General features: G+C 62.5%; 104 protein-coding genes, 1 tRNA gene and 1 pseudogene. 59 read left to right on the top strand and 47 right to left on the bottom strand.

The genetic code is table 11. The features are described 5' to 3' along the window. Positions 1–266: 266 nt before the first annotated feature. A complete protein-coding gene (locus ASG03_RS04040) occupies positions 267–419 on the top strand; it encodes a hypothetical protein (RefSeq protein ID WP_156379598.1) in 153 nt (50 codons plus the stop codon). 581 nt (positions 420–1000) lie between these two features. After that, positions 1001–3526: a methyl-accepting chemotaxis protein gene (locus ASG03_RS04035; RefSeq protein ID WP_062692386.1), complete on the top strand. Its 2526-nt coding sequence runs from the start codon at positions 1001–1003 to the stop codon at positions 3524–3526. 138 nt (positions 3527–3664) lie between these two features. On the opposite strand, the gene ASG03_RS04030 is transcribed toward ASG03_RS04035, so the two are convergent. The 5 genes from ASG03_RS04030 to ASG03_RS04010 all read right to left on the bottom strand — a co-directional run bounded on the left by ASG03_RS04030 (position 3665) and on the right by ASG03_RS04010 (position 9350). Continuing rightward, the gene (locus tag ASG03_RS04030) at positions 3665–4483 is read right to left on the bottom strand and encodes an ABC transporter permease (protein ID WP_062470173.1); all 819 of its coding nucleotides are present in this window, start codon (positions 4481–4483) and stop codon (positions 3665–3667) included. Positions 4484–4485: 2 nt separating this feature from the next. Then, positions 4486–5397 (bottom strand): ABC transporter permease subunit, encoded by a 912-nt coding sequence (locus ASG03_RS04025; RefSeq protein WP_062692384.1) that lies wholly within the window; start codon positions 5395–5397, stop codon positions 4486–4488. Positions 5398–5402: 5 nt separating this feature from the next. After that, on the bottom strand, positions 5403–6545 hold the full coding sequence (locus ASG03_RS04020) for an ABC transporter ATP-binding protein (protein ID WP_062470167.1): 1143 nt from the start codon (positions 6543–6545) through the stop codon (positions 5403–5405). Positions 6546–6646: 101 nt separating this feature from the next. Then, on the bottom strand, positions 6647–7741 hold the full coding sequence (locus ASG03_RS04015) for a polyamine ABC transporter substrate-binding protein (RefSeq protein ID WP_062470164.1): 1095 nt from the start codon (positions 7739–7741) through the stop codon (positions 6647–6649). Positions 7742–7940: 199 nt separating this feature from the next. Beyond that, entirely contained in the window at positions 7941–9350 is a 1410-nt protein-coding gene (locus tag ASG03_RS04010) for a helix-turn-helix domain-containing protein (protein WP_062692381.1), read from the bottom strand. A gap of 318 nt (positions 9351–9668) precedes the next feature. Here ASG03_RS04010 and ASG03_RS04005 point away from each other — a divergent pair, with 318 nt between their 5' ends. Then, positions 9669–9908, top strand: coding sequence for an SMc00767 family acetate metabolism repressor (locus ASG03_RS04005; protein ID WP_062470158.1), 240 nt, complete (start codon positions 9669–9671; stop codon positions 9906–9908). A gap of 203 nt (positions 9909–10111) precedes the next feature. Beyond that, positions 10112–12064, top strand: a complete 1953-nt coding sequence (locus tag ASG03_RS04000) for an acetoacetate--CoA ligase (protein WP_062693034.1) — start codon at positions 10112–10114, stop codon at positions 12062–12064. Between the two features lie 239 nt (positions 12065–12303). Here ASG03_RS04000 and ASG03_RS21930 read toward each other — a convergent pair whose 3' ends face one another. Beyond that, positions 12304–16641, bottom strand: coding sequence for a sensor histidine kinase (locus ASG03_RS21930; RefSeq protein WP_062692379.1), 4338 nt, complete (start codon positions 16639–16641; stop codon positions 12304–12306). Between the two features lie 265 nt (positions 16642–16906). Between ASG03_RS21930 and ASG03_RS03990 the strand changes: the two genes are divergently transcribed. The 3 genes from ASG03_RS03990 (at position 16907) to ASG03_RS03980 (ending at position 18658) form a co-directional block, all read left to right on the top strand. After that, entirely contained in the window at positions 16907–17344 is a 438-nt protein-coding gene (locus tag ASG03_RS03990; protein ID WP_062470151.1) for a phasin, read from the top strand. A gap of 135 nt (positions 17345–17479) precedes the next feature. After that, positions 17480–17556, top strand: a tRNA-His gene (locus ASG03_RS03985). A 301-nt stretch (positions 17557–17857) separates the two neighbouring features. Then, positions 17858–18658 (top strand): aspartate/glutamate racemase family protein, encoded by an 801-nt coding sequence (locus tag ASG03_RS03980; RefSeq protein WP_062692377.1) that lies wholly within the window; start codon positions 17858–17860, stop codon positions 18656–18658. A gap of 183 nt (positions 18659–18841) precedes the next feature. Here ASG03_RS03980 and ASG03_RS03975 read toward each other — a convergent pair whose 3' ends face one another. Continuing rightward, positions 18842–19636 (bottom strand): SDR family NAD(P)-dependent oxidoreductase, encoded by a 795-nt coding sequence (locus ASG03_RS03975; RefSeq protein ID WP_062692375.1) that lies wholly within the window; start codon positions 19634–19636, stop codon positions 18842–18844. A 51-nt stretch (positions 19637–19687) separates the two neighbouring features. Continuing rightward, a complete protein-coding gene (locus ASG03_RS03970; RefSeq protein WP_062692373.1) occupies positions 19688–20479 on the bottom strand; it encodes an aspartate/glutamate racemase family protein in 792 nt (263 codons plus the stop codon). 195 nt (positions 20480–20674) lie between these two features. Here ASG03_RS03970 and ASG03_RS03965 point away from each other — a divergent pair, with 195 nt between their 5' ends. Next, positions 20675–21787 (top strand): NAD(P)H-dependent flavin oxidoreductase, encoded by a 1113-nt coding sequence (locus tag ASG03_RS03965; RefSeq protein ID WP_200934680.1) that lies wholly within the window; start codon positions 20675–20677, stop codon positions 21785–21787. A 249-nt stretch (positions 21788–22036) separates the two neighbouring features. Beyond that, positions 22037–22852, top strand: coding sequence for a substrate-binding periplasmic protein (locus ASG03_RS03960; protein ID WP_062692371.1), 816 nt, complete (start codon positions 22037–22039; stop codon positions 22850–22852). A 419-nt stretch (positions 22853–23271) separates the two neighbouring features. Here the strand turns inward: ASG03_RS03960 and ASG03_RS03955 are convergent, their stop codons facing one another. After that, positions 23272–24087 carry a citryl-CoA lyase gene (locus tag ASG03_RS03955; protein WP_062692369.1) on the bottom strand — a complete coding sequence of 272 codons (816 nt, stop codon included), beginning with the start codon at positions 24085–24087 and terminating at the stop codon, positions 23272–23274. 283 nt (positions 24088–24370) lie between these two features. Between ASG03_RS03955 and ASG03_RS03950 the strand changes: the two genes are divergently transcribed. The 3 genes from ASG03_RS03950 to ASG03_RS03940 all read left to right on the top strand — a co-directional run bounded on the left by ASG03_RS03950 (position 24371) and on the right by ASG03_RS03940 (position 27471). After that, entirely contained in the window at positions 24371–25795 is a 1425-nt protein-coding gene (locus ASG03_RS03950) for an FAD-dependent oxidoreductase (protein ID WP_062692367.1), read from the top strand. Between the two features lie 23 nt (positions 25796–25818). Beyond that, positions 25819–26979 (top strand): NAD(P)/FAD-dependent oxidoreductase, encoded by a 1161-nt coding sequence (locus ASG03_RS03945; protein ID WP_062692365.1) that lies wholly within the window; start codon positions 25819–25821, stop codon positions 26977–26979. Positions 26980–27063: 84 nt separating this feature from the next. Continuing rightward, complete coding sequence (locus ASG03_RS03940) at positions 27064–27471, top strand: acyl-CoA thioesterase (RefSeq protein ID WP_082475526.1); 408 nt, start codon at positions 27064–27066, stop codon at positions 27469–27471. Positions 27472–27752: 281 nt separating this feature from the next. On the opposite strand, the gene ASG03_RS03935 is transcribed toward ASG03_RS03940, so the two are convergent. After that, positions 27753–28685, bottom strand: coding sequence for an electron transfer flavoprotein subunit alpha/FixB family protein (locus ASG03_RS03935; RefSeq protein WP_062692362.1), 933 nt, complete (start codon positions 28683–28685; stop codon positions 27753–27755). Positions 28686–28710: 25 nt separating this feature from the next. Continuing rightward, positions 28711–29457 carry an electron transfer flavoprotein subunit beta/FixA family protein gene (locus tag ASG03_RS03930; protein ID WP_062600747.1) on the bottom strand — a complete coding sequence of 249 codons (747 nt, stop codon included), beginning with the start codon at positions 29455–29457 and terminating at the stop codon, positions 28711–28713. Positions 29458–29790: 333 nt separating this feature from the next. Here ASG03_RS03930 and ASG03_RS03925 point away from each other — a divergent pair, with 333 nt between their 5' ends. From ASG03_RS03925 to ASG03_RS03895, 7 genes are all read left to right on the top strand, one after another. Next, positions 29791–30177 (top strand): RidA family protein, encoded by a 387-nt coding sequence (locus ASG03_RS03925; protein ID WP_062470122.1) that lies wholly within the window; start codon positions 29791–29793, stop codon positions 30175–30177. 14 nt (positions 30178–30191) lie between these two features. Further along, the gene (locus ASG03_RS03920; RefSeq protein WP_062692360.1) at positions 30192–31829 is read left to right on the top strand and encodes a phytoene desaturase family protein; all 1638 of its coding nucleotides are present in this window, start codon (positions 30192–30194) and stop codon (positions 31827–31829) included. 282 nt (positions 31830–32111) lie between these two features. Beyond that, positions 32112–33281, top strand: a complete 1170-nt coding sequence (locus ASG03_RS03915) for an acyl-CoA dehydrogenase family protein (RefSeq protein WP_062692358.1) — start codon at positions 32112–32114, stop codon at positions 33279–33281. Beyond that, positions 33278–34129 (top strand): polysaccharide deacetylase family protein, encoded by an 852-nt coding sequence (locus ASG03_RS03910; RefSeq protein WP_062692356.1) that lies wholly within the window; start codon positions 33278–33280, stop codon positions 34127–34129. The genes ASG03_RS03915 and ASG03_RS03910 overlap by 4 nt, the downstream gene beginning before the upstream one ends. A gap of 2 nt (positions 34130–34131) precedes the next feature. Beyond that, on the top strand, positions 34132–35679 hold the full coding sequence (locus ASG03_RS03905; RefSeq protein ID WP_062693032.1) for a class I adenylate-forming enzyme family protein: 1548 nt from the start codon (positions 34132–34134) through the stop codon (positions 35677–35679). Positions 35680–35703: 24 nt separating this feature from the next. Then, positions 35704–37146 (top strand): amidase, encoded by a 1443-nt coding sequence (locus ASG03_RS03900; protein ID WP_244475154.1) that lies wholly within the window; start codon positions 35704–35706, stop codon positions 37144–37146. A gap of 69 nt (positions 37147–37215) precedes the next feature. Further along, on the top strand, positions 37216–37692 hold the full coding sequence (locus ASG03_RS03895; RefSeq protein ID WP_244475153.1) for a MaoC/PaaZ C-terminal domain-containing protein: 477 nt from the start codon (positions 37216–37218) through the stop codon (positions 37690–37692). Between the two features lie 119 nt (positions 37693–37811). Here the strand turns inward: ASG03_RS03895 and ASG03_RS03890 are convergent, their stop codons facing one another. The 6 genes from ASG03_RS03890 to ASG03_RS03865 form a co-directional block, all read right to left on the bottom strand. After that, a complete protein-coding gene (locus ASG03_RS03890; protein ID WP_200934679.1) occupies positions 37812–38441 on the bottom strand; it encodes a TetR/AcrR family transcriptional regulator in 630 nt (209 codons plus the stop codon). A 210-nt stretch (positions 38442–38651) separates the two neighbouring features. Further along, complete coding sequence (locus tag ASG03_RS03885) at positions 38652–39311, bottom strand: amino acid ABC transporter permease (protein WP_062692354.1); 660 nt, start codon at positions 39309–39311, stop codon at positions 38652–38654. After that, complete coding sequence (locus ASG03_RS03880; RefSeq protein ID WP_062692352.1) at positions 39308–39952, bottom strand: amino acid ABC transporter permease; 645 nt, start codon at positions 39950–39952, stop codon at positions 39308–39310. The genes ASG03_RS03885 and ASG03_RS03880 overlap by 4 nt, the downstream gene beginning before the upstream one ends. Beyond that, on the bottom strand, positions 39949–40734 hold the full coding sequence (locus ASG03_RS03875) for an amino acid ABC transporter ATP-binding protein (RefSeq protein WP_082475525.1): 786 nt from the start codon (positions 40732–40734) through the stop codon (positions 39949–39951). Before ASG03_RS03875 ends, ASG03_RS03880 begins: the two co-directional genes overlap by 4 nt. Before the next feature lie 405 nt (positions 40735–41139). Beyond that, positions 41140–43134: a methyl-accepting chemotaxis protein gene (locus tag ASG03_RS03870; RefSeq protein ID WP_062692350.1), complete on the bottom strand. Its 1995-nt coding sequence runs from the start codon at positions 43132–43134 to the stop codon at positions 41140–41142. Between the two features lie 362 nt (positions 43135–43496). Next, positions 43497–43880, bottom strand: coding sequence for a hypothetical protein (locus ASG03_RS03865; protein WP_062470095.1), 384 nt, complete (start codon positions 43878–43880; stop codon positions 43497–43499). 356 nt (positions 43881–44236) lie between these two features. On the opposite strand from ASG03_RS03865, the gene ASG03_RS03860 reads away from it, so the two are divergent. Further along, positions 44237–45451, top strand: coding sequence for a hypothetical protein (locus ASG03_RS03860; RefSeq protein ID WP_443216578.1), 1215 nt, complete (start codon positions 44237–44239; stop codon positions 45449–45451). A 129-nt stretch (positions 45452–45580) separates the two neighbouring features. Beyond that, positions 45581–46801 (top strand): N-methyl-L-tryptophan oxidase, encoded by a 1221-nt coding sequence (solA, locus tag ASG03_RS03855; RefSeq protein ID WP_244475152.1) that lies wholly within the window; start codon positions 45581–45583, stop codon positions 46799–46801. A 492-nt stretch (positions 46802–47293) separates the two neighbouring features. Here the strand turns inward: solA and ASG03_RS03850 are convergent, their stop codons facing one another. Beyond that, on the bottom strand, positions 47294–48175 hold the full coding sequence (locus ASG03_RS03850; RefSeq protein WP_062692348.1) for a LysR family transcriptional regulator: 882 nt from the start codon (positions 48173–48175) through the stop codon (positions 47294–47296). 119 nt (positions 48176–48294) lie between these two features. Between ASG03_RS03850 and ASG03_RS03845 the strand changes: the two genes are divergently transcribed. Next, positions 48295–49791, top strand: coding sequence for a CoA-acylating methylmalonate-semialdehyde dehydrogenase (locus ASG03_RS03845; protein WP_062692346.1), 1497 nt, complete (start codon positions 48295–48297; stop codon positions 49789–49791). A gap of 173 nt (positions 49792–49964) precedes the next feature. Then, positions 49965–50444, top strand: coding sequence for an iron-responsive transcriptional regulator RirA (gene rirA / locus ASG03_RS03840; protein ID WP_062470080.1), 480 nt, complete (start codon positions 49965–49967; stop codon positions 50442–50444). A 169-nt stretch (positions 50445–50613) separates the two neighbouring features. On the opposite strand, the gene ASG03_RS03835 is transcribed toward rirA, so the two are convergent. Both ASG03_RS03835 and ASG03_RS03830 read right to left on the bottom strand, forming a co-directional pair. Beyond that, the gene (locus tag ASG03_RS03835) at positions 50614–51000 is read right to left on the bottom strand and encodes a response regulator (protein ID WP_062470077.1); all 387 of its coding nucleotides are present in this window, start codon (positions 50998–51000) and stop codon (positions 50614–50616) included. 83 nt (positions 51001–51083) lie between these two features. After that, entirely contained in the window at positions 51084–51794 is a 711-nt protein-coding gene (locus ASG03_RS03830) for a helix-turn-helix domain-containing protein (protein WP_162241358.1), read from the bottom strand. A gap of 434 nt (positions 51795–52228) precedes the next feature. Between ASG03_RS03830 and ASG03_RS03825 the strand changes: the two genes are divergently transcribed. The 9 genes from ASG03_RS03825 to ASG03_RS03785 all read left to right on the top strand — a co-directional run bounded on the left by ASG03_RS03825 (position 52229) and on the right by ASG03_RS03785 (position 60949). Continuing rightward, complete coding sequence (locus ASG03_RS03825) at positions 52229–53824, top strand: ABC transporter substrate-binding protein (RefSeq protein WP_062692344.1); 1596 nt, start codon at positions 52229–52231, stop codon at positions 53822–53824. A gap of 83 nt (positions 53825–53907) precedes the next feature. Continuing rightward, positions 53908–54912 (top strand): ABC transporter permease subunit, encoded by a 1005-nt coding sequence (locus tag ASG03_RS03820; RefSeq protein ID WP_062470068.1) that lies wholly within the window; start codon positions 53908–53910, stop codon positions 54910–54912. A gap of 12 nt (positions 54913–54924) precedes the next feature. Further along, positions 54925–55848, top strand: coding sequence for an ABC transporter permease subunit (locus ASG03_RS03815; protein WP_062692342.1), 924 nt, complete (start codon positions 54925–54927; stop codon positions 55846–55848). Then, a complete protein-coding gene (locus ASG03_RS03810; RefSeq protein WP_062692340.1) occupies positions 55848–56864 on the top strand; it encodes an ABC transporter ATP-binding protein in 1017 nt (338 codons plus the stop codon). Before ASG03_RS03815 ends, ASG03_RS03810 begins: the two co-directional genes overlap by 1 nt. Beyond that, positions 56861–57904: a peptide ABC transporter ATP-binding protein gene (locus ASG03_RS03805; RefSeq protein WP_082475523.1), complete on the top strand. Its 1044-nt coding sequence runs from the start codon at positions 56861–56863 to the stop codon at positions 57902–57904. Before ASG03_RS03810 ends, ASG03_RS03805 begins: the two co-directional genes overlap by 4 nt. A 117-nt stretch (positions 57905–58021) precedes the next feature. Then, positions 58022–58321 (top strand): PepSY domain-containing protein, encoded by a 300-nt coding sequence (locus ASG03_RS03800; protein WP_062692338.1) that lies wholly within the window; start codon positions 58022–58024, stop codon positions 58319–58321. Between the two features lie 104 nt (positions 58322–58425). Further along, positions 58426–59100 (top strand): response regulator transcription factor, encoded by a 675-nt coding sequence (locus ASG03_RS03795; RefSeq protein WP_062692336.1) that lies wholly within the window; start codon positions 58426–58428, stop codon positions 59098–59100. Then, the gene (locus ASG03_RS03790; RefSeq protein WP_062692333.1) at positions 59097–60464 is read left to right on the top strand and encodes a sensor histidine kinase; all 1368 of its coding nucleotides are present in this window, start codon (positions 59097–59099) and stop codon (positions 60462–60464) included. Before ASG03_RS03795 ends, ASG03_RS03790 begins: the two co-directional genes overlap by 4 nt. Positions 60465–60604: 140 nt before the next feature. Beyond that, positions 60605–60949, top strand: a complete 345-nt coding sequence (locus ASG03_RS03785; RefSeq protein ID WP_062692330.1) for a RidA family protein — start codon at positions 60605–60607, stop codon at positions 60947–60949. 129 nt (positions 60950–61078) lie between these two features. Here the strand turns inward: ASG03_RS03785 and ASG03_RS03780 are convergent, their stop codons facing one another. Further along, on the bottom strand, positions 61079–61480 hold the full coding sequence (locus tag ASG03_RS03780; protein ID WP_062470045.1) for a hypothetical protein: 402 nt from the start codon (positions 61478–61480) through the stop codon (positions 61079–61081). A 179-nt stretch (positions 61481–61659) separates the two neighbouring features. On the opposite strand from ASG03_RS03780, the gene ASG03_RS21750 reads away from it, so the two are divergent. Both ASG03_RS21750 and ASG03_RS03775 read left to right on the top strand, forming a co-directional pair. Continuing rightward, positions 61660–61830 carry a hypothetical protein gene (locus ASG03_RS21750; protein ID WP_092932282.1) on the top strand — a complete coding sequence of 57 codons (171 nt, stop codon included), beginning with the start codon at positions 61660–61662 and terminating at the stop codon, positions 61828–61830. 224 nt (positions 61831–62054) lie between these two features. Further along, positions 62055–63182, top strand: a complete 1128-nt coding sequence (locus ASG03_RS03775) for an AI-2E family transporter (protein WP_244475151.1) — start codon at positions 62055–62057, stop codon at positions 63180–63182. Between the two features lie 24 nt (positions 63183–63206). On the opposite strand, the gene ASG03_RS03770 is transcribed toward ASG03_RS03775, so the two are convergent. After that, positions 63207–64010, bottom strand: a complete 804-nt coding sequence (locus ASG03_RS03770) for a response regulator (RefSeq protein WP_062470042.1) — start codon at positions 64008–64010, stop codon at positions 63207–63209. Between the two features lie 214 nt (positions 64011–64224). Between ASG03_RS03770 and ASG03_RS03765 the strand changes: the two genes are divergently transcribed. Further along, the gene (locus ASG03_RS03765; protein ID WP_062470039.1) at positions 64225–64410 is read left to right on the top strand and encodes a NepR family anti-sigma factor; all 186 of its coding nucleotides are present in this window, start codon (positions 64225–64227) and stop codon (positions 64408–64410) included. 100 nt (positions 64411–64510) lie between these two features. Here the strand turns inward: ASG03_RS03765 and ASG03_RS03760 are convergent, their stop codons facing one another. After that, complete coding sequence (locus ASG03_RS03760; RefSeq protein WP_062470036.1) at positions 64511–64759, bottom strand: glycine zipper domain-containing protein; 249 nt, start codon at positions 64757–64759, stop codon at positions 64511–64513. A 56-nt stretch (positions 64760–64815) separates the two neighbouring features. Beyond that, positions 64816–64971, bottom strand: coding sequence for a DUF3309 family protein (locus ASG03_RS20945; protein ID WP_082475520.1), 156 nt, complete (start codon positions 64969–64971; stop codon positions 64816–64818). Positions 64972–65475: 504 nt separating this feature from the next. On the opposite strand from ASG03_RS20945, the gene ASG03_RS03755 reads away from it, so the two are divergent. Next, complete coding sequence (locus ASG03_RS03755; protein ID WP_062470033.1) at positions 65476–66456, top strand: PRC-barrel domain-containing protein; 981 nt, start codon at positions 65476–65478, stop codon at positions 66454–66456. Between the two features lie 238 nt (positions 66457–66694). On the opposite strand, the gene ASG03_RS03750 is transcribed toward ASG03_RS03755, so the two are convergent. Next, positions 66695–66895, bottom strand: a complete 201-nt coding sequence (locus tag ASG03_RS03750; protein WP_062470030.1) for a hypothetical protein — start codon at positions 66893–66895, stop codon at positions 66695–66697. Positions 66896–67158: 263 nt separating this feature from the next. Here ASG03_RS03750 and ASG03_RS20940 point away from each other — a divergent pair, with 263 nt between their 5' ends. The 3 genes from ASG03_RS20940 to ASG03_RS03740 all read left to right on the top strand — a co-directional run bounded on the left by ASG03_RS20940 (position 67159) and on the right by ASG03_RS03740 (position 69150). Continuing rightward, on the top strand, positions 67159–67326 hold the full coding sequence (locus ASG03_RS20940) for a DUF1328 domain-containing protein (RefSeq protein ID WP_082475519.1): 168 nt from the start codon (positions 67159–67161) through the stop codon (positions 67324–67326). Between the two features lie 195 nt (positions 67327–67521). Continuing rightward, positions 67522–68778, top strand: a complete 1257-nt coding sequence (locus ASG03_RS03745; RefSeq protein WP_062472188.1) for an NAD(P)/FAD-dependent oxidoreductase — start codon at positions 67522–67524, stop codon at positions 68776–68778. Between the two features lie 171 nt (positions 68779–68949). Further along, positions 68950–69150 carry a hypothetical protein gene (locus ASG03_RS03740; RefSeq protein WP_062470027.1) on the top strand — a complete coding sequence of 67 codons (201 nt, stop codon included), beginning with the start codon at positions 68950–68952 and terminating at the stop codon, positions 69148–69150. A gap of 28 nt (positions 69151–69178) precedes the next feature. Here ASG03_RS03740 and ASG03_RS03735 read toward each other — a convergent pair whose 3' ends face one another. The 5 genes from ASG03_RS03735 to ASG03_RS03715 all read right to left on the bottom strand — a co-directional run bounded on the left by ASG03_RS03735 (position 69179) and on the right by ASG03_RS03715 (position 72335). After that, on the bottom strand, positions 69179–69586 hold the full coding sequence (locus ASG03_RS03735; RefSeq protein ID WP_062470025.1) for a TIGR02588 family protein: 408 nt from the start codon (positions 69584–69586) through the stop codon (positions 69179–69181). Positions 69587–69593: 7 nt separating this feature from the next. Beyond that, positions 69594–70469, bottom strand: a complete 876-nt coding sequence (locus ASG03_RS03730; RefSeq protein ID WP_082475518.1) for a TIGR02587 family membrane protein — start codon at positions 70467–70469, stop codon at positions 69594–69596. 145 nt (positions 70470–70614) lie between these two features. Then, positions 70615–71100, bottom strand: a complete 486-nt coding sequence (locus ASG03_RS03725) for a BON domain-containing protein (RefSeq protein WP_156381726.1) — start codon at positions 71098–71100, stop codon at positions 70615–70617. 238 nt (positions 71101–71338) lie between these two features. After that, positions 71339–71842, bottom strand: coding sequence for a hypothetical protein (locus ASG03_RS03720; RefSeq protein WP_062470014.1), 504 nt, complete (start codon positions 71840–71842; stop codon positions 71339–71341). 235 nt (positions 71843–72077) lie between these two features. After that, positions 72078–72335, bottom strand: a complete 258-nt coding sequence (locus ASG03_RS03715; RefSeq protein WP_062692325.1) for a hypothetical protein — start codon at positions 72333–72335, stop codon at positions 72078–72080. A 178-nt stretch (positions 72336–72513) separates the two neighbouring features. Here ASG03_RS03715 and ASG03_RS03710 point away from each other — a divergent pair, with 178 nt between their 5' ends. Then, a complete protein-coding gene (locus ASG03_RS03710; protein WP_062692323.1) occupies positions 72514–73257 on the top strand; it encodes a hypothetical protein in 744 nt (247 codons plus the stop codon). Positions 73258–73390: 133 nt separating this feature from the next. Here ASG03_RS03710 and ASG03_RS03705 read toward each other — a convergent pair whose 3' ends face one another. Next, positions 73391–73906: a LysR substrate-binding domain-containing protein gene (locus tag ASG03_RS03705; protein WP_274533633.1), complete on the bottom strand. Its 516-nt coding sequence runs from the start codon at positions 73904–73906 to the stop codon at positions 73391–73393. A gap of 27 nt (positions 73907–73933) precedes the next feature. Here ASG03_RS03705 and ASG03_RS03700 point away from each other — a divergent pair. From ASG03_RS03700 to ASG03_RS03675, 6 genes and pseudogenes are all read left to right on the top strand, one after another. Next, positions 73934–74233, top strand: a pseudogene (locus ASG03_RS03700) (SDR family NAD(P)-dependent oxidoreductase); the annotation flags it as partial. Between the two features lie 312 nt (positions 74234–74545). Beyond that, positions 74546–75697 (top strand): extracellular solute-binding protein, encoded by a 1152-nt coding sequence (locus tag ASG03_RS03695; protein WP_062692321.1) that lies wholly within the window; start codon positions 74546–74548, stop codon positions 75695–75697. A gap of 23 nt (positions 75698–75720) precedes the next feature. Then, the gene (locus tag ASG03_RS03690) at positions 75721–76572 is read left to right on the top strand and encodes an ABC transporter permease (RefSeq protein WP_062692318.1); all 852 of its coding nucleotides are present in this window, start codon (positions 75721–75723) and stop codon (positions 76570–76572) included. Between the two features lie 2 nt (positions 76573–76574). Continuing rightward, positions 76575–77399 carry an ABC transporter permease gene (locus ASG03_RS03685; RefSeq protein ID WP_156381725.1) on the top strand — a complete coding sequence of 275 codons (825 nt, stop codon included), beginning with the start codon at positions 76575–76577 and terminating at the stop codon, positions 77397–77399. 25 nt (positions 77400–77424) lie between these two features. Further along, positions 77425–78489 carry an ABC transporter ATP-binding protein gene (locus ASG03_RS03680; RefSeq protein WP_062692314.1) on the top strand — a complete coding sequence of 355 codons (1065 nt, stop codon included), beginning with the start codon at positions 77425–77427 and terminating at the stop codon, positions 78487–78489. 115 nt (positions 78490–78604) lie between these two features. Continuing rightward, on the top strand, positions 78605–79333 hold the full coding sequence (locus tag ASG03_RS03675; protein WP_338012387.1) for a glycerophosphodiester phosphodiesterase: 729 nt from the start codon (positions 78605–78607) through the stop codon (positions 79331–79333). Positions 79334–79486: 153 nt separating this feature from the next. Here the strand turns inward: ASG03_RS03675 and ASG03_RS03670 are convergent, their stop codons facing one another. The 8 genes from ASG03_RS03670 to ASG03_RS03625 all read right to left on the bottom strand — a co-directional run bounded on the left by ASG03_RS03670 (position 79487) and on the right by ASG03_RS03625 (position 89063). Then, complete coding sequence (locus ASG03_RS03670) at positions 79487–80572, bottom strand: GSCFA domain-containing protein (protein ID WP_062692310.1); 1086 nt, start codon at positions 80570–80572, stop codon at positions 79487–79489. Next, entirely contained in the window at positions 80569–81279 is a 711-nt protein-coding gene (locus ASG03_RS03665; protein ID WP_062692308.1) for a hypothetical protein, read from the bottom strand. Before ASG03_RS03665 ends, ASG03_RS03670 begins: the two co-directional genes overlap by 4 nt. A 503-nt stretch (positions 81280–81782) precedes the next feature. Continuing rightward, positions 81783–82838, bottom strand: a complete 1056-nt coding sequence (locus tag ASG03_RS03650; RefSeq protein ID WP_062692301.1) for an ABC transporter ATP-binding protein — start codon at positions 82836–82838, stop codon at positions 81783–81785. A gap of 9 nt (positions 82839–82847) precedes the next feature. Then, positions 82848–84938 carry an ADP-ribosylglycohydrolase family protein gene (locus ASG03_RS03645; RefSeq protein WP_062692300.1) on the bottom strand — a complete coding sequence of 697 codons (2091 nt, stop codon included), beginning with the start codon at positions 84936–84938 and terminating at the stop codon, positions 82848–82850. 13 nt (positions 84939–84951) lie between these two features. Beyond that, positions 84952–85785: a carbohydrate ABC transporter permease gene (locus tag ASG03_RS03640; protein WP_062692298.1), complete on the bottom strand. Its 834-nt coding sequence runs from the start codon at positions 85783–85785 to the stop codon at positions 84952–84954. Continuing rightward, complete coding sequence (locus ASG03_RS03635) at positions 85785–86627, bottom strand: carbohydrate ABC transporter permease (RefSeq protein WP_200934678.1); 843 nt, start codon at positions 86625–86627, stop codon at positions 85785–85787. Before ASG03_RS03635 ends, ASG03_RS03640 begins: the two co-directional genes overlap by 1 nt. A 106-nt stretch (positions 86628–86733) precedes the next feature. Further along, complete coding sequence (locus tag ASG03_RS03630) at positions 86734–88038, bottom strand: ABC transporter substrate-binding protein (RefSeq protein WP_062692293.1); 1305 nt, start codon at positions 88036–88038, stop codon at positions 86734–86736. Between the two features lie 23 nt (positions 88039–88061). Continuing rightward, positions 88062–89063 (bottom strand): LacI family DNA-binding transcriptional regulator, encoded by a 1002-nt coding sequence (locus ASG03_RS03625; RefSeq protein WP_244475150.1) that lies wholly within the window; start codon positions 89061–89063, stop codon positions 88062–88064. Positions 89064–89413: 350 nt separating this feature from the next. On the opposite strand from ASG03_RS03625, the gene ASG03_RS03620 reads away from it, so the two are divergent. Then, positions 89414–90397 (top strand): capsular polysaccharide export protein, LipB/KpsS family, encoded by a 984-nt coding sequence (locus tag ASG03_RS03620; RefSeq protein ID WP_062692289.1) that lies wholly within the window; start codon positions 89414–89416, stop codon positions 90395–90397. A 37-nt stretch (positions 90398–90434) separates the two neighbouring features. Here ASG03_RS03620 and ASG03_RS03615 read toward each other — a convergent pair whose 3' ends face one another. Continuing rightward, entirely contained in the window at positions 90435–91361 is a 927-nt protein-coding gene (locus tag ASG03_RS03615) for a LysR family transcriptional regulator (RefSeq protein WP_062692287.1), read from the bottom strand. A 108-nt stretch (positions 91362–91469) separates the two neighbouring features. Here ASG03_RS03615 and ASG03_RS03610 point away from each other — a divergent pair, with 108 nt between their 5' ends. Genes ASG03_RS03610 through ASG03_RS03600 form a run of 3 tightly spaced genes read left to right on the top strand, consistent with a single transcriptional unit; the run spans position 91470 to position 93301 of the window. Beyond that, positions 91470–92228, top strand: coding sequence for an SDR family oxidoreductase (locus ASG03_RS03610; protein WP_062692285.1), 759 nt, complete (start codon positions 91470–91472; stop codon positions 92226–92228). A 30-nt stretch (positions 92229–92258) separates the two neighbouring features. Beyond that, on the top strand, positions 92259–92861 hold the full coding sequence (locus tag ASG03_RS03605) for an NADPH-dependent F420 reductase (RefSeq protein ID WP_062692283.1): 603 nt from the start codon (positions 92259–92261) through the stop codon (positions 92859–92861). A 50-nt stretch (positions 92862–92911) separates the two neighbouring features. Beyond that, a complete protein-coding gene (locus tag ASG03_RS03600; RefSeq protein WP_062692281.1) occupies positions 92912–93301 on the top strand; it encodes a limonene-1,2-epoxide hydrolase family protein in 390 nt (129 codons plus the stop codon). Positions 93302–93557: 256 nt separating this feature from the next. Here ASG03_RS03600 and ASG03_RS03595 read toward each other — a convergent pair whose 3' ends face one another. Further along, a complete protein-coding gene (locus ASG03_RS03595) occupies positions 93558–93950 on the bottom strand; it encodes a winged helix-turn-helix transcriptional regulator (RefSeq protein WP_062692279.1) in 393 nt (130 codons plus the stop codon). Between the two features lie 82 nt (positions 93951–94032). Here ASG03_RS03595 and ASG03_RS03590 point away from each other — a divergent pair, with 82 nt between their 5' ends. Further along, entirely contained in the window at positions 94033–94764 is a 732-nt protein-coding gene (locus ASG03_RS03590; RefSeq protein ID WP_062692277.1) for an SDR family NAD(P)-dependent oxidoreductase, read from the top strand. A 188-nt stretch (positions 94765–94952) separates the two neighbouring features. Here the strand turns inward: ASG03_RS03590 and ASG03_RS03585 are convergent, their stop codons facing one another. Then, positions 94953–95846, bottom strand: coding sequence for an AraC family transcriptional regulator (locus tag ASG03_RS03585; RefSeq protein WP_062692275.1), 894 nt, complete (start codon positions 95844–95846; stop codon positions 94953–94955). Between the two features lie 91 nt (positions 95847–95937). Between ASG03_RS03585 and ASG03_RS03580 the strand changes: the two genes are divergently transcribed. The 6 genes from ASG03_RS03580 (at position 95938) to ASG03_RS03555 (ending at position 102172) form a co-directional block, all read left to right on the top strand. Next, on the top strand, positions 95938–96882 hold the full coding sequence (locus tag ASG03_RS03580) for an alpha/beta hydrolase family protein (protein ID WP_062692273.1): 945 nt from the start codon (positions 95938–95940) through the stop codon (positions 96880–96882). A 388-nt stretch (positions 96883–97270) separates the two neighbouring features. Continuing rightward, positions 97271–97630: a YciI family protein gene (locus tag ASG03_RS03575; protein ID WP_062692271.1), complete on the top strand. Its 360-nt coding sequence runs from the start codon at positions 97271–97273 to the stop codon at positions 97628–97630. Between the two features lie 148 nt (positions 97631–97778). Then, positions 97779–98138 (top strand): YciI family protein, encoded by a 360-nt coding sequence (locus ASG03_RS03570; RefSeq protein WP_062692269.1) that lies wholly within the window; start codon positions 97779–97781, stop codon positions 98136–98138. Beyond that, positions 98138–99367, top strand: a complete 1230-nt coding sequence (locus tag ASG03_RS03565) for an RNA polymerase sigma factor (RefSeq protein ID WP_062692267.1) — start codon at positions 98138–98140, stop codon at positions 99365–99367. The genes ASG03_RS03570 and ASG03_RS03565 overlap by 1 nt, the downstream gene beginning before the upstream one ends. A 616-nt stretch (positions 99368–99983) precedes the next feature. Beyond that, positions 99984–100481 carry a MarR family winged helix-turn-helix transcriptional regulator gene (locus ASG03_RS03560; RefSeq protein WP_244475148.1) on the top strand — a complete coding sequence of 166 codons (498 nt, stop codon included), beginning with the start codon at positions 99984–99986 and terminating at the stop codon, positions 100479–100481. Continuing rightward, positions 100478–102172 (top strand): FAD-dependent oxidoreductase, encoded by a 1695-nt coding sequence (locus ASG03_RS03555; RefSeq protein WP_062692263.1) that lies wholly within the window; start codon positions 100478–100480, stop codon positions 102170–102172. The genes ASG03_RS03560 and ASG03_RS03555 overlap by 4 nt, the downstream gene beginning before the upstream one ends. Before the next feature lie 142 nt (positions 102173–102314). On the opposite strand, the gene ASG03_RS03550 is transcribed toward ASG03_RS03555, so the two are convergent. The 3 genes from ASG03_RS03550 to ASG03_RS03540 form a co-directional block, all read right to left on the bottom strand. Beyond that, positions 102315–103241 (bottom strand): DMT family transporter, encoded by a 927-nt coding sequence (locus tag ASG03_RS03550; protein WP_244475147.1) that lies wholly within the window; start codon positions 103239–103241, stop codon positions 102315–102317. Positions 103242–103419: 178 nt separating this feature from the next. Beyond that, positions 103420–103971, bottom strand: coding sequence for an NADPH-dependent FMN reductase (locus ASG03_RS03545; RefSeq protein WP_062692259.1), 552 nt, complete (start codon positions 103969–103971; stop codon positions 103420–103422). Between the two features lie 191 nt (positions 103972–104162). Continuing rightward, entirely contained in the window at positions 104163–104924 is a 762-nt protein-coding gene (locus ASG03_RS03540; protein WP_062692257.1) for a ZIP family metal transporter, read from the bottom strand. 477 nt (positions 104925–105401) lie between these two features. Here ASG03_RS03540 and ASG03_RS03535 point away from each other — a divergent pair, with 477 nt between their 5' ends. After that, positions 105402–107468: an ATP-binding protein gene (locus tag ASG03_RS03535; protein ID WP_156381723.1), complete on the top strand. Its 2067-nt coding sequence runs from the start codon at positions 105402–105404 to the stop codon at positions 107466–107468. A gap of 123 nt (positions 107469–107591) precedes the next feature. On the opposite strand, the gene ASG03_RS03530 is transcribed toward ASG03_RS03535, so the two are convergent. Together ASG03_RS03530 and ASG03_RS21345 are read right to left on the bottom strand one after the other, a co-directional pair. Next, entirely contained in the window at positions 107592–110744 is a 3153-nt protein-coding gene (locus tag ASG03_RS03530) for a hybrid sensor histidine kinase/response regulator (RefSeq protein ID WP_244475146.1), read from the bottom strand. 594 nt (positions 110745–111338) lie between these two features. After that, entirely contained in the window at positions 111339–111539 is a 201-nt protein-coding gene (locus ASG03_RS21345; protein ID WP_156381722.1) for a hypothetical protein, read from the bottom strand. Positions 111540–111672: 133 nt separating this feature from the next. Here ASG03_RS21345 and nhaA point away from each other — a divergent pair, with 133 nt between their 5' ends. Further along, positions 111673–112863, top strand: a complete 1191-nt coding sequence (gene nhaA, locus ASG03_RS03525; protein WP_062692252.1) for a Na+/H+ antiporter NhaA — start codon at positions 111673–111675, stop codon at positions 112861–112863. Positions 112864–112941: the final 78 nt, after the last annotated feature.

Raw genomic sequence — 112941 nt, 5'->3', positions numbered from 1 at the left:
CGAGTAGTCTTAGATGATCCTATCCCGTTGGTTGGCCAGCTATTTTTTAATGCGGCATGACGGCGCTGAGGCAGGAGCCAAGCGGAATGCCGAAATCGTGAGAGAAGGTCCGACCTTGTTAACGAAACGTCGCAACCCTACCTGACGCATGGGAACGGATTGTCCCGCAGCGGCACAGTTTTCGCATTTTTAACGGGTGCGGCAGAAAGTGTCTGGTGGATCGTCTCAACCGGGTCTATTCTCTTCGGACGGAAGGACATGATATCATGAACCAGCATAGCCGACGCAATGCCCGTGCCATCGCCATCGCCAAGGCCGATGACAGCCGTACACACAAGATCCTCGCGCTGACCTACACGGCCGCAGCCATCCTGACCGCTGCCGCCATTCTCGGTCTCTCGACGCTCGGCTCGTTCTGAGCCCGTCTGCACGGCGATTTTCTCCGGGGCTGCATCGCGTTTGCAGCCCGGTTTCGTGTGGGTAAGCCAGTCTTGCCTGTGAAGGCCCGCCATGTGTCGACCCGTCTCCCAGGAAGACACGAAGTCGCATATTCATAGGCGACGACGCGATGCCCGCCTTTCGGTAAGGCCGGCAATTTTGCGACAAAATCTCCGCGACACAATCTTCAAGCTACAGGCATCCTGATGCGATTGTGCAAGATCATGGCCCCTCAGGGGCTTTTTCTTTGGCTTGCGGTGATTAGAAGCCATCGCCGCGAGAAGATCCCTTTGCACGTTTTGCCACACAGGCATTGCAGCGACGTGACAAGGTCAACCCACGCTTACATGAAATTAACGCATCTGGTCCAAGCTGGCCGGATTGAGGAGCATGCTTGGGCGACGTCACCGGAGGGGCGCGGCGTCCTGCAATGATTGCGAAGCGGCTGGCGGCATCCCCGCATTCTTTCAGACCATGATGACGGCCTGACACGAAACGCACCGATGAAGCCGATGACGGCTCGGGGGGAGGCGTAAGCAGGCCTGAAAGCCAGGACGCGCCCATGCTCATCGACAAGATCCTTGCCCGCTTCAAAATCCAGACGAAGGTTCTCTTCTTCATCCTGCCTTTTGTCGTCAGCATCTGTGCCGTGGGGCTCACGGGCCTCTACGCTTCCGGCCTTCTGCAGGGGCGCATGGAAATCTCCAACAGCGTGCTCCAGTCGCTGTCCGGCTTCCGCGACGTCTATGCCGGCATGAACGCGTTTTTGACCGATGCGAGCGAAAAGACCCGCGAGGACGTCGTCCAGAAGATTGCGGGTCAGGAACAGGTTCTCAACGCGACCCGCGCCCAGATGGAAAACAGCGAGGGTGCCAGCGAGCTCGACAGTGCGATCGCCGGAACGGCGAAGATCCGCGAACGGGTGGGCGAACTCTGGAAGCTGCATGAGGGCGAAGTCGAGCTCCGCTCCTCCATTACCAAAAGCATCCGCCTTCTCCTCTCGACACAAGGCAAGCTGGTGGAAGAGGCGACCGCCGTCGAGCAGCGTGTCCGCGACGACGAGACCAAGGCCAAATCGCTTCTGCGCGAGGCAGAGCGCCTCACCGCATCCAGCGATCTCCTCACGGGCCTCACCTCCGATTTCGCCCGCGCACCGACGCCCGAGGCCAAGATCAAGGTGGTGCGCGACAGCCAGGCCGCGCTCGAAGGGGTGCTCGCCCAGATCGGCACGGCGTTGCCGGCCAACCAGAAGGCCGTCGCAGACACGTTCAAGGTCACCATCGGCGACATCCGCACGCTGGCCAACAATGGCGACGTCAGCGACGATAACGCCAAGGCCATCGGCCGGCTGGTCGCCCGCTTCCGTCAGGCGAGTATCCAGTTCCAGACGGCCGCCACCGCCACGATGCGCAACGCAACGGCGACCTTCGGCAAGCTCGATGCTCCGCTGATCAAGGCCAACAAGATCCTCGAAAATGCCCGCGCCATCATGAACGCCGTGTCGGGCATCCGGCTGGCGGCCAGCAGCTTCCTCGAAACATCCCAGCAGACGGACCAGGCGAGGCTGGCCCGCGAAGTGAACGTCCTCAACCAGGAAGTCCTCAACATTGCCTATACCGCGCCGGAAATGGAGTTCTTCGCCGGTCTCGCCGCAAAGGTTCAGCCGGTCGCCGGCAAGATCAAGTCCGACAGCATGTCGCTGATCGGTGTCAGTGCCGCCCGGCACAAGGAGTTCGCCGAAGCGGCCGCCGATATCGACCGGATCTGGCAGCAGCTCGTCGGCTTTGCCGAAGTGCAGAAGACCAATGCGGGCATCGAACGCGAAAAGGCCAACCAGGTCTCGGTTTTTGCGACGGCCGGCGGCGTCGTCATCGCCCTTCTCGCCGGCGTCGCCCTGGTGCTGACGCTGAAAGGGCCGATCGGCCAGATCACCGCCGCCATGCGACGTCTCGCCGAGGGTGCGCTCGATACGCGCATCGATGGCGATGCCCGGCAGGACGAGATCGGTGACATGGCGCGTGCGCTCGGCATCTTCAAGGAAAACGCCCTGTCGAAGGTGCGCATCGAGGCGGAAAGCGAGGAGCAGCGGCTGCAGGCCGATGCCGAGCGCAGCCGCAACGATGCCGAGAAGCGCGCCATGGACAGCCAGATCGACTTCGCGGTGAGCCAGCTTGCCGCCGGTCTCGGCCGGCTCGCCCAAGGCGACCTGTCGCAGCAGATCGAAACGCCCTTCAACGGCCGCCTCGAACAGCTGCGGGTCGATTTCAACGGCTCGCTCATCCGCTTGCAGGATACGCTCCTGCAGATCCGCAACAATGCCGTCCACATCCAGCGCAGCGGCAATGACATGCATGCCTCCGCCGACAGCCTGTCGCGCCGCACCGAGGCGCAGGCGGCCTCGCTGGAGGAAACGGCCGCCGCCGTCGACCAGATCACGGTCACCGTCCGCTCCTCCGCCGAGCGCGCGCATGAAGCCAACGTCGCCGTGTCGCACACGAAGAAGAGCGCCGACGGCTCGGGCATTGTGGTCAGCAATGCGATTGCCGCCATGGGGCGCATCGAGGACGCCTCGCGCCAGATCGAGCAGATCATCGAGGTCATCGACGAGATCGCCTTCCAGACCAATCTGCTGGCGCTCAATGCCGGCATCGAGGCGGCACGGGCCGGCGAGGCGGGCAAGGGCTTTGCGGTCGTGGCGCAGGAAGTGCGCGAACTCGCCCAGCGGTCGGCCGGAGCTGCCCGGGAGATCAAGGGCCTGATCAACAAGTCCACGCTCGAGGTGACAGCAGGGTCGCAGGCCGTCCGGGAAACCGGTGCCGTGCTCGCCTCCATCAGCCAGCAGATCGTCACCGTCAGCCAGCATGTCGACATGATCGCCACCGCCAGCCGCGACCAGGCCTCCGCGCTCCACGAGGTCAACGGCTCCGTCAACCAGATGGACCAGATGACGCAGCAGAATGCGACCATGGTCGACGAAGCCACCACGGCGAGCCGCAACCTTGCTGAACAGGCCGACACGCTGATGCAACTGGTCGAACAGTTCCGTCTCGAACCGGCCGCCGGCTACCAGATGGGTCGGGCGGCCTGAGACATCCGACGGACGACGCCGAGATCAAGAACGCCGGGCTTTGTCCCGGCGTTTTCGTTTGAGCAGGCGGCTGAGTCCACCTGTTCACCCTTTCGACAGGAGGTGCATAAGCCGCACGCACGGGAAACCCAGGCGCCCTCAACCCCCGGCGAACGCCGCGCGTTCGTCGCGTTCCCGCTGGATCTGCTGGCGGCGGGAGACGATGGAGGCGATCAAGACGCCGGTGGCGACGATGCCGATCAGGATGGTGCAGGCGGCGTTGATCTCGGGCGTGACGCCGAGGCGGACCTGGCTGTAGATCTTCATCGGCAGCGTCGTCGCCCCCGGGCCGGAGGTGAAGCTGGAAATCACCAGGTCATCCAGCGACAGGGTGAAGGCGAGCACCCAGCCGGAGAAGACGGCGGGCGCGATGACCGGCAGCGTCACCTGGAAGAAGGTGGCTGTGGGCGTGGCGCCGAGGTCCAGCGCGGCTTCCTCGATCGACCGGTCGAAGCTTGCCAGCCGCGACTGGATGACGACGGCGACGAAGCACATGGTGAAGGTGATATGCGCGATCGTCAGCGTCCAGAAGCCGCGATCGAAGCCGATGGCGACGAACAGCAGCAGCATCGACAGGCCGGTGATGACCTCGGGCATGACGAGCGGCGCGTAGATCATGCCCGAAAACAGCACGCGGCCGTGGAAGCGCTGATAGCGCGTCATGGCGAGCGCGGCGAGGGTGCCAAGCACGGTCGCCGTCGTGGCGGAGAGCAGGCCGACGCGCACTGTCACCCAGGCGGCATCCATCAGAGCCTGGTTGCGGAAGAGCTGCCCGTACCACTGCGTCGAGAACCCGGCCCAGACGGTCACGAGCTTGGAGGCGTTGAAGGAGAAGACGACCAGAAGCACGATCGGCAGGTAGAGAAAGGCGAACCCGATGACGATCGAGGCGATGTTGAAGCGGGACCAGCGGTTCATGCCTATCGTCCCTCGCGGTCGAGACGCGACTGCGCGTTCTGGAAGAACATGATCGGCACCACCAGGATCATCAGCAGGATGGCGGCGACGGCCGAGGAGACGGGCCAGTCGCGATTGGCATTGAACTCGTTCCAGAGCGTCTTGCCGATCATCAGGGTTTCCGAACCGCCGAGGAGATCGGGAATGACGAACTCGCCGACCGCGGGAATGAAGACCAGCAGGCAGCCGGCAACGACGCCCGGCAGCGACAGCGGAAAGGTGATGCGCCAGAAGGCCGAGATCGGCGTGCAACCGAGATCCTGTGCGGCCTCCGTCAGGCTGTGATCCATCTTCTCGAGGGCCGCGTAAAGCGGCAGCACCATGAACGGCAGGTAGGAATAGACGATGCCGATGTAGATCGCCGTGTTGGTGTTGAGGATGATGAGCGGCTGACTGATGATCCCCGTGGAGAGGAGAAGCTGGTTCAACAGGCCTTCCGGTTTCAGGATGGCGATCCAGGCATAGACGCGGATGAGAAAGCTCGTCCAGAACGGCAGGATCACCAGCATCAGCAGGGTCGGCCGCAAGGTGGCCGGCGCCTTCGCCATGCCGTAGGCGATGGGATAGGCGATGAGCAGTGTCAGGGCGGTCGAGATGAGCGCAATCGTCAGGCTGGAGAGATAGGCGTTCATGTAGAGCGCGTCTTCCGTCAGCCAGACATAGTTGTCGAAGGAGAACTGCCGGATGTTGTCGATGAAACCGGAAAGCCCGTCCGCCCAGGCAAAAACCGGCAGATAGGGCGGCATGGCGACGGCGGCTTCCGACAGCGAGATGCGCAGAACGATGAAGAAGGGCACGAGGAAGAAGACCAGCAGCCACGCATAGGGGATGATGATCACGAGGCGGTTGGCAAGAGCGGGAAGCAGCCGGGACATCGGGCTCAATCCTTCAGCACGACGCCGGCATCCCGGTCGAACGAGATCCAGACCTTCTGGTCGTAGCCAAGCGGGTCCTCGACGGCGCGAACCGCGTTGAGCGACGATGCCTTGACGACTTTTCCACCGTTCAGCTTGACGTGGTAGACCGTCATGTCACCGAGATAGGCGATATCCCACAGCTCGCCTTCGGCCGCATTGACGGGGCCGCCGGCCGGTGCCTGCCGCCCGACGCGGATCTTTTCGGGCCGGATGGCGAAGCCTGCCTTCGCGCCCTCGCTCGGATGTTCGCTGCTGGCCGCCTCGATGGCGAAGCCCGCATCCGCCTCGATGCGGATCTCGGAGGCCTGCGCCCGCGAGACGGTGCCGTCGAAAATATTCACGTCGCCGATGAAGTCCGCTACGAAGCGCGAATTCGGCGCTTCGTAGATCTCGGCCGGCGTCGCCACCTGGATGACCTTGCCATGCGCCATGACGGCGATGCGGTCTGCCATGGTCATCGCCTCTTCCTGGTCATGCGTCACCACGACGAAGGTCAGGCCGAGGTCCTGCTGCAGGTCCATGAGCTCGAACTGGGTTTCCTCGCGCAGCTTCTTGTCGAGCGCGCCGAGCGGTTCGTCGAGCAGGAGCACCTTGGGCTGCTTGGCAAGCGACCGCGCAAGGGCGACGCGCTGGCGCTGCCCGCCGGACAGCTGGTGCGGCTTGCGCTTGGCGAACTGCTCCATCTTCACGAGCTTCAGCATCTGCGTCACGCGCTCGGCGATGGCCGGCTTCGGCATGCCGTCCTGCTTCAGCCCGAAGGCAATGTTTGCCTCCACCGTCATGTGCGGAAACAGGGCATAGGACTGGAACATCATGTTGACCGGGCGCCGATAGGGCGGAATGCCCGCAAGATTCTGGCCGTCCAGGATGATCTCGCCGGAGGTCGGCTGCTCGAAGCCGGCAAGCATGCGCAGCAGCGTCGATTTCCCGCAGCCGGATGCGCCGAGCAGAGCATGGAATTCGCGCGTGTAGATGTCGAGCGAGAGGTCGTCGACGGCAACGAAATCGCCGAACCGCTTGGTGACGTTGCGAAAGGAGATGAAGGGTTTGGACGTGGGATCCGTCCATGGGGAAAAGGAGCGGCGAATGCTGCCAAGAGACTTCATGAAGGGTTCCCGATGGGCCGAGGCCGCGTGAGCTGAAGAGAGGACGCCGCAGGATGGAAAATGCCCGGCACTGGAGGAGAACCGGGCATTGATGTTTGGGCTTACTGGCCGGTCAGGACCCGGGTCCAGAGCCGTGTCGCCACGCGCTGGGTTTTCGGATCCCAGGGAGAGATGGTGTAAAGCTTCGCCATGGTCGCCTCGTCCGGATAGACCGCGGGATCCTCCAGGACCTCCTTGGACACGAACTGCTGCGAGGCCTTGTTGCCGTTGGCGTAGAACACGTAGTCCGATGCCTTGGCGATGACCTCCGGCTTCATCATGTAGTTGATGAAGGCATGGGCTTCCTCCACATGCGGCGCATCGGCAGGGATCGCCATCATGTCGAACCACATCTGCGCGCCCTGAGACGGGATGGAATAATTCACCTCGACACCGGCCTTGGCTTCAGCGGCGCGCGAGCGGGCCTGCAGCAGGTCGCCGGAATAGCCGAAGGCAACGCAGATATCGCCGTTGGCAAGCGCATTGATGTATTCCGAGGAGTGGAATTTGCGGATGAAGGGGCGAGCCTTCAGCATCAGTTCCCCCGCCTTGTCGAGGTCTGCCGGATCATGGCTGTCCGGATTGAGCCCCAGATAGGTGAGGGCGGCCGGCAGAACGTCCTTCGGCGCGTCGAGCACATAGATGCCGCAATCCTTGAACTTCGCGGCGATCGCCGGATCGAACAGGACCTCGAGGCCGGGACGCGCGTCGGAGCCGAGGATCTCCTTGGTCTTGGCGACATTGTAGCCGATGCCGTTGGTGCCCCACATGTAGTCCACGGCATATTCGTTGCCGGGATCGTACTTGGCGGTGCGCTGCATCACCATGTCCCACATGTTGGCGATGTTCGGCAGCTTCGACTTGTCGAGCTTCTGGAACACGCCGGCCTTGATCTGGCGCTGAAGGAAGTCGGCCGTGGGCACGACGACATCGTAGCCGGTGCCGCCGGCGAGCAGCTTCGTCTCCACGATCTCGTTGGAATCAAACACGTCGTAGACGACCTTGATGCCGGTTTCCTTGGTAAAGTCCTCGAGAATGCTGGCATCGATATAGTCGGACCAGTTGTACACATTGACGACGCGCTCCTGCGCGCTCGCAAAGCCCGCGGACCCGGCCAGGACAAGGCTGGTAAACAGGCTGACGATCTTCAACGACATGCTATTCCCCTTTATTGTTCGCAGCGTCCGTTTCGCAGGATCTCGTACAGCAATGCCTGCAGAGCAATGTTCGCGAACGCGAACGCGCAAGGAAAGGTTAAGCAGCTTTCCCCCGAAGCTCAAGGCCTTTCGCATCTGCGAAGACTTGGGGCCTGAGGCGCGCGCGGACCGGCGGGAAACAAAGGCGTTCGCGCTTCCCTTACTGAAAGTCGAACACGCTTAGTCCCCCGACCATCTCGTCCAGCCCGAGCGGGCGCGTGACCGGAGGTTCGGCGCGCGCAAGACAGCCCTGGCGTTCGCAGAGGCGACAGGCCGGGCCGGCTGCCAGCGGGGCGCTGTCGACAGAGGCATAGGTCGTCTCGGCGGCCTGCCCGACCTCACATCCCAGCAGGAACGCCGTGCGCCGCACCCGCTCGGTGTAGCCCGAACGCGGTCCGTCCGCGGTGCGGGAGACCAGAAGGAAACAGGCGCCGCCCGGCATCTCGGCCCGCTCGACCAGGATCTGTCCGGGCTGGGCGAAGGTCGCATGCACATTGAGTTTCACGCATCCGCCGCCGAAGGCGCGATGCGGGAAGCCGGTCGCGCCGCGCAGGCGGAGCCGGTTGCCGGCATGGTCGATTTCCATGAGGAAGAAACGAGGTCCGAGAGCGCCGCTCCGCTGCAAGGTCACCATGCGCGTTGCTGCCTGCTCGACGCTTACCCGCATCCGCACCCGCACGAGGTCGATATCGAACCGGGCTCGCCGGCATGTCTCGAGAAAGGCCGTGTATGGCATCATCAGCGCCAGAGCCGCATAGCGCGCAAGCTCGAAGCGGGCGATGCGGCGCGCCTCGCCGGAGGTGAGCGGAAGTGCGTCCAGCGCCTCGGCCAGCGCCTCCGGCATGGCGAAATGCGCGGCTTCCATGGCGACCTCGCAGAGCTGGTCCTCGGCCGAAAGCCGTTCCGACAGGAACAGGCGCAACGAATGACGGTCGAACCGCCGTCTCAGGTCCGGCATGACATGGATCGGCAGGATGCGCACGGCAAGGCCGTGGTCGCGGCGCAGCCAGTCCTTGAGCGCTGCCTGCAGATCCTCTCCGGGCGCCAGCCGCTGATGGAATGCCTCCGCTGCGGCGTCGAGCCCGGCAAAATGATAGGGCCGATTCTCGAAGATCTCGCGCACTTCGTCCATCGGCAGGCGGGCGCCGCTCAGGGCTGCCGCCTGCTCCTGGCCGGAGAGCAGGCGTGTCAGGTCCCTCAGCCGGGAGCCCTGTTCCTGATAGGCCCGATACAGCTTGATCAGTCCGATGGCTGCATTGGGGGCCGCTTCCGCGATCTCGATCAGTTCCTGATCGCCGGGCAGTTCGCCCGCGAGAAGCGGATCGGCAAAAACGGCCCGAAGCTCGCCGAGGCTGTCGGACGCCGGCCCTCGCAGCTCGGCAAGGTCGATCTGGTAGACGGCCGCCAGTTTCAACAGCAGTTGCACCGTCAGCGGCCGCTGGTTTCGCTCGATCAGGTTCAGGTAGGACGGAGAGATCCCCAGCGCCTCCGCCATCGCAGTCTGCGTGAGCGACAACCCATTGCGGATGCGTCGCACCCGCGGCCCGGCGAAAATCTTGGTCTCGGCCATGACGATATCGACCCCGCTGGGCTCTGCGCTTTTTGACGAGTTTTACAATATTACCGAACGGCTATGTAAAAGACAAGACAGCGTGACCTCTTTCGCTCTGACAAACCCCTGAAACCATTGGTGAAAGAAACCGTGTTCCCTTAGATTTCCAGGCAGGGGTCGCGACGGCAGGACACGATCCTCTCTCGTGGCCCGTAACAGGGAGGAGATCATGACGGATTTTGACACGCCTTCGCTGGGCTGCACGGTTCGGGCAATCGGGCCTTCCTCTCACACCACGCAGAATGAGGCTCGCAAGCCCTCAGGAAAGGAAACCACATGACGATCCAGACCCGCGTCAAGGAACGCGCAGACGAACAGGCCTCCAGCATGACCGCCGACCAGCAGGCCGCGATCCGCATGGTCGCCAATGACCTGCACCGGTTGAACCACACCATCATGAAGGCCGTCGAGGCCGGCGTTTCCGTCGAGCTCGTCCGCTCCGCCCGCCACCATGCCGGGGAAGGCAATTGGGGCGACCTGATGATCCCGGTCATCGTGACGCAGGGTCGCAGCTGACCACGGCCGAACATGCCAGCTGGCGAGGATCGAGAGCCCGGCAAGATCCCTGCCGGGCTTTCGTCATGGATGGCGAGCGGGCGACAACGGTCGAACCGACGCGCAGGCGGACAGGGGGTCGTCGAGACGCTCTGTTCAGCGGGCATCGTGACGCGCTATGACGCGACGTGCTATAGCTCGACAGCCGCGCATGAGGGGACATGATGCCAACCGACAAGCCGCTCTGGATACCGTCGCAAGCCGCCATCGATGCGCAGCCGCTCACGGCGTTCATGGCGCTGTGCAGTCAGCGCCATCGCATTCACTTCGCCGATGTGGATGCCTTTCAGGCCTGGTCGGTTGCCGATCGGGCCAGCTTCTGGAGCGATCTGTGGGATTTCTGTGCCATCGCCGGAGAGAAGGGGTCGCGCGCGCTGGTCGATGACGGGCATATGACGGAAGCCCGCTTCTTTCCCGATGCCCGCCTGAACTTTGCCGAGAACCTGCTGCGGAAAACCGGCAGCGACGACGCCATCGTGTTTCGGGGAGAAGATCAGGTCTCGTCGCGTCTTTCCTGGGATGCGCTCGCCGATCTCGTATCCCGCCTGCAACAGGCGCTGGCGGCGCTCGGCATCGGCGAGGGCGATCGCGTCGCGGCCATGATGCCGAACCTTCCGGAAACCGTGGCCCTGATGCTGGCGACGGCCTCACTTGGCGCCATCTGGTCATCCTGCTCCCCCGATTTCGGAGAGCAGGGCGTGCTCGATCGTTTCGGCCAGATTTCTCCGAAGCTCTTCATCGCCTGCGATGGCTACTGGTACAACGGCAAGCGCCAGGATGTGGCCGGGAAGGTGAAGGCGGTCTCTGACCGGCTCGGCGTGCCTGTGCTGGTCGTTCCCTATGCGGGCGATGCCGCGGCGCTGGTTTCTACGCTGGCAGACGGACGAACCCTGCCGGACTTCATCGGGCCTTTCGAGGCTCAAACGCTGTCGTTTCGCCGGCTACCGTTCTCCCATCCCCTCTACATTCTGTTCTCCTCGGGAACCACGGGCGTGCCGAAATGCATCGTCCATTCGGCAGGCGGCACGCTGGTCCAGCACCTCAAGGAGCATGTTCTGCATTGCGGCCTGAAGAGCGGCGACCGCCTGTTCTATTTTACCACCTGTGGCTGGATGATGTGGAACTGGCTGGCAACGGGCCTTGCCGCCGGCGTGACGCTCTGCCTCTACGACGGATCGCCCTTCTATCCCGATGGCGCGGCTCTCTTCGATTTCGCCGAAGCCGAGCGGTTCACCGTCTTCGGCACATCGGCGAAGTTCATCGATGCCGTGCGGAAGTCGGGTCTGATCCCGCGCGAGACACACGATCTTTCGGCTCTTCGGGTGATGACATCCACCGGGTCGCCTCTGTCGCCGGAAGGCTTCTCCTTCGTCTATGAGGGCATCAAGCCCGACATCCTGCTGGCGTCCATCTCCGGCGGCACGGATATCGTTTCCTGCTTCGTGCTGGGCAATCCCTTGAAGCCTGTCTGGCGCGGTGAAATCCAGGGGCCGGGGCTCGCGCTTGCCATGGACGTCTGGGACGATGCGGGACGTCCGGTCAAGGGCGAGAAAGGCGAACTTGTCTGCACCCGGGCGTTCCCCAGCATGCCGATCATGTTCTGGAACGATCCGGACGGCGCACGGTATCATGCGGCCTATTTCGATCGCTTCGCCAATGTCTGGTGCCATGGCGATTTCGCCGAATGGACGCCGCATGGCGGCATCATCATCCATGGGCGATCGGATGCGACGCTCAATCCGGGCGGCGTCCGGATCGGCACGGCGGAGATCTACAATCAGGTCGAGCAGATGGAGGAGGTCGCGGAAGCGCTTTGCATCGGGCAGGATTGGGACGACGACGTGCGCGTCGTGCTGTTCGTGCGCCTTGCTGCCGGTGTCGTCCTGGACGACGATCTCGCCAAGGCGATCCGCACCCGCATCCGCACCGGCGCTTCGCCCCGCCATGTCCCGGCAAAGATCATTGCCGTCGCCGACATCCCGCGCACCAAATCCGGCAAGATCGTCGAACTCGCCGTGCGCGACGTCGTGCATGGTCGTCCGGTGAAGAACAAGGAGGCGCTCGCCAATCCGGAGGCTCTCGATCTCTATTCCGAGCTTGATGACCTCAAGGTCTGACGCGGGCTTTAGATCGGCGACCCCATCTTTCAATCACAAGATTGCAGGGATCCCGCGTTAAGGTTTGGTTATGCTCCCATGCCCATTGTCAGGGTCTCGCGTGGTCATGACGCGCCACGCGCCGGCAGAGCCGGATCTCCGACATGATGTCGTCTGCACGTGTTCGAAAGCATTCAACTTGAGGCAGCCCTTCGTGGCTGCCTCCTTTTTGCAAAGGGCTGCCTCGACGGCGCCGTGGATCAGTTGGCCAGCACCCGCTGCGACGGGAACGTGATTTCCACCAGCGTTCCCTCGTTCGGCGCCGAGTTGATCGAAAACAGCGCGCGGTTGGCTTCCGCCATCGCCTTGGTCAGCGGCAGGCCCAGCCCGGTTCCTTCGCCGCGCTTTCGCGCACCGGTCGTTACCTGACGAAATGGTTTCATGGCCTGCTCGAGTTCGGTCCGTGTCATGCCGATGCCGGTGTCGCGAACGCGCAGCATCACGCTGCCGTTCGCCTCATAGGCGGTCGACACCACGATCTGGCCGCCGGCCGGCGTGAACCGGATGGCGTTGGCCAGGATGTTGAGCGCAATCTGCTTGATCGACCGGTTATCGGCAACGACACTCGGCACCGACGTGGACAGCGAGGTGCGGATGATCACGCGCTGCGCGTTCGCCTGGGGCTGGACCAGCGACACCGCTTCGGAAACCGCCTCGTTGATCTCGACAGCGGCAAACTCCAGCTCCATCTCGCCGGCTTCGATCTTCGAGATATCGAGGAGATCATTGACGATATCCAGCACATGGCGGCCGGAGCGGCCGATGTCGCTCGCATATTCGATATAGCGGGCACTGCCGATCGGACCGAAATGCTCGCTCGCCATCATGTCGGAAAAGCCGATGATCGCGTTCAGCGGCGTGCGGATTTCGTGGCTCACGCGCGCCAGAAAGTCGGTCTTGTGCGCATTGGCCGTCTCCGCCGCACGCTTGGCGCTGCGCAGCTCTTCCTCCGTACGCTTCCATTGCGTGATATCGCGAATGACGGCGCAATAGCCGTTGGAGGAGGAAAGGCGGCCCATGGTCATGAACAGTGGAATGAACCCGCCGGACGCCTCCCGACCGATCACTTCGCGCCCGTCGTTGAGCACGCTGGCGACGCCATGGCCGGCGAGCCCTGCGAGATAATCCATCACCGCGCGCTGGCTCTCATGGGCAAACAATGTAGCAAACGGCTTACCAATAACGTCGGCATCATTGTAGTTGAAAAGCGCGTTGGCCGAGCGGTTCAGCGATCGGATGTCGCCATCCGCACCCATCACAACCACGCCGTCCGTCGCGGTTTCCAGGATCGCGCGAAGCTCCTCGGTCTCGATTCGGAGCGCTTCGACGCGCGCCTCCGCCTCCACGATCGCCGCTTCATTGGTAAGTGAAGGCGAACCTAATTCTACCTCCGTGGAGGAGATGGGGCCGCCCTCGGCCGCTGTCGACAACTCCTGAGGCGGCAGGTCCCCAGTCGACAACTCTTGAGTCGGCTCCTCCTCACGCGGTGTTTCGTCTGCAACATCCTGTGCTGTCGCCGTCTCTTCCGGCGTGGTGGTATCCGGTGTCGACATCTCTGCCTTCGCTGGTTCCGCCAGCGCCAACGACATCATCAGCGCCACGCCCTTGTCGTCGAAGCGCATGGCCTGCAGCCGTGCCGTGACCGGAACGAGCCGCCCATCGTTGCGGATCATCATCATGGCGCCCGGGGGCACGTCGAAAATGCCTTCATCTTCGCCGACGAACAACGCGTCGATGCCGCCTTCCACGCGCAGATCCTGCAGCGTCTGGTAGCCGGTCAGTTCCAGGAAGGCGGCATTCGCGTGATAGAGGTCGTCGCCGCTGTGGATCAGCACCGCGCTCTCCATGCGGTCGATCGCCGCCTGGCTCAGCGCAACATCCTTGTCATCCCCCACCGCGTCCGCACCCGCTGCGGTATGGATGTCATCGACCGCTCCGGCTTCGGCGGCGATCGCATCGGCCTCGAGGCGGGGCGCCGTCTCGTCGTTTCGCGCACTCGGCGTGTCTTCCCGAGACCGTCCGGCCTCGTCGGACGGCACGGCGTCGACATCCGCGTCCGACATTCTGTCGTCGCCGATCCTCGGCTGCGCGTTCGCGGGCGGGTCTAGGTCCGCGGCCGCAACGCGCGTCTGATCCAGCATCTCCCCGGTCGACATCTCTTCGGCCAGCATCTCCCCGGTCGGCATCTCCCCGGCCGAAATCTCCCCGACCGGCATCTCGCCGGTAAACTCGATAGGGGGCTCGGATGCGCGATCGTCGGTCCCCTGGGCAGTACCGGCCGCCGCGTCGGCTTCCGCCCCCGGAGGGACGGGCGGCTCCGTCCGCTTGCCGAAGGTCGTCGTCAACTGTCGGGCGATCTCGCGGAAGGCTGCCTGTTCGCTCCGCGTCAGGGTTTCCGTGTTCGCCGGACGCGCATTGTCGATCTGGATGATCTTGTCGGAATGCCGGCGCGAAGGCGTTTCCACCAGCTTGAGAGCCGGACGCTCGCCCATGAAGGGATCGCGCGGCAATCCGTCCTCGGCGCGTTCGGGATCGTCGATGTCGACATCGGCTTCGCGATCGCCCCAGGACGTCGCGTCGCTTGCCGCCTCGTCCGCCGTCACGAAGAAAGACCCGTCATCCTCGAGCGTCTCGCGCGGCCCATCGCCTTCCGCCGCGTCGTCCGGAAACGCGGCCATGTCGTCGTCGCGGGCGGCGTCGTCCATTTCGTTCGGACGGGACGATGCGTCCCCGGCGTCGTCCGCCGTCGTCGTGATCGGCGCGTCCGCCTCCGGCGGCACCCCGGGAACAAAGGCCGGAAGTCCGGCCAGGTTGCGTCCGCGCGCCGAGGGGTCTGCGACCGCGTCGGAGACGCGCACGATGCCGAAGCCGCGAAAGCCGTCGAACTCCCGGTTGCGCGAATAGGTGGGGAGAGCCGCAAGATCGACCGGAACGCATAGCGCTTCGCCCTCGACCGGCCAGAGGACCGTCTTGCCCGACCAGGTGTCGCGCCGGTTCAGCAGGTCGACGATGGTCCGGTCGGGGTCGAGCGCAAAGCGCGCCGCGAGGTCGGCAAAGCTTTGTCCCAGCACATCCGCAGCCTGCGGACCGACGGCCAGCGCGAACTCGCGCGAAATCTCGCTGAAGCGCCCATCGGCTCCGATCTTCCAGACAAACCGGATGGAGCGCATGGCCGGGTCGAAGGCAAAGCCCGCCGGCGCCTCTCCCACAACGTCGCCCTGTTCGCTCGCATCGTCCGGGTTGGCCGTCCGCGCATCGGGTAGGTCGTCTGCCGCATCGTCTCCACTGCCCGCGTGGATCCCGCCGACGTCGATCGCGCCGACGTCGATCCCGTCCCCGTCGAGCCTGTCCGCGTCGCTCTCGTCCGTATCCGATGTCTTTGCAAGCGTATTCCCGGCGGGCTCGTCGGCATCGACATCAATGCCGGTGTCGCCCGGATCGGCGCCCGCGGCCTCTGTGGCATCGGCGATCGGCGTGTCGTCTGCCAGACGTTCTGCCGGAAGATGTTCGTCGGCCAACTCCATGACGGCAAGGTCGGACGTCACGTTTTCGGCAGCGACGACCGCGTTCTCGTCCTGATCCGGCCCGCGCGCATCTGCCGGATCGTCCGTCCGGCTGTCCGGGTTTGTGTCGGCTGTCGACGCGATGACCCCAACCCGATCGGCGGGCACGGCCTCGGCCCTGTTCTCGGTCTCGGCCGGCGTCTCCGCCCTCTCCAACGCATCCGTCCTGTCCGACGCGACGTCGGAACCTTGGCCGGATGTGGAGAAAAGGTCGGGCGCGCTCGAAACGGGGTCGATCACGGCAGCCGGTGCGACGACGTCGGTCGTTGCGTCGAGATGACCGAGGATCGTCTCCACCGCAAAGAGCAGGTGCAGCGCCGGATCGGCCGAGACCTTGCCGATGGCGGCCGGCAGCGTGCCCTTGCCCGTGCGCACGGGACGCTTCAGCAGCCAGTCGCTATCGCGCCCGACGGCCTCGACCAGCGACAGAAGCGTCTGCGGCGTCATCTCCAGCGCCTGGAACTGGGGCGAGGACGCCAGCACGCCGCCTTCGCCATCCAGCACCGCCATATGCGTATCGGGATCGTCGAAACCGGAAATCATCCGCGCGGCCGTTTCCGCCAGCGAAGCGGCGCGGCCTCCGCGCGCGGCGGCAGCCTTCGGCGCAGTAAAGAGGATCGCTCGCTCGCCCGCCCGCACGTCGATCAGCGCCAGCTCGGCATTCACGGTCACGCTCTTGAAACCGGCGGACATACGCATCAGGAAGCGGCGGGTTTCCCCCGGCTCCCGAAGCTGGCGCGCGGTCGCCTGCAATTGCCGGAAGGCAACGCCGGCCGCGCTCGATCCGCCGTCCAGACCGCTGTCGAGGAAATCATAGATCGACGCCAGCCCGAAGAGCGCAGCCCCTTCGCCGTTGGACCACAGAACCCGTGAAAGGTCCGGCGCAAACAGGATGGCCGCATCGCCACGCGAAAAATGCGCCCGCACACGTTCATGAACGGCAATGTCGATGAAGGGGTAGGATGTGACGGGCATTCTTCTATCCGGCTCTGGCGGAGGTCTCGGGTCTCCGGATGCGTTAATAGACTATTAATACCCGTGACCCCCCAAAGGGTCCAGTTTGGACGGCATATTCGCAGTGAAAACCGGCCTCTTTCCTAATGCAAGGTTAATGTACCGAAATGGCGCATGTTGCAGTGCAAAAGGATATTGCACTGCAACATAATTTGTGCTAACAGACCTGGAGGCCCGTATTCGCAGTCGATACACGGCGAAACACCCATCCAACCAGGACACACCGATGACCCAGGACATCTTCTCCGTCGCAAACTTCGACCCCAGCAAGGTCACGGAAACCTTCCGCGATTTCGCGGAAAAGGGCGCGACGCAGTCCCGCGAAGCCTATGCCAAGATGAAGACGGCCGCAGACGAAGCCGGCAAGACCATCGAGGCGACGGTCGAGAGCGCACAGTCCGGAACGATCGAACTCAGCCTGAAGGCCATCGACGCCCTGCGCACCAATGCCGAGACCTCGCTTTCCCACATGGAGGCGCTGGTTGCCTGCAAGTCGTTGTCGGAAGTGTTCGAGCTTCAGACGGCCTTCATCCGCAAGCAGGCCGAGCTTGCCATGGAACAGGCCCGCGCCATGCAGGAAACGACCCGCAAGGTTGCCGAAAACCTGGTCAAGCCGACCAAGGATGCCGCCGAAAAGGCCATGTCCGGTCTTCCCCGCGCCTGATCCGGCTGCCGAAAGCACCGTGGAAAACACGTGCCGGGCGGGAAACCGCCCGGTTTTTGGCGAATAATCGAAGTTCGGACTTGCCAAACCGAACCCATCGCCGTAATGACGCGACCAAGCGACATGCTTGTTCGTGCGGTTGTAGCTCAGTTGGTTAGAGCGCAGGTTTGTGGCACCTGAGGTCGGAGGTTCGAGACCCCCCAACCGTACCATTCTACTCTCGCAGATCGTTGAGAGGCCCACTCTAGACACTGGTATCGACGCTCCGGGGCAATCGACGTTGCTTCCGATGCCGCATACGCGCGGCTGGGCCATCCCCGGATTGCTTCCAGTGAGCTTGTCTGCCGATCTCCTTCCACATGCCTCCTCTTGCTGCCGGTCATGACGACCGGGCAGGGCGTCGGCGATTTCCGACCTCCTCACTTCCCGGCCCCCGACCGGGACGACAGGAGATTGACCGTTCGTACGATTTAACATACGCATTAGTCTATATTTTGGCCTTGGAGGAATGCGATGTCGCGTCGGATCAATTTCATCAATCCTTTCGGGACGACCGCCTATGACGAACTGATCCAGGAGACGCTCGCGCATTATGCGATGCCGGATACCGTTCTCGAGGTGACGCATCTCGAAGGATGCCCGGCCGACATGGACTATTTCTATCCCAAGCACATCGTGGAGGCGGCTTTGTTCGAAGCCGTCAAAAAGGCGGAGGAAGACGGTTTCGATGCGGTGATCAGCGGTTGCTGTTATGACCCCGGGGTGATGGTCTCGCGCGAACTGGTCGATATTCCGGTCATCGGACCGTTCGAGGCGAGCCTCAACATGCTGTCCTTCTACGGTCGCACGGCCGTGATCGTCGCGGACCACGTCAAGGCCGGCGCGCAGATGAAGGACAATGTGAAGCTCTACGGGGCGTCGGACCGCATTCTCGGCCTCGATGTCATCGACTGGTACGTCAAGGACATGGTGCTCGATACCGCTTCCGTTGCCTGCGACGTCGTCGAGCAGACGGCGAAATCCATTGCCCGCACCGGGGCGGAAGCGGTGATCCTGAATTGCACGATCATCGCCGCATCGTACCAGAAATACCTCATGGACGGCGGCGAGCCCGCACCGTTTCCCATCCTGAACCCCAATCTGATGGCGCTCAGCATGGCCGAGACGCTCGCCAACCTTCATCAGAAGGGCGGGTATCGGGTGTCGCGCCTCGGCTATTATGGGCAGCCGAAAGACGCGCATTTCGAGACGGTGACACAGCAGACGCGGCGCGCCTGGCAGGCGGCCAAGGGCGCGTTGCAGGAGAGCTTCTAAGCGAACGTCTCTCCCTTGCAAAGCCTTCCGTCGTGCCGGTAAACCCTCGCGTGGTCATGCGGGAGACGATCCGGGTCGGCGTCTCCTGGCGACTCCCGGGGAGGGGCCGACCGGCGCATGCCGGTCAGCGCGTCGATGCCCCGGCGGTCGGGCATGTGCTGGGATCAGCCGGGGTGATGCGTCTCAGGTGGCCGTCCAGCCGCCATCGATTGCGATCGCCTGTCCGGAAATGTAGCTGCCGGCATCGGTCGCCAGGAAGAGCGCGACGGATGCGACCTCCTCCGGCGTGCCTTTGCGTTTTGCGGGGACCAGCCGCTTGTAGGCGTCGGGATCGCTGCCGACGCCCTTCTGCATGTCGGGTCCGTCCGAACCGAGGATGGCGGCGGAATTTCCGCGGATATCGGTCTGGATGACGCCGGGGCAGATCGCGTTGACCGTGATGCCGTACTGGGTATGGGTAACAGCAAGCTGACGCGTGAGACCGACGACGCCGAATTTCGACGCCGTGTAGGACAAGCCGTCGGCTGCACCCCGCAGGCCCCCGACGGACGACGTGTTGATGATCCTGCCGGAGCCCCGCGTCACCATGTGCTTCAGCGCCGCCCGGCAGCCGAAAAAGGTGCCCTTCAGGTTGATGTCGATGATCTGGTCCCACAGCGCCTCGGTCGTTTCCAGGCAGTCGGCGAACCCATCGAACACGCCGGCATTGTTGACCATGACGTCGATCGCGCCGAATTGACGGACCGCGCCGTCGACCAGCGCGTTGACATCGGCTTCCTTGCGCACGTCCGTCTTCTGGAAGGTGACGGTCAGGCCCTCCTGCGCAAGGCCCCTGGCAAAGGTCGTGCCGACCTCTTCGAGGATGCCGCCGACGACGACCGCCGCACCGGCTGCCGCGAGCGCCCGCGTGATGGCGGCGCCGATCCCGGTTTCTCCGCCGGTGATGACGGCGGTTCTGCCCTTCAAGCTCAATTCCATGTTGATACCCTGTCCATTTGTCGAGAGTTGGTTGCCTGGTAGCAGGCCTGATTATCGGGCAAAGCGCGGCTTCGACGCATTCCACGTCCGGCGCGCATTGTCGAACTCGTCTTTAAAATGCCCCGTCGGCTTCATGTAGAAACCCTGGCGGGCGAGAAAATAGCCGCCCTTGCGCTTGAGGTCGGCAAGACCCTCGGCCATCTTGAGAGCCATGAGGTTCGGATTGATGATCGGCACCTCGGAGGGCGTGCCGCCCTCCATCAGGTATTCCTGGTAGATCGCGGCGATGATCGTGCAGCCCATGATCACGGTTTCCGAGCCGAAACGCCGGGATGCCTCCCCGGAGAGGCGCACCACATCGGCGGCGACCGATGCCCGGTCGTTGATCATGTCCTTCACGAACCAGTCGATGGCGTCGACGCCGCACACCGTGTCGCCCTGGCCGTTCAGGCGGGCCTGATCATAGATATACGGCACCGCCTTGCGATGATCGGTGAGCACCATGGTGGAATGGCCGAAGTTTGCCGCCATCTGGAACGATGCTTCCAGCGGGCCGATGACCGGGATATCGACGAGTTCGCGGGCAACGCGAACCCCGGGATCGTAAAGGCACCCGACGATCACCGCGTCGTAGCCCTGTTCTTCGGATGCCAGAACGGCCTCGAACAGCGACTGCTCGATCATGTGCTTGGAATAGAAGAAGTCGATGTCGGAAGGGCAGTTCTCGAGATGCGTGACATCCAGGTTCGTATCCGAAGCCGCGTAGTGGCCGAGCGTCTTGAGGATGATCGCGTCGTAGTTCGCATTTCCGAACGGGTTGATGAAATTTATCCGATTGACCATCGCCGACCTCATATCTGACCCGTGAGAATAATTTTTAGACGCATAAGTCTTCGATCTTCGCAGCCGTCCTGTCAAGCGCGCCCGGGCTGGAAAAATCGGATGTCGCTAACTTGACGTCGCTCCGGGAAAGGACTTACATACTCAATAGTCAGAATTTATGTCGCAAAAGTCAGCACGCGCTGCTGGAGGGTCGCCTTGAAAACCGTCGCCACCGAAATGTTCGGAATCGAAACCCCCGTCTTCGCCTTCAGCCACTGCCGGGATGTGGTGGTCGCAACGTCGAAGGCGGGCGGCATGGGCGTTCTGGGGGCGGCCTGGATGACGCCGGAGCATCTGGAACAGGAACTGAAGTGGATCGACGATCACATCGACGGCAAGCCCTACGGCGTCGACATGATCTTCACCTCCACCGCGTCGGATGTTTCGGGCGGCAAGTCACCCCGCAAGATCCTGCCGGCGGAGCAGGTCGACTACATGAACGCGCTGATGACGAAGGATGGCGTGCCGCCTTTGTCGGACGAGGATGTCGAGGGCTGGTACGAGGATTATGCCAGCAACCTCAGCTTCACCCAGGAGGAGAGCGATGCCCTCTTCGAGGTCGCGATGCGCCATCCGATCAAGCTTGTCGTCAGCGCGCTCGGCGTCGCGCCGCCGGCGATCCTGGATCGGGCGCACGCAGCCGGAATCAAGTTCGGCGCACTGGTCGGCTCCGCCCGCCAAGCGGAAAAACAGGTGGAAGCCGGTGTCGACCTGATCATCGCCCAGGGGACCGAAGGCGGGGGGCACACGGGAAACGTCGCGTCGATGGTCCTGTGGCCCGAGATCGTCGATCTCGTCGCGCCCATTCCGGTTCTTGCCGCAGGCGGGATCGGCAACGGACGGCAGATGGCGGCGGCATTCGCGCTCGGCGCCGAGGGCGTCTGGTGTGGGACCATCTGGCTCGGAACGGTGGAAAGCGAACTGAACCAGGACATGCGGGACGTCCTCTATGCGGCCAAGTCGACCGACGCGATCATCACCTATGGATATACGGGCAAGCCCTGCCGCGCCATTCGCAGCAAGTACACCGAGGCATGGGCGGCGTCCGACGCCCCCAAGCCCTTGAAGGTGCCGCTCCAGTCGATCCTGTCCGGTGAACCCTTCCGGCGGGCGGAGCGCTCGCATCGCAAAGACTGGATGACCTACTCGGCGGGCCAGGTCGTGGGCCAGGTCAACGAGCCCAAGACGGTCAAGCAGGTGATGTACGATATGCTCACCGAATATGCGGAATCGATGGACAGGATGACGACCATCATCGAGAGCGAGTAATCGCGACCAAGGTCAAATCTCCGCGAGCGTTTTAATAAGCGCTGCGTCATGGTATCAAACGGCTCTTGTGCCTCGTATTTTCGAGGTGCGGGAGCCGTTTTTACTTTATGATATTTCAAGTCTTGAAAATATTAGCGATTGCGCGTACCAACTCTTGCCAAAAAGACGATACAATACTATAAAATGACCGTACGGTATCTTTGTATACTGATAAGGTGGTTCAGCAATAATCTCAGAGAGGAACTCGAAATGAAGCGTCTTCTGGCCATGACGGCCATCCTCGCCTTTGCCCACACGGCTTCGGCGTTCGCAGCAGACTGCAGCAACGCCGTGAAGACCGTGGAGCAGGGCAAGCTTACCGTTGCCGCCTACGACTACCCTCCCTTCTCCGTGACATCCGGTACGGGTGCAGCCGGCATCGACTTCGACATCGTGAAGCGCGCTGCGCAGGAAAACTGCCTTGAGGCGGTGTCCCTCACGCTCGATCCGGCGGCGACGATCCAGGCTGTGGTCAGCGGCAAGGCGGATGTGGCGATCGGAAGCTGGAACCGTACGGAAAAGCGTGCAAAGGCCGTCTCGATGTCGGCCCCGACCTATCTCGATCCCATGGGCATCTTCTCGAAGGAAGGCTACGACAGCGTGGACTCCTTCATCGGCAAGAACGTCGGGACCGTCCAGGGCTACCTGTGGGTCAGCGAGCTCCAGAAACTCCTCGGCCCCAGCCTGAAGCTGTACCCGACACCCGTCGCCCTGGCGCAGGACCTCGAAGCAGGCCGGATCGACGTGGCTGCCGACGGATACAATTCCGGCGTCTATCTCCAGAAGACGGCCGATGCCTATAAGGGCATCAAGATCGTTCTCTCGAAGCCGGACGAGCGCGTGCAGGCCTCCGTCCAGCCCGCACAGGCTGGTGTCATCTACACCAAGGACAACGAATCCCTCGGGGCTGCGCTCGACAAGAGCATCAAGGCGCAACACGCGGATGGCTCCATCGTCAAGGCGCTGGAAGCGGCCGGCTTCGACAAGAAGGTCGCCGACGTCGGCGAGCCGCGGATGGTGAAGTAACGCTTCCACCCTGGCCACGAAAAGAGCCGCCTTGGTCACTCAAGGCGGCTTTTGCATGTCTGTCCTCCCGACATGTCGCGTCTGTCGTCAGCGACGGTATCCGGAAACGGGCGGGCCTCCGCGGCGCCCTGCAGGCTGCGATGGCCGGCATTGCGCTCGGAAAGCCATGAGATGATGAAGACGTGTGTGACAAAGGATCGGAAAGCCGGCTTGCGGCAAGGCAGCCTGCACGATCTGCCATCAGGCCGTCGCGATGGCACGTCGGCAGGCATGCGACAAAGCCTGACCTGTCGCCCCGTAGAGGCGCACGTCAGGCCTTCACGCAGGCCGCCCGAAACTGTGCAGCGGGTTCGGGAGACGACATGCATAAAACAAGAACATAACGCGCGTTGCGTGAATCCTTTTCACGAAAGCGCGCTTTAGGCCCAGCCGGCAGCGGCCAGATCGTTTGTCAGGTCTTTGCGATCGCGCGCGTAATCGACGATGTCGTCCGGGACCGTGCGGATACGCGTCTTCGACTGGAGCTCTTCGGAAACATGCGCAACCACGCCGGGGAACGTCGACAGCAGAGCAAGGCCGGTCATCTCGTCGGGCGTGAAACCCATCTCGGTCAGAATGGCGGCCATGATGCCGACCTCGTTGATGGCCATTTCGGGCTTGTTCACCCGCTTGATGAAGGCGCGGTGCACGGCCTCGTACCATTCGCACACGTCACCCCAGACGCCGGCTTCAACGGCGATCGCCTTGAGCTTCTGCGCGCGCGGGTCGGTGAACTTGAAGTTCGGATGACCGAAGCCACCGACCCGAAGCTTCTTCTCGCGAATTTCGTCCACGGCCACATCGGCACAGGCGTCGAGCGACGCGCCAGGCTTGCGGTGGGCATCGTAGGTCGCGCGAATGAAGGAGCCTGCGCTGTCGGGAGCAAGCGTATACTCACCGGCGGACAGGATCGCGGTCGCAAGGCCGGCCACCATCGAAGGGTTGCCGGAAACACAGTAGCGTGCCGCGACGGTGCCGGGCTTCTTGAGGGAATAGTCGAGGACGGAGCACAGGATGGCGTCCATCATCCTTGTCTGGCCGGGTGTCGGCAACTGGCCCCGGATCAGAAGATATGAGGCGGCGGGAAACGAGAGGGTGCCGATGATGTCGCCGAGGCTATAGCCCCGGATGAAGACATCCGATTCCTCGACATCGCTCACGCTCGTCTTCCACGCCTTCTGGATATCGGCCGTCATCACGCAATCCCTCGCTCATCGAAAAGCACGCAGCGATGCGTGCTGCGGCGACTTTTTGAGTATCAAGGATTAAAATATTTGTCCAGCGAGTATGTTTTTTGATGGATGGGTATTTTTTTGCCGGCACACATGCGCTAACGTCTGATGGCTTGATACGCGGATCTCTCGACGTCCGAGAGACTGTTCGTCGGATGGGCGGGTGCAGGCCGCAGGAAGCCTCGCATTCGGGCGTGCTTGAGCGCCTCCCATGCTAGGATAAGGCCGGTCGGGAAGGGAAACGCTGATGTTGGGAAAGATCGTCGTCGTGGGGGCCAGTTCCGCTGGATGCACGCTCGCACTGGCTGCCCAGGCCGCGGGGCACGATGTGACGCTCGTCGACGAACATCCCCAGGCCATGAAGGACATGAGCTTCGACGCGCCGTGGTTCTACGGTGCCGCGCTCCCCTCGGCCCTCTTGAATGAGAACTCCATCGCGCAGGCTGTTCTTGAAGGAAGTCCGACGTTGATGGAATGTCTCGAAAGCGGTGTCGATCTCCGCGTGTCGACCGTTCTCTGGGGTGCCTTCCGGGACGGCCCGAACTGCGTGAACGTGGGGCGGCCCAAGGTGGGGCTGGTGACCCGCGAAGGCAGCGAGATGCTCGAGCATGATACCCTGATCATCGCCACCGGCGTTCGCGACTTCGTGCCGTCGTTCAAGGGCTGGGACCTGCCGGGCGTGTTCGGAGGGAAAGCTGGCATCGCCTTGCTGGATCTCTATCAGGTCTATGAGGGGCGCAGCACCGTTGTGCTTGGAACCTCCGACCTCGCCATGCGCTTCATCCGGTCCGCGCGCGCACGCGGCGTCGAGATCGTCGCGGTCCTCGAGGTCGGAGACGAGGTCGAGGCGGGACCGGAGGCGGCCGCGTGGCTCGCCGGGGAGGGCATCCCCGTCCATCTCGCCCATGTCATCCAGGAGGCGCAAGGCAAGACGGCCGTTGCTGGTGCGACCTGCATCTCGCTCGAGGACGGCGCCACGTTTGCCGTCGCCTGCGATACGATCGCGGTCGCGATTGCCACCTTGCCGAATATCGAACTGCCTGCCGCCATGGGCTGCAGGATGCGGTACGAGCCTGCCGTTGCCTCATGGGTGCCCGAGGTCGATGCGCTCGGGACGACCAGCCTGGAGAATGTGTTCTGGGTGGAGGACGAGGGCAGGGCGGAGGGGCTGCTCGCGTTGATCGGCGGACAGGACCACGTCGCGAATATCCCGTCCCGCGCCACACTCCGCCGAAATGCCCTCGACTACATCAAGGCCTGGGTCGCAGCGCTCCACCAGACGGGGCAGGACGATGTCGTCCTCTGCCAGTGCGAAACCGTGAGCCGCGGGGCGTTCTGCGGGATGACGCCCCCGACCTACCTGGAAAGCAGGCTGCGGCACGAGCAGACGCCCGTCACCCAGGGCGACAACCTGAAGGCACCGCGGATCAATCAGGATTTCCTGAAGCGCATGACGCGCGTCTCGATGGGGCACTGCCAGGGCAAGCGGTGCCGCGACGAGGCAGCGGTCACCCTGTCGATCCGCTTCGGCGTCGATCTGCAGGCCATCCGCCCGGCAAGTTACCGGTTTCCGTTGAGGCCGATCGATCTCGGTCTTATCGCGGATGATGACGAGAGCGACGAGATCCGCCTGAACTGGCAGATGTGGCCCTATGAGACCCGCCAGGACTGACCACCGGCCGACTGGATGAAGCAATGGATAATTTCGACGTAATTGTTGTGGGCGCCGGCATTCTTGGCCTTTCCGTAGCGTATAACGCGCAAAAGGCCGGAGCGAGGGTGCTCGTCCTTGATGCCGGGGCAACGGCCTACGAAGCGTCATCGAGAGCGACCGGCTATCTCAGCCTGCGGGGCGAGACGCCGGCCGAAAGCCCGCTTGCTCAGGAAGCGGAAAAGCTCTGGGACGGGCTCAGCGATGAGCTGGGATATCCGACCGAATGGACGCAGAAGGGCCGGATCTGGGCTGCCTTTCACGAACGGGAGCTGGAGGAGCTGAAGCAGCTCTATGGCAGTTTTCGGAAAACCGATGTCCCCTTCGAGTTTCTGGATGGCGATGCTCTGCGCCAGATGATCCCGTGTCTCAGCGAGACGTGTCTCGGCGGGATCTGGACGCAACGCTCCGGGCACGCCAATCCGCAGCGGACGTCCCAGGCTTTCGCCTGGGCCTTCAGCGATCTGGGGGGCGAGATCCGCGAACACACCCCCGTCCTGGAGCTGCTGGTCGAGGGCGGGAAGGCAAAAGGCGTACGCACCGCCCAGGGTGAACTGCATTGCGGGAAGGTTGCGCTCTGCGCTGCTGCGCACAACACCCTGTTGCTCGATCCGCTCGGCATCCGGTTTCCCTTGGCGCCGGTCCGGCTCGAGGCGCTGGTGACGACGCCGATGCCGCCGCTGTTCGATCAGGCCTTCATCGGGAACGGCTTGTCGATCCGCCAGACGAAGCGGGGAAACCTGCATATGAATGGGGGTCCTTATGAATGGATCGACCTGGATATCGGCAAGGAGGCCGCGAAGCCGAACACGCAGATCGTTCGCAACATCCTGCGTCGTGCAATCGAAACGATGCCCGTTCTCAAGGGCGCGCAGTTCCTGCGGAGCTGGGCCGGCATCGTCGATATGGCACCGGACCAGATGACGACGATCCATGCGTTCGACAATCCGGATGGCTTGGTGACGGCCGCCTGTTCGGGCCACGGCTTCGGCATGGCGCCCGCCGTCGGGATCGCCGTTGCCGAATTGCTCCTCAAGGGCGAGACGCGCATGCCCATCGACCAGCTGTCTCTCGACCGCTTCAAGAGCATTTCGCCCGAATGGCGGACGCGCCGGAACTGGCAGGCCGGGCAATACAACACCTAGCCTCCCGGCAGGCACGGGCTTTCGGGGCAAGGCCGAGCCGGCAAGGGCCGGCGATGGCGGGAACGCGGATACGGAGGACCTGTCATGAGGACATATTCGGGTGTGGTCTATCCGGCCCACACCGACGCCATGGGGCACATGAACGTCCAGTACTACGTTGCCGCATTCGATCAGGCCATGTGGCACCTTGTTCATGCGCTCGGCTATCGGACCGCCTGGCAGAAGGACAGGAACGAGGGGTGGGCCGACGTCCGGCACAATGTCGGCTTCTCCAAGGAGCTGGCTGTCGGCGACCTCTTCTGCGTTGAGAGCAGCATCTCCGCGATCGGCGGCGCGTCCCTGACCAGCTATCACGCGCTCTACGACATGGCGGGCGACCTCTGCGCGTCGAACGAGATCAAATCCGTCTATTTCGATCTTGCTGCTCGCAAGAGTCTGACGCTTCCCGACGAGATCCGGGCAAGCGCCGAGCGACTGCTGGCCGCCGGGTAAGAACAACAGCGATCCCTGAAAAGGACAGCAGGCCATCTCGCCTGCCGGGCCATGTCGCCTGTTGTAAGGCGCGGCCTGCATCTTTGGTCCATGACGACCGCGTCCGCGCTCTGCTGCGCCACCCAGGCGTGGACGCTGGCTGGGAAACATGGATCGCCGGCGCGACAGACGTTACTCTCGGACCGCGTCGGCGGGCCGTTACCCCCAGCGCCATGCCTTCGCACGGTTGAATCGCCACGTTTCCCAAGGCAGGCCCCCGGCTGAAGGCCTGCATCGCGCGGCTAGAGTTTCGCTGAAAATTCCGGCAGCAGCTCGAACAGGTCGCCGACCAGACCGTAGTCCGCAACCTGGAAGATCGGAGCCTCTTCGTCTTTGTTGATGGCAACGATGATTTTCGAGTCCTTCATGCCCGCCAGATGCTGGATCGCACCGGAAATGCCACAGGCGATGTAGAGGTCCGGGGCGACGACCTTGCCGGTCTGGCCGACCTGCCAGTCGTTGGGTGCATACCCTGCATCGACGGCAGCACGCGAAGCGCCGACCGCCGCACCGAGTTTGTCGGCCAGTGGAAGGATGACCTCCTTGAACTTCTCCGCGGATCCGAGAGCGCGGCCGCCGGCAATGACGATCGTCGCCGATGTCAGTTCGGGTCGCTCGGACGCGGATATTGCATGGGAGACGAAGGCGGACTTTGCGGAAGAAAAGGCTGCCGCCGTCTTTTCGACGGCGACAGCAGTCGGGCCTTGGGAGGCCGGGGAGAAGGATGCCGTGCGGACCGTCACGACCTGCTGCGCATCCGTGGTCTGGACGGTCTGGATCGCGTTGCCGGCGTAGATCGGGCGTTTGAAGGTGTTGGGCGTCACGACGTCCGTGATCTCGGACACCTGCACGACATCGAGGAGAGCGGCCACACGGGGCATCACGTTCTTGCCGATCGATGTCGCTGCCGCCATGATCGTCTGGTAGCCGGATGCCAGGGATCGCACGAGGTCGGACAGCGGCTCGGCGAGCGCATGCTCCAGCGCGTCGTCCTCGGCGATCAGCACCTTGGTCACGCCCTGAAGGCGTGCCGCCTGCTCGGCGACCGCCGTCGCACCCTTTCCGGCGACGAGCACATGGACGACGGTGCCGATCTGGAGGGCGGCCGTCAGGGCACGTGCGGTCTGTTCGGAGAGGGTCTGGTTGTTGTGCTCGGCCAGAAGAAGGATGGACATGTGATTTGCTCCTTGTCGCGACCGTTCAGAGAACGGCGTCGGATTTCAGCTTCTCGATCAGCTCGCCGACCGTCCCGACCTTGACGCCCGCCTTTCGGCCGACCGGCTCCTCGGTCTTCAGCACCTTGAGGCGCGGGGCGATATCGATGGGAAACTCCGAGACGGCGCGCTTCACGAGCGGCTTCTTCTTTGCCTTCATGATGTTGGGAAGCGAGGCGTAACGCGGTTCGTTTAGCCGGAGATCGGTCGTCACGACCGCGGGCAGCTCGACCGAAACCGTCTGAAGGCCGCCGTCGACCTCCCGCGTCACCACGGCCTTGCTTCCCGCGATGACGATGCTCGATGCGAATGTGGCTTGCGGCCATCCCGACAGGGCCGCGAGCATCTGGCCGGTCTGGTTTGAATCGTCGTCGATGGCCTGCTTGCCGACGATCACAAGCCCGGACTGCTCTTCGGTCGCGATGGCACACAGGATCTTGGCGACGGCAAGCGGCTCCACGGTGTCGTCGGTTTCAACCAGAATCGCCCGGTCGGCGCCCATGGCCAGGGCCGTGCGAAGCGTCTCCTCGGCCTTTGCGGGGCCGATCGAGACGACGACGACCTCCTCGGCCTCTCCGCGTTCCCGGATGCGGAGCGCCTCCTCGACGGAGATCTCGTCGAAGGGATTCATCGCCATCTTGACGTTGGCAAGGTCTACGCCGGAACCATCCGGCTTGACGCGGATCTTGACGTTGTAGTCAACGACTCGCTTGACGGGGACGAGGATTTTCATGGTCTCACCTTTGTTTCCAGGCAGCGACAGGACGGGCCGAACGCACCAGCGGACGCGACAATATCAAAACATACGGTATAGTCAAACTAAAATACCAATGGGTCAAATCAGCCTTGCGCAGTGATTGTCTGCGCGCGTGCGCCGACCTGCCCTCGTATCCGACACCCGCAGCCAAACGAAAAAGAATACCCATAAGTATTTTTATCTGGATATTCGGTCTTTTTTGCTGGACATCGGTTTTGTGCGGCGTACCGTTGGCCGACGCAATGGCCGCAATCCGCGACTGGGACAGGGATCCCAGTGGTGAACGCGCGCCTTTAAGGGAGCAGCAGGATGTTGAAAGCAGTCAACGCACCGGGGCAGGGATGGCCGGGACTCTCGCAGGGCGTCGTCATGAAGGGCAGCGGCGTCTTCGTCTCGACCGGACATGTGGGGACCGACGCCAGCGGCGAGCCGATCGTCAGTTCCGTTGAGGCGCAGGTTGTCGCCGTCTTCGAAAACCTCAAGGCCACATTGGCAGCGGCCGACCTCGACTACAGCCATGTGGCGCGCATGACCTGCTTCGTTGCCAACTTCGAGCCGGAAACGCTGGCAGCCATCCGGAAGGTTCGCGCCAACTACTGGAATGCCGCGTGTCCACCCTCGAGCGTCATGGTGCAGGCGGCGCTCTACGATCCGCGTCTCGTTCTCGAAGCTGAAGTCATCGCTGTCGTTCCCTGAAGGCAGGCCCGATCATGAAGACCTATGATGTCGTAATCGTTGGTGGCGGACATAACGGCCTTGTGTGCGCCTGCTATCTCGCCAAGGCGGGCTTGAGCGTTTGTGTCGTCGAACGGCAACCGTTCGTCGGTGGCGCTGCTATCTCGCGCGAGGTTTGGCCGGGGTTCACGGTGTCCGTCGCGTCCTACTGGATGAGCATGCTTCAGCCGAAGATCATGATGGATCTCGATCTCGTCGAGAACGGCGTCGAGGTCATTGCCGTGCCACCGAGCTTCCAGCCGTTCGAAAGCGGCAAGAGCCTCGTCTTCTGGCCCGATGACGCGCGTATGGCAGCCGAAATTGCCAAATTCTCGGTGAAAGATGCGGAAAACTACCCCAAATTTTCAGCCCACATGATGGCGATCGTTCCCTATCTCCGCCGGCTTCTCTGGGAGACGCCGATCGATCCCACGACGGGCAGGATCAAGGATATCGTCAAGACGATGGGGCTGGCCTGGCGCATGCGCGACATCGGATCCCGGGTCTATGACGTGTGGGATCTTCTGACACTGAGCGCCCACGATTTCCTGAAACGCTGGTTCGAGAGCGACGAAATCCTCACCGCGTTCGGCAGCTATGCCTCGGGCTCGGCAGGGCTCATCAGCCCCAAGACGGCTGGATCGGCCTATGTCCTCGCGCGTCCCTATCTTCGCGACAACACCACCCCGGTCGGTGGCGGAGGCCTCGTCAGAGGCGGTATGGGCGCGATTTCGGAGGCGCTTCTCCGCGTGGCGAAGAGCGAGGGCGTCCATGTCATCACCGGCCGGCCGGTCGGGAAAGTCGATATTCAAAATGGCCGGGCCGTGGGCATCGAGCTGGTCGACGGCGAGCACATCGCAGCGAGGACCGTGGTATCCAACGCCGGCGCCAAGTTGACCTATTTCGATCTCATCGGCCGCGACCTGCTGTCCGAGGACGTGAAAGGACAGGTCGAGCGTCACCGGACGCGATCGATCGCCTTCAAGATCAACCTCGCCTGCCATGCGCTTCCGCGATGGACGGCCTACGACGAGCGGCGGCTGAACGAGCCCAATCCCGGCTCGGTCACGCTCGCCGAAAATTCCGATGAGCTGGAAGAAGCATTTCACGCCGCCCAGAACGGCGAGATCTCTCCGCATCCCTATCTGTGGATCACGACGCCGAGCGCGTTCGACAAGACCGTGGCTCCGGAAGGCAAGCATGTCGTCCAGATCATGGGCGGCCACGCTCCCTACCGGTTGAATGGCCGCGACTGGGACGAGGCGTCGCGACAGGCATTGCTCGACATCGTCCTGAAGCAGATCTGCCGATATGCGCCGGGTTTCGACCAGGAGGTCATGCATGCCCAGATCCTGACGCCCAAGGACATCGAGGAGATGTTCGCCATGGTCGACGGGCATGTCCACCATGGCGAGATGAGCCTCGATCAGGTCTTCTTCCGGCGTCCGATCCAGCATTATGCCGACTACCGCACCCCAATCGAGGCAATGTACATGTGCGGGGCGGCGTGCCACCCGGGCGGGGGCGTAAACGGCATTCCCGGCCACAATGCAGCCCGCGAAATCCTGCGAGACCTCGGCAAGTCCTTCCCGGCGGCCGCGTCACCGGCAACAACGCGGATGCGGTCCAGATGACCGGCGCTCGGCGGCAATGGTTTGCGCGCGCGCCTTCGACGCCTTTCGGGCCGAAGCGGTGATCGTTGCGGATTAGCCGTTGATTTTCTCTTCGGATGCCCATAACATACCAAACAGTCAAATTTATATACCTATACGTCTAATGCCTCTTCCGACGTCGTGGGCGATGCGCGGCGTTGGCTCAGGACCGATTGTCACTGCGGCCAGGGATGGCTGGCCCATTCTTCTCTGCCAAAGACGTGTCCGGCGTGCGGCGAGCGAGGTGTCTCTTTGAACTATCCGATGTTTACCGCAGAAGAGGTCGAGATCGTATCGACCGTCGAACGCTTCATCGAGGAGCGCGTTCGCCCGAACGTCATGGCATGCGAGCGCGACAGCCTCTATCCGCAAGCAGTCGTCGACGAGATGAAGGAACTCGGCCTGTTCGGGCTCGCCGTCCCCGAAGCGTTCGGCGGCCTCGGGCTTCGCGTGCCGGTCTTCGCGGCGGTCATGGAGGTCGTGTCTCGCGGCTGGACGACGCTCGCGGCCTATCTGAACAGCCATTCCACGGTGGCGCATGCCATCAAGACCTATGGCACGGACGATCAGAAGCGGCGATATCTCCCGGGGCTCGCAACCGGAAAGCATCATGCGTCGCTTTGCCTGACGGAGCCCGGCTGCGGTTCCGACCTGCAGGCGATCCGCGCGACGGCGACCGACGACGGCGATCACTACCGCCTGACGGCGAGCAAGACATACGTCACCAATGGCGACCGCGCGACGCTTCTCCTGACGCTGGTCAAGCATCCCAGGGATGCATCCGAAGCCAAGACCCGTTTCAGCCTTCTCCTTGTCGAAAAGACGTTCCCCGGCGTGCAGGTCACGACCACCTTCCACAAGATGGGAATGGGCCTCGTCGACACGGTCCAGATCGAAATGGACAATGTGCCGGTCCCCAAGGAAAACCTCGTCGGCTCGGTGGAAGGGAAGGGATTTCACCACCTTTTCGAGTCCCTCGAGATCGGGCGGATTGCCATCGGGATCAGCGCGGTGGGTCTGGCGGCCGACGCCCTTTCCGAAGCGGTCCGCTATGCGTCCGAGCGCGTGACCTTCGGAGTCACCATCGACAAGCACCAGGCGATTCAGCTCAAATTGGCGGACATGGCGACGAAGCTGGTCACCGCGCGTCTTCTGACGATGGAAGCGGCTTGGTTGAAGGAAGGCGGGGGACGCTGCGACATGATCAGCGCCATGGCAAAGCTCCACGCGAGCGACGCCGCCCTCGAGGTCGCCCATGATGCGGTCCGGGTTCATGGCGGTGCCGGATACATCCAGGACTATGCAGTCGAGCGCCTGTATCGCGAAGCCTTGCTCTACACGATCGGGGAGGGCACCAACGACGTCAACCGGATCGTCATTTCGCGTCGCATGAGCGGGGCGGAAGAGCGCGCCTATCTGGGATTGGTGCCATGAGCACGGTGTGTTTGACCTTCGATTTCGACGCCGTTTCGCTCTGGATCAGTTCGCTGAAGCAGACGACGGCCAATCCCCTGTCGCGAGGCGAATACGGTGCGGCCGTGGGTTTGCCGCGCGTTCTGCGGCTCCTGGAGGAGAAGAAGGTCAAGGCGACCTTCTTCGTCCCGGCACACACGGCGGTGTCGTTCAACAGGCAGGCCTTGAGCATTCTCGAGGCGGGGCACGAGATCGGGGTGCACGGCTACTGCCACGAAACGCCGATCGGCCTCAGCCGGGACGCGGAAGCCAGCCTTCTCGACCGCACGATGGAAAAGCTGCGGACGGCCCTCGGGAGCGATTTTCAGCCGGTCGGCTATCGCTCGCCCGCCTGGGATCTCTCGGCAGACTCCATTGCGCTCCTGGAAGAAAGAGGCTTTCTCTACGACAGCAGCCTGATGGCCGATGACTATACGCCCTACTGGGCGCGCCGTGGTTTCGAGGTCTCCGAGGAGATCTACACGGCGGGACCGAAATCCCGGGTGGTCGAGATCCCTGTCGCCTGGGAGCTCGACGATTTCCCGCACTTCATGTTTTTGAACAAGCCGATGTACCAGGGCATGCGGACGCCTGCAGAGGTCTTCGAACTCTGGAAGGACGAATATGATTTCGCAACGACCATCGAAGAGGGCGTGTTCACCCTCACGCTGCACCCCCAGGTCATCGGACGCGGCCCCCGCATCGCGATGCTGTCCCGGCTGATCGATCACATGAAGGCGACCCCAGGGACCACGTTTTCAACCGTCGCCGAGGCTGCCCTGACATGGCGCGCAGCGTCGATCGACCCTTCCGCCGAGATCCAGAGATGACCATGACTGTCGAAAAGACTTCCGACGTGACGTTCGATCTCGAGCCCGGATTTGCTTCCGTCTACGCCGCCTTCGAGGCTGTGGCGCAGCGCAATCTGGAGAAGGTCGCGCTGAAATTCGAAGGGGAGACGGTCTCCTACGCCGATCTGGTCGCGCGGATCGAGAACACCGCGCGACATCTCAGGGCCCGGGGGATCGGCAAGGGCGACGCCTTTGCGGCGTTCGGCCAAAACCGTCCGGAGCAACTCTACTGCTACTACGCCGCGGCCAAGCTCGGCGCCGTTTTCGTGCCCGTCAATCCCAACCTCACGGCCGCCGAAGTCGCCTATACGATGGACCACAGCGAGGCGAAGGTTCTGTTCTACGACGACGCCGTGGCAGAAACGGCCAAGGCGTCCGTGTCCGAGAGCCGGCTCGTGCCGATGACCGTGCTGGAAACAACGCTGCCAGTACGGCTGATCGACACCGCAGCCGTCACGCCGACGGATGACTTCCTGATCATCTACACGTCCGGGACGACAGGCGCGCCCAAGGCCATCATTCTCGACCATGCCGCGCAGATGAAGGGCCCCGCCGCCCTGGCGCGACTGTTCGGGATCACGCGCGACGATGTCACCCTCGTGGCCCTGCCCCTGGGCTATCTCTATGGTCTTTCCACCGCTGCGGCGGTGACCCTCCAGGCCGGTGGCACGATCGTCGTCCTCCGGCGCTTCCATCCGCGCGACGTCCTTGCGGGTCTGGTCGAAAACGGCGCGACGGTCTTTCATGGCGTGCCGACCATGTTTTCGATGATGATGGAGTATTGCGAGCAGCGGTCGCTGGCATTCGATCTATCCGGGATGCGCAAGCTCATCTGTGCCGGAGCTCCCCTGACGGCAGAGGTGGAGCGACGCTTCATGGCCCAGTTCGGCAAGGCGCTCGAGAACTATTACGCCATGACCGAATGCACGCCGGTCTTCGGTCGCTATTTCGACGACCCGCGCCCGCTTCCCGAGGGGTCGATTGGCCGGGCAGCGCCGGGAACGACCGTCAGGATTCTTCGGGCCGACGGGACGGAATGCGGTCCGAACGAGGACGGTGAACTGTTCGTCCGCGGGGCCGCAACGCTCGATCGCTACCTCAAGAATCCCGAAATGACCGAGGAGGCGATGCGCGACGGTCTTTTCAGGACCGGCGACCTGGTCCGGTACGACGAGAACGGCTTCTACTTCATCACCGGACGGATCAAGGAGATCATCATCCGCGGCGGCGCGAACATTTCGCCGGCGGAGGTCGAGATGGCGCTGATCTCGCATGCGGGCGTCCAGGATGCCGCCGTGATCGGCGTTGCCGACCGCATTTTCGGTGAAGTGCCCGTCGCCGTGGTCGTCCGCCGCCACGGATCGCAGGTCACGCAGGAGGAGCTCATCGCTCATGTCGAGGGGCTGATCTCGGACTTCAAAGTTCCCCGGACCATTCTCTTCGAAACGCAACTTCCCCAGGGAAAGACCGGAAAGACGGACAAGAAGGCGCTGAAGGAACGGATCGAACCGCTGACGGCCACCCGTTGACCCAAGCGTGAGAACAGGGACCACATGATGCAGGCGACGGAATATCAACGACGTGACGGGATCGCGCTCGCAGACCTGATCCACAAGCGCGACGTGGCGCCCGTGGAGCTCATGGAGCGCGCGATCGAGATTGGCGACGGCCGTGCCACCGCGCTCAATGCGCTGTGCTACGTCGACCGTGAACAGGCCATCGATGTGGCGCGACAGGCCGTGCCACGCGGCCAGTTCGGGGCGCTGCCTTTCCTGCTAAAGGATTCCGGGCTTGCGTCGAAGACCCTGCCGTCCAGCGTCGGGTCACGCCTGTTCGGCGCAATGCGGTCCCCGATCGATGCAACGTTGACGAAACGCTTCATCGACGACGGGTTCATATCCTTTGGACGAACCACCGTACCCGAGTTCTGCATGGCGCCGACGACGGAGGCCATCCAGAATGGCGGCCCGACCCGGAACCCCTGGGACGAGACACGGTCCGCAGGCGGCTCCAGCGGCGGCGCCGGCGTGGCCGTCAGCACGGGTGTCGTCCCGATCGCCCATGGCAGCGACGGCGGCGGATCGATCCGCATCCCCGCAGCCTGCTGCGGTCTCTATGGCCTGAAGCCCTCGCGGGGCCTCGTCCCGCTCGGTCCTTCCAGGGGCGAAGCCTGGGGTGGTCTGGCGGCGGACGGGGTGCTGACGCGCACCGTTCGCGACACGGCTGCCGCACTCGACGGTGTCGTCGGGATGGAACTCGGCGCACCCTATGCCGCACCCGCTATTCCGGGCAGCTACCGCGAGCACCTCCGGCAGCCCTTCGACCGTCCGCTGAAAATCGCGATGTGGCGGTCCGCTTTCGAGGGGATCGCGGTCGCTGCCGACTGCATTGCTGCCGTCGCGTTCACCGCAAACCTGCTGGCGTCACTGGGGCACGAGGTGGTGGACGCCGCCCCGCCGCCGATCAAGTACGGCAGTTTCCTGCGCGCGCATCAGGATGTCCTTGCCGCCAGCGTCACCATGACGGTCAACGGCATGCTCCGGACGAGACCCGATCTCGATCTGCGCACGTGCCTTGAGCCGGCCCTTCTCGATGCCTACGCCATCGGCAAGACGCTTTCTGCCGAAACCTATGCGCTTGCGATCACACGTTTCCACACCATCGCCCGGCAGATGGAGGTCTACATGGCGGATTACGACGTGGTGCTGACGCCGACCTTGACGCAACTGCCGGCACCGCTCGGTACGCACTCCATGGAAACGGATTTCCGCACCTTCCGCAATGCTGTCGGTGCGTACACGACCTTTCTTGCCATCATCAACGCCTCCGGCCAGCCGGCCGCGAATGTGCCCGTCTACTGGACCGAAGACGGTCTGCCTGTCGGTGTGCAGCTCATCGGCCGCTTCGGACAGGAGGCCGGCCTGCTGAAAGTCTCGGCGCAGCTCGAAGAGGCGGCGCCGTGGATCGAACGATACGACCGACAATTTCAGCCCTGAACTGCGGCGCCGATGACAAGGGCGCCGCTTGAAAAAAGACGAACTGGTATTCAAATGCAAGGAGCGAAGATGACCCAGCTAACCATAGGCCCGAACGCATTGTACTTCGACGATTTCGTGGTCGATCAGAACTGGACGAGCCCCCGCCGGACCATCACCGAAGCCGATATCGTGATGTTTGCCGGCATGACCGGCGACTACAATCCGGTTCACACCGACGAGGAGTTTGCAAAGACGACGCCGTTCGGCACGCGCATCCTCCATGGACCCGCCGTCTTTGCGATCGCGACCGGCCTCGAGTTCCGGCTCGGCATCAAGGAAGGAACGGCCATCGCTTTCCTGGGCATGACCTGGGATCTCAAGGCTCCGGTCAAGATCGGCGATACGATCCATGTGGCCCAGAAGGTCGCCAGCATCCGCCCGACCAAGAATCCGGCTCGCGGCATCGTCAATTTCTGGGTCGAGGTCCGCAACCAGCAAGGCGTCGTCTGCCAGGAAGGCGAATGGAAGGTCATGTTCCACGCCAGGGCCGCTGCCGCTGCTTGATCGGCCAGAACGTGAAACGCCGCCGGGCCGGCCGGCGGCGTTTTGAAAAAACCGTGGTGTCGGATCGGCGCGAAGAACCGCCCCTGTCCACCTCCACGACGTTAGCGGATGCCCAGTGATCAGGCGGTCCGGCATCCGTTCAGGATGATCTCGACATAGTGGTTTGCGATCTCTTCGGGCGCGAGGCCGCGGCCTTCCTTGAACCATGCATGGGTGAAATTGGCCATGCCGATGATTCCGCTGACGATGACGGGCGTCGGGATGTCGCGGAAGATGCCGGCCTCGACACCCTTCGTGTAGACGGTCTTGAACAACTGGTCGTATTCGCGCTTCCGCTTCACGATGATCTTCTGCTGATCACTGGTGAGCTCCGCCTGGTCGCGAAAATAGATCGCTGTCCAAGCTTTGCGGCCCATCACGTTCAGCGCATGTTGACGGATCATGGCGCCGAGAAGCTCGGCAGGCGGAAGGTCCTTTTCCATGATCGAGGTCATGTCCTGCGACCAGGCCTCGTGGATGCGTTCGAAGATTTCCCAGAGAACCTGGTTCTTGTTCTTGAAGTAGTAGTAGACCACGCTCTTGGTGTAGCCGAGACTGGAAGCGATATCGTCGATGGTCACGGCACGCACGCCGGTCTCCGCAAACAAGGCGGCGGCCGCCGTCAGGATCTCTTCCTGAACATAGGCCTGTTTCTTGAGCTTCAGCTCTTCCCTGACCTTCAACTTCATCAAACCCTCGTCTTCAAGCATGAGAGCCTCCGGTCGTTGCACGCAGGAGGTTCCGGCCGCCATGAACGACTCTTCATCGCTCAGGCACTGCGACCCAGACTTATAAAAATTCTGACCGCTCAGTCAATTCATTTGTCCGGATCGGCGCTTGCTCAATCGTGCATTGCGGTCGAGTGCGGGTGTTCACGCGGATCTGCCCCGCTGCACGTCTGCCGTGGCGGGGCGCGCATCTCAGGCCGTGTGCCGGCTGAGGCTGCGCTCCAGCAGGGAGACCGCAATCGTCGCCGGGATGCAGATCAATGCGTAGAGAATGCCCGCCAGGAGAAGGATCGGCAGATACTGGAAGGTGTTCGTCCCGATCATATAGGCCTGGGAGAGCAGCTCCGGCAGCGCGATCGCAAAGCAGAGCGAGGTCGCCTGGAGCATGAGGATCGAAAAGCCGAGGAGCGCCGGCGCCGCAACCCTCAGGCCCTGTGGCACGATGATGTAGCGGAGGGCGTCGGTATGGGTGAAGCCGACCGCGGCGGCGGCTTCCTTCTGGCCATAGGGGACCGCCTCGAGGCCGGCGCGAATGATCTCGCTGGTATAGGCGCTGGTCGTCCAGGCGAGCGCGAAGGCCGCTGCCGAGAACGAGGTGAGGCTGACGCCCGCCTGCGGCAGGCCGAAGTAGAAGAACTGCAGCATGATGAGGGCAGGGGCACCCCGGCCGATTTCCACGACGGCCATCGTCGCCCAGCGCACGGCCCGGGTCCTGGACTGAACGCCGAGAGCCAGCAGCAATCCCAGGGGAATGCCGACGGCAAGGGCAACGCCGGTGACCTCCAGGCTGACGATCAGGCCGTCGATCATGGTGGGGAGGTTTTCGAGCCAGAAGGTGAAGAGATCGCTCATCGGGCCACCTTCGCTCTCAGGACGCCGTCGCTGTACCGTGCCACAGCGGCAACGGGGAGGCTGATCAGGATGTAGAAGAGACCGGCGACCGCAAAGACCTCCAGCCCCTGGAAGTGTCGCCGGGAGATGAAGTTCGCCTGGAACGCGATCTCGGTGACGCCGACGGTCGATGCAATGGCGGAATCCTTGAGCAGGCCGATGATATAGCTCGTGGCCGACGGCAGGATCACGCGCACAAGCTGGGGGACCATGATGTCAATGAAGACCGACCAGCGCGGCATGTTCAGTGCGTGAGAGGCTTCCCACTGACCGGGATGAATGCTCTTCAGGGCGCCGCGGCAGATTTCCGACAGATTTGCGCCGGTGATCAGTCCCAGGGCGACGATCGAGGCCTGCATGGGGCCGACCTGGAAAAATCCCGAGCCGATGCCGAAGTACAGGAGAAACAGCCAGACGATGGGCGGAACCGACCGGAGGATCAGCACGATCACGATGGCCATGGACCGCAGCAGCCAGGAGCGCGAAACGCGCATCGCGCATAGCGGTATGCCGAGGATCGCGCCCATGGTGAAGGCGCCGGCCGTGATCGCCAGCGTCCAGGGAATGCCACTGAGGATGACGAGGAGAGACTCTGCGCTCATCGGTTCTTGACCGCCTGAAGAAACCGCTGCGCCCGCTCCGTCTGCGGATCACGCATGATCGACTGGCTGGGGCCCTCTTCGAGAACACGGCCGTCGGCCATGATCATCACGCGGTTGGAGACGGTTTCCGCAAAGTGCATCTCGTGCGTGACGACGACCATGGTCATGCCGCCATCGGCCAGTTCCTTCATGACCGCAAGAACCTCGAGACCCAGCTCCGGATCGAGAGCCGATGTCGGCTCGTCAAACAGCATGATCTTCGGATCGAGGGCAAGGGCGCGCGCGATGGCGATACGCTGTTGCTGACCGCCGGAGCAGCGAACGGGATAATGGTCGGCCTTGGAGGCGAGGCCGACACGCTCCAGAAGGGCTCTCGAGCGAATATCCGCCTCTGCCTTCGGCCGACCGAGAACGCGCTGTTGCGGAAGGCTGATGTTCTGGAGAACGCTGAGGTGGGGAAAGAGATTGAAGGATTGGAAGACCATGCCCGCAGAGCGCCGCAAGTCTGTCAGCTGCTTTTTGGTTGCAGCTTTCCGGGCATCGATCGTGATGCCTGCAAGCGTGATCGAGCCTTCCGTCTGGGGCTCCAGCTGGTTCAGGCACCGGAGAAGAGTGCTCTTTCCCGAGCCGCTCGGCCCGATGATGGCGAGCACCTCGCCGGAGCGGACAGTCAGATTGATCCCGTCCAGAACCTTGTGCGTGCCGAACGATTTCCCCACGTTCAAAGCCCGCACGATCTCGTCGCGCTCGACAACCTTTGGTCGCCCGTTTTCATTTGCCATTGGCGATAATCTTTCAATCTGCCCGCGAACACGGCGTTGATCTGACTCCGAGCCGACTGGCGTGACACGGAGCGGATTCGTCGAATGATCCAAAGTGAACCTCCCTTCCCAGTTCAACGCCCGATTTCTTCTTGGTCTTTTTGATTGATCGATGAGTTATAAAAACTGACTGATGAGTACATAAACATATCGGCTGGTCATTTGCAACGGCTTTGGCTCGGGCTGCGGGCGGGGCTCGCCCGCGAAGTATCCGTGACCGGTTCGAGGCGCCGACCTGTTTCCCGCGACCGCCGGCGACGTTGCGCATCGGCAGGGCAGGGACCGCTCGAGCCCGTCGTTGAACAGAAACGCCACCCGCGGGTTCTCGCGGCTGGCGCATGCCGTTCCCCGGGATGGTCCGATGGATCAGAAGTCTTCCCACGTCTGGACAGCCGTGTTGCCGGAGGCCGCGATGCGGGCGCCCGCATTGCCGGAGTAGGCGCGGGCAATCTGGGCGTTCATCTTGCGGGCGGGGGAGGCCGCAGGTCGGTGGCCGGCACCGGCTGCGACGGGTGTCGTCGTCCGTGCGGCAGCGCGCTTGATGTCGCCGAACTGAAAGCGGCTGATCAGGTCGCGCAGGCGTTCGGCTTCACCTGCAAGCGTGGCGCTCGCGGCATTGCTTTCTTCCACCATGGCTGCGTTCTGCTGCGTTACCTGGTCCATCTGGTTGACGGCCGTGTTGACCTCGGAAAGGCCGACGGACTGTTCCCGGGCCGACGTCGCGATCGCGTCCATGTGCTGGTTGATCGTGACGATATAGCCTTCGATGGTCTTCAGCGCCTCGCCGGTTTCGCTGACCAGCTTGACGCCGCCCTGCACCTCGACCGAGGAGATGCGGATCAGATCCTTGATCTCCTTGGCCGCCTTCGCAGACCGTTGCGCGAGCTCGCGCACTTCCTGCGCCACGACGGCAAATCCCTTGCCGGCTTCTCCGGCACGCGCGGCTTCGACGCCGGCATTGAGGGCGAGAAGGTTGGTCTGGAAGGCAATCTCGTCGATCACGCCGATGATGTTGGCGACCTGGCTCGACGACTGCTCGATCTTCTGCATGGCGTCGACCGCGTCCGCGACGACCTTCCCGGATTGTCCGGCGCTGGTGTTGGCCTGGACGGCGACCGAGCGGGCCTCTTCGGCACGTTTCGAAGAATTCGTCACGTTGACGGTGATTTCATCGAGGGCGGCGGCCGTTTCCTCCAGCGAGGCCGCCTGCTGTTCCGTCCGGCGGGACAGATCGTCCGTGCTCTGGCTGATCTCGCGCGTCCCGGTGTCGATCTGCGTGGTCGCTTCGGCAACAGCCAGCAGGGTCGCCGACAACTGGGCGATGGCGCCGTTGAGGTCATGGCGGAGCGCCTCGAAATCCGGTGCGAACGCCTGGTCCAGTTGAAAGCCGAGATCGCCGGCTGCAAGGCGGCGCAGGCCTGTGGCGAGGCCGGACGTGGCCTGCTGCATGCGCTCGCGCGCCGATGCCTCGGCTTCGGCCGTCAGGCGCTCGCGCTCGGCTTCGGCGTGGGCACGGGCGGCCTCCGCCTCCTGCTCCAGCCGCTTGTTGCTGATGGCGGACTGGCGGAACACCTCGACGGCGCCCGCCATCTCGCCGATCTCATCCTTGCGTGTGGCATGGCCGAGATCGATGTCGGTTTGCCCGGCGGCCAGCTGGCGCATGGCCTGCGTCATGCGGCGGATCGGGTGGCCGACACTGCGCACCAGAATGATGGCGGATGCGACGAGGATGAGGATGATCGCTGCGTTGATGGCAAGCGAGATGGTCCGGGCCTGCGCAATCATCGTCGTGAGGGCGGCCTTCGCCTCCGCCGTGATCTCGGTCGCGCTCTTTACGGCGTCGTTGATGAGCTGGTTGGCGGTTTCCGCAACCTTGGTGTTGTCGGTCGCGGTGGTGGCGACCGCAGCCGACATCTCCTCGGGCGTCAGTTTCCGGCCACCGGCCTTCTGGAAGGCCGCCAGAATGTCCTGGGTGCGTTTCTGCGAGATCGTCGCGTAGTCGGTCAGCCGTGCGGCGATCTGCTTCAGCGCGTCGCGCTCCGGTGCGACCTCGACAGGCTTCTGCAGCCCGGCGATGCCGTTGTCGAAATAGGTCTTCACATCCGCCATGGCCTTCTGCGTTTCGGCCTCGCTGTTGACGAGACGCAGCCCGCGCGAGGCAAACCGCATGTTGCTGAGCGCAAGCTTGGCATTGACGACGCCGTCGAGAACGATCTGCTCCCGCTCGAGCAGCGCGTTGGCCTCGGCTGTCTTCGCATCGCTGATCGTCTGGTTCGAGATCATGCCGATCACGAGCAAAATGCTCACGCCGGACGTGATCATCAGTTTGGTGCCGACCTTGGCATTCTCAAAAAGGGACATGGGCTCTCTCGACTCGCGTTGCGGACAGGTCTGGGCGTAGGGGCATGGATGATGGCGCACGAAAGCATCTGCCCGGCTGGAAGAGCAGCAGCAAAACCTGTGCATCATGGGATACCGTCGGACGTGCAGGCATCATGCCTGCTACCGGTTCGCGCAAACTTACTGCGACAAGCTAAAGAAAGATTGAATATTCCAGTACCACGTCCGGCAGGGGCCGATCAGACGGGGCGGCCTTGCAGGCAGGCATACGGACGGCCCTCCGGAGCCATCAGATCAATGCCCTGCGGGTCCTTCAAAGTCGTGTGGAAGCGGCGCAGAACGCCGCTCCGGTTTCGGCACCGCGCGCGAGATCGGCGGGCAGGTCAGCGAATGCAGGGATATTCGCAGATGTCGACGGGACGGCGGGGCGTGCGGCGGTCGTCGTCGCGGTCAAAGCGGTTGTCATTGTCGCCCCTGTCGCGGTCTGCCGCTTCCCGGCGGATCCGGCGGTCACTGCTGTCCCGGTCGCGGCGGTCGTCGCGCGAGCGGTCATATCGGTCGTAGCGATCATAGTCGGGACGGCGGTCGCGCTCGATGTAGACCGGAACGCGATCGGTGTCGTAGCGCGACTGGCGGATATAGACGCCGCTCGACGAATAGCGCGGACCGCTATCGTAGCGAACGCTGTTTTCGCGATAGCCGTCATCGACGCAGCCGGCGAGAAGCGCGGTGGACGAGAGGAGCAGGGCACAGAGCAGGGGACGCATGGGGATCAACCTTTCAAGATGGCAATCTGTAGGAATACAGGCACGAAACGAAACGACCCCGCGGCGCCGCCCGGCAAAGAGATGTCGTCATCCTGTGTGCGCCGTCCAAGATGAACGGCAGCCGAACATCGTCCGGCACGGGACACGGCATTGTTGCCAAACCCTCCACGCTGAGGCATGGAGCGTCTGGATACGGATATGCACCTCACCTTAAAAAGGGCAAGTCCGCTTGCCAGAGTTCGGTGACACAGGCATACCGCCGCGCTCCCGAGCGCTTGTGAGCGCTCCCGCCCAGGTGTCACCCGGATGTCGCTCAGGTGCGGGCCGGTCTGCGGAAGAAAGATGAGAACAGGGTCATGATCCAGGGCGACGTGCCCATCGTCCGCAAGCGGATCGTTCTGCATTTTCCGGGTTTCGAGCCGCTGAATGCGCAGGCGCATCAGGCGCGGTATGCCCGGGCTGCAGCGCAGAGCGCACGCGTCTGGAACCTGCCTTTCCAGGTCGGTCCTCTCGTGGACGGCGCGCCTATCCCGTTCTTCGACGTGTCGGCCGCACACGCGGGCGCTGACGATGCTGCCGGCACGAAGAGCCGCATCTTCGTCTTCGATCATCAGGCACTGGTCGCGCTGCTCACCGACAAGCCCTTTCACCGGCGCCTTCTTGCAGGGTATGCCAGTGCAGCGCGGGTGGTCTGGCAGGGCGGGCTGGTCGGCTATTTCCGTCACGCCTGGCGCTTCGGCCTCTTCTTCGTCTTTCCCTTCCTGCTGGTTGCGCTGGCGTGCCTTGCGTGTCTCGGCCTTGCGCTCACGCCGCTTGTCGCCGGCCTGCCGGGGTGGAATCTCGTCTGGAGCCTCCCGGTTTCCGTCGCGGTGTTCCGATACGGTCTCATGCCGCGGACCGAACGGTTTCACACGCTCCACCTCTTCGCCGATTGGGAACTGGCCGTCGCCATGGCGGCCGTTGATCGTGCCGATATCAACCTCTGGCTGGAGAGGGCGATTGCGTCCGCCCGGGCCGTGCTGATGGAGGCGCGCGACGCGGGCTGCGATGAGGTGCTGGTCACATCCCACAGCATGGGTTCCACCGTTGCCGCCCATGTGATCGGCGCTCTCCTGGAGCGCGAGCCGGCCTTGATGCAGGAGCATCGCCTGACCTTCGTCACGCTGGGCGGCGCCATTCTGCAATGCGCGCTCCTTCGCTCCGCCGACCGTCTGCGCGTCCGCGTTGGCCTGCTCGCACAAACGGCCGGGATCGACTGGCTGGACGTCCAGTGCCTGACGGACTCGATCCATTTCTACAAGGCTCCGGTGGTCGCCTGCTCCGGTCATCCAAGAGCCCGGCAGGCGCAGATCGTGACGATCCGGCTGAAACACATCCTGAGCGCGGAGCGCTATGCGCGCATCAAGCACGACTTCCTGCGCGTCCATCGGCAATATGTGCTCGGCCCGGACCGAAGATCCTCATTCGATTTCACCCTGATGACGGCCGGCCCGCTTCCGGCCTTCGACTTTGCCACCTTTTCGCAGGCGACCCTGCCGCCTATACCCGAGGCCGCCGATCCCGCATCGTAAGGGCCCATCCCTGCGACCGTCCGGCGCAGGGCGCAAAGTTCCTTCTCGCGCCATGCGCCGCGATATGGTTTATCCCTCACCGCAGGCACGCCAGGAAAGGCAGGCCGACGACCGGAAGGACTGCCCGCCATGAATGGCTCTATGACTGGCCCGACGACTGCCGCCCCAACGGCCCGTTTCGATGTCGCCATTGTCGGTCTCGGTGCCATGGGCAGCGCGGCGGCCGCGCATCTGGCCGCTCGTGGCGTCTCGGTCATCGGCTTCGATGCCTACCATCCAGCCCACGGGCTCGGTTCGTCGCATGGCGACAGCCGCCTGATCCGCCTCGGCTATTTCGAGGATCCGTCCTATGTGCCGCTGCTGCAGCGCGCCTATGCCAACTGGCGGGCGCTCGAAGGCCGGCTGCGCGACGAGATCCTGACCATCACCGGGGTGCTGCAGATCGGCCTACCCGACAGCAAGATCGTCAGCGGCACCCTCAAGAGCAGCGACATGTACGGCCTGGCTTCGGAAACGCTGGATGCTGCGGCGTTGCGCGCGCGCCATCCCGCCTTTGCGATCGATGACGACGAGATCGCGGTGCTGGATCCGCAGGGCGGCTACCTCCGGCCGGAAGCGGCCGTCATGGGCCACGTCAAGCTCGCCGTGGCCGATGGCGCCGTCTTGCATTTCGGCGAGAAGGTCACCGCCATCCGGCCCCAAGCCGAAGACATTACGGTCGAAACCGCCACCGGCCGCTACAGCGTCGGCAGGGTGATCGTCGCCACAGGATCCTGGATCACCGACCTCGTGCCGGATCTCGCCGGCAAAGCCATGCCGATCAAGCAGGTCGTCGCCTGGTATCAGCCGGCGGACGGCTTCCTCACCACGCCGCAGCGCATGCCGGCCTTCATTCGCGACGAGGGCGAGGACGGCTCCTATTTCGGCTTCCCGGCCATCGGCGTCGATGGCGTCAAGGTCGGGCGCCACGCGCATTTCATGGAAGAAATCGACCCGCATGCGCCCAATCCGCCGGTCAACGCGCGCGACACGGATCTGCTCGATGCCTTTGTTCGCCGCCGCCTGCCGACGGCAGCCGGCCTGCGGGTGCGCGCGACGACCTGCCGCTACACCATGCTGCCGAGCGAGGATTTCCTGATCGATCTCCTGCCGTCCGACCCACGTATCGTCATTGCGTCTCCCTGTTCCGGCCACGGCTTCAAGTTCACGAGCGTCGTCGGCGAGATCCTCGCCGATCTCGCGCTCGACGGCGGGACGCGTCTTCCGATCGGCGCCTTCTCCTTCGAAGCCATGAACCGTTTCATCGCGTCCAGGGGCACGCGCGCCGAGCTCGAAAACCCGACGCTCTGAGGCCGCGGACGACGCCGCTCGCCACAGACGGCTTAGACGGTATAGACGACGAAGACGGCACGGATGGCATTGCCCGGCTCAGCCGGTTGATCCGGAGAAGTGGGCGTCCGCGTCCTGGCCTTGCCTGACTGTGGGCGGCCTCGCGTCAAGACGTCCGAGGCGGCTGAAACGACGGCGATCTCGCCCGGTTTTCTCGCGCCCGTCTGGCGACTGCACGTGTCGGTGGACACCTTGGATATCGTAGGGACATCTTCACCCTGTATTAACCTTTCCGGTCGCCCGGCGTGCCGGATGAAGGCATTGTTAAAGTCTCATTCACGTTTTACCCGCTAGGATTGTCCTGTTCGATGCAGAACCGAGGCGCATGATGCGCAGCTCGAAAACAATGGTGGATGACGCGCATGACGTGCCCCAACGGGTCTGGCAATTCCGGCGCTGACGTCGGAATTGCCATGATCGACCGCTGGCTTCCCCGGTTCTCACGATAACGCCTCAGACGAAGATCGCGGTCTCCGCGGCCACGAGCTCCTGAAGGAAGTCGACCACGGTCCGCACCCGCAGGAGATCCCGCGCACTCTCGTGATAGGTCGTCCAGTAGGCGCGCCGGATCGTCGCTTCGGGCAAAATGCGCCGGAGCGCGCCATGCTGGCGTGCGATGTAATTGTGCAGGATGCCGATGCCTGCGCCCGACCGCACCGCCTCCGTCTGACCCGTCGCGCTGGAGATCTCGAAGCCCGCATCCCAGTTGCGCATGATCTCGCCGGTAAAATCGAGTGACGCCGTCCAGAGAAGATCCTCGACATAGCCGATCCGCGGATGCCGCTTCAGCGCCTCGATGGTCTCCGGCGCGCCGTGCTCGCGCAGGTAGGTCTCGGACGCGTAGATGCCGAGCGTGTAGTCCGTGAGCTTGGAGGAGACGAGGCGGCCCTGCTCGGGTCGCTCGAGCGTGATGGCGATGTCCGCCTCCCGTTGCGACAGCGAAAAAGACCGCGGCACCGGTACGAGCTGGATGCGCAGCGCGGGAAAGCGCGCCGTCAGCCGGCCGAGCCTCGGCGCAAGAAAGGATACGCCGAAGCCGTCCGGCGCCCCGATCCGCACGGTTCCGGCAACGGCCGTATCGACCCGGCCGACATGCGCCTGGGCCGCCAACATTTCCGTCTCCATGCGCTCGGCGGCATGCAGGAACACCTCGCCCTCGGCCGTCAGCTCGCAGCCGTTGGTGCGCCGCACGAGGAGCCTTGTCTTCAGCGCCTCTTCCAGCGCCGTCACACGTCGGCTGAGCGTGGCATGGTTGACGCCGACGCGCTTGGAGGCAGCGAGGATCTGGCCTGTGCGGGCCACCGCGAGAAACATCCGCACATCGTCCCAGTTCATCACGGCCCCTCTGCTGTGTCGATTTTTGCACAACCGATGCTGATTTTCGCATGTTGATTTGTACAGACTGTAGTGCGATCGTGCTCCTGGCAGCAATGAAAAAATCTGGAGGAGACAGCATGTACGAGATCGGTCATTTTATCGGCGGCAAGAAGGTCGCCGGCACCAGCGGTCGCACGAGCAACATCTTCAATCCGGCAACGGGCGAAGTGCAAGGCACGGTGGCGCTCGCCAGCGACGCCGAACTGGCCGCCGCGGTCGACAACGCCAGGGCGGCGCAGCCGAAATGGGCGGCCACCAACCCGCAGCGCCGCGCCCGCGTCTTCATGAAGTTCGTCCAGCTTCTCAACGACAACATGGACGAGCTTGCCGAAACGCTCTCGCGCGAGCACGGCAAGACCATCGAAGATGCCAAGGGCGATATCGTCCGCGGTCTCGAGGTCTGCGAGTTCGTCATCGGCATCCCGCATCTGTCGAAGAGCGAGTTCACCGAAGGCGCCGGTCCGAACATCGACATGTATTCAATCCGCCAGCCGGTCGGCATCGGTGCGGGCATCACGCCGTTCAACTTCCCGGGCATGATCCCGATGTGGATGTTTGCGCCGGCGATCGCCTGCGGCAATGCCTTCATCCTGAAGCCGTCCGAGCGCGATCCGTCCGTGCCGATCCGCCTGGCCGAACTGATGATCGAAGCGGGCCTGCCGGCCGGTATCCTCAATGTCGTCAACGGCGACAAGGGTGCGGTCGATGCCATCCTCACGCATCCCGACATTTCCGCCGTCTCGTTCGTCGGCTCCACGCCGATCGCCCGTTACGTCTATGGCACCGCGGCGATGAATGGCAAGCGCGCCCAGTGCTTCGGCGGCGCGAAGAACCACATGATCATCATGCCGGATGCCGATCTCGACCAGGCGGCGAACGCCCTCATGGGGGCCGGCTACGGCTCGGCCGGCGAGCGCTGCATGGCGATCTCGGTGGCCGTTCCCGTCGGCGAGGAAACCGCCAACCGGCTGATCGAGAAGCTGACGCCCATGGTCGAAAGCCTGCGCATCGGGCCCTATACCGACGAGAAGGCCGATCTCGGCCCCGTCGTTACCAAGGAAGCGCGCGACCGCATTCTCGGCCTGATCGACAAGGGCGTGGAGGCCGGTGCCGATCTCGTGGTGGACGGCCGCGGCTTCAAGCTGCAGGGCTATGAGGACGGCTACTTCGTCGGCGGCTGCCTGTTCGACAACGTCACGCCGGACATGGACATCTACAAGACGGAGATCTTCGGTCCCGTGCTCTCCGTCGTCCGGGCCAAGACCTATGAGGAAGCGCTCGACCTCCCGATGAAGCACGAATACGGCAATGGCGTCGCGATCTACACCCGCGACGGTGACGCTGCCCGCGATTTCGCCTCGCGCATCAACATCGGCATGGTCGGGGTCAACGTTCCGATCCCCGTTCCGCTTGCCTACCACTCCTTCGGGGGCTGGAAGTCATCGTCCTTCGGCGATCTCAACCAGCACGGTACGGACTCGATCAAGTTCTGGACCCGTACCAAGACCATCACCAGCCGCTGGCCTTCGGGCATCAAGGACGGCGCCGAATTTGTGATGCCGACGATGAAATGACGCAGGCCGCCGACAGGCGCGAAAAGGGCTCCGAAAGGGGCCCTTTTTTCATGAGCATCTTTCTCGACATTACGTCGTTTTGGAATTGTTCCAAACTGGCGACCGTTCTATATGTAGCGGCGACAGGGATTGGCGATCGAGGATTCGCCTGCGTCCGAGCATCGGAGTGAAGAATGCGCCTGACCAAGCAGACCAACTATGCCGTTCGCATGCTGATGTACTGTGCCGCAAACGAAGGCCATCTGAGCCGCATTCCCGAAATCGCACGGGCTTACGGCGTGTCCGAGCTGTTTCTCTTCAAGATCCTGCAGCCGCTCAACAAGGCGGGTCTCGTCGAAACCGTGCGCGGCCGCAATGGCGGCGTGCGCCTGCCGAAGCCCGCTTCGCAGATCACGCTGTTCGATGTCGTCAAGGTAACGGAAGACAGCTTCTCGATGGCCGAATGCTTCGATGCGGGCGAGGTGGATTGTCCCCTGGTCGACAGCTGCGGGCTTAACTCCGCGCTGCGCAAGGCGCTCAACGCCTTTTTCGACGTGCTCTCGCAATATTCGATCGACGATCTGGTCAAGTCCCGCCCGCAGATCAACTTTCTCCTCGGCCTCGATCCGCTGCCCTACGTGGCCCCGTCAGCCCAGCCGCAAACGGCAGCCTGACGCCGGCCACGGCAACCATCCCAGGAACGACAAACGACGCGTCCCGACGGGCGCGTCGTTTCCGTTTTCATGCAAGTCGCCCGAACGTGTGCAGCGGTTTCGGGAAACGACATGCATCAGAACAAGACCTTAAAGCGCGTCGTGTGAATCCTTTTTCACGCAACGCGCTTTAGGATTTCACCAGATATTCCTTCAGCAGGAACTCGATGGCGGTCGGATCCAGTTCGGCCTTGTCGAGGCGAAAATCGACGCCGTATTCCTGGAAAGACTGGAAATAGGCATCGTCGAGCGAGCCCGAGATCACGCCGACGGGCCCGATAAAACCCTTCTGGCGAAGGAGCGGAACCGTCTCGCGAAAGTCGCCATGCGGCGGCAGGCGATTGTCCACCAGCACCATGGAGATCGGAGCGCCCGAGGCGATGAAGTCGATCGCGGCTTCGATCGTGTCGGCGTAATGCAGCTGCGTTGCAAAGGATTGGACCTTCGTCATCAGGCGCCGCAGAATGACATGCTCGGCAGGTTCGTCATCGATCAGAAGGATATGCACTGTCGTCATCGGTTCGTATATTCCGGTTTCTCTAAAATGCCTGTAATATTGTCGGACCTGGAGGGTTCAAGCGATCGGGTCTTCAAAGAGATTCATTGGATGATTTGTTCCCTGATAGCCTTGGCGACCATTTGCGTTCGATTGACGACATCGAGCTTTTTCAGGATCGTCGCCGTGTGCGAATTGATGGTGTGCTCCGACACCGAGACAATCAGCGCGATTTCGCTCGCCGTCTTCCCGTGCGAGATCCACCGGAGAATCTCCGTCTCGCGCGCCGTCAGGCCCATGCCCGCCCGCGTTGCAAGAACGAACCGGTAGAAGTAGTCGAACGCCGTCACCGAGTTGTAGCAGAGCTCGACATGGCTCGAGCGGTCGATGTCGTCATTGTCCCCGAAATAGAGCACGGCATAGCGGGTGCCGACAAGGCTGTGAACCGGCACGCAGGCCACCAGATCAAAGCCGATCTGCGCCAGGAAATCCGTGCCTGCCTTGGAGGGCGAGACCTCCTCGCATGCGGCCGACCAGACGGACGGAACGGTGGATGCGTGAAGGCTTTTCAGGAGAAGACAATCCGAAAACCGGTATCGCCGGTCATATTCCTCGGTCAGGCCGGGCGGCAGATCGTGAAGGACCAGGCGCGTCGTCAGAACGGCGGGCTCCGCCTCCTGCCCAAGCTGCAACACGCCGAAGTGATCGAACCCCGCTCCGAGCGCCAGCATGTGGAAAACACGAAAGAAATCGACGCGGTTCAGCGCTTTTTCGAGATCCTTCTGGAAATCGTAGCGTCTATAAGTGTCCAGCAAGGCGCCCACGTCGATGTTGCCCCTCTCACTCCAGACTACGAGTTTAGCGAGCATTTCCTGCTTGGCAACTCCCCTAAAAAAGGTAATTCGCGACTAAAATAGCGCGCGGCCTTCATCTGCGTGTGCCGTGGCTGACCGATGAACGCGATCAGTGTTAAAAAGCACGTACCGATGCGGGGGTTACTGTTCGCGTGCAATTTCGCGTCGAGCGCCGAGGGAAAGCCTGGCTGCCAAGGCTGGTCCGTTCGGAATGATATCGCTTGAATGTCTTATATATTGGATAAATTTTCCAACTGGACAAAAGAACGGAGCGGGTTATTGCAATGCCGAAGCAAATGTCGTTCCCTTCCGGTCTGACCGGTTGCGGCTGCGATCCGGATCATTTGCAGATAAGAACGCTTCAAGAGAACACAAGAAAACTGGGAAAAACGGTGATGAAAAAGCTCTCTACTCTTCTCGCGGCGACGGCGGTCGTCACGCTGATGGCCGGCAGTGCCTGGTCGAAGACGCTGGTTTATTGCTCCGAAGGCTCGCCCGAAGGTTTCGACTCCGCGCTCTATACGGCCGGCACCACCTTCGACGCCTCCTCGCGCACGGTCTACAACCGCCTCGTCGAGTTTAAGAAAGGCAGCACGGAGATCGAACCGGGCCTTGCCGCGAGCTGGGATATGTCAGCCGACGGTACCGAATATACGTTCAAGCTGCGTCCGGGCGTCAAGTTTCAGACCACGGACTTCTTCACCCCGACCCGCGACCTGAATGCCGACGACGTCATCTTCTCGTTCGAGCGCCAGTACAAGGCCGACAATCCCTGGAACAAGTATGTTGCCGGCGCCAGCTACGAATACTTCAGCGGCATGGGCTTTCCCGAGCTGATCAAGTCGATCGAGAAGGTCGACGACCTCACCGTCAAATTTGTTCTCAACAAGTCCGAAGCGCCGTTCCTTGCCAATCTCGGCATGGATTTCGCCTCCATCTACTCCAAGGAATATGCCGACAAGCTGCAGGCTGACGGCAAGATGGAAATGATGAACCAGCAGCCGCTCGGCACCGGTCCCTACACCTTCGTCGCCTACCAGGCCGACGCTGCCATCCGCTACAAGGCCAACCCGGACTATTGGGGCGGCAAGCAGAAGATCGACGACCTCGTCTTCGCCATCACGACCGACGCCGCCGTGCGCGCGCAGAAGCTGAAGGCCGGCGAATGCCACATCATGCCGTATCCGAACGCCGCCGATGTTGCCGAGCTGCAGAAGGATGAGAACCTGACGGTCCTCAAGGAAGAAGGCCTCAACGTCTCCTACCTCGCCTACAACACGCTCGTTGCGCCGTTCGACAAGCCGGAAGTGCGCAAGGCGCTGAACATGGCCGTCAACAAGCAGGCGATCGTCGATGCCGTCTTCCAGGGCGCGGCGACCGTTGCCAAGAACCCGATCCCGCCGACAATGTGGTCCTATAACGACGCTGTCGAGGACGACAAGTACGATCCGGAAGCCGCCAAGAAGATGCTCGAGGCCGCTGGCGTCTCCAATCTCAAGATGAAGATCTGGGCCATGCCCGTCTCGCGTCCCTACATGCTGAACGCCCGCCGTGCGGCCGAGCTCATGCAGGCCGACCTTGCCAAGATCGGCGTCGAGGTCGAGATCGTCTCCTACGAATGGGCCGAGTATCTCAAGCTGTCTTCCGACAAGGCCCGCGATGGTGCCGTCATCCTCGGCTGGACCGGCGACAACGGCGACCCGGACAACTTCCTCGACACGCTGCTCGGCTGCACCGCGGTCGGTGGCAACAACCGCGCGCAGTGGTGCAACAAGGAATTCGACGAGCTCGTCAAGAAGGCCAAGCTGACGCCGGATCAGGCAGAGCGTACCAAGCTCTACCAGCAGGCCCAGCTCGTCTTCAAGAAAGAGGCACCTTGGAACACGATCGACCATTCCCTCGTCTTCATGCCGATGAGCAAGAAGGTGTCGGGCTACGTCCAGGATCCGCTCGGCATCCACCGCTTCGACGGCGTTGATATCGCCGAGTAATATCGCCACGTCTGCCGCTCTTGCGGTGTCTCCGGCGGTCCGAATGTTTCGGGCCGCCGGTTTTGCAATCTTACGGAACGCTCATGCTGCGCTTCATTTTCGGGCGGCTCGCCGTCCTCATCCCGACCTTCGTCGGGGTATCCATCATCGCTTTCTCCTTCATCCGCCTGCTGCCCGGCGATCCCGTCATGCTGCTGTCCGGCGAGCGCGTCATGGCGCCCGAGCGGCATGCGCAGATCATGGCCGAGCTCGGTCTCGACCGGCCGATGTACGTGCAGTATTTCGACTATCTGGTCGGTCTGTTGCAGGGGGATTTCGGGCGCTCGATCATCTCCAAGCGGCCTGTCATCGACGACTTCATGACGCTGTTCCCCGCGACCATGGAGCTCGCGATCTGCGCCATCATTCTGGCGGTCTGTCTCGGGATCCCGGCCGGCGTGGTGGCGGCGGTGAAACGCGGCACCTGGCTCGACCAGACCATCATGGGAACGGCCCTCGTCGGCTATTCCATGCCGATCTTCTGGTGGGGCCTGCTGCTCATCATCTTCTTTTCGGGAACGCTCGGCTGGACGCCCGTCTCGGGCCGCATCTCGTTCCTCTATTTCTTCCCGCCCGTGACCGGCTTCATGCTGATCGACAGTCTCTTGTCCGGCCAGAAGGGCGCTTTCGCCTCGGCCGTCAGCCATATGATCCTGCCGACCATCGTGCTGGCGACCATTCCGCTCGCGGTCATCGCGCGTCAGACGCGGTCCGCCATGCTCGAGGTGCTGAGCGAAGACTATGTGCGCACGGCCCGGTCCAAAGGCATGTCGCCCTTCCGCATCATCGGCGTTCACGCGCTGCGCAATGCCATGATCCCCGTCATCACGACAATCGGTCTCCAGATCGGCGTGCTCCTGGGCGGCGCGATCCTGACCGAGAGCATCTTCTCCTGGCCGGGGATCGGCAAGTGGATGGTCGACAGCGTGTTCAAGCGCGACTACGCCGTCGTGCAGGGCGGCCTCATGATGATCACGCTGGTGATCATGTTCGTCAATCTGATCGTCGACCTGCTCTATGGTTGGGCGAACCCCCGTATTCGGCGATAGGAGAGGCGACCCATGTCATCTGTCGAAACCAAATCGGTCTCGCCGGCGGCGGCCGCCGCCGCGCCGTCCGCGCCACCCTCGGGCTTTTCCGAGTTCTGGTTCTATTTTTCCAGCAATCGCGGTGCGGTGCTCGGGCTCGTCATCTTCGTCGCCATCCTGCTGATGGCGATCTTTGCGCCGCTGCTCACCTCGCATGACCCGATCATCCAGAATCGCGACGTGCTGCTGCTGCCGCCGGCCTTTGCCGATGGCGGTCGCGCCGAATATCTTCTCGGAACCGATCCGGTCGGCCGCGATATCCTGACCCGCCTCATGTACGGGGCGCGCTTTTCGCTGTTCGTCGGCCTCATCGTCGTGACGCTGTCCGTCGTTGCGGGCGTGCTCATCGGCCTTCTCGCCGGCTTCTTCCGCGGCAAGATCGACACGATCATCATGCGGTTGATGGACATCATCCTGGCGTTTCCGTCGCTGCTGCTGGCCCTCGTCCTCGTCGCCGTGCTGGGGCCCGGCCTCGTCAATGCGATGATCGCGATCGCGCTCGTCAACCTGCCGCATTTCGTCCGTCTGACACGCGCCTCCGTCATGACGGAGCGCAACAAGGATTACGTCATCGGCAGCCAGGTCGCGGGTGCCGGCACGCTGCGCATCATGTTCGTCACCATCCTGCCGAACTGTCTGGCGCCGCTGATCGTGCAGGCGACGCTCGCCTTCTCCGCGGCGATCCTCGATGCCGCCGCCCTCGGCTTCCTTGGCATGGGCGCCCAGCCACCGACACCGGAATGGGGCACGATGCTTGCCGAAGCGCGCGAATTCATCCAGCGCGCCTGGTGGGTCGTGACCTTTCCCGGCCTTGCCATTCTCATCACCGTTCTCGCCATCAACCTGATGGGCGACGGCCTGCGCGATGCGCTTGACCCCAAACTGAAGAGGTCCTGATGCCGCTTCTCGATATTCAGAACCTCACCGTCGAATTCGCGACCTCCACCGGCACGTTCCGCGCGGTGGACGGCGTCTCGCTCACCTGCGATACCGGCGAAATCCTGTCGATCGTCGGGGAAAGCGGCTCGGGCAAATCGGTGTCCATGCTCGCCGTCATGGGGCTTCTGCCCTGGACGGCGAAGATCACCGCCGACCGCATGGCCTTCAATGGCCAGGACCTCCTGAAGCTCTCGCCCCGCAACCGACGCAAGATCATCGGCAAGGACATGGCGATGATCTTCCAGGAGCCGATGTCGAGCCTCAACCCGTGCTTCACGGTCGGCTTCCAGCTGGGCGAAAGCCTGCGCATCCACATGGGCCTCGACCGCGCCGCGCGGCGGGCCCGCTCGATCGAGCTCCTGAAGCTGGTCGGGATTCCCTCGCCGGAAGATCGCCTGTCCAACTTCCCGCACCAGATGTCGGGTGGCATGAGCCAGCGCGTCATGATCGCCATGGCGCTGTCCTGCAATCCGAAGCTCCTGATCGCCGACGAGCCGACGACGGCGCTCGACGTGACCATCCAGGCCCAGATCCTCGACCTGCTGGTGCGCCTGCAGAAGGAAAACGGCATGGCGCTGGTGCTGATCACCCATGACATGGGTGTTGTGGCCGAAACCGCCGAGCGCGTGCAGGTGCAGTATGCGGGCCAGAAAGTCGAGGAACAGCCGGTGAAAGCGCTGTTCCGCGACCCGCATCATCCCTACACCGCGGCACTTCTCGCATCGCTGCCGGAGCGCGCGCGGATCGGCGAACGTCTTCCGTCGATCCTCGGCGTCGTGCCGGGGCAGCACGATCGGCCCGAGGGCTGTCTGTTCTCGCCGCGCTGTGCCTTCGCCACCGATCTCTGTTCGCGCTCCGTCGTGCGCCAGGGGCCAGATCTCGGCCGCGCGCTGTGCAACTATCCGCTGATCGACGGCATCCCCCAGAACCACCCGACGATGACCGTCGAGCTTGCAGGAGAGGGCGCGCGATGAGCGAGACCGGACTCAGCGAAACCACGACCCGCGATCGCCAGAGCGGCGGCACGGCAGCCGCATCCCGGCCGGTGCTCGAAGGCCACGACCTCCAGCGCTTCTATTCCGTCTCGCGCGGCCTGTTCAAGCCGGCGGCCACCGTCCGCGCGCTGAACGGCGTGTCCTTCGAACTCCATTCCGGCCGGACGCTGGCGGTGGTCGGTGAGAGCGGCTGTGGCAAGTCTACGCTTGCGCGTCTCGTCACGATGATCGAAGATCCGAGCGGCGGCGAATTGCTGATCGACGGCAAGCCGGCGCGCGTCGGCGACGCCTCGCTGCGCAGCCTCGTCCAGATCGTCTTCCAGAACCCCTATGGCTCGCTCAATCCGCGCCAGAAGGTCGGGTCTCTCCTGGAGGAGCCGCTCAAGATCAACACCACCGACGATGCCGCCACGCGGCGCGGCAAGGTGGAGGAAATGATGCGGAAGGTGGGCTTGCGGCCGGAGCACTACGACCGCTACCCGCACATGTTCTCCGGCGGCCAGCGTCAGCGCATCGCGATCGCCCGCGCGCTCATGCTCCGCCCGAAGGTGCTGGTGCTGGACGAGCCGGTGTCGGCGCTCGACCTGTCGATCCAGGCGCAGGTGCTCAATCTGCTGATGGACCTGCAGAAGGAGATGGGCCTGGCCTATCTGTTCATTTCGCATGGTTTGTCGGTCGTGCGGCACATCGCCGACGACATCATGGTCATGTATCTCGGCCGACCGGTGGAGACCGGCACCGCGGAAAGCGTGTTCACCAATCCGCAGCATCCCTATACCGCTGCGCTTCTGTCGGCGACGCCTGTCGCCAATCCGGACGGCGAGCGTCAGCGCATCCAGTTGCAGGGCGAGCTGCCGTCGCCGCTGAAGCCGCCGAGCGGCTGTCCCTTCAATCCGCGCTGCTGGCGTGCGACGGATCTCTGCCGCGAGGCGATGCCGGCGCTCGACGGTCCGGCGGATCATCGCTTTGCCTGCTATCACCCTCTCGACGACGCACCGCCGTCGGCTCCGGCCGCTTAGGATTCGGGCAGGCCGTAAGTCTGAAGGCGCATATTTCCGAGGGTTCGATCGGTGTCAGACAGCCATATGACGGCTAAGGACCGGCATATCCGCAGGGTCCGGCCCTGGAGATTGCTGATGCGCCGCCTGCTCTGTCTCGTCGTTCCCATCCTGCACGTTGCATTGCCGGCCGGCATGGCCTTGGCCGGCGATCGCACGGCGGAGTGCACGCGGGAGCCGCGGGCGCACTGGATGAGCCCGGAGGCCATTTCGCGAAAGGCCATGGCCGCGGGATATCCCGAGATCCGTCATGTCGCGATAGCCGGTTCCTGCTACGAGATCGAGGCGCTGACGTCTCGTCGCCTGCAGGCCGATGTCGTCATGGACCCGATGACCGGCGACGTCGTCGCGGCGTCGATGGGCAGCACGCCCGAGTAACGGCCAGAGACGCCCCAAAGATCGGGACGAGGCGCTGTCGCGACGCGCGAAAGCTGCTAGGTTCGGTGTGTCCGATCCGCGATCCAACATAAGAGACGAGATGCATGCGGTTGCTGCTGGTTGAAGACAGTCCCCGGCTCGCCGAGCTCCTGGGCGAAACCGTCCGGGAGGCCGGATGGCGTCTCGACGTCGTGACGACGATCGCCGACGCCACGGTGACCCTGACCTTACGGGAGCATGATCTCGTGCTGCTCGACCTCGGCCTTCCCGACGGCAATGGTCTCGAGCTGCTGCGCCTGATCCGCAGGACCTACAAGGATCTCCCGGTCCTCGTCATCACGGCACGCGGGTCGATCGAGGAGCGGATCGAGGGACTGGATGCCGGGGCGGACGACTATCTCGTCAAGCCGTTCCATCACCGCGAGTTCCTGGCACGCTGCCGGGCCATGCTGCGGCGCAGCCCGACCTCGCTGCAGCCGGTGCTCGAATGCGGGCACCTGCGCTACGATCCAGCCACGGCGGAACTCTCCTGCGGCGGGATCATCGTGGCGCTGCCGCCGCGTGAGCGTGCGCTGGCCGAACTTCTGATGCGCGATGCCGGCCGGGTGGTGCAGAAGCGCAAGCTCGAACTCGCTCTGTCGGAATTCGGCGAAGAGATGACGGCGAATGCGCTGGAGCTCGCCGTCTCGCGCCTGCGCAAGAAACTGCTGCCGCTCGAGACCGGTGCGGATCTCGTCACTGTGCGGGGCGTCGGCTACATGCTGCAGGCCGCGCCATGAAGACCGTCCGGGATCGCTCGCTGATTGGCATCGTCTCGCTGCGCATCGTCACCTTCACGGTGCTCGCCATGATGCTGGAGTTCGGCATCGTTCTGGCCGAGTACTGGTCCAACGATGCGGATCTCGGCGGGTTCCTGATCGGACAGGAGGCCGAGACGCTGGCCGAAGGCATCGTCGTGGCAAAGGACCGGATCTCCTTCCACATGCCGCCGTCGCTTGCCGAGCGCTACACGATGCGCGACGACGAGCGCGATGGCGACATTTTCGTGCGGGTCCGCACCTCCACCGGTGAAGTGCTGTTTTCCAACTGCGAGGCGCTTTGCCAGCGCCACTTCCTGCCCATCGAAATCAACCCGCCCACCTTCTGGCAGCGCGAGATCGCGCCCGGAAAGCCGCTCAGCGTGGCGGGCGGGCGCTCGTTCCGGTTCGGCGCGCAGGAGGTCTTCGTCGAACTCGCGGTCCTGCGCGACCCCCACGGGTTCGTAACCGGCGTGCTCCTGCACGAATTGCGCGACCATCTGATCATTCCCATGCCGCTGATGTTCGGCCTTGTCGCCGGCGCGACCATTCTGTCGGTCCGGCGCGCGCTCAAGCCCGTGGTGGCGGCCGGCAGGGCCGCAGACCGGATCGATCCTCGTGCCGCCTTCAGCCCGCTCTCGACCGAGGGCATGCCGCGCGAGATCGCCAATTTCGCCAATGCGGTCAATCGGTTGCTGGTCCGCGTGGCGGATCTCATCCAGGCCCAGAAAATCTTCTCGACGTCGATCGCCCATGAGATCCGCACGCCGGTCGCCGTCGTCCGGATGGAGCTGGAGCGGATCGACGATCCGCGCGCGCGCAAGGCCGAGAAGGACCTCGAGGCGCTGACCCACATGCTGGAGCAGCTGACCTCGCTCGCCAAGCTCGACGTGGTGGACGCAGCCTCGTTCAAGCCAGTCTCGCTCGCCGGTCTCGCCAGCGATGTCGTTGCCCAGCTCGCGCCCTTCGTGTTCAACAGCGGCCGGACGCTCGAATTCGTCGAGGACGGCGGTGGCGAGATCCGTGCCGTGCCATCGCTGGTGGAAAACACGATCAGCAACCTTGTCGAAAATGCCGTGAAGCACACGCCCAAGGGGACGCGGATTTCTGTCCGCACGGCCGAAACCGGTCTTCTCGAGGTGGCTGACGACGGCCCGGGCTTCGGGCGGACCCCCAGCCATGTCCTTGAAGGTGGCCGGATCAAGAGTTCGGATGCGCTGGGCGTGGGCCTGAGGATCGTCGAGCGCATCGCCGAACTGCATGATGCCGCGCTGATGGTGGAGTCGCAGCCCGGGGAGGGGACGCGCGTGCGGCTGGAGTTCCCGCCGCTGCCGGAAGCGGCCTGAGGGTTGCGGCTAAAGCTGCCAAGTTTCGACCCGCGCGACGCCGTGAAGTTCCGCACGGCGGTTTTCCTCGGCAGCGTTCTCCTGTAAGCCCGCCGGGTCTGCGCTTCGGCGCCATCTATTCGAGCAAGAGGAACGTCACGATGGATATCAAACGCTTCGAAACCGGCCCGCGCATGAGCCAGGCCGTCGTACACAACGGCACCGTCTATCTCGCCGGCCAGGTCGGCAATGCCGGCGACGACGTTGCCACGCAGACGAGCCAGGCTCTGGCCTCGGTCGATCGCCTGCTGGAGCTTGCCGGCACCGACAAGACCCGCATCCTCAGCGCCACGGTCTGGCTCGCCGACATGGCCGATTTCCCGAAGATGAACGCCGTCTGGGACAAGTGGGCGCCGCAGGGCAACACGCCGGCACGCGCCACGGGCGAGGCCAAGCTGGCGACGCCGGACTATCTGGTGGAAGTCATCGTCATCGCGGCGCTCTAAGCAAGCCGCAACCGGTTCGTCAACGACCGGTAAGCCGAGGACCGGGCAGCCATCACTTGCCCGGTCTTCTCTTTGAAAACGTCGGCATCTCGGCCACCGTCGCTTCGGCCACCGTCGCTTTGGCCGACGTCAGTTACCGATCCGTGCCACGCCGGTCTCGCCGTCGTCACGCACCCACTTCACCTTGTCGTCGCCGACAAGCGTCAGGTCGAAACACATCTTTGCGCCCTTGTACCAGGTGCTGAACTGCTGGCAGAGCTTGTTGTCGGCGATCCACCACTTGCCCGTATCGCTCGGCTGGATGAGCTTGCCGATGCCGAGCGCCTTGCCATCCCCGTCGACCACCCCCGATGTCCGGTAGTTCAGCGGAAACTCTCCGCCCATCGGTGCTGCAAGAAAGATCGTCCGACCGACGATCTTCTCGCGGATTTCCGGCTCGGTCATGCTGGCCGCAAAAGCAGCAGGGGTAACGGAGGCGAAGAAGAGGCTGCCGAAGGCCAGCAGGAGACTGGTGGAGGCAAGTCTGGACATGGTCGCGTGCTCTCTGTTGCGTTTGCGGAAACGTACGGAGTGACAAACGTCCCGGATCACCCGCCGACCGACATGCAGCACCCGCAACCGGCAAGCTTTGCGAAAGCTTCGGAACAATTCGTCAAATGCTGCCGTTGTTAGGCCAGAATTCACATTTCCGAACATCGAAGGACGTCACCATGCTTTACTGGCTGCCGAGGCTCGGCCTGATCCTGCTCGTCTGCGCCGCGCTCGCCGTCGGCGTTGTTTCCGCGACATCCGACGATGTGGCCAACACGCTGCTCGTCGTTCTCCTGGGGCTCGGCCTCTTCTCGCTCACGCTGCGCATCTTCCCGCCGGAAAAGTACTGATCCGGAAACGCGTCGGTGCCCTGCCTGTCGGAACCTGCCATTTTTGGTAGAAAGATCGTGGCACGGGGCAGATAGCGGGAACTTTCGACGCGTATGAACATTGTATGGCGTCCCGATCGTCATGTCATGCAGCCGCAGGCTTGCGGACCGGACGGGCAAACGGGACATCCTGCAGGATATCGCGGCAGCTTCTGGCCCGCGCTCATTGCGAGTGGAGGTCGGACGTGAACGCTGTCATACCGGAGCGAGCCTTGTTCAAGGCGAAGAAGAAAGCGCAGATCGAGAATCCGCCGCTCTCAGAAGCGACGGCTTTGGTCGATCCGAAAACCGGCCTTGATCTCGTCGTTGCCTGGAGCATCGTCGGCACCTTCGTCATCCTGATGTCGGGCGTGATCTATGCGCTTGAATCCATTCTGATGCCGGTCACCCTGGCGATCGTGGTCGGCATGGTCCTCGGCGTCGCAGCGGATCGCCTCTCGCGCTTCGGCCTGCCGCCGGTGCTCGGCGGTCTGGTCTTCGGCGTCATCTTCGTCGTTCTGGTGTTCTTCCTCGTCAATGCGCTGATCGAGCCGGTGTCGATGCTGACCGCGAAAGCGCCAGCGCTCATCGAAGACTCGATCCAGCGCTTCCTGCCGTTCTTCGAACGCTTCGAATGGGTCAGGAGAGCGATCAACGGAGCCGATGAGAAGGCCGTTTCCGATATGGTCATGGCGAATGCCGGGGCCATGCTCGGCATCGTTGCGACGGGGCTGACCCCCGCCTTCGTGCAGACCCTGATCTTCCTTGCAGCGCTCGGCCTGTTCCTCCTTGGACGCACGCATCTGCGCAAGACCATCATTCTCGCCTTCGCCACGCATGAGCGCCGGCTGACGGCCATCCGCGTCATGAATGCCACGGAGAATGCGGTCGGCTTCTATTTCTCGACGGCCAGTCTGATCTACATCTCGCTCGGCACGGTCACGGCCGTGATCGCTTTCGCCGGGGGTCTGTCAGGCGCCATTCTCTGGGGCCTTTTCGCCTTCGTCTCCAGCTTCATTCCCTATCTCGGGGTGACCGCGATGACCATCGCGCTGACCTGCGCCGGCTTGATGACGCATGACAGCATGATCATGGCCGTGTTGCCAGCCATCTGTTTCTTCCTGCTGCATCTGGTCATGGAAAACCTGGTGACCCCGGCCATCCTCGGTCATCGCCTGGAGATCAATCCGTTCCTGATCTTCATTGCCATCATCTTCTGGACATGGATGTGGGGTGCGGTAGGCGCGATGCTCGCCATGCCGTTGGCGCTGATCGGGCTCACCATTTTCAACGAGGTCCGCACCCGGCCGCCGGAACGCCAGCTGCCGGGTTAGCCGATCGACCGGCCGGCCAATATCTCATGCCTCGCCGGCGTGCGCATTCTCGTTGAAGAACAGTGCCTGGCTGATCAGCGCCTTGACCATGTCGGGATTGAACGGCTTCGTCACGAGGAAGGCCGGCTCCGGCTTTTCGCCGGTCAGCAAGCGCTCGGGAAACGCCGTGATGAAGATCACCGGCACCGTGGCCGTCTTCAGGATCTCGTTGACCGCATCGATCCCGGAGCTGCCATCCGCAAGCTGGATGTCGGCCAGCACCATCTTGGGCGATGTCCGCTTGAAGAGATCGACCGCCTCGCTGTGCGTGCGCGCAATGCCTGCGACGCCGTGGCCAAGGCTGCGCACCATGTCTTCGATATCCATCGCGATCAGGGGTTCATCCTCGATGATCAGGATATCGGTCACGACCTGACGGGCAATGTCCTGCGAGGCCTGCTGGATCAGCCCGGCAACGGCCTCCGGCGTGACATCCAGGATTTCGGCGGTCTCTTCCTGCGAGAAACCTTCGACGGACACGAGGAGGAAGGCCTTGCGCGCGTCCGGCGAAATTCGCGCGAGATTGGCGGCAGCCTTCTTTTCCCAGGCATAGGGCGAATTGACCGCAGTCTCATCGATCGTGATGGTGATCGAGTCGAACTGGGAACAATAGAGCTTGAAGACGCTGACCCGATCGCTGGAGGCCTTCGGGAAGAGATCGATATTGGCGATCAGGGCTTCGAGAACCGCTGCGACATAGGCATCGCCTGACGTCTGCGACCCTGTGATGGCACGGGAGAAGCGGCGCACATAGGGAAGGTGAGCGGCGATCCGCATGGAAAGTGACATGAAAGACGTCCTTCGATATATTGGCGCCGAAAACGGACGGACTGCGCCCGTTCGACGAGTCGGAACAGGGGACGTTTGACCATGTTTCCTGCCGCGTGGAAAGTTTGATTGGTAAGAATTGCAAAGCACGAGGTCGTTGTGATTTCCTTGGGGATGCTGACGCTGGCGACCGGCACGGGTCGCTTTGTAATAATGGACGAGGCGGTCTGAAGACATGACGGATATGACAGACCCCAAGCACCGCCTGGCACCGAAGCGGACCAAGCCCGTCGACCAGAACAGCCAGATCGTTTCCAAACTGCGCGCCTTCTACAGTTCGGTCGAGGAGGAGCCTTTGCCGGACGTCTTTCTCGATCTCCTCGAACAGCTGGACAGCATCGAAAAGGCCCGCAAAGCCTGATCAGGTGGCCGATGCCGGCGCTGAAATCCACAAGACGTCGAGACACAAAAAAACGGGCCGAGGCCCGTTTTTCCGTTTCTGATGTGACCAGATAGGCCGATCAGCAAGCTGCCGTGTAGCGGCGGCCGTAACGGTCGCGGTAGATGCAGCGGCCCGGCTCGTTCGCACGGCCGATCAGGGCGCCAGCAACACCGCCGACGGCTGCGCCGACAGCTGCGCCGCGAACGTTGCCGGTTGCAACGCCGCCGATGATGGCGCCCGAGGCTGCGCCGATGCCGGCACCGCGTTCGGTCTGCGTGCAGGCTGCGAGCGGCATGATCAGGGCGACGGCGAGAAGAGCTTTTTTCATGGTGATATCCTCCGGTTCAAGATGTTGGTGATGGCCCTCAGGGAAAGCCTTGGTTTTCAGATGCGTCCCATGAGGACCAAGACAAGAAGGATAACGACCACGAGGCCCAATCCGCCCGACGGCCCATAACCCCAGCTCCGGCTGTGGCCCCACGTCGGCAGAGCGCCGATCAGCAGGAGAATAAGGACGATCACGAGAATTGTGCCCAGCATGGCGGTTCCTTTTCGGGTTCATTCGGAATGCGGAGCTGAAACGCAGCTTTGCACATATTGTTCCCAAAGGCGATCACGGGATTTTTACAGGATCGTGCGCCAGCATTGAAGACGACGTTCGAACACGCGTCATCTTCATCACCGGCAGGCACAAGAGTCCCTCATGACAACAGCACATCCCGATCCGGCACAGGAACCTTTTCAGCGCCGACCGCGTTGAAGGGGCTGTGTGAATATGAGGATAGTGGAATGGGGTTGGCCGGTGCGAGATCGTCGACGTGTCCAGCGTCGGCGAGACCCTGAAGGTCTGATACCCACCACAAAGTCGGCCATGACGGCCGCCGGAATGCGCTCGAGACGCTGTCCCGCCTCTCACATGATTCCCTTCACCGATGAGCGCAGTCCGACGATACCTCCATCACGTTCATCGCCGCGTTTCGCAAATGACGCCCGTTGTCGCAATCGCCCCTCATTCAAACAATCGCTTATCTAAGGAGCAATCCGATGCTGAAGACCCTTCTGGCAAGCACTGTTCTTGCCGCAACGCTCGCCGGAACGGCTCTGGCGCAGCAGACCCCCGCAGCACCGGCTGCCCCGGCCGCTTCGGGCGCAACCGCACCGGCCGCAGCTTCCGGCGATGACATGCTGGCCTCCAACGTGATCGGCAAGACGGTCTATACCGGCGTCGACGAAGAGGGCGAGGCGATCGGCGAGGTCAAGGACGTCGTGATCAACGCGGCCGGCGCGACGGAAGCGCTGGTGATCGGTGTCGGCGGCTTCCTCGGCATCGGCGAAAAGGATGTCGCCGTCAATTTCGACCGTGCTTCCTGGTCGGAGCGGGACGGATCGAAGATCCTCGTGGTCTCCATGACGAAGCAGGATCTGGAAAAGGCACCGGCTTTTCAGCGCAAGGCCGTGATGGATGGTGCCGTGACCAAGGACACGGCCGCAACGTCCGGAGCCCCGGCAGCCCCGGCGGCCCCGGGGGACAGTGCAACGCCGCCGCTGGCGACGCCTGAAAACACCGAGGTGCCTTTGGACGCCGCTGGCGCCGACCCCTCCGTGCCGCAGACGGGCACGACGCCGCAGATGACCGATCCGGATCTCGCGCCCGATGCCGCGACCACGGCCGAGCCGGCCGAGGAGCTGAAGCCTGTCGATGCAGCCATGCTGTCGGCCGACAAGCTGATCGGCACACCCGTCAAGGTCGCCGACGACACCAAGATCGGCGAAGTCGGCGATGTGATCCTTGGCAAGGATGGCAAGCTGGAAGCCTACATCATCGATGTCGGCGGATTCCTCGGCATTGCCCAGAAGCCCGTTGCCATGAGTGCGGCCAACATTCAGGTCATGGCGGATGCGAAGGGCGCGATGACGATCTATTCGCCCTTCACCAAGGAGCAGCTCGAAACGCAGCCGGCCTATGATGCCGCTGCCTACAAGGCGGATCCTGCCAGCATCGTTCTGTCGACACCGAAGCCGTAATGCATGTCGCCCGAACGCGAGCAGCGGTTTCGGGAAACGACATGCCTCAAGACAAGACCTTTAAGCGCGTTGCGTGAATCCTTTTTCACCCAACGCGCTGCAGGGCTTCGCGGTGTCATGACGCCCAGGCATGCAGCGTCCGGCCCTTCGGGCTCTGCAATCCGCCTGGTGCAGACAACAAAAAAAGGCGGCCCACGGGACCGCCTTTTCATCGAATTTATGGAAACGTTGCGGTGTCTCAGTGATGCTCGCGGCCGCTTTCGGAGGAGTCGAGTTGCTGCAGCAGCTGCTCGAATCGTCCATCCGTCGCCGGCATATTGCCGCTGAAGTAGAGATCCTTCAACGTCTGTCCGATGTGAAGGTTCTTCTCATTCGACCGCGATGCCGGCCGCGCCGAAGCCGCAACGGACTTCCAGATATGTGCGTTCGATACGGTCATGATGGTGTCTCGCCTCAATCGATTGTGAACTCAACGCCTCTTGCACATTGAAGTTCCCCAAGATTGGCGGCGATCTCGTGTCAAAATGAACCAGTGTTGCCGTTATGGTAAACAAACACTTAAACGTTGTCCGGCAGACGCGACCCGAAAGCCGCTCGTCTTTCCGAAGCAAGAGATGGGGTTCAAGCAAATCTCGACCGGGAAACGGGAACAACCGGCAGCAGGAATGCATTCACCCACATGTTTTAACGGAGGAGCGTGACATGCTGTACTATGCACTTGTTTTTCTCGTCGTGGCCATCATTGCGGGTGTCCTCGGCTTTGGCGGCATTGCCGGAGCATCGGCAGGTATCGCCCAGATCCTTTTCTTCCTGTTTCTGGCCTTCCTCGTCATCTCGATCGTCGCGAGCTTCATGCGTCGCCACACCTGAGACGCAAGCGGACGACGGCACGGGAAGACATGACAGGGGAGCGGTTCGCCGCTCCCTTTTTTGTCGGGACACACGCGCGGTGGCACGGTGATTTGCGCCGGCCCCTGTTGCGGAACGCAGGGAAAATGCTGACATAGGCGAGAGACGCAGAGCGCGCCGGGAACAGGGAGTTCCGGGAACAGGGAGTTGATGGGAATGAAGACGGATGTTGCGGTTCTGGGCGGAGGGATTGTCGGTCTTTCCACGGCCATTCATCTGGCCCGCCGCGGAAAATCGGTGCTGCTCGTCGATCGTCGCGGGGCAGGGGAAGAGACGTCCTTCGGCAATGCCGGGCTCATCCAGCGTGAAGGCGTCGTTCCCTATGGCTTTCCCCACGATTTCGGTGCGCTGTTCCGCTATGCGCTGAACAACACGATCGATGCGCATTATCACCTGAAAGCGCTGCCCGGTCTCGTGCCGTTTCTCCTGCGCTACTGGTGGAATTCGGGCTTTACCCAGCATCAGCATATTGCAAGGCTCTATGCCCCGCTGATCGAGAACTCGATCACCGAGCATGCCGATCTGATCAAGGCGTCGGGTGCCGACAACCTGATCCAGCGGGACGGCTGGATGAAGGTGTTTCGCACCGACGGCGCCCGGGATGCTGCCTACAAGGAGGCCGAGCGCCTGTCGGCCGGCTTCGGCGTCAACCATCAGAAGCTGTCGCCCAGTGACGTCAAGGCGCTGGAACCCTCCATTCGCATCGATCTCGCCGGAGGGCTGCGCTGGACGGATCCATGGTCGATCCGCGACCCCCATAGCCTGAACAAGGCCTATCTCGCCTATTTCCAGTCGCTGGGCGGACGCCTCGTCGCCGGTGATGCCGCGACGCTCGAGCATGTTCTGGAAGGTCCGGGCTGGCGGATCGCCTCTCCCGATGGGCCGATCGAAGCGGCCGAAGTGGTGGTGGCGTTGGGTCCTTGGGCGGACACGGTGACCCGCAAGCTCGGCTACCGGTTTCCGCTCGCCGTCAAGCGCGGCTACCACATGCATTACGGCACGCAGGAGGGCGAGCGCCTGAACAACTGGGTGCTCGACGCGGAGAAGGGCTATTTCCTCGCGCCCATGCTGCGGGGGATCCGTCTCACGACGGGTGCGGAATTTGCCACCCGCGATGCGCCGAAGACACCGGTCCAGCTCGCCCGTGCCGAGCGTGTCGCCCGCGAGTTCTTCCCGCTGGCCGAACGCCGCGACGAGGAGCCCTGGATGGGCGCGCGCCCCTGCACGCCCGACATGATGCCGATCATCGGCAAGGCGCCCCGTCATGAGGGCCTGTGGTTCGCCTTCGGCCACGCGCATCACGGCATGACGCTCGGTCCGGTGACCGGCCGCGCGCTCGCGGAGAAAATGACGGGCGAGCGCACGACGATCGTGGATCTCGCGCCGTATCGTCCGGAGCGCTTCGTGGCCTGATGCCCTGATATCCGTGTCCGCCGATCAAACTTGGCTCCGCTGCGGACAAGTTTGTTTGATGGCGGACCGGGAACGATGGGCGGATCCTGCCGTTTCCCCGGTGGCCGCAGACGACACCGCGTCGTGCCTGTGGCGGAATGGGCTACCGGGGCACGGCGGCAGGAGACAGACATGCAGAAACACATCGTTGAGATTGCCGGCGAAGCCGTCGGCACGCTGATGCCGCACGCACGCGGCCTGCGCTTCATGGCCGTCAAGTTTCATGTCTGGCCCCTCGACGGCAAGGTCTTTGCCGACCCTGCCACGGCACAGCAGGCCGTGTCCGACCATATCGCGGCGACACGGGAAGCGATGACGGACCGGATGCAATGAGGGCTTGAAGCCGCGGCAAACAGCGCGGTTACGGATCGTTGTAGCCGGACGCGCGGATATCCAGCCGGGACGCACCCGGATCGGCCGCAAAGAGCAGGGCGCCTTCCACATGGGACTGGGCAGGAACGTAATCGATCGTCACCTCCCGGGTTTCGATCGACCGTTGCTCCCCATCCAGCAGACGCCCGGTCACGGGCACGCCGGCCGCGGTTTTCTTGCCGGTGTTGAACACCGTGAACGAGACCTCGAAGCCCTGCGCCGTCGGTCGCTGGGCCGTCACCGTGACAACCAGTTCGGGTGCGGCGTCCTTTGCCGTCAGGCCATGATAGACGATCATGCCGGTCATCGTGGCGACAAGCGCGGTCGAGAGAAGGCCTGTGGTCCACTCGATCCAGTGCGGATGGCGGCGGACGACTTTTCGGCGGGACGAAGCCATCAGAACCTCACAAGATCAGGCGCGCGGCGGCCGCGCCGATCGCGCCGGGGAAGCCGAGCACGATGGTTGCCATCAGCGTCGCCATGGAGCCGGACCCGTCCAGCCTGCCGAAACTCCAGAGACAGTAAAGGCTGACCAGGAGGGCGATCACATAGCCCGGCAGGGTAAACCGGATCAGCGCATGCCAGCCGGGCGTATCATCCAGCTCGTGCCCGCCCTTGAACGAGACGGCGTAGACGAAAGCATGCATGACGAGGATCGACAGGCCGATGGTGGCCAGCGCGTGCCAGGGCGTCATCTTGTAGGAGATCAGGATCATTTCCTCGGTCGGCGCCATGTTGAGGTTGAGGAACAGCGCGCCGACGGCCATCATGAAGAGTTCGGCCCCATATCCGCTGTCCGGATCATCCTCGGCATCATCCGGATCGGCGCCGAGCTGGCTTCGTCCGAGAAGGGCGCCGATCCCTGCGGGCACGGCCTGCAGGGCGATCTTCCCGAGAAAATCCTGTTCCGACGTGTCTGGGGTAAGAAGCTTGAACAAGGCAAGGATCATGGCGCTCGCAATGATGCCGATCGCATAGGCGATCATTGCGTCGCGAATATCCTCGCGCCAGGAGACCGTCTTCTCGAATCCGATGCGGTGGGCGATACCGACGAGCAGGGGCACCGCGATGACGAGAAGCAGGGCGAGGCGAAAACGATCCATCGCAAAGCCCAGTGCCCACATCTCCATCGTCATCTGCATGGGAAGGGCAAACAGCAAAGCGCCTGCAATGCCGCGTGCAAGTCCCTTCACAAAGTCCGTCGTTCGAAACGATGGCTGGCCTGCAGGCGGGTCGTCCACAGGGTCAAGCGGACCGCTTGCCTCCTCCGATTTTCCCATGATCACTCCCGACACTCGACACAGGAACAGCGCGGCCCGAGGGGCCGCGCAGCTATCGTAAGCAAAGACTATCGTTTTGGAAACGGATCCGGCGGACGAAACATTGCCGCCTCGGCCATACCAGAGCGATCCAGCCCCGAAAGGATCAGTCGTTGAGGCCGCTCGGCAGCGCCGCATCGACGGCCATTGTCGTCAGGCCGTTGCGTACCTTGGAAATGCCGGAGACGCGATAGGCAAGCGCCTCGATCGAGCGGCGATCCGCGTCCGTTTCCACCTCGCCAGAAAGCTCGGCGACGCCGCGCAAGACCTTGATCTCGACGGACGACGTATCGATGTCGTGCTCTTCGAGCGCATTGGACAGCGTCTCTTCCATGCTGTCGTCATCGTTATCGGCCTGCGGATCGTCCCGGAGGATGTCGGGGCCACCATGGCCGACCCGAACCGTCTCGTCGGACGCTTCGAAACCCGGATTGCCGGACTCGTCGAAGCTTTCATCCGTCTCGCCATAAGAGCGATTGGCGACGTCGGTGGGCGAACCCGAGACCTCGTCGGCGTAAGGCCAGCCGTCCTTCAGGTCGCGGTCTTCATAATCCCGATAGTCTTCTTCGCGGCGCGTGGTCTTCTCGATCATGGTCTGATCCTCGATCTGTCGTTTCACTGGGGATAAACCGCTGAGGCGCGCTTTGGTTCGACCAGGCGGGCGATTATGTCCATGAGCGGCCTGCAAGCGGAGCGTATGGCTGCGGAGCGGACCCGAAGCGGACGACCGGAGCGCGATGTCCGCCATCGCGGGCCCAACGAAAAACGGGCCCGTCCGGGCCCGCTTCTCTCCATCGATTGCCGTGACAACGTGGCAGGTCCAACTTGGCTTACTGAGCCGTTGCCGGAGCAGCGCCCGTGGCCGGAGCCGTACCGGTTGCAGCAGGGGGCGTTGCCGGAGCAGCCGGAGCTGTGTCAGCGGGCGCCGTTGCGGCCGGCGGCGTGGTCGTGGACGGGGCCGTTGCAGCCGGCGCCTGCGCGGCCGGCGGCGTTGCGGTTTCGCTGGCCGGTGCGGGCTGCGTCGCCGTATCGGACGCGTCGTTCGACATTTCAGCCGGCAGCCAGACCAGAAGCGCCAGAACCAGGCCTGCAAGCAGGATGATCAGCACAGGCCAGTTGCTGCGACGGGTCCGGGCGACGGGTGCCGTCGGATCGAGCGGACGCTGTGCCAGGGGATCCCCGAGCGGCGCTGCCGTGACCGGATCGATACCGGAGGCCGGTCGCATCGTCGCCGGATTGGTACGGGCGGCCTCGTCGGCGCGCGCCGCATCGTCTGCGGGCCAAGCCGTGGGGTTCGCGGGACGATTCTCATTCGGATCAAAACGCTGGTTCATGGTCTGCTTCCTCCTTCGTGTTTCGCCGGATACCGGCACATGAAGGGCAAACGCACCGTTTCGGCTTAAGTTCCTGGGCGGACCTGCGCCCGCGACCTGTCAGCCGACGCAAAAAAGCGGGCGACGAGCCGTCGGCTCACCACCCGCATTGTATCAGATCCGCTCAGCGCGAGGCCACTTGCGCCTTGCCCCTCCGCTGGGGTCGTCCCGAGCTTCAGACGCCTACGGCGAACACTCAATCCTGTTCGCGCATGCCCGGTGTGGCTTCGCGCTGATCGGCGTCTTCGAGATCCGAGCGCACCATGAAGACGTCCCCCTTCAGGCGGACGGCCTCCCGGCGTGCGGCCGCCGACATCATGTCGTCAGGCTCGACATCATCGCCATCCTTGCCCTTGAGATCGGCTTCGCTTTCGATCGGCGTCACGTCCTCGTCGCGGATATCGAGGTTCCGGTCCGTGTCGGACCCTGCGGCGGATGTCTTGGTGCTGTCCATGTCGCTTCTCCTTCAATTCGCAAAACAACGTCTGCCGCACGCCAATGTTCCGGACGAAGGCCGTCCGCCCGTCTCCCGAACGACGGTGCTCAAGACAATTAGAATGTTCTTCAATACGACGGGTGTTTGCGGTATTGCCTTGGGAATTCTGCGTGTCGAGTGAGGGGAAGGCCCGTTTATGGCGATCGATATCTGCGTTGTCGCCGGCCGCAGGCCGGACCTGCTGGAAGCGACCTTGCGCGATTTCCAGGACAGGTGCTTTCGGTTCCTCGACATCTCCGCATGCTTCGTCAATATCGATCCCATTTTCGGCGACGCGGACGATGCCCGTGCCTGCGTGTCGATCGTCGACCGGCTGTTTCCCGGCGCCATCGTGTTTCAGCCCGAAAAGGCGAACTTCTGTTCGGCCGTGAAGCGGCTGTGGTCAAGCACCTCGGCCGACCATGTCTTCCATCTGGAAGACGACTGGCGCACGCTGACGCCGCTTGACCAGAGCATCCTCGCGCCTTTTGCGGATCGATCCGTCCAGCAGGTTTCGCTGCATACGATCAATCAGAACTGGGACATCCGGCGAAAAGGCCATCTCTACGAGAAGCGCAGCTTCAAGCTCTGGGGCGTGAAGCTGCCCAGTTTCCGCAGACGGCCGCTTTTTTCGACCTCGCCCTCCGTGCTTCGCGGCGACTTCGCCCGCCTTGCTGCGGGTCTCCTCGATCCGGCCTATGACCCCGAAAAGCAGTTCTATTCCAACACGAACATGGTGCTGCAGACCCGTGTCGCACCCTACAGGACCTATATCTTTTCCCCCAACCGGACGCCGGTCATCGAAGACACCGGCCGGCTCTGGCGGGACGAACGCCGGATCACGAAAGCCTTCGCCAATGGGCAATCCATCTGGACACGGGACGACGAAAGCGCCGTCTGACGGGTCGGCGTCCGGGCACGCGTCGACGATGGCTCGCCGGACGGACGCAGGGTTCATCCTGCGCCCCCGCCGGCCAGCCTGAGGAGCTTCGGCCTGCGCTCGCGAGCCTCACGTCAGTGCGTCGCTTACACGGTCAAAGCGCGGGGAACTCCTTCGCCATGACATCGACCAGGGCGCGCACGGCCGGCGGCAGGCCGCGGCGGGTCGTGAAGACGAGATGGACGATGCCGCTCTGGCTCCGCCATTCGCTGTAGACGCGCACCAGCCTGCCGGCTGCTATGTGGGCCGCACAGGCGTGATCCGGCAGAAAGGCGATGCCCAGGCCGTCTGCTGCAGCATCGCACTCAGCGCCGTAATCGGCGCAGGTCATGCGCGGCTGGTGACGAAGCACCTCGATGGCCCCGTCGTCGCGTTCGAGCGTCCAGGTCGCGTCACCCGGATCGTCGCTCGTCCCCAGCGTCGGATGGGCCGTGAGGTCTTTCAGGTCGGGGCCAAGACGCGCGGCGAAGGCAGGGCTGGTGACGAGGATCCAGCGTGAGTGTCCCAGCGACCGCATCGTCAGCGATGCATCGCTCGTCAAGGCATGGCGAACGCGCAGGGCAAGGTCTATGCGCTCCTCGATCAGGTCGATGGCGCGGTCCGTAAGCACGAGCTGCAGCTGAACCTGGGGAACCGTGCCAGCAAGGCCGCCATCCGGAACTTTGCCCGTAGCTGGATCCTCGACCTGAAGGAGCGTCGCATCCGCGTCAACGTCGTCAGCCCCGGTGCGACGCGCACGCCAGGCCTTGTCGGTCTTGCCGGCGCGGACGCCGAAAAGCAGCAGGCGCTTCTGCATGCCATGGGGTCGCAGATTCCGCTCGGACGGGTCGGCGAGCCGGACGAGATCGCCAACGCCGTCCTGTTTCTCGCATCCGACGCGGCAAGCTTCGTCAACGGGACGGAACTGTTCGTCGATGGCGGGCAGGCGCAGGTCTGACGCGATCGCTGCCATCCACCGGCCCGGAGCAACGGCGTCGCTCCGGGCACCGACCCGCACATGTCCCTCGATTTGTCATAAAAGCGTCGCCTAATATGTATACCTCGAACCCGTCTTGAGGATCCCCGATCGCACCGCGGTGCCATCCGGTGGTCGTCTCGTCGCAAAGCCGAAGACGGGGTGCCGTCTCGTCAGCGCGACAGTTCAAGAGACGTCCGGGAGATGCATGGTGGACCCCTGACTGGGAGACCTTCCGCGCATCTCGGTTTCAATAGGCCGCCTTCAATGGTGCGGCCCCTGAGGGATAAGACGATGAAGCGCCGCGCATTCCTGATTTCGACGGCTGGTACCGCTGCCGGCCTGATGCTTCTGCCGAAGCTGTCCTTTGCAGCGCCGGGGCAGATCGATTGGTACACCGGTTCGGATGCCAACGTGCTCGACTTCTGGACCAACTCCGTCAAGCCGGCCTTCGAGGCCGCCCATCCCGATCTGAAGCTGAACCTCGTGAATGCCAGCAACGATGCCGGTATCCAGGCGATCGGCGAGCGGGCCGTCGCGGCCATGCAGACGAACACCGATCCGCAGGCCGACTTTTTCGAGCAGGCCGATCCGCAGCTCCCCCAGGGCGGCATCGAGGCGGGCCTCTATGTCAACATGAAGCAGGCCGGCTTGTCGAACTATTCGAAGCTCAATCCGCTTGCGATCGACAGTGATTTCTCGCTTCCCTATCGCGGTTCGCAGGTGCTTCTGGCGTACGACACCACGCGGCTCTCGGCCGCGGACGTGCCGAAGACCTGGGACGCGCTTGTTGCCTGGATCAAGGCGCACCCGGGCCAGTTCGTCTACAACCGCCCTGACAAGGGCGGATCGGGCGGGAATTTTGTCCGTCGCGCGATCCATCAGGCGAACGGCCTCGATCCCAAGCTGTTCACGGTCGGCAATTATACCGAAGCCTTTGGCAATGAGGCGCTCGGAAAGGCCTGGGAGCTGCTGAACGACCTTGCTCCGTCGCTGTACGACAAAGGCGCCTATTCCTCCGGCAACACCCAATCGATCCAGCTGCTCAGCCAGGGCGTGGTCGTCATGACCCCGGTCTGGTCCGACCAGGTTCTTCAGGCGATCGCGCAGGGCGTCCTGCCGGACACGACCGGCATTGTGCAGCTGCAGGATCTGGCGCTTTGCGGGGGCTTTTCGCGCTGCGTGGTGCTCGGCAACGGACGCAACCGCGAGGCTGCGTTGAAGCTGGCCGATTTCGTCCTGACCGAAGCGATGCAGGATGCCGTGCTCAACGAACTCGGCGGCTTCCCCGGCGTCAGCTGGGATTACGTCTCCGCCAACCTGCGCGAGAAGTTCGCGGACATCATCCCGAACAGCATTCCGACCTTTCCGTCGGGGGCCTGGGAAGCGGCGGTCAATGACGGCTGGTACCGCAATGTCGCTCCGGCCATCGACCGGAAGTCGTGAGAACACGCGTCCCATCGTCCGGCATGCTCGGCAAGGCGTCGGCCAGGGGGCTCGTCGGCCTCCTGCTCGTTGCCCTGCCGGTCTCCCTCGTCGGATGGCTGGTGATCTGGCCGATCATCAGCGCCGTCCAGCGCACCGTCTGGCGAGCGTCGCCGGACGGGGCGGGGCATTTCGACCTGTCGAGCTACGTCTTCTTCTTTTCGGACGCCTACAGTCTGAACAATCTGAGCCTGACACTCTGGACCACAAGCGTCTGTGCGGCGCTTCTGCTCGTCGTCTCGCTGCCGATCGCGCTGTATCTGCGCTTCGCCAAGGGGCGGCTCGCATCCTACGTCCAGGCGCTTGCGATCCTGCCGATGTTCGTGCCGTCGGTGATCCTCGCTTATGCGCTGATCCGGGTCCTCGGCCCGAACGGGCTCATCGATCTTCTCCTGAATGCCGCCGGGCTGCCCAAGCTGCGCACGCCCTACCTGACGCCCTGGGGACCGGTGATCGGTCTGGTCTGGGACAACATACCGCTGACGGTCCTGATCCTTCTGTCGGGTCTCGGCGCGGTCGGCAACAGCGCGATGGAAGCGGCGCGCGATGTCGGCGCAAACCGGCGTCAACGGCTGTGGCACATCATCCTGCCGCAGATCACGACCTCCATTCTGGTCGCGCTCTCGTTCGCCGTGCTCGGGATCTTCTCGGCCTTCACGCTTCCCTATCTGCTGGGGCCAGCCTCGCCGGAGATGATGGGCCCCTACATGCAGCGCACCTTCCGTGATCTGAACGACCCTGTCGGCGCCGTCACGCAGGCCGTCGTCACCTTCGGCTTCTGCATCGTGTTCGGCCTGTTCTACGTGCGCTCCGTCGCCCGCAATCAGGGGAAATGAGCATGCCGCACCGGACAACACGCCCGCAGCCTTTGGACGTCCCGGGCATCCTGCTCGCCCTCGCGCTCTCGATCGTGATCGTTCTCCCGCTGCTCGTAGTCGGGGTCTGGGCCTTTACCGAGATCTGGCGCTATCCCCATGTCTTTCCGCAACAGTTCGGCCTGCGCTTCTGGGCGCAGACGCTCGGACGACCGGATGTCTGGCACGCTCTGCGGCTGAGCCTGACGCTCGCGACGGTCGTCACGCTCGCCTCCGCCGTCATCTGCCTGCCGGCCGCTTACGCCTTCGCACGGATGCGGTTCCCAGGCCGGGACATCCTGTTCTTCTCGTTTCTGGCGGGGCACGCCTTTCCACGGTTCGGGCTCCTGATGGCCATCGCCGCCATCTTCCTCCAGCTCGACCTGATCGGTACCTTCTGGGGCGTTGCCCTGATCCAGCTGGTCAACACGCTGATGTTCATGATCTGGATTCCGGTCGCGGCGTTCCAGACCGTCGACCGCCGGATGGAGGAGGCCGCGCGCGACGTGGGTGCCGGTCCGTTTCGCGTGTTCCGGTCGATCACGCTTCCCCAGGCCGCGCCCACCATCGCCGCTGCCCTTCTTCTGACCTTCGTCGGCACGTTCTACGAAACCGAAGGCGCCTGGCTGATCGGTGCGCCGGGTATTCGCACCATGCCGGTGCTGATGATCAGCTTCATCAACAACCAGATGGTCATCCAGTTCGGTGCGGTCCTGTCCGTCATGCTCTGGGTGCCCTCCTTCATCGCCCTGATGTTTGCCCGGAAGGTGATCGGCGGCAACGCGTTCGCCAAGGGGTTCGGGGGATGACGCGCACCATCACGGGACAACCAGCATGGCGACACTGAGCATTCACGCCGTTTCCAAGATCTTTGCAGGCGATACGGCGGCGGTCGACGCGGTCTCGCTCGAGATCGCCGACGGCGAACTCGTCTGCCTGCTCGGGCCTTCCGGCTCGGGCAAATCGACGCTGCTGCGCATGGTGGGCGGCTTCGAACAGCCGACCGCGGGCTCGATCGCGATCGACGGCCAGGACGTGACACGGCTGCCGCCCGAGCAGCGACCGACGGGCATGGTGTTCCAGAGTCATGCCCTCTGGTCGCACATGAACGTCTTCAACAACCTCGCCTTCGGTTTGAAACTGCGCCGGCGGCCGAAAGGCGAAATCCGCGACAGGGTCGAAGCCGTGCTCGATCTGGTGGGGTTGAAGGGGTATGATCGGCGCATGACGCACGAGCTGTCGGGCGGGCAGCAACAGCGCGTCGCGCTCGCACGCTCGCTGATCCTCGAGCCGAAGATCCTGCTGCTCGACGAACCCTTTGCCAGCCTCGACCAGCACCTGCGCGAGCGGCTGAGGGAGGAGGTGCGCGATATCCAGCTTCGCCTGAAGATCACGACGCTCTTCGTCACCCATGGGCAGGATGAGGCGCTGTCGATGGCGGATCGGATCGTCGTGATGCGCAACGGACGGACGGAGCAGACTGATCGGCCGGAGGTCGTCTACCGCAATCCCCTGACGCCCTTCGTCGCCGGTTTTATCGGCACCATGAACTTCATCGAGGGCAGGGTGGAGACGGGCCGTTTCCGGCATGCCGACTTCGCCGTCGATCTTCCCGTCGCGGATGGACCGGTGACGCTCGCGGTGCGGCCGGAGGCGCTCGATCTCGTTCCAGCGGATGGTGTGCGCCAAGCCACCGTCAATCGCGTGACGGACTTCGGCACGCACGGGCTCGTGGATCTCTCTTTGTCCGACGGCACGAGGATCAAATCCCTGGTCCGCAGGCCCGAGCCCTTTCATCCCGGCCAGGGCGTCGGGCTCAAGCCCCGTGCCTTCGCCGCCTTCCGCGACACCGTCAAGCTGTATGGGGCCATCGATGCCGAACCCGCCGATCAGCATTGAGCAGCACGGTCATCGGACCCTGCTCAAATGGCATCGCGCGCGCCGGAAGGCCTCCGATCCCGCATTCTCCCCGCGGCGCATTCTAGAAGGGATGCAGCTGGGCGCGAGTGTCGAGGTGGACCTTGTGCTCCATGCAGACCATGGCTTTGCCATTCTCCATGATCCCGACCTCCACCCGACAACGACGGGAACCGGCCGCGTCTCCGGCGCTTCCGCGCAGGACCTGCGGCGGCTTTTCCTGCGCGGAAACGACGGCGCGCCGACCCGCGATCGCGTGATGCTTCTCGATGATCTCTGCGATGTCCTCCAGACCGCGTCGGTGCATCCAGGCGCCGTGCTGCAGCTGGACCTGAAGGAAGACCGGTCCAGCCTTCCGCCTGCGGTCATCGCAAACTTCGCCCGCGCGGTGTCGCCCTTTGCTGCCGCGATGATCCTGTCGGGCGGCGACAGCGCGGCGATGGCAGCGCTGGCCGCAGCGACGCCCGGCCTCAAAATCGGCTATGACCCGACCTATCCCGGCATCCTCGACGATCTCACATCGGCAGAGGAGCACACGGCGTTCATCCGGCGTGCGCTCCGGCAGGCGCCGGATGCCGGCATGATCTATCTGGACTACGCGCTCGTGCTTGCGGCCGAGGCCCAAGGGGTCGACATGATCGGCATCGCCCATGCGGACGGCCGCCGCGTCGATGCCTGGACCATCCGATCGGTCACCCCGACCACCCTCGACGCGGTCCGACGCCTCCTCGCCCTGCGGGTCGACCAGATCACCCTGCGGGTCGACCAGATCACCACCGACGACCCCGAAGGCCTCGCCGCCGCCTTTGCGGAGGATCAGACGTAAGGGGCGGTGGGCGCGCATGTGCCTAGGGCCCAAGGACGCCGCACTGGCCAATGCAGCACGCCAATGGCTGGAGCAGGGAGACGGGGCTCTCGCGTCAGGTCCGACGCCGCGATAGGTCAGCGAGAATGGCGTGCCGCTTCGTTGCTGACTGTGTCACGTATTGTCGATGGCCTCTTCATCGCACAGGATATCGGATAAGCGCTCCATTTCCTTTTGCCGCGCCGCGGCCTTCTCGGCACCGACTTCGGCCTTGGTGCTCTTGGAGGGAATGCCCGTATAGTGGGCAAAAAACACGTCCATAACATGCTGGACGCCTGCCTCCTCGACGGAACGCATGTCGCCGCCGAAATACTTTCCACCATTCTGTGGTGCGGTGATGATCTCGAAAGACGGGAAGTAATCGATCAGCGGATCGGCATCGACAAGCGCTTGTGCCGCCACGCGCAACACCGACTTGGAGTAGACCGTCGATTGAAGAACGTGCCGAGGCTCGTAGGTGGCATTTAGAGGGACCGGCGACACCGTCAGCAAGATCCGGACGCCAGGGTTTATGGCGCGGATTCGACCGATGGCATAGTTCATGTCTTCGATCGTGTCGGTGACGGTGAAGTTCTTGAACGCATGAATGTCCGGATCGAACGTGCCGCCGGCAACGCCCGGAGCGATAGGATAGACGGCGCCATCGCGCTTATCGGCCCAGGCTTCGGTAAGGCCCATGGTGAAAACGAAGACATCGGCTTCCGTGAGGGCTTTCCGCACCGCCGCCAGATGGTAGTCGCGATCAAGATCAACTTCGCGCGCCGAGATAAACCCGTCGGGCTCAACCTGTGGGCGGAACGGATCAACAAACATACCGTCTCGACGTTGCCAGGCGGTCGAGAGGGGACTGAACGAACCAAACGCCCGGTCGATCAACTGACACAATTGTCGGGCCGTATAGATATTCCCATATCGTGCGCTGAAGGTGTCGTAATTGAAAGTACCGCCATGGGCATCGTTCCACTTGCGCCGAACGAAAAGCGAGTGTGCCTTCTCCGTCTGATGAAAATTGAACCCGCGCATCTGAATATGGCGTGCCACATGCTGCGCGAAACAGCTGCCGGCAGCGACAACCTTGTCGTCAGGACCGATCGTGAAGCGTGTCGAAGAGACAGGATCCAGCCCACCGATAAAGCCTGGCCCGAAGGACTTCTTCCAGAACTGATGGTCGGGCAGGTCAATATAGGGATGGTGTTTCATGAGAGCGCCCCGTGAATTTGTTCAAGTCTTTCAATGACCTTGTGGCCGTACAAGGCATTCGCATGGGTGGGGTCGCGGTAGCGGTATTCGGGCGCGATAAAGCCATCCGGCGACGTCGCTTCCGGTAGGAAAGGAAAGAAGTCCATGTCCAGTTCTTTGGCCACGTCAGCATAAACTTGGCTCTGCAGCTTCCAGAGCTTGCGGCGAATGGGAGCCGGGGTGAGTCCGCTGGCCTCGATCGGCTCGCGAAACGTGCTCGGAAACTGATGGATATGCTCGTCGTCGTTTGGCGGCGGCGGCTCCATCATCAGAACCTTCCCGCTTGCCAACGGTCGCAATATACGTGCAGCATCAAGCCGGTAGCGGACGTTGTTGTTTACATTCCGCTTGATCTGCTGGAACGGGATGATACGCCGGCTCTCATCGACGTCTTCATCGAAGCCGGGATAGATAAAATCGAATTTTTCCGGGTGTTCGGCGATACCGACCGAGTTGTACCAGTTTCCCCAGAGAGCAAGAACCGCCAGTTTTACTTGAAATCTGGGCCGGAAGAATTCAATATTGGGCTGCTCCCCAACGAAAACTTCGCTGTCAATTTTAGGATTGATGCGCACCAGATCGAATTTCAGTGATCCCTTGTAAGTCTTTAGAGCCATGGCGATCGCATCTGTATTGCTCATGCCTGTAATGAAAATGTCAGCCTGCACGCGTCCCGCCTCTATCTACTTCAAGGGGTCGGAAGATATCGGCTAAATGCACAGCCGACAAGGCGTGCTGCAACTGCCGGGTCATCATCATCAGCGCCCGACAAGCAAAAGGATCAGGCCGCATTCGGAAATTCCGCGCGGTCGGTGGCGTGCCGTCGGCGTGCTGTCCGAAAGGCCTGTCCACCAAGACGGTGAGCATCATCCCAGCGTGCCCTTTGGGCATGCGACGGCCGACCATCCAGGACGGACGGCATCGGCTGGATGAGCCGGAGCGGATCTTCGAAATCACACATGACCGACGCTCCCTCGCGGCCAAGTCCGGCGACCGGAACGCCGTTGTCGCCCTCCACGAAAGCGACGCCTTTGGGCGCCGGAAAACGCCGGGGCCCATGCTCCGCTCTGCCCGGCCGATCAGGATCGCGGAAACCGCTGATCATGCACGGGTCCGCGCTCAGGGATCAAAATCGTTCGTCAGCAGGTCGCTCACGACGACGGTTGGCTGATCAGACGCGCCGCCCTGATTTTGCATCGAACAGATGCACGGCGCCCCGAAGAAGCGAGACTGTCTGCCGGCTTCCAACGTCGAATTGCGGACGCTCTCGCAAGACGGCCGTGATGTGCTGGCCGTTGGCGGTCAGTTCGATGAAGGTTTCGGAGCCTGTCGGCTCGATATTCTCGACCAGTGCCTGCATGCCCTCGCCAGTGCCGATGCTGATTTCCTCCGGTCGCTTACCGATCAGAAGCGGCTGACCGTCTTGGGCGCCTGCCGGAGCAGCAAGGCCGGTTGGAACGCCACCCTCTAGGACAAGCGCGCCGCCTTGTGCGGTGGCGGCGAAGAGGTTCATGGCAGGCGATCCGATGAATTGGGCGACGAATGCATTGGCAGGGCGATCGTAAAGCTCCAGCGGAGTGCCGATCTGCTCGATCCTGCCGGCCTGCATCACGACGATCCGATCCGCCATCGTCATGGCCTCGACCTGGTCGTGTGTGACGTAGACCATTGTCGTGCCCAGCCGACGATGAAGTCTTTTGATCTCGCCGCGCATCTGCACGCGCAGCTTCGCGTCGAGATTGGACAACGGTTCGTCGAACAGGAAGACTTGCGGGTTGCGAACGATGGATCGTCCCATGGCCACCCGCTGACGCTGACCGCCGGAAAGCGCTTTCGGCTTGCGCTGCAGCAGGGGCTGGAGGCCAAGGATCTCGGCGGCCTCCCGAACTTTCCTCTGCTTCTCTTCCTTACTGGCTCCAGCGAGGGTCAGCGAGAAGGCCATGTTTTCCTCGACCGTCATGTGCGGGTAGAGGGCGTAGTTCTGGAACACCATGGAAATGTCCCGGCTTTTGGGCGGCAGCGTGTTGACGACCTTGTCCCCGATGGAGATCGTCCCGCCCGAAATCTCCTCAAGCCCCGCAATCATGCGGAGCAAGGTGGATTTTCCACATCCCGATGGGCCGACCAGAACAACGAACTCTCCGTCCCCGATGGCCGCGTCGATACCGTGAATGACTTCGACACTGCCGTATTGCTTGATGATCTTGTCGATCGTGACGCTCGCCATACTGTTCTCCTACGCTGCACAGATACGGATCGTGGTGGCGGAGAGCGCACCTTCATGGATGATCAGGCCGGCAGCGCCGTTCGCAAACGTGGCGTCGCTGGCCTTGACCACGATGTCCCCGACCGTCGCAGTCAGCGCCTCTCCGCGCGCAGCGAAGCGCAGGGAAAACGGCGTCTCGAAGCCAATCGACAGCGGCGTGGAGGCCAGAATCGTCTCCACGTCGTCCTTGCGGCATACGATCTGCAACTGACCCTCGCGCGTGAGCAAGGCGGCGTAGTAGCGTCGCTGTCCCTGTGCCCGCATCACCACTCCACCATGGTCGCTGAGATGCAGCATCAGGTCAGCTTCGATCACGTAATCGGTCCAGTCGCGCGAGCCTTGGAGAATAAGGCCTTCTCCACGGTTCTGGCTGATGCGGAAGTCTTGAGGGAAATGCTTGGAGAAGAAGTGTACGTTGCTAACCCAGGCGCGCCGCCAGAAGTCGCCGGCCCCCTCCGGGCGCCGGAACGTGACGTCCGGGCACCCGTCCCAGGTGAGAGTATCCACGAACACTGTGCCGTTGGCACGGCCCTCGGGAGACGTCAGGACAACGCCGACTTCGGCGATCGGCTGATGGCCTGTTTCCTGAACGCGAACGTCGAGGGAAACGGTTTGCCCGGGGTGAAGAAGCTTGCCGGTGGGCATGTCGATGTCCACGAGGGCGTCGCTTGCATCGTAATGGCGGATGCGCAGTTTTGCCTCAACAGAGCCGATATTGTCTGGTGATGCCGTCACTGTGGCGCGGAGTGTCTGGCCAGCATGGATCCGCGGGCTCGCCATCAGGTCGTAGGTCCGCATCTTCGTCACCTCGAGAGGCATGAAGACCGGTGTGGTGGCAGCGGCTTCACGGCCGGGCGCCAAGGCCGCGTAGGAAATGGAGAGGGCAGATCCGTTGCCCGTCACTTTGACACCTTCCAGCGCCGCCTGGGCCGGCTGCGCGCGGAAGCCCTGAACGGACCCCGGGAGGGAGAAGTGGAACTTCGCGCCGTTCTTGGGTGCGGGCTCAGCGCCTTCTCCGGCAAGTCTCCGGCCGAGATTCGCAAGCCACAGCGCGATATCGACGGCATCGGTGACGGAACGACCGCCGTCCGCCGTAGAGACGTATAGTCGATCGGCGATGGGCCCGCGCCAATCAGGCCCGGCCTCGAGACCGTCCAGACCCAGCATGATTCCGTGCAGGCAACCGAGATTTCCGGCATTGCAGTCCGTGTCCCAGCCGGATGTGTTCACGATCATCTGTCCACGCTGGAAGTCGTGTGGCGCATGCAGCAACGCCATGATCATCAAGGCATGGTTCGGGACCACGTGGCAATTGCCCGGGTACTTGTCGTAGCCGTAATGGTCCTCGATTTTCTGGCGGGTGGCTTCCCAGTCCTCGTTTCCGGACGTCCACTGCCGAAGGTCGGCAATGAGCCGCGCGATCAGGCTGTCTGCAGGAATATAGGCAAGTCCGGTGTCCAGCAAATGGTTCACGTCGCGGCTCATGAAGGCTTCCGCCTCCATGACGGCCCAGAGAACAGCCGCATTCACAGCTTCGCCGTCATGGCTGACGGAGCCGGCAGCACGGGCGAGCTTGGCAGCCTGCGCCGGATTGCCGGGGGAGACGAGGGCCCAGCCGTCGATGAAGATCTGAGCGCCAATCTGCTCGGCGACTGTTGCACCGTTGGTCGCGATGGATCCGGAGGCGGGCGCTGGGATGCCGCGCTTCAGGTTGAGCCAGGCGGTGTGCTCGGTCGAGTTGCCAGCGCCTCCCCACCAGAGAATGGAGCGCTCCTCGATGATATAGTTGAGCCACGCCTTGCCGATATCCTCGGCCGAGAGATCAGGGGAAATTCCATAGTCGTCGAGAGCGCGGGGAAAGGCAAACGTACCCGCCACGTCATCGTCCGTCACCACCAGCGGATCTCCGAGACGGTCGTGGACATAATATGTGATGGGTCCGAGCTTCTCGAGAATGTCCTTGTAGCGCCAGTTTTCGAATGGCCGGCCGAGGTAGACGCCGATCAGCTTGCCGAGGACGCCGGCATAGACGCGGTTCGTGTAGTCTGCGGGAATGGGCATGCGCTGTTCCTTGTTAACCCTTCACGGAGCCGCCGGCCATTCCTTCAATGAAATGGCGCTGCAGCAGGACGAAGAGGAGGATGATGGGGAGAACGATGATGAGGGCTGCGGCCATGATCTCACCCCAGTCGGAGGAGTACTGGCCGGACAGTAGGAAGAAGGAGACCACCGCCGTGAGACGGTCCTGGCCCTGTAGAAACGTTGTGGCAATGAGGAACTCGTTCCAGGAGTAGAGCCCAATGATAAGGGCAACGGTCAGGATGCCGGGCGAAACGATGGGCAAGAACACACGGTAGAAGACCTGCCAGTGTGTCGCGCCGTCGATGAGGGCGGCCTCCTCGAGTTCCTTGGGAACGGCCAGAAAATAGGTGCGCATCAGCATGATGGCGAAAGGCGAATAGACCGCGGTATAAATGAAGGCGACTGCCACCGGGTTGTTGATGAGGCCCAGGCGCGCGAACCCGAAATAGAGCGGGAAGAGAAACAGCTGGATCGGTGCCGTCGTGCTGGCCAGAAGATAGAACGTCAGGATCTTCCAGCGCTTGATCTTGCGCCGTGCAAGGACATAGGCGGTCAGCGATCCTGTCGTGCAGACGAGCACGATCGTAAGACCGGTCAGCACGGCGGAGTTCAGCAGCGTCCGGCCGAAATTTGCGTCGCTCCAGGCCCGCGTGAAGTTGTCCCAGCGGATCACGGAGGGCAAGGCGAGCGGATTTTGAATGATTTCGGCGGAGGGTTTCAGCGCGTTGAGAACGGTGAGCGCGATGGGGAAAAGCGTGACGATGAGGAGCACGGACAGCGTGATGTAGACAATCGCGAACGTCAGGCGGCTTTCAGAGAAGGACATTATTCAAGCTCCCCGGCCTGAGCGCGGATGTAGAAGATCGTCGCCGCCAGTCCGAACAGGCTGATGACCACGGAGATCGCTGCCGCCTTGCCGACGGCGAGATCATAAAAGGCAGAGCGATATGCGAAGGTGGACAGCACTTCGGAGGAGAAGGCCGGTCCACCCTGGGTGAGGATGTAGACAAAGTCGAAGACGAGAAACGACCAGATCACGGTCATGATCATCATCAGAACGATGGTAGGCATGATGCCGGGAAGAAGCACATAGCGAATGGTCTGGAGGAAGGTCGCCCCTTCGATGCGGGCGGCTTCGATCTGCTCTACGGGCACCTGCCGGAGGGCTGCGAAGAAAATGACACAGAGAAAACCCCACCAGTGCCAGAGATCGACCACGGCGATGCCGTAGAGGGCGCTGCCGGTTTCGGTCAGAGGATTAGCGACGTCCAGACCCAGGCGCTGCAGCATGCCGGTGATCCCGGTCACGGGCGAGTAGATCATGCCCTGCCAAACCCGCCCGGTAATGGCGGTCGCGATAATGACAGGAAGGAAGTAGACGACCTGGAAAAAGCTTGAGCCACGGCGCGCGACGAGCATCATGGTCGCCGCCAGAAGACCCATGGCGATGGGCACCGTCAGGAAGATCAACGTCCAGATGATGTTGTTGCCGAGCGCGGTCCAGAAGACGCTGTCGTCCCACAACGCGCGAAAATTATCGAGCCCGACGAACAAAGGGTCGCTGATGCCGTCCCACTCAAAGAAGGCGAGCAAGACGGTCAAAAGCGCAGGAATGGCTATGATGACGACATTGATCAGCAATGTCGGCAAGACATAAAGGCGATGCATGACGTACCTTTCGAAAACAGGCTTGTCCTTGATCAAGGGGACAACGTCTTCTCCCGCGGGCGAAGACCAAGCGGGAGCGAACGACGCCGCTCCCGCCATCGATTGATCAGCGCGCTGGAACGGCAGGCGTCTTCTTGGCCTTCAGTTCCTTCTGGAAGGAGGCATCGAGCTTCGTCAGGAAATCAGCGGTCGAAATCTTGTTCAGCCAGACTTCTTCGATGCCGTTGATGAGGTAGCTGTCGGTTGCGGGGGGAAGGAATGTCCAGGTCGTGTAGCCATATTTGCCGTCGTTGACGGCCGACGAGAGGCCCTTCATGGTTTCCGTGAACAGCGGCGTGACGTCGCTTGCCATCTTGACGCTGGAAATATCCTTCAACGGGATATTCCACTCGCCTTGCCAGGCAGAGTTCATCGTCCCGTACACCTCGGGCGAGAAGACGAAGTCGATGGCTGCCGCCGCACCGTCGGGATTCTTGGCTTTGGCCGCGACAGAGAAGGTGGACCCGATGCCGAGCGGGAAGACCGGGTCGCCCGTGAGGCTCGGGAAGCCGACGAAACCGGCCTCGGAGCCGGCCTTCTTGCCGTAGGTCGCGACGTTCTGGAACTGCCACGTGCCCGTCGGCATCATGCCGGCCTTGCCGGAGGCCATCATGTCGGCTGTCTGCTCGCTGCTCGTCAACGAGAAGTAATTCTTGCCGAAGTAACCCTTCTGCCACCAGCCATTGAGCCGGTCGATCGCTTTGGCAAACGGCTCGGCCGTCCAGGGCATCTCGCCGCGCAAAGCCTTGTTGAGATTGTCCGGGCCGGCGACGGAGTTGAGTGCCAGCGTCACGAACCACTCGTTGGCGCCGCGCCAATCCGCATTGCCCGCCGCAAAGGGCGTGATGCCATTCTTCAGCAAGGCATCGGCCACCGACTCGAGCTCGTCGAGCGTCTTGGGCGGCTGCAGATTTTTCTCTGCGAACAGTGTCTTGTTGTAGAACAATCCGACCGTTTCATAGGTTTTCGGCAATGCATAGAGCTTGCCGTTGTATTCCCCCATCTTCAGGAACACGGGCAGGATCCTGTCCTGCCATTTGTATTTTGCGGCATAGTCATCAAGCGGCAGGAGCTGACCCGACTGGGCCATGGGCGCGACATAGCTCGGTCCCGCCGTGTACACCATATCCGGGCCGTTCCCCGACAGCATCGCGACCCTTAGTTGCTTGTCGAGTTCGGAACCCCGGTAGTCGACCACAAGGCTCTCATCGGGGTGCGCCTTGCCGAAGGGTTCGACGATGTTTTGCTGGATCAGTTTCTGCTGGTCCGGCGTTGCCTGTTCGTACCACCAGGACACCTTGTCCTGCGCGGACGCGACCTGCGCCAGGCTGGCAATCACGGCGGTCGCGGTCAAAAGCTTTAATGTGGTCATTTGCATTCCTCCCTTGATCAGTCTCAGTGTTCGTCGTCCGTCCATGCGGCTACGGACGCGCGAATGACGAGTTCGTACGGCATTTCCTCCGCCCGTCCGGGCGCCTTGGCATCTCCACCCAGCCTCTCGAGCAGACGGTTGGCCGCATGTTCGCCGATGCGGCGTTGAAACTGTGCGACAGTCGTCAAGGCCGGCGTGACGAGCGCTGCAGCCGGAATATCGTCGAAGCCGGCAACGGAAACGTCCTTCGGCACCGACAGGCCGCGTGCCGTGAGGCTCTGGATGACGCCGATCGCCATAAGGTCGTTGGCCGCAATGATGGCACTGACCGAGCGCCCTGTTTCCAAAAGGCCATCGGCAGCCTCCCGCCCGGCCTCCAGCGTGAAATGCGCCGCCTCGAGCACGATCGGCGAGGCTTCCCGCGTCGCCATCGCCTCGAGATATCCCTGAAGGCGAACCTGCTGCGGCCCGCCCGGTGCCGCGATCATTGCAATCGATCGATGGCCAAGGTCAAGAAGATGCAGCGTCAGCGCACGGGCGGCGGCAACATTGTCGATGAACAGGTCGTCGATCGGCAAGGCTCCGCCAGCCTTGCGACTGACCTCGATGCGCACCACGGGGACGCCGGCCTTGCCGAGCGGCGCCAGATCCCGCGCCGTGGTTTTGAAGAACACGCCAATAACGCCGTCGAACCGGCCCTGCTGTGCGGCTAGGACGACCTGCCGTTCATTGGCGGACTCGCCCTCTGTGTCGATGGTCACGACTTCGTATCCCGCAGCCCTGGCGATCTTCTGCACGGCCACGACGAGCAAGGGATAGAAGGGATTGGAAAGATCCGGCACCACGCAGGCGATGACATAGGTTCGTTTGGTGCGAAGTGCCTGTGCAAAACGATTGGGCTGGTAGCCGAGCGCGGCAACGGCCGCTTCGATCCGCTCGGCGGTTTCAAGGGCGACCTTGTCGCGACCGCCGTTGAGAACGAGCGAAACGGTCGCTTGGGCGACACCTGCGCGTTCAGCCACCATTTTTTGCGTAATTTGGGCCACGATATCACCAATTGATACGTAACAGTGATATGCTGATACGTATCAATCGGTCAAGCCGTTCTCATTATGGATGAGAAAAACTTCTGCCGTTTTCACATTCACAATTATTTAAGGGCTGTAAAACGCTCTCACGCCGCTGCCCACACCCAGGCCCATCCCTCGTGCAGGGTGGCTTCGGCCAAACCCGATACGCTTCATCCATCTGGCTCGAACGGTTCTCGATTGCAGGCGTTTGAAACACTCGGTAAGCAAAAATGGACGGATGACCGAATACGGTTCATGTGTTCGCAGAGTTTCCGGGCAATCGAGTACAACGAAAAGAATGAAAAATGGCGCGCGTTTTGATAGCAAGGCCGAGACTGGATTGTTCCTTTAAAATCGGGACGGTTCCAGACATAGAAGGGCCTCCGTCCAATGGTGTCCTGGCATTGTTCGGACGCTTCATCGACGGCTTGGAGACTTACTTTTCCGGTCATGGTTGGGAGGTCACATCGGACAAGAGACCTCTTTGGCAATTCGAACTTGCCGATATGCAACGAGCAGCGCAATCCTACGATCTGGTCTTCTTTCCGCACAAATTAGCGCGTCAGTTTCCGATCGGTCAAAATGCGCTGTTCTACAAGACGACCGCTATCCCAGAATTCCTGACCGTCGACCCGCAGGGCTGGGGTGCTTCGTTGTCGTTTCTTCCGGTCAAACCTGCGCCGGCGACCGGCGCCTTGGCGTTTTATCAAAGGCTGCAGGAAAGGATCAGGGAAAATAGCTCGGTGTTCCAGCAGCCGGTCCAGGTCCCGGTTCCCTGTGATGACGGATACCTTTTGTTCATCTGTCAGTTGCCGCATGATGAAACCATCCAGTTCCATTCCACTGTAACAGTGGAGCAGGCGCTCGCCGTTGTCGTTGCATATGCTGAGAAGAAGCAACAGCGCTTGCTGGTGAAAGGGCATCCCGCAAACCGAAAGGCGATGGTTAGATTCAGGGAAATGGCAGAGGCCAGCGACACGGCCCAGTGGATCGAGGATGCATCCATCCACACCTGTCTGGCCGGGGCCAGTCGCGTCTTCATGGTCAATTCCGGCGTTGGTTTCGAAGCCATGCTCCATGGAAAGACCGTGGTGCACTTTGGCGACGCGGAGTATTCAAACGTGCATCTTCGCTGCGAGCCGAGTGTCGAGGCGATCGGAGCTTTGGAAAACCAAAGCGTCAGCCAGGAAGAGATGGCTTCATTTCTCTACCAGTTCTTTCAGAAAACGATCCGATACGACGATATGGAGAGCTATCACACGGTTCTTGGCAAATATGTCGGTGCCTGAAACGGCAACGTGACCTCTCCCAGTACGCCAATTTCGGTTACCCCAGACTGCCGGCAAACTGTTCCGGCCAGTGATCGCGCGCGGCGAGAGCCGTCACGAAATCGATAAAGACGCGGGTCTTTGCAGGAAGCTGTGATCGGCTCGCATAATACACCGAAATCGCGCCGGCATCGGAATACCACTGCGGCAGCAGCCGGACCAGACGCCCGGCCTCCAGGTGGGGTTGTGCGTCTGCCTTCGCAACCAGCGCGACTCCGACACCCAGAACGGCAGCACTGAGCATGGCAGCGGGATCGTCGACGACCAGAGTTCCGGACACATCGGCGACCATGTGACGACCCGCCGCGTCGCGCATCGTCCATTGTCGAATGCGACCACTCTGCCTCAGGCGCATCACGATGCTGTTCATGGCCTTCAGCCCGGTCGGGTCAAGCGGCGGCACGCGGCCTGCCATGTAGCGCGGCGCGGCCACCACGATGATGTGCGCCGGAGCGAGGGTTCGGGTGACAATGCCCGGGTTGAGGTCAAACCCTCCACCGATTGCTGCATCATAACCATCTACGATCAGGTCGACAGGCCTGGGGTCGAAATGAAATTCCGGCATCACACCCGGATAGAGCTCCAGGAACTCCGGCAGATGGGGAAGAATGTGCAGAACGCCGAGGGTGGGCGGCAGGCTGACCTTGAGCACACCCGTCGGCTCACCCTGCACAGCCGCACCTCCGATCGCGGCCTGTATGGTCTCGAGGCTATCGGCGAGCGCCGATCTGAAGCTTTCGCCCGCTTCGGTGAGAACCAGCTTTCGCGTCGAGCGATGGAACAGCCGGATACCGAGGTTGCGTTCCAGCATGGCGACGTTGCGGCTGACGGCGGCTGGGGTCAGCGACATGCGTCTGGCCGCTTCCGAGAAGCTGCCATGCTCGGCGCTGCGGATAAAGGATTCTAGGTTCGCCAGTGTTTCCATCGCCACGACTTTCAAATGATCGTTGAAGATATAACAAGCCAATACCGGCTAATCAAAGAGAATTGGATCGTCCATATCTGTGTCATCAAAGGTCGTAGGAGCAGACAGATGACACGGAATTCTCAGCCACTTCTCGGCAAGGCGGCGCTTGTTACGGGCGGGTCGCGGGGCATCGGCGCGGCGATCGTCAAGCGCCTGGCTCAGGACGGAGCGGACGTGGTGTTCAGCTATTCAACCTCTGGCGAAAAGGCAGAGGAGATTGTGCGCGAGGTGGAATCCCTCGGGCGTCGGTCTCGGGCAATCAAGGCGGATCAGGCCAAGGCGCCGGAGGTCGCAGACCTTGTGCGACAGGCGCATGAGACGTTCGGCCGGCTGGACATCCTGGTCAATTCGGCCGGTGTCTTCGTCACCGGCGGAGTTGGCGACCCGAATGCAGACGTTGCGGCGTTCGATCGGCAGCTCGACATCAATGTCAAGGGTGTCGCGGCCGCTGTCCGCGCCGCCGTTCCTGTGATGGCGGACGGTGGGCGGATTATCTCGATCGGGACAACGGGCGCGGTCCACATTCCCTTTCCGGGTGCGGCCGACTACATCGCGACAAAGGCTGCCGTGGGCGCCTATACGCGCGGCTGGGCCCGTGATCTCGGCCCGCGCAACATTACCGTCAATCTCGTTCAGCCCGGTGCGATCGACACCGACATGAACCCGGCAAGCGGCCCCTTTGCAGAGACTTTGAAGGGACTTGCGGCGCTTGGGCGCTACGGCAAGCCCGACGACATCGCCGCCGCAGTCGCATTTCTCGCCGGCCCGGACGCCAGCTACATCACCGGCGCCACCCTCAACGTCGATGGCGGCCAGACAGCCTGATCGACCCTTCTCAACAAGGAGACACATCCCATGACATCCATCGGAATCATCGGCGCGGGAAACATCGGTCGCGCCATCGCCAGCTTGCTCGCAAGGAAGGGCATCGCCGCCACGCTTTCCAACAGCCGTAACCCGGAAGCGCTTGCCGAACTGGTCGCCTCGCTCGGCCCGTCGATCACCGCCGGCTCGCGCGAGGAAGCCGCATCAAAGGACATCGTCTTCATCGCCGTCAATTGGTCGAAGCTTCCTGCGGCGACGGCCGGTCTGCCCGATTGGAACGGCCGGATCGTCGTCGACACCAACAATGCGATCGAAGCGCCACTGTTCCAGCCCGTAGACCTCGGCGGCCGCACGTCGTCGGATGTCTTTGCGGACATGGTTCGGGGCGCGCGGGTCGTGAAGGCCTTCAACCATCTCTCCGCCGCCGTGCTTAGCAGTGACCCGACCAGCGAAGGCGGCAAGCGCGTGCTGTTCTATTCCGGCGACGATGCACATGCCAAGGCGGAGATCGGCGCTCTGATCGACCGTCTGGACTTTTTCGGCATCGATCTTGGTGACCTCGCCATGGGGAGCCGCCTCGTGCAGTTTCCGGGCGGTCCGCTGCCGGCGCACAACCTCGTGAAATTCAGCTAAGGTCTTATCATCGTCCGCGCCGCCGATCAGCAACGCGCTAGGAGCCCGCTATGTCCACCACAGCCATCGAGACAGCACAAACGTTCTTCGACCACTGGAGCGCCAATCGGATCGACGAGGCCATCGCCCTGCTTGCCGAGGACGTCCTCTACGACAACGTGCCCTTTCCCGATATCACCGGCCGCGAGAACGTTCGAAAATTTCACCGCGATTTCGGCATCGGCACCACGTTTACGGTCGACTGGAAGGTGGTGCAGATCGCAGCGTCCGGAAATGTCGTGCTGAACGAGCGGATCGACATTTTCCTCCACGAAAGCGGCGGACGGATCACGCTGCCCGTCATGGGGACAGTGACCGTCGAGAACGGCATGATCACGGTCTGGCGTGACTATTTCGATCCGGCCGACTTCGAGCGGCAGTTGAACCAGATCAAAAAGTAGTCGGACGAAAACCGCCCACGACAGGTCGCGGTGGCCAGACGCGGACCGGAACAGCAACCGGTGCCGGGATGTCCGCTATCCCCTTCGGCAAGCCGGAAGGGACAGTCGGCTCCCGACCCCGCTTGGTCATCCCCCCATGCATGGCAGCAGGCGTGCACCGGACGGAACCCCTTTCCAAAGACGCAAGTGGATCCGTTGAATAGCACCGGATCGCTGCCGCGTCGGCTTCGCGCTCGATGCGGGCCCAGCAACGTCGTCAACGACGATCGCGCGTCTCGTCATAGCGTAGGGTAGCGGCCTCGACCTTCTCGCCGTTGGCTGCTGCCCACGCGCACAATGCCTCGAACGGCTGCCGCAGCGAATGACCGAGGGGCGTGATCGCATATTCGACGCCAATCGGCTGCGTCGGGAGGACTGTTCTCGTCACGAGGCCGTTCCGCTCGAGCCGTTTCAAGGCGTCGGCCAGAGCCTTGTGCGTGATCCCGTCGAGACGCCGCTTGATTTCGTTGAAGCGCGCGGGTTGTGGACAGATGACCGTCAGGATCAGGATCGTCCATTTGTCAGCGATCTTATCGAGCACCGGGCGCACGAGGGGCATGTCGCAAAGCGCGCGGTGAGAGAGGGCTTCCAGGTCGGTATACTCATCCATATCTAGGCTACTCCAGGTGCGTAATTGATATCAGATATCCAACGTATATCATCCCCGGACCATTCGGTGAAAGGGATTTACGATGGATCGCATGAAGAACAAGATTGCATTGGTTGTCGGCGGCGCGAAGGGGATCGGGCTGGCGATTGCCGAGCGGCTGTCGGCAGAAGGCGCACAAGTCGTCATCACCAGTCGGAAAAGGGATGACGCTGAAAAGGCGGCCAGAGACATTGGCAATGGCGCGGTCGGTCTTGCTGCTGATGCAAGCTCTCCGGAAGATATGGTCGTCGTCGTCGAAAAAGTGCGCCAGGCATACGACCGGATCGACGCGCTTGTTTTGAATGCAGGGCTTTCCGAGCCTTCGCAGATCGCGGAGATAACACCGGAGCATTTCGACCGCCACTTCGACGTCAACGTGCGGGGGATGGTGTTCGGCCTCCAGGCAGCTCTTCCCGCAATGACGGACGGCGGCTCGGTCGTCCTCATCGGCTCCATCGCTGGGAGTGCGGGATATGCGGCTTACGGCACCTACTGCGCCACCAAAGCGGCCGTGCGATCCTACGCGCGGACTTGGACGACCGAACTTGCACCCAGAGGCATTCGGGTCAATGTCGTTGCACCGGGTCCCACGGATACGGACATGATGGCTGCCGTTGCTGAAGAGACGCGCGCAGCCATTGTTGCTCCCATTCCCATGGGTCGTATGGCACGGCCGTCAGAGGTCGCCGCCGCCGCACTGTTCCTGTTGAGCGATGACGCGAGCTACATCGCCGGGGCTGAACTCTGCGTGGACGGAGGCCTGCGGCAGGTCTGAGGAGCCAGCGAAACGCTGTACCCGCTCCCGCATCGGTCGGGTACAGCAAAACGCAGGCGGTAAAACGTGAACACGGAAGCGCCTTCACAACAGTGGCGTGTCGCTCGTGCGCCTTCGAAGCGGACATGACCGGACGGAACCCGCGCAACACGGGCAGCAAGACCGGCGGCAAGACCGGGCGGTCGGGGTCAGGGTATCCGGGAGAAATAGCCCGGCGTGACGCCAACATGCCGGGTGAATGCAACGCTGAACGCGCTGGCGGAGGCATAGCCGATCCGTGTTGCGATCTCGACCAGCGGCGCCTCGCGCCGCACCAGCAGGTCCTTTGCAAGCGCCATGCGCCAGCCCGTCACATATTCCATCGGAGCGACGCCAACCTGCCGTCGGAAGCGATCGAAGAAGGCCGACCGAGACATGGCGGAGGTCTTTGCCAGGTCTTCAACGGACACACCGCCGCTCGGGTCCTGATGAATGCGTCGCAGCGCAGGCGCCAGGCGAAGGTCGGAAAGTCCGCGCAACAGGCCGGGAGATGTCTTTGCGCCTTCTGCACGCCGCAGCGCGTCGATGAAGAGAACTTCCAGCAACCGGCTCAGGATCATCTCCCGCGCCGCAAGTCCTCCGACCATCTCGGCGTGGATCATCCTGACGAGATCCGTAAGCCGCTGTTCGCCTTGGGCGTGGACGATGTCCGGCAGCAGCGCGCTCAGCAACTGCTTGTCGTTCGCCAGAAAGGAACAATGACCCACCATCGCCGTGACGTCGGCCGGCGCGTCTGGATTGCCAAGGCGGAAGACGCCAGGGCTGGTCTCCAGCCGTTGCGGTGTTGTGCCCGGCGGCGGCGGTCTGAGGCTGCTCATGGTGAATGCGTGGATTTGCGGCACAAGCACGAAATCACCAGGCTCGAGGACGATCGGCGGTCTCCCTGCGATCGTCAGCAAGCAGCGCCCTTCCACCATCGCACAATAGAACGGATGACCGAGGTCGCGACGCTCGACCCACCACGCCCCGCCGGCCGTAACCAGCTTGGCGATCGACGGCACAGGCTTGAGCAAGGCGACGATCTCGGCGAGTGGATCGGACATATCTGGACTTTCGCGAAACAGATGCGGACACACAGATATAGATCGTCCTTCAGCCTTCGTCCATCTTGGCGGTGTACAAGGAGACCTACAGATGACCACGAACAATCTTATCGATGTCTCGCGCCGTATCCCGGCGCCCGACGGAGCCCTCACAATCGCCTATTCGCCGATCCGCCTCGACATGGAGGGACGGCCGCCTCTGGAACTGCGCTTGACGGCACCCGCAGAGGGCGACCGCCTCCCCATCGTCATTCTGTCGCACGGGTTCGGACCGTCATTCTACGTACCGTCAAAGGACGGCTACGCGCACCTGGCACAGTTCTGGGCGGAGCGCGGCTTCGCCGTCCTTCAGCCCACCCACGCAAGCTCCCGCGTCGGCGGCCTGTCTGGAGACGCCGAAGGCGCGCCGTTCTTCTGGCGCGAGCGCGTCGCTGAGATACGGGCCGTCATCGACCGGCTGTCGGAGATCGAAGAGCAAGCGTCGGCTGTCTCGGGGCGGCTTGATCATGACCGCATCGCGGCAGCAGGACATTCCCTCGGTGGCCATACCGTAAGCCTGCTCCTGGGTGCACGACTTCACGGAGAAATGTTTGGCGATCCGCGCGTCAAAGCCGGGGTTCTCCTCACCGCGCCCGGGAGAGGTGGAAAGGATCTGACGGAAGAAAACGCCGCGCGCTTCCCCTTTTTCGACCTCGACTTCTCACACCTGACGACGCCGACCCTGGTCGTCTGCGGGGCAGATGACAACCCCCGTTTCACGCCCCGTGGCCCGGAGTGGCACGCCGATGCCTATCATGACGCGGTCGGGACGCATGCCCTTCTGACGCTTCAAGGCGTCGGCCACGGCCTTGGCGGCATTGCCGGGCTCGACGCCAAGGAGACGGAGATCGAGGTGCCGGATGCGCTCGAGGCGACGAAGCGCATGACGCTGTCTTGGCTGAGAACTGCGCTTGGCGACGACCCGAATGCCTGGTCCTCGGCATGTACGGCGTTGAAGGGCCCGGCCAGCAGCCTTGGAGCCGTCGTCGAGAAGTAATCGGAGATGAAAGGCCGGGGGATGAGCGACGCTTCCGGCAGGCATCAGAGTGTCGGTATCAGAGTGTCGGTATCAGAGTATCATGGAGGCGGAAGCGAGACGTCGCTTCCGCTTCATTCGCTCTCCATGGCGCGGTTCTCCGGAACCGTCACGCCCGATATTATTGCGCAGAATGTCAGGGCCTTTTATCGCAGTGACGCAAGGGGCGAACGCGCAGAATGGCCCATGATGTCAGAATGTCGGCTCTGGCCTGGACTTTTTTCGACAAAACATCTGGTGCCTGTCGAAATACATCGATCCCGCCGCACACTATGATGAGCGGTTACGAACACGCTCACCCATCAACGGGCCGTCGATCGACGGTCATACGGATCGAAGGGCGATACCAATGCATTACATGCTGCAATTCTACGAAAACCCAGAAGAACGAGGCAAACATCACGATCCCGAGCGGGTCGAGGCCTATTTCGCGGGTTGGACCGCCTTTATCGGCACGCTTGCGCAATCCGGGGCCATGGTCAGCGGCAACGGGCTGTTGCCGCCCGATACCGCGACAACGCTGCGCGTCAAGAACGGCACGCGACAGGTCGTCGCCGGCCCCTTCTCCGACAACCAGGAAAACCTGGGAGGCTATGTCATCCTTGATGTGCCCGATCTAGACGCAGCGCTTGAATGGGCTGCACGGGTACCCTGCGTGACGGCCGGGTCTGTCGAAATCCGCCCGATCCTGCCACCGCCCGGCGCCTGACAGGCGACGCGCGCAGCGCTGCCGCCGCACAGTTGATTCTCACGGTTTGCGGGTCTTGTTGTACACTGCACGCGGTTTCGCCATGCGCACGCCCCAGCCATCAACAGGTCGTCAACCAACAATCATCTTCAGAAAGAAGGCTATTTCAATGCACTACATGCTGCAATTTCGCGAAACTCCCGAAGAAAGGCGCAAACCCAATGATCCCGCGCAGGTCGGTCCCTATTGGGGTGGCTGGCAAGCCTACATAGGGGCACTCGCACAATCCGGCGTAATGATCGGCGGAAACGTGCTGCGCCCGCCCGAGACCGCAACGACGGTGCGGGTCGAGAATGGCACCCGGAATGTCGTCGATGGCCCATTCGCTGATACCAAGGAGCAACTGGCCGGATTTGTCGTCCTCGACGTGCCCGATCTTGATACAGCCCTCGAATGGGCTGCGCGGGCGCCGTGCGCAACGGGCGGCTCGGTGGAGGTTCGCGCCGTGCTTCCACCGCCGGCCTCCTGATGGACGAGACGCGCCGCGATACCGCCGCGCAAGCGACGCTTGCGGCACGCGAGTCCTACGGCAAGCTGCTCGCGATCCTCGCCGCGCGCACGCGCGATGTGGCCGCCGCCGAGGATGCGTTGGCGGACGCCTTTGCGGCCGCCCTCGCGCAGTGGCCGCAAAGCGGCGTGCCAGCCAACCCCGTGGGCTGGCTTCTGACCGTTGCGCGTCGCAGTGTGGGCCACGCCGCGGCGCGACGACATACCGCCGACCGCAGCTTCGCGATGGTGCAAATGCTTGAGGATGAGCGCAACGACCAGGCTGCGGACGGGTATTGCGACGACCGCCTGAAGCTGATGTTCGCGTGTACCCATCCGGCAATCGCCGAGGACGCGCAGGCGCCCTTGATGCTGCAGACGGTTCTGGGCCTTGATGCGGCGCGCATCGCAGAAAGCTTTCTGGTCGCGCCTGCCTCGATGGGCCAGCGGTTGGTGCGTGCCAAGCGCCGGATCCGCGAGGCCGGCATCGCGTTTGCGATCCCTGAGGCGGAAGAGATCCCTGCGCGGCTGTCCGTCGTGCTATCAGCGATCTACGCGGCCTATGGCTCGGCCTGGGACGAGGTGGCCGGTGCCGATCCACGACTGGCAGGCCTCGCCAGTGAGACGATCTGGCTCGCGCGGCTGGTGGCGCACCTCGCACCCGACCAGCCCGAGGCGCTCGGCCTGCTTTCCCTGATACTCCACTGCGAGGCACGACGGGCTGCGCGAAGGGGGGCGGATGACGCCTTCATCCCGCTACGCGACCAGGACGTCGCTTTATGGTCTCGCGAGATGATGGCTGAGGCGGAAGCCGCCCTGCGCTCCGCAGCGCGTGCGGCACAACCGGGGCGGTTTCAGACCGAGGCCGCGATACAGTCGCTTCACGCTCAAAGCCGCATCACCGGCGAGCGTCTGCACGGCCCGCTCTTACAGCTCTACAACGTTCTGGCCCGGTTCGCGCCCACCACCGGCGTACTGGTGGCGCGTGCCGTCGCGCTCGCAGAAAATGGCGAGGCCGACGCTGCGATGTTGCAGCTCGACGCGATCACGGCTGCCGAAGCCTATCAGCCGTGGTGGGCAGCACGCGCCCGTGTCCTCTGGCTCAGCCATCAAGAGTCAGCCGCCCGCGAGGCTGCGACCCGCGCGGCCGGTCTCAGCAGTGATCCTGGCATCCGCCGCTTCTTGCTGGCGGGCGGATACCAGACAGCGTGAAACGACAGATCCGTCGTCGTCGCCACCGACTGTCAAGAAGGAGGTCGGATTGACATTCAGAACAGGGTTAGAGCCACCGTGCGTCTGCAAGCGAAGAACCTTAGGCTTTGCGGATTGTCTGCTCCGCGCCCTTTGTTACCTTATCGCTGTTCGCAGGGAATGGCCGCCATCGGAACCCGCACGACGACACGCAAGGGCAGAAACCGAGGCGCAGAGCAGATTGAAATTTTGTGAAGGTCCTCCGAGGAAAGCAGGGACCCCACGACGTGCGGGGCCGTCCACATTGAGATTCCCGTCCGCTTGGACTTGGCGAAGACCTGCCGTTCTGCGCTCGACCAAACCCGCTCAGGTCGGCAATCCGAGCAAATGACGGAGGTTGTTCGGTAAGCGCAATCTTTCCTGTTTCCCATATTCGATCGGCGATTTCAGCACAGGGCAACCGGGTACAGATACTGGCAGAGAGCAGCGTGCAGCCTGTGCGGTAGCGCCGGCTGTGCTCCCGGCTGCGCTACCCCTTGAGGGACGGGCTGTCCTGCATCGAGCTATCGAAGGGCGGGAACCAAAGTCTGCTCTTCCGTGTTATGTCAGCATGTTGTCAAAACGACAGGATGCTGATGTGAGTAACCATTCGCCATCTGCCCATGTCAGGGATCTCGCGCTTGCGGTGTTCGAGACGAACGGCCGTTTGGTCGACACAGGCAATGCGCTGGTCCGTCCGATCGGCTTGACGACGGCTTGGTGGCAGGTTCTGGGTGCTTTAGGCTATTCACCCTATCCCCTCCCGGTAGCGCACATTGCCCGCAACATGGGGCTGACCCGGCAGGCCGTGCAGCGTGTCGTCAATCTCCTGCTGGCAAACGGCCTGGTTAGCGAGCAGCCAAATCCGCACCACCAGCGAGCCAAGCTGATTGTCCTCACTGCCGTTGGCCGGGCTGCACTTGCCGGCGCCGAGAGAGCGGTCGCCCCGCTCGATCAGGCCATCCTTGATCAGATCGGCGCCGATCGAATCGTCGCAGCCGTCGCCGTGCTTCGCGAGATGAACGCAGTGATCGCCGACAGCCTTTCACCGACGGCGGACCCTGCTGCACGCTCAACGCCCAAGGATAGCGCATGAACAGCAAATCAATCCGTGACGACTTCGACGCCGAGGTTATCATCGTGGGCGGCGGACCGATCGGTCTGACGACCGCTTGCGCGCTTGCACATCACGGCGTCGACTGTCTCCTGATCGAACAGCGACGCCAGCCAAAGGAGTGGTCGCGGGCCAACAACCTGTGGGCCCGACCGCAGGAACTGCTTGCCAGCATCGGCGTACGCGACGCCATCGCCGCACAAGCGTACAGCATCACCCGGGTCAACACGCTGCTGAACGGCCGCACGGTCGATCCCGTCGAGATCGCCGACGTACCAAGCCCATACGGGCCCGTCCTCTACAGCGGACAGGACGTCATCGAGAAGACACTTGCCGAACAGGTGGAAGCCAAGGGCGGCAGGATCGGGCGCGGGCGCAAGGTAACAGGGTTCGCACAGGACGAGGACGGCGTGACCGTGACGCTCGCAGCGGTCAGCAAGGACGACGAGAACGTGACGGTCGGCCCCGAGGAAACGTTGCGTTGTCGCTATATGATCGGCGCGGACGGACCCAAGGGCTTTGTCCGTGAGGAGCTCGGTCTCGGCTTCGAACCGAAGAAACTGCCCAACTGCATGAACCGTCAGGTCGATGCCAAGCTGAGTTGGCGCCGCTCGACCGACTTCGACCATCTCTGGTTCTTTTACTATCCGCGCGGTTTCTGCGGGGTGCTGCCGGTGTGGGGCGGCTACCACCGCCTGTTCTTCCTTGCCGACGACACCGGCATCCCCGATCGCGATCCAACGCTCGAGGAAATGCAGGCGATCGCGCGCGACGTCACCGAGGATGAGACGCTGACGCTCACCGATCCGATCTGGCTGACGCACAGCCGCTTCCAGCACGGCGCCGCGGCCCACTACGCGAAAGATCGGGTCTTGCTCGTTGGCGATGCCGGACACCTCTCGCTTCCTGCTGGCGGCCAGGGCATGAACTCCGGGTTTCACGATGCGATCGGCGTCGCATGGCGGCTCGCGATGGTGCTGGCTGGGGAAGGTACGCAGATGTTGCTCGACTCGTACGACGAAGAGCGTGGCGGCGAACATCGTCGCTTGGATGACCAGCAGGTTCGCGGCTTCCAGAACAGCGTGTATCGCGGGAAGGTGAAGGACGCCGCGATGGATGTCGCCGCGCGCTTCATTCCCAGCATCGGCACTCTCATCCAGGGCAGCGCCGATCTTCAGCAGTTAACCGTAGGCTATCCCGATAGCCCGCTGAGCGAAGACCACCTCGGCGGCTTGCGCGATCTGCTGAGCCACCATGCGCCAAAGGCGGGGGAGCGGGCGCCGGATGCAAAGGTGATCGCCGCGGATGGTGCCTCATCCACGCTGTTCGCGCATCTCTACAATCCCGACGGTTGGAGCTGGGGCTGGTCGCTGCTCGCCTTCGATGGCCGGCGGGCCGACGGCTTGCCCGAGTTGCGGCAGGCATTCGCCGAGGTGGAGTGCTGGGAGTGGGTCCGACCACGGCTCGTGCTGGGGGCAGCGGTTGCCAGCCAGAACGATGCGAAGGTGCTCTACGATCTCGATGGCGAAGGACACGCTGCCTATGGCATCGGTGACACAGCCGCGCTGATACTGGTGCGGCCGGACGGTCATATCGCCTTCCGTGGCAGGGCCGACAGGCCAGACTTGCTCCGCGCCTACTGCCTCAAAGTAGCCGGCCGCGAGGGGGCGTGAGCGGCCTGGAACGCACCATTCCGCTGACACCCCACATGAGACATCGTGTCTGATCAGGCGAACGGCAGCTTCCAGGAGAGTAACCAACAGACGGAATGACCGAAATGAGGGCGCGAAGAGGAACTTATCTCCGCTACTGGCCCTAAGCGGACGTTGAAACGGCTGCACCCATCGTCTTGGGATCTCCGATCAAGTACCAGATTACGGCAGCCAAAACGATGGTACCGCCTGCCAGGACGGGAAGCGAGATATGCTCGTTGTAGAACAGCAGGACCCAAAGCGGGCCAAGCACGACATCGAGCATGGAGAGGAGCCCGGCTTCCCCGGAGCCAATCCGGCGAGACCCTAAAAGCAGGAGGATATAGCCGACACCTGTCGTCAAGACGCCATAAAAGGCGCATGCGAAAAGCTGGGTTGGGGACGGAAGCGAGACTTGCATCAGGGGAAGAGAGACACAGAAGCAGACGAGCGCTGCATAGACCGTCATCATTGTCGAATCCATGCTGGGAAACCGCTTGGTGATGACGATCTGGATAGCGCAACCCACAGTCATGACCAGAGCTGCAAGGACTCCGAGGATATCCGTTGCAGACACCGCAGCACCGACCGAAATTGCTACACCGATAAAAGCCGCGCACCCTGCGATGACAAATCGGCGAGTGACCTGGTCTCGCAACCATACGAAGGCGATGCCTGTCGCGACGAAGGGCAGCGCGGCATAGACCGTCATCACATTGGCAACCGTCGTCCATTGCAGCGACACGATATAGCTGATCGCCGTGACGGCGGAAACCAAGCATGCCACCACGCCGGGCAGCCCAAAGGTCTTGGCCGGACGACGTCTGACCGTTGTCGTTCGAACAAGCATGAAGGCACCAAGCGTGATGACCGAAAAAGCCGAACGCCAGGCGACCAGGGACCAGACGTCCATGTCGGCCATGCGGACGAAAAGGCCGGCCGTGCTCCACAATACCGCAGAAGCAATCACGAGGTAGATGCCGACGAGACGATCGCGTGCTACGTTCATATCCAACGCGCTCCGAAGTGAGACCCGTGCATCTTCAATCATGTAGACGATCGGTCTAGCTATGGATGGTCATTCCGCGACGCGCGAGCGTCTCCTTTCGGAAGGCATGCGTCAGCTTCTGGCGCATGGATACGATTTCGGAGCAAAGGCATTAGGAGGCTGGTTCGGCGTTTGTGATGGAATGACCGCTTCCGACGTCTTTGCGGATATGCCTAAGCAATTAGGGAAAATCTGCTTCGGGTTCGCAGTGGCTGCAATGCGCGGCAAGACGGCAGATGAACCGAGCAAGTTCGGCACGAGGATTGCCCGTTTCGAAGAAGACCGCGATCTCCTCCGGAGACATCTTCATAAGCCCGTATCGCAGGAACACGGCTTCGCTGAAACGCGAGCTGACCGTTGAAAGGATTATCCTCAACTGTGCCAGCATGTCGTCACCTCTGTGCGAGGCATGCATAAGGACGATCGGTTTGTCCACGATCTCCTTGCGCGACACAAACCAGTCGATCGCATTCTTCAGACCGCCGGGGATCCCTCTGACATATTCCGGGCTCGCTATGATCAGTCCGTCGCTTCGTTCGATCAGATCTGCCAAGTCCTGGACGGCTTGCGGTAATGGCTTGGCTTCGAGGTCCGGCGAAAAGATTGGCAGATCGCCGATCCCGTCATAGACGATCACTTGGTGGTCGGGTTGCGCGGCAAAAGATAATGCGCGCAGCATCGCTGTATTGGTCGAGGCTTGTCGTCCACTGCCGGATATTGCGAGAAGTCTCATCGGCGTCTTTACCCTACGCCGAATTTCCCACGGCATTCGAGCTATACCGCACGGCGGACATCACGCAACATTCTCAGCTACGACTTCTTGCCGCCATCCGAACGTGTCGGAGACAACCTCATAGCTCAGCCCACCAGCACGATAGGAGCCTGCCTTTGTTATGCGGACGGCCCGCGGGCAGGCCATCCATGCTAGCCACCCACCTTTGAAAGGACGAAGGCAAGCAGGAACCCGAAGACCGTAATGAGGCCTGCATATTCATGGGTCTCCTCAAAAGCTTCCGGGATCATGGTGTCCGCCAGCATGGCCAGAATCGCTCCTGCAGCGAGTGCCGTCGTCGCGGCGATCAGGTCAGGGTCAGCTCCCGCCAGGGCAACGTTGCCAAAGAGTGCAGCGAGGCCTGAGGCAGCGGCTATCCCTCCCCAGACGCTGAAGATGTAGACCGGCGAGCGCCCTGCCTTGCGCATGCCGGCAGCGCTGGCCAGTCCTTCAGGAACGTTCGACAGGAGTATCGCGAACACCGTCACCAGGCTCACTCCCGTTCCACCCAGAAGGCTGACGCCGATGACGATTGACTCTGGAATGCCGTCAAGCAGAGCCCCAACGGCGATGGCAGCGCCGGATCCCTCCGAAGCATCCTGCTGTTTCTGGTGCTCGTTCGATCCCGACCTTTTGCGGTGCCGCGCGCCGCGTCGTGAAATGAAGATGTTGGCGCCTGTGTAGATGGCTGCACCAACCACGAAACCGAGGGCGGTGGAATCGAAGCCTCCGCGCGCAAAGGCCTCGTCCATGAGTTCGAAGGCGACAGCGGAAATCAGGACACCCGACCCAAGCGCCATCACCGACGCGATTGCGCGCTGTGGCAGGTTGGCAAGGAATGCAATGGCAGCGCCTAGAACAAGGGCCGAACCTCCAAGCAGCCCCCACAGAGCTGCTTCCACCCACAATGCCATGCCTCCTCCTGGAGAAACTTGTCGAAAAATTGCCTAGCCCGTATCTGGTTAACCAGGTCGCTTCTTACATAGGTCTATGCGGGCAACCGCACTAGGGCAGGTACCTTCTGAGGTGGTACGGTGCTCGTCGGAAGTCCCCGCGTTCACCGTAACGAGGGTAATCCCAGCTGACCGGCAGCGCCTTAAAAGTCTCCTGAGTGGCTCCAAAGCGCTTTTGCAGACACCGGCTTTCCTTGCCGTCAGTCTTCACCGCCCGCGCGGGTTATTTGGATGCCAACGCTGGCGACGGGCTCGAGCAGCTCCGGCGCGCAATTCTTTTCCCACAAGAATAGTGTCGATCTTGTTGAAGGGTACCACGCTGTGTGAGGTCGAGCTTTGATCACATTCGCGGCTGCGGAGTCCATCCGTCACTTGCGGCCGGCCTCTTTCAAATCTACAGCGCAAGCGTACGATGTGCAGGGTATCCAGGGGGGCGCAATGTTTAATCGGGTCAGGATAGCCTGGATCCTTGTGCTTGTGGCGATTGCTCCGCTCGTTCTGACAGCAGGCGCATTCGGGCAGCTCTACCTGTCAGAACAGAGACAGGGTATCGACCGATCTTTGGAGGATCGCGCGCACGCGCTCGCGGCGGCGCTTGACCGGGAACTTGCCACGCAGGTGCAGCTTCTCGCGGTGCTGGCGGAATCGCCAAGGCTCGATTCGCCCGCGAGCATTGCGTCGTTCGCCGAGGTCGCGCGCAGGCTTCAAGCCAGAATACCCAATTGGGCGCTGGTCAGGGTAATCTCAACCGACGGACAGATTCTGCTGTCCGAGCCGCCACGCCCGGCGGCGCAGGACAATCGGATCGTTGATCCCGAGACATTCCAGCAGGTGGTCGCAACCTCCCGTCCTTCGATCGGCGGAATGGTGAACGGTCGGGAAGGGCGAGGCGGTTTTGCGGTCCGCGTACCGGTGCTTCGGGGCGGGGCTTCCATCTACGTTCTGACGGCGGTCATACGTCCCAAAGGACTAGCGGAAGCCCTGTATCTCGATGACCTTCCGCCGAGTTGGCATGCATGGCTCGTCGATCAGAGCGGGAACATCGTGACCTCCACGGGTCCCGCGCGTTTGACGGGTCATCCCAGCGCCGGGTTCGCAACCGTCAGCTCCGATGGTCCGGCCTCCATCAGCGGCGGTAAGCTCGCGACCGGAGAGGCCATACGGGCAGCGCACGGCGCTTTGAAGCAAGTCGGATGGACGGTGCATGTCGCCGCACCGATGTCGGCCTATGCCAGGATCCGGACGATGGCGTGGCTAGGAATGGGCGCCACCCTGCTTCTTACCGCAGCCCTTGCGCTGGTGGCGTACTTCCTGTTCGCACGGGAGCATCGCATTCAAAGACAGCGCGAGGAAGCGATGTCGCGATGGCAGCGAATGGATGCCTTGGGACGTCTAACCGGACAGGTCGCTCACGACTTCAACAATCTCCTGATGGTCTTCCAGGCTGGAATCAGCGGAATCGAACGGAGACAAGACGACCTCGAAAGAAGGTCGCGGCTGTTGAGCTTGATGAAGGACGGGATCGTCAAGGGCGCGGAGCTGACTCAGCGCCTGAGATCCTATTCGACGAAGTCCAAGGGTACTATCGAAAGGATCGACCTGGTCGACTTCGTACAAGCGTCGAGATTGCTGATCGAGCAGACTGTCCGGAGCAATGTCGTTCTGGTCCTGCACCTGCCGGCGGAGAGCTGTCCTGTCATGGTCGACGCAAAGGACTTGCAGACCGCCCTTGTTAACCTCTGCAGCAACGCCAGCGACGCCATGCCCGACGGTGGGACCTTGACGCTAACCGTGCGAGGCGCTGGTACGCCTCGTCGGGCGGGGAATGGTGGCATTGTCGAGCATATGGAGATCGAGGTGGCTGATACGGGGTCTGGCTTCGACAGAGAGGCTGCGAAGCGTGCTTTCGAACCCTTCTTCACCACCAAGTCCGGATCCGCGGTGGGTCTCGGCCTCACACAGGTCTATGGTTTTGCCGAGAGGAGCGGCGGCGGCGTCCGGATCGAGGCTTCGTCGGGAGAGGGTGCTCGTGTTCTCCTTTCCCTGCCTCGTGCCGATGTCATTTCACGGGACGTGCAACCCATTTCGAGGGCGTCGCTCCCGAAACGGGTCCTCGTGGTCGATGACAATCCAGACACGCTCCAGGCCGCAAGGGCTTTGGCGGAGGAGGCGGGGCTGACGACGGTTACCGCGGGCGGCGCAGAGGAGGCGCTTCGTATCCTCCGGTCGACGGCAGGGATCGATGCGCTTCTCAGCGACGTCATGATGCCCGGCATATCCGGCATCGAGCTCGCAGAGCAGGCGCGCAGGGAGTTCCCGTCTCTCCGGATGGTCCTCATGACGGGTTACAGCGAGAAGCTCGACCAAGGACATGCACTGCCTTGCGCCGTTCTCTTAAAACCGTTTGGACGATCAGAGCTTGAAACCGCCTTTTCCAGCCTCGATGGCATTGGCGGTTCCCAAGTTAGACCTCTTGATTCACCTGCATCGACATCGAATTCTTAAGCCTGTGACCTCCGAAACACGGATGATCCGGACCGGTGCCGATAGCCGAGATCACGATATCGAGCGCATTGTGGAGCGGGGAGTTGGGGCGGCTATTATCGGCTGTTTGGCATAGCCGCAGCTTCAGGCATCGCGGATTGCTTTCCTGATCGCAGCATTGAGGTCTTCCATCCCGAAGGGTTTGTTGAGCATGGCTGTTCGACTGTGATCGGCAAGGTCGGGTGCGGAGTCTTGACCGGTGGCGAACACGATGGCGAGGGCTGGCCACCTTTCCCGGACAGTTCTGCAGAATTCTTCACCCGTCATGCCAGGCAGCCCCAGGTCCGTGAGGATGACATCCACACCCTGTTTCTCAAGCATCAGGATCGCCTTCTCTCCTGAACCCGCTTCCAAGGCTTCGTGACCGAGTTCCTCTATCATATCTGCAGTCGCAGCCCTGATGATGGCCTCATCTTCGACCACAAGTATTGAGAGTTTCGCGCTCTCATCACTGGTATCGTGTCCGGCCGCACCATGCCCCCTTGAGGGGGCAGGAGAGGGCGGCACGTCCTGGTCTGCTATGCGGTTCTTGCTGCGGCCGAGCACTTGCCTGACCTTGCGTGCGAGTGCCTCGCGAGCATACGGCTTTGACAGGAGCTGAACACCAGCGTCCAGCCGACCCCCATGCACAATCGAATTCTCCGTGTAGCCTGAGGTGAAGAGCACGCCGATATTCGGCAGACGCTCCTTGGCTCTCCGTGCAAGATCCGTGCTCTTGAGCTGGCCTGGCATGACGACATCCGTGAACAACAGATCGATCGGGATACCACTTTCGATAATCGACATTGCGGCGCCGGCGTCGGGAGCCGTCAAGACGCGGTAGCCTAGTCCCTGGAGTGTCTCCACGACCGTAGCGCGCACGCCTTCGTCATCTTCCGCCACCAGAATCGTCTCGTAGCCGCCCTCAGCCGGGCCGTCGTCTTGGATGGACGTCACCTCTTCATCGTCCTGCGAGCGCGGAAGGTAGATCCGGATCGTCGTGCCCAGTCCGATCTCGCTGTAGATCCTGACGTGGCCTCCCGTCTGCTTGACAAACCCATAGACCATGGAGAGCCCCAGGCCCGTGCCCTTGCCTTCGGGTTTGGTCGTAAAGAAGGGCTCGAACACCTTCTCGATGATGTCGGGCGTCATGCCGGCACCCGTGTCCGTGACAGACAGCACAACATAGTCTCCTGCCACGACATCGGTATTCCTGCGTGTGTAAACGTCGTCCAGAACAGCGTTGCCAACTTCGATCGTCAGCTTGCCGAAGCCATCCATGGCGTCGCGGGCATTGATAGCGAGGTTCAGAAGCGCGTTCTCCGTCTGCATCGGGTCGATGAGCGTATTCCACAAACCTGCGGCCACGACCGTCTCTACCTCGATGCCTTCTCCGATCGTTCGGCGGAGCATCTCGTCCATGTTGCGCACGAGGCGCCCTGCATTAACGACTTTCGGGTCCAGTGCCTGTCGTCGACCGAAGGCGAGAAGCTGTGCAGCGAGCTTTGCGCCGCGCTCCACTCCGGCGAGCGCATTCGTGACCCTCTTCTCCGCCTTCTCGTTTCCGGCGATGTCCCGCGCCAGGAGCTGGAGATTGCCTGCAACCACTTGCAGCAGGTTGTTAAAGTCATGAGCAACCCCGCCTGTCAGGTTACCGATGGCTTCCATCTTCTGCGCCTGCTGAAGGGCAAGTTCCGTCTTGCGAAGGGCCAGGGAAGCTTCACGTTCCTGCGTCACATCACGCCCGACGGCATGGATGAAGGCGTCGTCAGGTACCGCCGTCCAGGAGATGGTCCGGTACGTTCCGCTCTTCGTGCGATATCTGTTCTCGAAGGAAAAGGTGGTCACACCGTCGCTGAGTTTTCCGACCTCTGCCAGAGTGGCTGCAAGATCGTCCGGATGGATGAGGTCCATGAAGGACCGACCGACAAGTTCGTCTTCATCCCATCGAAAGACGGTCCGCCAAGCGGGATTGACGGCTGTGATCGTTGCCTTGAAGTCCGCGACGAGCATGATGTCGGTAGACAACCGCCACATCCGGTCCCGATCGGCGGTGCGCTCCGCAACCCGTTCTTCCAGGGTCTTGTTCAGAGCCTCCAATTTTGCCTGCGTTTCCCGCTGCTCTTCGATGTCGGTATTTGTGCCGATCCATCGGACAACGGCACCATCCTCGTCCTTGGTGGGTACTGCCCTGGCAATGTGCCAGCGGGGTGTTCCGTCGGCTGCTCTCAGACGAAACTCCGCCTCGTACGTTGTGCCGGCAGCGACAGCCTTCAGCCACTTTGCCGCGGCGGTCGGCAAGTCGTCTGGATGGACCATCTGCGTCCACCCGCTTCCCATGAGGTCGTCCTGTTTCAGGCCCGAGAACGCGTAGACACGATCGTTGAACCAGTCGAGCTGCCCATCGGAGCCTGCTGTCCAGACATGGTTCGGGAGCGCTTGTGTCAGCGCCTGAAACCGCGCGTGGCTGTCGCGCAGTTCCTTCTGCGCACGGCGACGGTCCGTGACATCCTGTACGACGCCGACGAAACGGATCGGAATACCATTCGGATCGTTCTCGAATTCGCCCTTGCGCGCGATATATCGTTTCTGCCCCGTATCGGCGCGTCTGATCCGGTACTCTACGTCGAGTGGCGACGCGCCTAACCTTCTGCTTTCCCGATTGGACGCTGTGTTCCTGTCGTCGGGCACGACAAGGGCTTCGATCTGTTCGATCGACACATCCCCTACCTCCGGAAGGCCGTAGATCTTGCAAAATTCGGGGGTCGGGCTGAGCACGTTGGTGATCAGGTCAAGCGAGAACACACCAACGCCGCCGGCCTCCTGGGCACGGCGCAGCCGCGCTTCCGCGTCGCGAAGCGCCTGGGCGGTGTGATGTTCCTTGGTCCGGTCCCGCAGGACCTTCACGAAGCCTACGGTGGCTCCACCCTCATCGAGGATCCTACTGATCTCGCCGTTCGCCCAAAACAATTCGCCTGACTTGCGTCTGTGCCAGCGCTCATGGTGAGCTGTACCGGAAACAAGAGCCGCACGCATCGCTTCACGCGCCGCACCTGCCGCTTGGTCTTGATGGGTGAGGATCAAGTCCCAGCGATGGCCCCTGACCTCGGCATCACTCCACCCGAACATGCGGCGCGCACCTTCATTCCAGTGCGTTATCTTTCCCTCGAGGTCCATAGCGAGGATGGCATAGTCGATCGCACTGTCCAGGATCTGGCGGCTGTACCGCTCCGTTGCTTTGAGTTCGTCATCGGTCACGTTGATCTACAGCCTGTCTGCGTGAGGTTTCCAAGCACCTTCAGGCTTCATGATACTTATGCCAAGGGGTGTGCAAGACCGTAAGTGAAGCGCGGATGAATTTTTCGCGTCAGCGCTACAGAGCGAGCTCCAAGGTACAACAAGTGCAGATGTCAGTTCGCACCGGCATCTGCCGGCACGCTGGGGTCTGAAACGGGGTTGGAAATCGCTTTGGCTGCTCAGAATACGCATCCGTTTGAGGGCGGCAGCGACGCAGCAGCAATCAAAGAAAAGGCGAAAGAAAGGGGCCGCCGGCTTTAGGTGGCGTCAATGCAACAAAATTGGTGGCGGAGGCGATGAGCAGGAAGGAGCGAGAGGACTTGCATGAAAAGACGCAACCGCTTCGAGAGCTCAGGCTGAATGGTGCGCGGTCCCATCGAGATGGGAGCGCCGCGCGTAGCTGACAACAGCGATGGTAACACGCACGTCGGCGCAATGTCGGTTGCGGTCCAGCGCGTTCTTGATCCATTACAGGCGTCTAGCGTTGAGCCTCGATCACATTCGCGGCGGCCCAGTCCATCAGTCGCTTGCGAAGCGCCACGACATTGACGCCGTTCACCGCAAGGCGTGCGGCACTTTTCTCAACATTCCGAACGACAACAACGGATCATGAAAAAGCCCATTCGCTTCGACCCAAGGCGCACCTGACAGGCGATCGCGATGTTGGTAATTGTTGTTTTGAGTGTTGTGCAACTGCTGCTGAGCCTTGTTGCATTCCTGATGTACCGATAACGCGGACGTGTTCGGTGTGATCATGAACACATCTGTTTTCAATGGAATTCGAGGCGTTAAGAGTCTAAATTGACCTTGGCGTGTGCTGCGTGCGCCGCGGGAAATCCCGAAATCGACGGAGACTTCGATCAACCTCTCACACAGGGAGCGCGAACCCATGTCTCTATTGCTGACAGGCCGCATTCAATCCACTCTCCGCCACTTCCTCCATAACGAGGCTGCCGGCGGCATCATTCTCATGGCGGTTGCCGTCCTCGCCATCGCAACCGCAAACTCACCTTTGGCCGAGACGTATTTTCATCTTCTGCATGCATACGTAGGACCTTTGAGCCTTCAGCACTGGATCAACGACGCGCTGATGGCGATCTTTTTCCTGCTCGTGGGTCTCGAGATCAAGCGCGAGATGCTTGATGGCCAGCTATCGACATGGAGCCGGCGCATCCTTCCGGGAGCCGCGGCTGCGGGCGGGATGATCGTCCCAGCACTGATCTATGTCTATTTCAACTGGGATGATCCTTCGACCCTGCGCGGATGGGCTATCCCGACAGCCACAGACATTGCCTTTGCGCTCGGTGTGATCTCGCTCTTCGGACGGCGCGTCCCGACATCCCTGAAGATTTTCCTTGCGGCCCTTGCCATCATCGATGACCTCGGGGCCGTTATCGTCATCGCCTTGTTTTACACGGCAGGTCTCAATCTTCTGGCCCTTGCCGCTTCTGCGGTCGTGGTTGGTCTGCTGGTGTTTCTCAATCGGACAGGGGTAAAATCGCTCGTTCCGTATCTGGCTCTCGGTGCCGTCCTGTGGGTGCTGGTGTTTGCCTCCGGCGTGCATGCAACACTGGCAGGTGTCGTGCTCGCTCTGACCATTCCGCTGAAACGCACACCCGGAACGCCGGAAGCCCACCATTCGGAGTCACCGCTGCACAAGCTCGAGCATGCGCTGCACAAGCCGGTCGCGTTCGTCATCGTTCCAATCTTCGGCTTCGCGAATGCCGGCGTATCCTTCACGGGAGTCACCATGGCTGTTTTTGCAGAACCGCTGACAATGGGTGTGGCGGCAGGCCTTGTGCTCGGTAAGCTGATCGGTGTGCTTGGAACGGCCGCGGCTCTCGTCAAGCTGAACATCGCCGATCTACCGGCTCAGGCAAGCTGGGGTCAGATGACCGGTGTGGCTCTTCTCTGTGGGATCGGGTTTACGATGTCCCTGTTCATCGGTTTGCTGGCCTTCAACGATCCGACAGTCCAGGATCACCTGAAGATCGGCATCCTCATAGGGTCATTCACGGCAGGGGCCCTCGGCGCCGTGTTCCTCGGCGTCTTCGGCCGGCGCAACAGACAAGCCATCTGACAATACCAATTGGCTGGGACAACGAAGCGTCGCCCTGTGCCGACCGTTCCCACACAGCCAAGACCATGGGAGTGATAG

The organism is Rhizobium sp. Leaf341, from assembly GCF_001424325.1.
Lineage (GTDB): Bacteria > Pseudomonadota > Alphaproteobacteria > Rhizobiales > Rhizobiaceae > Ferranicluibacter.
The sequence above is the reverse complement of the archived record's forward strand: the minus strand, read 5'-3'. Positions and strand labels throughout refer to the sequence as shown.

What these genes read in the sequence shown, in the direction of transcription:
- ASG03_RS04040 (WP_156379598.1), top strand. Translation starts at nt 267, where the DNA reads ATGAACCAGCATAGCCGACGCAATGCCCGTGCCATCGCCATCGCCAAG.
- ASG03_RS04035 (WP_062692386.1), top strand. Translation starts at nt 1,001, where the DNA reads ATGCTCATCGACAAGATCCTTGCCCGCTTCAAAATCCAGACGAAGGTT.
- ASG03_RS04030 (WP_062470173.1), bottom strand. Translation starts at nt 4,483, where the DNA reads ATGAACCGCTGGTCCCGCTTCAACATCGCCTCGATCGTCATCGGGTTC.
- ASG03_RS04025 (WP_062692384.1), bottom strand. Translation starts at nt 5,397, where the DNA reads ATGTCCCGGCTGCTTCCCGCTCTTGCCAACCGCCTCGTGATCATCATC.
- ASG03_RS04020 (WP_062470167.1), bottom strand. Translation starts at nt 6,545, where the DNA reads ATGAAGTCTCTTGGCAGCATTCGCCGCTCCTTTTCCCCATGGACGGAT.
- ASG03_RS04015 (WP_062470164.1), bottom strand. Translation starts at nt 7,741, where the DNA reads ATGTCGTTGAAGATCGTCAGCCTGTTTACCAGCCTTGTCCTGGCCGGG.
- ASG03_RS04010 (WP_062692381.1), bottom strand. Translation starts at nt 9,350, where the DNA reads ATGGCCGAGACCAAGATTTTCGCCGGGCCGCGGGTGCGACGCATCCGC.
- ASG03_RS04005 (WP_062470158.1), top strand. Translation starts at nt 9,669, where the DNA reads ATGACGATCCAGACCCGCGTCAAGGAACGCGCAGACGAACAGGCCTCC.
- ASG03_RS04000 (WP_062693034.1), top strand. Translation starts at nt 10,112, where the DNA reads ATGCCAACCGACAAGCCGCTCTGGATACCGTCGCAAGCCGCCATCGAT.
- ASG03_RS21930 (WP_062692379.1), bottom strand. Translation starts at nt 16,641, where the DNA reads ATGCCCGTCACATCCTACCCCTTCATCGACATTGCCGTTCATGAACGT.
- ASG03_RS03990 (WP_062470151.1), top strand. Translation starts at nt 16,907, where the DNA reads ATGACCCAGGACATCTTCTCCGTCGCAAACTTCGACCCCAGCAAGGTC.
- ASG03_RS03980 (WP_062692377.1), top strand. Translation starts at nt 17,858, where the DNA reads ATGTCGCGTCGGATCAATTTCATCAATCCTTTCGGGACGACCGCCTAT.
- ASG03_RS03975 (WP_062692375.1), bottom strand. Translation starts at nt 19,636, where the DNA reads ATGGAATTGAGCTTGAAGGGCAGAACCGCCGTCATCACCGGCGGAGAA.
- ASG03_RS03970 (WP_062692373.1), bottom strand. Translation starts at nt 20,479, where the DNA reads ATGGTCAATCGGATAAATTTCATCAACCCGTTCGGAAATGCGAACTAC.
- ASG03_RS03960 (WP_062692371.1), top strand. Translation starts at nt 22,037, where the DNA reads ATGAAGCGTCTTCTGGCCATGACGGCCATCCTCGCCTTTGCCCACACG.
- ASG03_RS03955 (WP_062692369.1), bottom strand. Translation starts at nt 24,087, where the DNA reads ATGACGGCCGATATCCAGAAGGCGTGGAAGACGAGCGTGAGCGATGTC.
- ASG03_RS03950 (WP_062692367.1), top strand. Translation starts at nt 24,371, where the DNA reads ATGTTGGGAAAGATCGTCGTCGTGGGGGCCAGTTCCGCTGGATGCACG.
- ASG03_RS03945 (WP_062692365.1), top strand. Translation starts at nt 25,819, where the DNA reads ATGGATAATTTCGACGTAATTGTTGTGGGCGCCGGCATTCTTGGCCTT.
- ASG03_RS03940 (WP_082475526.1), top strand. Translation starts at nt 27,064, where the DNA reads ATGAGGACATATTCGGGTGTGGTCTATCCGGCCCACACCGACGCCATG.
- ASG03_RS03935 (WP_062692362.1), bottom strand. Translation starts at nt 28,685, where the DNA reads ATGTCCATCCTTCTTCTGGCCGAGCACAACAACCAGACCCTCTCCGAA.
- ASG03_RS03930 (WP_062600747.1), bottom strand. Translation starts at nt 29,457, where the DNA reads ATGAAAATCCTCGTCCCCGTCAAGCGAGTCGTTGACTACAACGTCAAG.
- ASG03_RS03925 (WP_062470122.1), top strand. Translation starts at nt 29,791, where the DNA reads ATGTTGAAAGCAGTCAACGCACCGGGGCAGGGATGGCCGGGACTCTCG.
- ASG03_RS03920 (WP_062692360.1), top strand. Translation starts at nt 30,192, where the DNA reads ATGAAGACCTATGATGTCGTAATCGTTGGTGGCGGACATAACGGCCTT.
- ASG03_RS03915 (WP_062692358.1), top strand. Translation starts at nt 32,112, where the DNA reads ATGTTTACCGCAGAAGAGGTCGAGATCGTATCGACCGTCGAACGCTTC.
- ASG03_RS03910 (WP_062692356.1), top strand. Translation starts at nt 33,278, where the DNA reads ATGAGCACGGTGTGTTTGACCTTCGATTTCGACGCCGTTTCGCTCTGG.
- ASG03_RS03905 (WP_062693032.1), top strand. Translation starts at nt 34,132, where the DNA reads ATGACTGTCGAAAAGACTTCCGACGTGACGTTCGATCTCGAGCCCGGA.
- ASG03_RS03900 (WP_244475154.1), top strand. Translation starts at nt 35,704, where the DNA reads ATGATGCAGGCGACGGAATATCAACGACGTGACGGGATCGCGCTCGCA.
- ASG03_RS03895 (WP_244475153.1), top strand. Translation starts at nt 37,216, where the DNA reads ATGACCCAGCTAACCATAGGCCCGAACGCATTGTACTTCGACGATTTC.
- ASG03_RS03890 (WP_200934679.1), bottom strand. Translation starts at nt 38,441, where the DNA reads ATGCTTGAAGACGAGGGTTTGATGAAGTTGAAGGTCAGGGAAGAGCTG.
- ASG03_RS03885 (WP_062692354.1), bottom strand. Translation starts at nt 39,311, where the DNA reads ATGAGCGATCTCTTCACCTTCTGGCTCGAAAACCTCCCCACCATGATC.
- ASG03_RS03880 (WP_062692352.1), bottom strand. Translation starts at nt 39,952, where the DNA reads ATGAGCGCAGAGTCTCTCCTCGTCATCCTCAGTGGCATTCCCTGGACG.
- ASG03_RS03875 (WP_082475525.1), bottom strand. Translation starts at nt 40,734, where the DNA reads ATGGCAAATGAAAACGGGCGACCAAAGGTTGTCGAGCGCGACGAGATC.
- ASG03_RS03870 (WP_062692350.1), bottom strand. Translation starts at nt 43,134, where the DNA reads ATGTCCCTTTTTGAGAATGCCAAGGTCGGCACCAAACTGATGATCACG.
- ASG03_RS03865 (WP_062470095.1), bottom strand. Translation starts at nt 43,880, where the DNA reads ATGCGTCCCCTGCTCTGTGCCCTGCTCCTCTCGTCCACCGCGCTTCTC.
- ASG03_RS03860 (WP_443216578.1), top strand. Translation starts at nt 44,237, where the DNA reads ATGATCCAGGGCGACGTGCCCATCGTCCGCAAGCGGATCGTTCTGCAT.
- solA (WP_244475152.1), top strand. Translation starts at nt 45,581, where the DNA reads ATGAATGGCTCTATGACTGGCCCGACGACTGCCGCCCCAACGGCCCGT.
- ASG03_RS03850 (WP_062692348.1), bottom strand. Translation starts at nt 48,175, where the DNA reads ATGAACTGGGACGATGTGCGGATGTTTCTCGCGGTGGCCCGCACAGGC.
- ASG03_RS03845 (WP_062692346.1), top strand. Translation starts at nt 48,295, where the DNA reads ATGTACGAGATCGGTCATTTTATCGGCGGCAAGAAGGTCGCCGGCACC.
- rirA (WP_062470080.1), top strand. Translation starts at nt 49,965, where the DNA reads ATGCGCCTGACCAAGCAGACCAACTATGCCGTTCGCATGCTGATGTAC.
- ASG03_RS03835 (WP_062470077.1), bottom strand. Translation starts at nt 51,000, where the DNA reads ATGACGACAGTGCATATCCTTCTGATCGATGACGAACCTGCCGAGCAT.
- ASG03_RS03825 (WP_062692344.1), top strand. Translation starts at nt 52,229, where the DNA reads ATGAAAAAGCTCTCTACTCTTCTCGCGGCGACGGCGGTCGTCACGCTG.
- ASG03_RS03820 (WP_062470068.1), top strand. Translation starts at nt 53,908, where the DNA reads ATGCTGCGCTTCATTTTCGGGCGGCTCGCCGTCCTCATCCCGACCTTC.
- ASG03_RS03815 (WP_062692342.1), top strand. Translation starts at nt 54,925, where the DNA reads ATGTCATCTGTCGAAACCAAATCGGTCTCGCCGGCGGCGGCCGCCGCC.
- ASG03_RS03810 (WP_062692340.1), top strand. Translation starts at nt 55,848, where the DNA reads ATGCCGCTTCTCGATATTCAGAACCTCACCGTCGAATTCGCGACCTCC.
- ASG03_RS03805 (WP_082475523.1), top strand. Translation starts at nt 56,861, where the DNA reads ATGAGCGAGACCGGACTCAGCGAAACCACGACCCGCGATCGCCAGAGC.
- ASG03_RS03800 (WP_062692338.1), top strand. Translation starts at nt 58,022, where the DNA reads ATGCGCCGCCTGCTCTGTCTCGTCGTTCCCATCCTGCACGTTGCATTG.
- ASG03_RS03795 (WP_062692336.1), top strand. Translation starts at nt 58,426, where the DNA reads ATGCGGTTGCTGCTGGTTGAAGACAGTCCCCGGCTCGCCGAGCTCCTG.
- ASG03_RS03790 (WP_062692333.1), top strand. Translation starts at nt 59,097, where the DNA reads ATGAAGACCGTCCGGGATCGCTCGCTGATTGGCATCGTCTCGCTGCGC.
- ASG03_RS03785 (WP_062692330.1), top strand. Translation starts at nt 60,605, where the DNA reads ATGGATATCAAACGCTTCGAAACCGGCCCGCGCATGAGCCAGGCCGTC.
- ASG03_RS03780 (WP_062470045.1), bottom strand. Translation starts at nt 61,480, where the DNA reads ATGTCCAGACTTGCCTCCACCAGTCTCCTGCTGGCCTTCGGCAGCCTC.
- ASG03_RS21750 (WP_092932282.1), top strand. Translation starts at nt 61,660, where the DNA reads ATGCTTTACTGGCTGCCGAGGCTCGGCCTGATCCTGCTCGTCTGCGCC.
- ASG03_RS03770 (WP_062470042.1), bottom strand. Translation starts at nt 64,010, where the DNA reads ATGTCACTTTCCATGCGGATCGCCGCTCACCTTCCCTATGTGCGCCGC.
- ASG03_RS03765 (WP_062470039.1), top strand. Translation starts at nt 64,225, where the DNA reads ATGACGGATATGACAGACCCCAAGCACCGCCTGGCACCGAAGCGGACC.
- ASG03_RS03760 (WP_062470036.1), bottom strand. Translation starts at nt 64,759, where the DNA reads ATGAAAAAAGCTCTTCTCGCCGTCGCCCTGATCATGCCGCTCGCAGCC.
- ASG03_RS20945 (WP_082475520.1), bottom strand. Translation starts at nt 64,971, where the DNA reads ATGCTGGGCACAATTCTCGTGATCGTCCTTATTCTCCTGCTGATCGGC.
- ASG03_RS03755 (WP_062470033.1), top strand. Translation starts at nt 65,476, where the DNA reads ATGCTGAAGACCCTTCTGGCAAGCACTGTTCTTGCCGCAACGCTCGCC.
- ASG03_RS03750 (WP_062470030.1), bottom strand. Translation starts at nt 66,895, where the DNA reads ATGACCGTATCGAACGCACATATCTGGAAGTCCGTTGCGGCTTCGGCG.
- ASG03_RS20940 (WP_082475519.1), top strand. Translation starts at nt 67,159, where the DNA reads ATGCTGTACTATGCACTTGTTTTTCTCGTCGTGGCCATCATTGCGGGT.
- ASG03_RS03745 (WP_062472188.1), top strand. Translation starts at nt 67,522, where the DNA reads ATGAAGACGGATGTTGCGGTTCTGGGCGGAGGGATTGTCGGTCTTTCC.
- ASG03_RS03740 (WP_062470027.1), top strand. Translation starts at nt 68,950, where the DNA reads ATGCAGAAACACATCGTTGAGATTGCCGGCGAAGCCGTCGGCACGCTG.
- ASG03_RS03735 (WP_062470025.1), bottom strand. Translation starts at nt 69,586, where the DNA reads ATGGCTTCGTCCCGCCGAAAAGTCGTCCGCCGCCATCCGCACTGGATC.
- ASG03_RS03730 (WP_082475518.1), bottom strand. Translation starts at nt 70,469, where the DNA reads ATGGGAAAATCGGAGGAGGCAAGCGGTCCGCTTGACCCTGTGGACGAC.
- ASG03_RS03725 (WP_156381726.1), bottom strand. Translation starts at nt 71,100, where the DNA reads ATGATCGAGAAGACCACGCGCCGCGAAGAAGACTATCGGGATTATGAA.
- ASG03_RS03720 (WP_062470014.1), bottom strand. Translation starts at nt 71,842, where the DNA reads ATGAACCAGCGTTTTGATCCGAATGAGAATCGTCCCGCGAACCCCACG.
- ASG03_RS03715 (WP_062692325.1), bottom strand. Translation starts at nt 72,335, where the DNA reads ATGGACAGCACCAAGACATCCGCCGCAGGGTCCGACACGGACCGGAAC.
- ASG03_RS03710 (WP_062692323.1), top strand. Translation starts at nt 72,514, where the DNA reads ATGGCGATCGATATCTGCGTTGTCGCCGGCCGCAGGCCGGACCTGCTG.
- ASG03_RS03695 (WP_062692321.1), top strand. Translation starts at nt 74,546, where the DNA reads ATGAAGCGCCGCGCATTCCTGATTTCGACGGCTGGTACCGCTGCCGGC.
- ASG03_RS03690 (WP_062692318.1), top strand. Translation starts at nt 75,721, where the DNA reads ATGCTCGGCAAGGCGTCGGCCAGGGGGCTCGTCGGCCTCCTGCTCGTT.
- ASG03_RS03685 (WP_156381725.1), top strand. Translation starts at nt 76,575, where the DNA reads ATGCCGCACCGGACAACACGCCCGCAGCCTTTGGACGTCCCGGGCATC.
- ASG03_RS03680 (WP_062692314.1), top strand. Translation starts at nt 77,425, where the DNA reads ATGGCGACACTGAGCATTCACGCCGTTTCCAAGATCTTTGCAGGCGAT.
- ASG03_RS03670 (WP_062692310.1), bottom strand. Translation starts at nt 80,572, where the DNA reads ATGAAACACCATCCCTATATTGACCTGCCCGACCATCAGTTCTGGAAG.
- ASG03_RS03650 (WP_062692301.1), bottom strand. Translation starts at nt 82,838, where the DNA reads ATGGCGAGCGTCACGATCGACAAGATCATCAAGCAATACGGCAGTGTC.
- ASG03_RS03645 (WP_062692300.1), bottom strand. Translation starts at nt 84,938, where the DNA reads ATGCCCATTCCCGCAGACTACACGAACCGCGTCTATGCCGGCGTCCTC.
- ASG03_RS03640 (WP_062692298.1), bottom strand. Translation starts at nt 85,785, where the DNA reads ATGTCCTTCTCTGAAAGCCGCCTGACGTTCGCGATTGTCTACATCACG.
- ASG03_RS03635 (WP_200934678.1), bottom strand. Translation starts at nt 86,627, where the DNA reads ATGCATCGCCTTTATGTCTTGCCGACATTGCTGATCAATGTCGTCATC.
- ASG03_RS03630 (WP_062692293.1), bottom strand. Translation starts at nt 88,038, where the DNA reads ATGACCACATTAAAGCTTTTGACCGCGACCGCCGTGATTGCCAGCCTG.
- ASG03_RS03625 (WP_244475150.1), bottom strand. Translation starts at nt 89,063, where the DNA reads ATGGTGGCTGAACGCGCAGGTGTCGCCCAAGCGACCGTTTCGCTCGTT.
- ASG03_RS03620 (WP_062692289.1), top strand. Translation starts at nt 89,414, where the DNA reads ATGGCGCGCGTTTTGATAGCAAGGCCGAGACTGGATTGTTCCTTTAAA.
- ASG03_RS03615 (WP_062692287.1), bottom strand. Translation starts at nt 91,361, where the DNA reads ATGGAAACACTGGCGAACCTAGAATCCTTTATCCGCAGCGCCGAGCAT.
- ASG03_RS03610 (WP_062692285.1), top strand. Translation starts at nt 91,470, where the DNA reads ATGACACGGAATTCTCAGCCACTTCTCGGCAAGGCGGCGCTTGTTACG.
- ASG03_RS03605 (WP_062692283.1), top strand. Translation starts at nt 92,259, where the DNA reads ATGACATCCATCGGAATCATCGGCGCGGGAAACATCGGTCGCGCCATC.
- ASG03_RS03600 (WP_062692281.1), top strand. Translation starts at nt 92,912, where the DNA reads ATGTCCACCACAGCCATCGAGACAGCACAAACGTTCTTCGACCACTGG.
- ASG03_RS03595 (WP_062692279.1), bottom strand. Translation starts at nt 93,950, where the DNA reads ATGGATGAGTATACCGACCTGGAAGCCCTCTCTCACCGCGCGCTTTGC.
- ASG03_RS03590 (WP_062692277.1), top strand. Translation starts at nt 94,033, where the DNA reads ATGGATCGCATGAAGAACAAGATTGCATTGGTTGTCGGCGGCGCGAAG.
- ASG03_RS03585 (WP_062692275.1), bottom strand. Translation starts at nt 95,846, where the DNA reads ATGTCCGATCCACTCGCCGAGATCGTCGCCTTGCTCAAGCCTGTGCCG.
- ASG03_RS03580 (WP_062692273.1), top strand. Translation starts at nt 95,938, where the DNA reads ATGACCACGAACAATCTTATCGATGTCTCGCGCCGTATCCCGGCGCCC.
- ASG03_RS03575 (WP_062692271.1), top strand. Translation starts at nt 97,271, where the DNA reads ATGCATTACATGCTGCAATTCTACGAAAACCCAGAAGAACGAGGCAAA.
- ASG03_RS03570 (WP_062692269.1), top strand. Translation starts at nt 97,779, where the DNA reads ATGCACTACATGCTGCAATTTCGCGAAACTCCCGAAGAAAGGCGCAAA.
- ASG03_RS03565 (WP_062692267.1), top strand. Translation starts at nt 98,138, where the DNA reads ATGGACGAGACGCGCCGCGATACCGCCGCGCAAGCGACGCTTGCGGCA.
- ASG03_RS03555 (WP_062692263.1), top strand. Translation starts at nt 100,478, where the DNA reads ATGAACAGCAAATCAATCCGTGACGACTTCGACGCCGAGGTTATCATC.
- ASG03_RS03550 (WP_244475147.1), bottom strand. Translation starts at nt 103,241, where the DNA reads ATGATTGAAGATGCACGGGTCTCACTTCGGAGCGCGTTGGATATGAAC.
- ASG03_RS03545 (WP_062692259.1), bottom strand. Translation starts at nt 103,971, where the DNA reads ATGAGACTTCTCGCAATATCCGGCAGTGGACGACAAGCCTCGACCAAT.
- ASG03_RS03540 (WP_062692257.1), bottom strand. Translation starts at nt 104,924, where the DNA reads ATGGCATTGTGGGTGGAAGCAGCTCTGTGGGGGCTGCTTGGAGGTTCG.
- ASG03_RS03535 (WP_156381723.1), top strand. Translation starts at nt 105,402, where the DNA reads ATGTTTAATCGGGTCAGGATAGCCTGGATCCTTGTGCTTGTGGCGATT.
- ASG03_RS21345 (WP_156381722.1), bottom strand. Translation starts at nt 111,539, where the DNA reads ATGATCACACCGAACACGTCCGCGTTATCGGTACATCAGGAATGCAAC.
- nhaA (WP_062692252.1), top strand. Translation starts at nt 111,673, where the DNA reads ATGTCTCTATTGCTGACAGGCCGCATTCAATCCACTCTCCGCCACTTC.